The organism is Microcoleus sp. B6-A1, from assembly GCF_036705085.1.
Classification (GTDB): domain Bacteria; phylum Cyanobacteriota; class Cyanobacteriia; order Cyanobacteriales; family Microcoleaceae; genus Microcoleus.
This window is the reverse complement of sequence record NZ_JAUBTU010000009.1, coordinates 1-82,415: the sequence shown is the minus strand read 5'-3', so window position 1 is coordinate 82,415 and position 82,415 is coordinate 1. Positions and strand designations below refer to the sequence as shown.

Annotated in this window: 67 protein-coding genes and 1 pseudogene; 38 read left to right on the top strand and 30 right to left on the bottom strand. The window is 45.8% G+C overall.

The features are described 5' to 3' along the window. Nucleotides 1-240: 240 nt before the first annotated feature. Complete coding sequence (locus QUB11_RS05220) at nucleotides 241-3,192, bottom strand: AAA family ATPase (RefSeq protein WP_333201769.1); 2,952 nt, start codon at nucleotides 3,190-3,192, stop codon at nucleotides 241-243. 191 nt (nucleotides 3,193-3,383) lie between these two features. On the opposite strand from QUB11_RS05220, the gene QUB11_RS05215 reads away from it, so the two are divergent. From QUB11_RS05215 to QUB11_RS05205, 3 genes are all read left to right on the top strand, one after another. Then, nucleotides 3,384-4,883: an MBOAT family O-acyltransferase gene (locus tag QUB11_RS05215; RefSeq protein WP_333256413.1), complete on the top strand. Its 1,500-nt coding sequence runs from the start codon at nucleotides 3,384-3,386 to the stop codon at nucleotides 4,881-4,883. Nucleotides 4,884-4,888: 5 nt separating this feature from the next. Beyond that, on the top strand, nucleotides 4,889-5,878 hold the full coding sequence (locus tag QUB11_RS05210; protein WP_333201772.1) for a DUF459 domain-containing protein: 990 nt from the start codon (nucleotides 4,889-4,891) through the stop codon (nucleotides 5,876-5,878). A gap of 276 nt (nucleotides 5,879-6,154) precedes the next feature. Continuing rightward, a complete protein-coding gene (locus QUB11_RS05205; RefSeq protein ID WP_333201774.1) occupies nucleotides 6,155-7,933 on the top strand; it encodes a hypothetical protein in 1,779 nt (592 codons plus the stop codon). A gap of 79 nt (nucleotides 7,934-8,012) precedes the next feature. Here QUB11_RS05205 and gloA read toward each other — a convergent pair whose 3' ends face one another. From gloA to QUB11_RS05185, 4 genes are all read right to left on the bottom strand, one after another. After that, entirely contained in the window at nucleotides 8,013-8,441 is a 429-nt protein-coding gene (gene gloA, locus QUB11_RS05200) for a lactoylglutathione lyase (protein ID WP_333155201.1), read from the bottom strand. A 75-nt stretch (nucleotides 8,442-8,516) separates the two neighbouring features. After that, entirely contained in the window at nucleotides 8,517-8,753 is a 237-nt protein-coding gene (locus QUB11_RS05195; RefSeq protein WP_333201776.1) for a hypothetical protein, read from the bottom strand. 99 nt (nucleotides 8,754-8,852) lie between these two features. Further along, the gene (locus tag QUB11_RS05190) at nucleotides 8,853-11,108 is read right to left on the bottom strand and encodes a heavy metal translocating P-type ATPase (protein WP_333201778.1); all 2,256 of its coding nucleotides are present in this window, start codon (nucleotides 11,106-11,108) and stop codon (nucleotides 8,853-8,855) included. Nucleotides 11,109-11,144: 36 nt separating this feature from the next. After that, nucleotides 11,145-11,339, bottom strand: coding sequence for a heavy-metal-associated domain-containing protein (locus QUB11_RS05185; RefSeq protein WP_333201780.1), 195 nt, complete (start codon nucleotides 11,337-11,339; stop codon nucleotides 11,145-11,147). A 319-nt stretch (nucleotides 11,340-11,658) separates the two neighbouring features. Here QUB11_RS05185 and QUB11_RS05180 point away from each other — a divergent pair, with 319 nt between their 5' ends. The 6 genes from QUB11_RS05180 (at nucleotide 11,659) to QUB11_RS05155 (ending at nucleotide 18,796) form a co-directional block, all read left to right on the top strand. Further along, nucleotides 11,659-12,378 carry a DUF305 domain-containing protein gene (locus QUB11_RS05180; RefSeq protein WP_333201782.1) on the top strand — a complete coding sequence of 240 codons (720 nt, stop codon included), beginning with the start codon at nucleotides 11,659-11,661 and terminating at the stop codon, nucleotides 12,376-12,378. 43 nt (nucleotides 12,379-12,421) lie between these two features. Further along, nucleotides 12,422-12,559 (top strand): hypothetical protein, encoded by a 138-nt coding sequence (locus QUB11_RS05175; RefSeq protein WP_333201784.1) that lies wholly within the window; start codon nucleotides 12,422-12,424, stop codon nucleotides 12,557-12,559. A 164-nt stretch (nucleotides 12,560-12,723) separates the two neighbouring features. Next, nucleotides 12,724-12,921, top strand: coding sequence for a hypothetical protein (locus QUB11_RS05170; protein WP_333256410.1), 198 nt, complete (start codon nucleotides 12,724-12,726; stop codon nucleotides 12,919-12,921). Between the two features lie 193 nt (nucleotides 12,922-13,114). Further along, nucleotides 13,115-15,073, top strand: coding sequence for an efflux RND transporter periplasmic adaptor subunit (locus tag QUB11_RS05165; RefSeq protein WP_445300750.1), 1,959 nt, complete (start codon nucleotides 13,115-13,117; stop codon nucleotides 15,071-15,073). A 90-nt stretch (nucleotides 15,074-15,163) separates the two neighbouring features. Then, nucleotides 15,164-18,277: an efflux RND transporter permease subunit gene (locus tag QUB11_RS05160; protein WP_333201790.1), complete on the top strand. Its 3,114-nt coding sequence runs from the start codon at nucleotides 15,164-15,166 to the stop codon at nucleotides 18,275-18,277. A gap of 39 nt (nucleotides 18,278-18,316) precedes the next feature. Then, a complete protein-coding gene (locus QUB11_RS05155) occupies nucleotides 18,317-18,796 on the top strand; it encodes a hypothetical protein (protein ID WP_333201792.1) in 480 nt (159 codons plus the stop codon). Between the two features lie 117 nt (nucleotides 18,797-18,913). On the opposite strand, the gene QUB11_RS05150 is transcribed toward QUB11_RS05155, so the two are convergent. From QUB11_RS05150 to QUB11_RS05140, 3 genes are all read right to left on the bottom strand, one after another. Beyond that, on the bottom strand, nucleotides 18,914-19,858 hold the full coding sequence (locus tag QUB11_RS05150; protein WP_333201794.1) for an FTR1 family protein: 945 nt from the start codon (nucleotides 19,856-19,858) through the stop codon (nucleotides 18,914-18,916). 87 nt (nucleotides 19,859-19,945) lie between these two features. After that, nucleotides 19,946-21,166 (bottom strand): helix-hairpin-helix domain-containing protein, encoded by a 1,221-nt coding sequence (locus QUB11_RS05145; protein WP_333201796.1) that lies wholly within the window; start codon nucleotides 21,164-21,166, stop codon nucleotides 19,946-19,948. 164 nt (nucleotides 21,167-21,330) lie between these two features. After that, nucleotides 21,331-22,335 carry a multicopper oxidase domain-containing protein gene (locus tag QUB11_RS05140; protein ID WP_333389968.1) on the bottom strand — a complete coding sequence of 335 codons (1,005 nt, stop codon included), beginning with the start codon at nucleotides 22,333-22,335 and terminating at the stop codon, nucleotides 21,331-21,333. 207 nt (nucleotides 22,336-22,542) lie between these two features. Between QUB11_RS05140 and rppA the strand changes: the two genes are divergently transcribed. The 6 genes from rppA to rpmB all read left to right on the top strand — a co-directional run bounded on the left by rppA (nucleotide 22,543) and on the right by rpmB (nucleotide 28,209). Then, nucleotides 22,543-23,232 carry a two-component system response regulator RppA gene (rppA, locus tag QUB11_RS05135; protein WP_333201800.1) on the top strand — a complete coding sequence of 230 codons (690 nt, stop codon included), beginning with the start codon at nucleotides 22,543-22,545 and terminating at the stop codon, nucleotides 23,230-23,232. Nucleotides 23,233-23,318: 86 nt separating this feature from the next. Then, complete coding sequence (locus QUB11_RS05130; protein WP_223300653.1) at nucleotides 23,319-23,549, top strand: hypothetical protein; 231 nt, start codon at nucleotides 23,319-23,321, stop codon at nucleotides 23,547-23,549. Continuing rightward, nucleotides 23,546-23,893 carry a type II toxin-antitoxin system PemK/MazF family toxin gene (locus tag QUB11_RS05125; RefSeq protein ID WP_333201803.1) on the top strand — a complete coding sequence of 116 codons (348 nt, stop codon included), beginning with the start codon at nucleotides 23,546-23,548 and terminating at the stop codon, nucleotides 23,891-23,893. The genes QUB11_RS05130 and QUB11_RS05125 overlap by 4 nt, the downstream gene beginning before the upstream one ends. 20 nt (nucleotides 23,894-23,913) lie before the next feature. Continuing rightward, entirely contained in the window at nucleotides 23,914-25,245 is a 1,332-nt protein-coding gene (gene rppB / locus QUB11_RS05120) for a two-component system sensor histidine kinase RppB (protein ID WP_333389967.1), read from the top strand. A gap of 391 nt (nucleotides 25,246-25,636) precedes the next feature. Continuing rightward, on the top strand, nucleotides 25,637-27,625 hold the full coding sequence (htpG, locus tag QUB11_RS05115; protein ID WP_333389965.1) for a molecular chaperone HtpG: 1,989 nt from the start codon (nucleotides 25,637-25,639) through the stop codon (nucleotides 27,623-27,625). A gap of 347 nt (nucleotides 27,626-27,972) precedes the next feature. Continuing rightward, nucleotides 27,973-28,209: a 50S ribosomal protein L28 gene (gene rpmB, locus QUB11_RS05110; RefSeq protein ID WP_242724808.1), complete on the top strand. Its 237-nt coding sequence runs from the start codon at nucleotides 27,973-27,975 to the stop codon at nucleotides 28,207-28,209. Between the two features lie 78 nt (nucleotides 28,210-28,287). Here the strand turns inward: rpmB and QUB11_RS05105 are convergent, their stop codons facing one another. From QUB11_RS05105 to proS, 3 genes are all read right to left on the bottom strand, one after another. Next, nucleotides 28,288-30,354 (bottom strand): adenylate/guanylate cyclase domain-containing protein, encoded by a 2,067-nt coding sequence (locus QUB11_RS05105; protein ID WP_333389963.1) that lies wholly within the window; start codon nucleotides 30,352-30,354, stop codon nucleotides 28,288-28,290. Between the two features lie 113 nt (nucleotides 30,355-30,467). Continuing rightward, nucleotides 30,468-33,440, bottom strand: a complete 2,973-nt coding sequence (locus QUB11_RS05100; protein ID WP_333389962.1) for an adenylate/guanylate cyclase domain-containing protein — start codon at nucleotides 33,438-33,440, stop codon at nucleotides 30,468-30,470. A gap of 353 nt (nucleotides 33,441-33,793) precedes the next feature. Continuing rightward, nucleotides 33,794-35,704, bottom strand: a complete 1,911-nt coding sequence (gene proS, locus QUB11_RS05095; RefSeq protein WP_333389960.1) for a proline--tRNA ligase — start codon at nucleotides 35,702-35,704, stop codon at nucleotides 33,794-33,796. Nucleotides 35,705-35,789: 85 nt separating this feature from the next. Between proS and QUB11_RS05090 the strand changes: the two genes are divergently transcribed. The 4 genes and pseudogenes from QUB11_RS05090 to QUB11_RS05075 all read left to right on the top strand — a co-directional run bounded on the left by QUB11_RS05090 (nucleotide 35,790) and on the right by QUB11_RS05075 (nucleotide 41,307). Continuing rightward, nucleotides 35,790-36,095, top strand: coding sequence for a hypothetical protein (locus tag QUB11_RS05090; protein WP_333389958.1), 306 nt, complete (start codon nucleotides 35,790-35,792; stop codon nucleotides 36,093-36,095). A gap of 287 nt (nucleotides 36,096-36,382) precedes the next feature. Beyond that, on the top strand, nucleotides 36,383-37,384 hold the full coding sequence (locus QUB11_RS05085) for a hypothetical protein (RefSeq protein WP_333201816.1): 1,002 nt from the start codon (nucleotides 36,383-36,385) through the stop codon (nucleotides 37,382-37,384). Between the two features lie 69 nt (nucleotides 37,385-37,453). After that, nucleotides 37,454-37,777: pseudogene (locus QUB11_RS05080) on the top strand (hypothetical protein); the annotation flags it as partial. Nucleotides 37,778-38,145: 368 nt separating this feature from the next. Then, a complete protein-coding gene (locus tag QUB11_RS05075; protein ID WP_333201818.1) occupies nucleotides 38,146-41,307 on the top strand; it encodes an MFS transporter in 3,162 nt (1,053 codons plus the stop codon). Between the two features lie 86 nt (nucleotides 41,308-41,393). On the opposite strand, the gene QUB11_RS05070 is transcribed toward QUB11_RS05075, so the two are convergent. Further along, entirely contained in the window at nucleotides 41,394-41,981 is a 588-nt protein-coding gene (locus QUB11_RS05070; protein WP_333201819.1) for a Uma2 family endonuclease, read from the bottom strand. A gap of 288 nt (nucleotides 41,982-42,269) precedes the next feature. On the opposite strand from QUB11_RS05070, the gene QUB11_RS05065 reads away from it, so the two are divergent. Next, entirely contained in the window at nucleotides 42,270-42,746 is a 477-nt protein-coding gene (locus tag QUB11_RS05065; protein WP_333201821.1) for an orange carotenoid protein N-terminal domain-containing protein, read from the top strand. A gap of 329 nt (nucleotides 42,747-43,075) precedes the next feature. Here the strand turns inward: QUB11_RS05065 and QUB11_RS05060 are convergent, their stop codons facing one another. The 4 genes from QUB11_RS05060 to QUB11_RS05045 form a co-directional block, all read right to left on the bottom strand. Continuing rightward, nucleotides 43,076-43,750 carry an acetoacetate decarboxylase family protein gene (locus QUB11_RS05060; RefSeq protein WP_333201823.1) on the bottom strand — a complete coding sequence of 225 codons (675 nt, stop codon included), beginning with the start codon at nucleotides 43,748-43,750 and terminating at the stop codon, nucleotides 43,076-43,078. A 279-nt stretch (nucleotides 43,751-44,029) separates the two neighbouring features. Next, nucleotides 44,030-45,511, bottom strand: coding sequence for an S-layer homology domain-containing protein (locus tag QUB11_RS05055; protein WP_333201825.1), 1,482 nt, complete (start codon nucleotides 45,509-45,511; stop codon nucleotides 44,030-44,032). A gap of 162 nt (nucleotides 45,512-45,673) precedes the next feature. Beyond that, on the bottom strand, nucleotides 45,674-46,657 hold the full coding sequence (locus QUB11_RS05050; protein ID WP_333201827.1) for a DUF6263 family protein: 984 nt from the start codon (nucleotides 46,655-46,657) through the stop codon (nucleotides 45,674-45,676). 4 nt (nucleotides 46,658-46,661) lie between these two features. Further along, nucleotides 46,662-47,351: a polysaccharide deacetylase family protein gene (locus QUB11_RS05045; RefSeq protein ID WP_333201829.1), complete on the bottom strand. Its 690-nt coding sequence runs from the start codon at nucleotides 47,349-47,351 to the stop codon at nucleotides 46,662-46,664. 79 nt (nucleotides 47,352-47,430) lie between these two features. On the opposite strand from QUB11_RS05045, the gene QUB11_RS05040 reads away from it, so the two are divergent. The 8 genes from QUB11_RS05040 to QUB11_RS05005 all read left to right on the top strand — a co-directional run bounded on the left by QUB11_RS05040 (nucleotide 47,431) and on the right by QUB11_RS05005 (nucleotide 52,458). After that, on the top strand, nucleotides 47,431-47,724 hold the full coding sequence (locus tag QUB11_RS05040) for a DUF433 domain-containing protein (RefSeq protein ID WP_333133391.1): 294 nt from the start codon (nucleotides 47,431-47,433) through the stop codon (nucleotides 47,722-47,724). After that, a complete protein-coding gene (locus QUB11_RS05035; protein WP_333201831.1) occupies nucleotides 47,721-48,092 on the top strand; it encodes a DUF5615 family PIN-like protein in 372 nt (123 codons plus the stop codon). Before QUB11_RS05040 ends, QUB11_RS05035 begins: the two co-directional genes overlap by 4 nt. Nucleotides 48,093-48,095: 3 nt before the next feature. Beyond that, nucleotides 48,096-48,269 carry a hypothetical protein gene (locus tag QUB11_RS05030; protein ID WP_333201833.1) on the top strand — a complete coding sequence of 58 codons (174 nt, stop codon included), beginning with the start codon at nucleotides 48,096-48,098 and terminating at the stop codon, nucleotides 48,267-48,269. Continuing rightward, a complete protein-coding gene (locus QUB11_RS05025; RefSeq protein WP_333135748.1) occupies nucleotides 48,266-49,033 on the top strand; it encodes a ChaB family protein in 768 nt (255 codons plus the stop codon). Before QUB11_RS05030 ends, QUB11_RS05025 begins: the two co-directional genes overlap by 4 nt. 231 nt (nucleotides 49,034-49,264) lie before the next feature. Then, nucleotides 49,265-49,423 (top strand): rubredoxin, encoded by a 159-nt coding sequence (gene rd / locus QUB11_RS05020; protein WP_242724785.1) that lies wholly within the window; start codon nucleotides 49,265-49,267, stop codon nucleotides 49,421-49,423. Between the two features lie 24 nt (nucleotides 49,424-49,447). Then, on the top strand, nucleotides 49,448-50,686 hold the full coding sequence (locus tag QUB11_RS05015; protein ID WP_333201835.1) for an NAD(P)/FAD-dependent oxidoreductase: 1,239 nt from the start codon (nucleotides 49,448-49,450) through the stop codon (nucleotides 50,684-50,686). A 176-nt stretch (nucleotides 50,687-50,862) separates the two neighbouring features. Beyond that, the gene (locus tag QUB11_RS05010) at nucleotides 50,863-51,540 is read left to right on the top strand and encodes a hypothetical protein (protein WP_333389956.1); all 678 of its coding nucleotides are present in this window, start codon (nucleotides 50,863-50,865) and stop codon (nucleotides 51,538-51,540) included. Nucleotides 51,541-51,684: 144 nt separating this feature from the next. After that, nucleotides 51,685-52,458, top strand: coding sequence for a class II aldolase/adducin family protein (locus tag QUB11_RS05005; RefSeq protein ID WP_333201839.1), 774 nt, complete (start codon nucleotides 51,685-51,687; stop codon nucleotides 52,456-52,458). 110 nt (nucleotides 52,459-52,568) lie between these two features. On the opposite strand, the gene QUB11_RS05000 is transcribed toward QUB11_RS05005, so the two are convergent. From QUB11_RS05000 to QUB11_RS04990, 3 genes are all read right to left on the bottom strand, one after another. Beyond that, entirely contained in the window at nucleotides 52,569-53,492 is a 924-nt protein-coding gene (locus tag QUB11_RS05000) for an Rpn family recombination-promoting nuclease/putative transposase (protein ID WP_333389954.1), read from the bottom strand. A 41-nt stretch (nucleotides 53,493-53,533) separates the two neighbouring features. Continuing rightward, nucleotides 53,534-54,280: a HEAT repeat domain-containing protein gene (locus QUB11_RS04995; RefSeq protein ID WP_333389953.1), complete on the bottom strand. Its 747-nt coding sequence runs from the start codon at nucleotides 54,278-54,280 to the stop codon at nucleotides 53,534-53,536. Nucleotides 54,281-54,589: 309 nt separating this feature from the next. Next, entirely contained in the window at nucleotides 54,590-55,126 is a 537-nt protein-coding gene (locus QUB11_RS04990) for a GNAT family N-acetyltransferase (RefSeq protein WP_333201845.1), read from the bottom strand. A gap of 344 nt (nucleotides 55,127-55,470) precedes the next feature. Here QUB11_RS04990 and QUB11_RS04980 point away from each other — a divergent pair, with 344 nt between their 5' ends. Next, the gene (locus QUB11_RS04980) at nucleotides 55,471-56,832 is read left to right on the top strand and encodes a calcium-binding protein (RefSeq protein WP_333389952.1); all 1,362 of its coding nucleotides are present in this window, start codon (nucleotides 55,471-55,473) and stop codon (nucleotides 56,830-56,832) included. Nucleotides 56,833-57,045: 213 nt separating this feature from the next. Then, nucleotides 57,046-58,404, top strand: a complete 1,359-nt coding sequence (locus tag QUB11_RS04975) for a lipase family protein (protein WP_333389951.1) — start codon at nucleotides 57,046-57,048, stop codon at nucleotides 58,402-58,404. Between the two features lie 247 nt (nucleotides 58,405-58,651). Here the strand turns inward: QUB11_RS04975 and QUB11_RS04970 are convergent, their stop codons facing one another. Beyond that, the gene (locus tag QUB11_RS04970; RefSeq protein WP_333389949.1) at nucleotides 58,652-60,016 is read right to left on the bottom strand and encodes an MFS transporter; all 1,365 of its coding nucleotides are present in this window, start codon (nucleotides 60,014-60,016) and stop codon (nucleotides 58,652-58,654) included. Between the two features lie 316 nt (nucleotides 60,017-60,332). Continuing rightward, nucleotides 60,333-62,342 (bottom strand): Eco57I restriction-modification methylase domain-containing protein, encoded by a 2,010-nt coding sequence (locus QUB11_RS04965; protein ID WP_333389947.1) that lies wholly within the window; start codon nucleotides 62,340-62,342, stop codon nucleotides 60,333-60,335. Between the two features lie 107 nt (nucleotides 62,343-62,449). Here QUB11_RS04965 and QUB11_RS04960 point away from each other — a divergent pair, with 107 nt between their 5' ends. Then, nucleotides 62,450-62,689 carry a CopG family transcriptional regulator gene (locus QUB11_RS04960; protein ID WP_333201857.1) on the top strand — a complete coding sequence of 80 codons (240 nt, stop codon included), beginning with the start codon at nucleotides 62,450-62,452 and terminating at the stop codon, nucleotides 62,687-62,689. Nucleotides 62,690-62,885: 196 nt separating this feature from the next. Further along, a complete protein-coding gene (locus QUB11_RS04955; protein WP_333389945.1) occupies nucleotides 62,886-64,496 on the top strand; it encodes a family 10 glycosylhydrolase in 1,611 nt (536 codons plus the stop codon). A gap of 383 nt (nucleotides 64,497-64,879) precedes the next feature. Here the strand turns inward: QUB11_RS04955 and QUB11_RS04950 are convergent, their stop codons facing one another. Further along, the gene (locus QUB11_RS04950; RefSeq protein ID WP_333201861.1) at nucleotides 64,880-66,244 is read right to left on the bottom strand and encodes a calcium-binding protein; all 1,365 of its coding nucleotides are present in this window, start codon (nucleotides 66,242-66,244) and stop codon (nucleotides 64,880-64,882) included. Between the two features lie 198 nt (nucleotides 66,245-66,442). Between QUB11_RS04950 and QUB11_RS04945 the strand changes: the two genes are divergently transcribed. Then, nucleotides 66,443-67,804 carry a sensor histidine kinase gene (locus QUB11_RS04945; RefSeq protein ID WP_333201863.1) on the top strand — a complete coding sequence of 454 codons (1,362 nt, stop codon included), beginning with the start codon at nucleotides 66,443-66,445 and terminating at the stop codon, nucleotides 67,802-67,804. Nucleotides 67,805-67,873: 69 nt separating this feature from the next. Here the strand turns inward: QUB11_RS04945 and QUB11_RS04940 are convergent, their stop codons facing one another. Continuing rightward, complete coding sequence (locus QUB11_RS04940; RefSeq protein WP_333256423.1) at nucleotides 67,874-68,977, bottom strand: transposase; 1,104 nt, start codon at nucleotides 68,975-68,977, stop codon at nucleotides 67,874-67,876. Further along, entirely contained in the window at nucleotides 68,955-69,536 is a 582-nt protein-coding gene (locus QUB11_RS04935) for an IS607 family transposase (RefSeq protein WP_333201864.1), read from the bottom strand. Before QUB11_RS04935 ends, QUB11_RS04940 begins: the two co-directional genes overlap by 23 nt. A 121-nt stretch (nucleotides 69,537-69,657) precedes the next feature. Between QUB11_RS04935 and QUB11_RS04930 the strand changes: the two genes are divergently transcribed. Both QUB11_RS04930 and QUB11_RS04925 read left to right on the top strand, forming a co-directional pair. Then, entirely contained in the window at nucleotides 69,658-70,317 is a 660-nt protein-coding gene (locus QUB11_RS04930; RefSeq protein WP_333201866.1) for a response regulator transcription factor, read from the top strand. Nucleotides 70,318-70,453: 136 nt separating this feature from the next. Next, nucleotides 70,454-71,035 carry a Uma2 family endonuclease gene (locus tag QUB11_RS04925; protein ID WP_333201867.1) on the top strand — a complete coding sequence of 194 codons (582 nt, stop codon included), beginning with the start codon at nucleotides 70,454-70,456 and terminating at the stop codon, nucleotides 71,033-71,035. Nucleotides 71,036-71,423: 388 nt separating this feature from the next. On the opposite strand, the gene argF is transcribed toward QUB11_RS04925, so the two are convergent. Beyond that, nucleotides 71,424-72,344: an ornithine carbamoyltransferase gene (gene argF / locus QUB11_RS04920; protein WP_333201869.1), complete on the bottom strand. Its 921-nt coding sequence runs from the start codon at nucleotides 72,342-72,344 to the stop codon at nucleotides 71,424-71,426. A gap of 99 nt (nucleotides 72,345-72,443) precedes the next feature. After that, entirely contained in the window at nucleotides 72,444-73,454 is a 1,011-nt protein-coding gene (dusB, locus tag QUB11_RS04915; RefSeq protein WP_333201871.1) for a tRNA dihydrouridine synthase DusB, read from the bottom strand. A 354-nt stretch (nucleotides 73,455-73,808) separates the two neighbouring features. Between dusB and QUB11_RS04910 the strand changes: the two genes are divergently transcribed. Both QUB11_RS04910 and QUB11_RS04905 read left to right on the top strand, forming a co-directional pair. Next, entirely contained in the window at nucleotides 73,809-75,407 is a 1,599-nt protein-coding gene (locus QUB11_RS04910) for a glucose-6-phosphate isomerase (RefSeq protein WP_333389943.1), read from the top strand. A 518-nt stretch (nucleotides 75,408-75,925) separates the two neighbouring features. Continuing rightward, nucleotides 75,926-76,666 carry a DNA-binding response regulator gene (locus QUB11_RS04905; RefSeq protein ID WP_333389941.1) on the top strand — a complete coding sequence of 247 codons (741 nt, stop codon included), beginning with the start codon at nucleotides 75,926-75,928 and terminating at the stop codon, nucleotides 76,664-76,666. Nucleotides 76,667-76,676: 10 nt separating this feature from the next. Here the strand turns inward: QUB11_RS04905 and QUB11_RS04900 are convergent, their stop codons facing one another. The 4 genes from QUB11_RS04900 to murC all read right to left on the bottom strand — a co-directional run bounded on the left by QUB11_RS04900 (nucleotide 76,677) and on the right by murC (nucleotide 80,834). Beyond that, on the bottom strand, nucleotides 76,677-77,165 hold the full coding sequence (locus tag QUB11_RS04900) for a low molecular weight protein-tyrosine-phosphatase (protein WP_333389939.1): 489 nt from the start codon (nucleotides 77,163-77,165) through the stop codon (nucleotides 76,677-76,679). Between the two features lie 228 nt (nucleotides 77,166-77,393). Continuing rightward, on the bottom strand, nucleotides 77,394-77,744 hold the full coding sequence (locus tag QUB11_RS04895; RefSeq protein WP_333201879.1) for a YbaB/EbfC family nucleoid-associated protein: 351 nt from the start codon (nucleotides 77,742-77,744) through the stop codon (nucleotides 77,394-77,396). Between the two features lie 426 nt (nucleotides 77,745-78,170). Continuing rightward, nucleotides 78,171-79,127 carry a UDP-N-acetylmuramate dehydrogenase gene (gene murB / locus QUB11_RS04890; RefSeq protein ID WP_333102382.1) on the bottom strand — a complete coding sequence of 319 codons (957 nt, stop codon included), beginning with the start codon at nucleotides 79,125-79,127 and terminating at the stop codon, nucleotides 78,171-78,173. 150 nt (nucleotides 79,128-79,277) lie between these two features. Further along, nucleotides 79,278-80,834 carry a UDP-N-acetylmuramate--L-alanine ligase gene (gene murC / locus QUB11_RS04885; protein ID WP_333201881.1) on the bottom strand — a complete coding sequence of 519 codons (1,557 nt, stop codon included), beginning with the start codon at nucleotides 80,832-80,834 and terminating at the stop codon, nucleotides 79,278-79,280. Between the two features lie 629 nt (nucleotides 80,835-81,463). Here murC and nadD point away from each other — a divergent pair. After that, a complete protein-coding gene (nadD, locus tag QUB11_RS04880) occupies nucleotides 81,464-82,180 on the top strand; it encodes a nicotinate (nicotinamide) nucleotide adenylyltransferase (RefSeq protein WP_333389919.1) in 717 nt (238 codons plus the stop codon). The last annotated feature ends 235 nt before the right edge of the window (nucleotides 82,181-82,415 follow it).

Here is an 82,415-nt window from a genome sequence, read left to right as displayed (position 1 = left end):
ATTTTCAATAACAGGCAGGATGCCTGTTCCACAAGAGAATTGATGGTTTGTGGAACAGGCATCTTGCCTGTTCCTAATTTTCAATAACAGGCAGGATGCCTGTTCCACAAGAAAATTGATGGTTTGTGGAACAGGCATCTTGCCTGTTCCTAATTTTCAATAACAGGCAGGATGCCTGTTCCACAAGAGAATTGATGGTTTGTGGAACAGGCATCTTGCCTGTTCCTAACTATTCGGTAACTACAAACTGTTACCTGTCAGCGCTGGGCGAGAATCTTTTTTGCGAAATTGCAAAGTGTTATTTTCGCAGTCGATCGCAATTGTATCACCCTCCACAAACGCATTTTCCAGAATCTTGTTAGCCAGCGGGTTTTCCAGCTCCCGCTGGATAGCGCGTTTCAAGGGACGAGCGCCGTAAACCGGGTCGTAACCAACATCTGTGATATGGTTTTTCGCCGCATCCGACAGTTCCAAAGTAATTTTTTGCTCGGCCAACAAACGCTCGATCCGCTTCACTTGAATGCTGACAATTTGCCGCAATTCGACCTTGCTCAAAGTGTGGAACAAAATTATCTCGTCCACCCGATTGAGAAATTCGGGCCGGAAGTGCGATCGCAGCGCTGTCATCACCCGTTTTAACATCTGTTCGTACTCTTGGTCTGTCTCCCGGTCTTGAGTCAATAAATTTTCATTTTCGCTCTTGTTTTCAGTCTTGTTTTCACTCTTACTTACACTATCAACCTCAACTCGCTGGGCCGACACCTCAACAGTACCATCGGCAGCCACTTTATAATCTGTCTTTTGACTTGACAAATCTTTCGTTTCCTGCTTCCGGCTAGCAGGTTTTTTGACGGTTTTTTCCTTCTTAGTAAACACGTCTAAAATGTGGTCGCTGCCGATATTGCTAGTCATCACAATTACGGTATTTCTAAAGTCAACCACTCGACCTTGAGAATCGGTAATTCTGCCGTCATCCAACACTTGCAGCAAAATGTTAAATACGTCCGGGTGCGCTTTTTCCACTTCGTCAAACAGCACTACCGAATAAGGATGTCTCCGCACTGCTTCCGAAAGTTGTCCCCCTTCATCGTAACCGACATATCCGGGAGGAGCTCCTACCAACCGAGAAACGCTGTGCTTCTCCATGTATTCCGACATATCGATGCGGACGATCGCATCATCGCTGTCAAACAAAAACTCCGCCAACGCCCGCGCTAACTCAGTTTTTCCCACGCCTGTGGGGCCCATAAACAAGAAAGAGCCGATCGGCCTCCCCGGATCTTTCATCCCCGCCCTAGCGCGCCGAATTGCCGCCGCCACGGCTGTTACAGCTTCCTCTTGACCGATAACTTTTTGGTGCAAGTGTTTTTCCAATTGCAGCAATTTTTGGCGTTCTGATTCTAACAACCGATTAACCGGAATGCCCGTCCATTTAGCGACAATTTCCGCAATATCGCCCTCAGTAACTTTTTCCCGCAGCAGGGAAGAACCTTGAGCTTGCTGTTTCAAAAGTTCCGCTTCTTTGGCTTCGCGATCGCGCACCGCAGTTTCCAACTTGCCATACTTTAACTGTGCGGCTTTATTCAAATCGTAAGCCCTTTCTGCTTGTTCGATTTGGACTCGCAGTTGGTCTTCTTCTGCTTTCAATTTATTGATTGCATCCAACAACTGCTTTTCGCCCAACCACTGAGAGGACAATTTTTCCTGCTTAACTTTTAAAATGTCAATCTCAGAGGTGATGCGTTCGACGCGGAAGCCGAGCCCAGGGGCTAGAGCACCTTTGCCTTCGCCCTCGATCGACAATTTTTCCATTTCCAACTGCATCACCCGGCGGTCAATGCCTTCCAATTCCACAGGTTTAGAAGTAATCTCCATTTTCAAGTGGGCGGCTGCTTCATCTACAAGGTCGATCGCCTTGTCCGGCAAAAAGCGATCGGAAATATAGCGAAAAGACAGAGTTGCAGCAGCTACCAGGGCCGAATCAGTAATTTTTACCCCGTGGTGGCGTTCGTAACGGTCTTTCAATCCGCGCAAAATCGAAACAGTATCTTCAACGCTGGGTTCGCCGACAAATACTTGTTGAAAGCGGCGTTCCAGTGCAGGATCTTTTTCAATATTCTTGCGGAATTCGTCAAGAGTTGTAGCGCCGATGCAGCGCAATTCGCCTCTCGCCAACATGGGTTTTAACAAATTTCCCGCATCCATTCCCGAACCGGAACTGCCACCGCCACCGGTGCCGACAACCGTGTGCAATTCGTCAATAAATAGGACAATTTGCCCGTCGGAATCGATAACTTCCCGCAGAACAGATCGCAATCGTTCTTCAAATTCGCCCCGGAATTTTGCCCCAGCAATTAAACTGCCCATGTCGAGGCTAAATAGCTGGCGATTTTTCAAAGATTCGGGTACGTCGCCGTTGACAATTCGTTGGGCTAAACCTTCGGCGATCGCAGTTTTTCCGACTCCGGGATCGCCAATTAACACCGGATTGTTTTTTTGGCGGCGGGAAAGAACTTGTACCACGCGGCGGATTTCCTCGTCGCGGCCGATTACTGGGTCGAGTTTGCCGGCTTTGGCGGCTTCTGTCAAATCGCGGCCGTACTTGCTGAGGGCGTCGGAGTTAGCTTCGCCATCTTGATCTTGGGCTTTAGCGTTGCTGCGGCTGCCTTTTCCCGTTTCGGAATTTTTTTCTTGGGCTTTAGCAGTGGCGCGGAAAGATTTGATGGCTTCTTCGAGTTTTGGTCGATCGAGTGTACCGGCTGGGGGTTTGCGATCGTAACCGGGGCGACCCGGCGGGCCGTCGCCTTTTGTCAGCAACCTGCGGCCGACTCGTTCGTCTTCTACTAAGCCAATTAATAAATGTTCAACGGCGATAAAATTATCTTGCCAAGTCGCCCTGGTGGCCTCGGCAACATCTAACATAACTTCTAAGCCGCGACCGAGGTATAGTTGGTCAGCGTTGGCAACTCTGGGCTGTCGTTTGGCAAAAGCATCTAACTGCTGGGCCAAGCGGGGGGCATCGACTCCAGCTTTGCTGAGAATGCTGTTTGCCTGCCCTTGCTGTTCGAGAAGGGCGATGGCTAAATGTTCAACCTCTAGCTGCTGATTGGCAAAGCGGCGGGCGACATCCTGGGATTTGACAATGGCTTCCCAGGCTTGATCTGTAAATTTGCTAGGGTCTGTTGGCTGCACGTTGGTTCCTCGCAATCAAGGGGATTCCTGTTGTTATCCGTTAATACATCGTCTCACAACCATCATAATCTTTAAACAGGATTATGAATTTATGAGTGCGGTTAACTAGGGCGGAAGTTGTGGCCTAATTGACCTGTTGCAAAAGCTTACAGTTCACAATCCTCCCGAAATTTGGTGCGGTCAGACCTACTGTGGCGATTCCCTTCGGGATAGCTTCCCTCGCCCGTACTTATAAAAATATTGCCAGAAACAAGATTTTTTATCTGCTGAGACTTATGCTATTTCCCACTTACCAATTTCTAGTTTTTTTCCTAATTATTTTTAGCCTGATCGTCTCTGTGAAACCCCAAGTCGATTTGTATAAAATTGTCTTGTTAGTTTCCAGTTTATTATTTTATTCCTTTTGGAGTTTTGACTTTCTCTTGCTCCTCGTTTTCTCTACATTTTCTAATTATATCATTCTCCGGGTTCTCTGCAACAGTAAGTATAAAAAACTTGCTTTAATCTCCGGCTTAGTTTTCAACATTGGCTATCTCGGCATCTTTAAATATTGCAACTTCTTTGTAACTTCCTTATTTGAGGTACTGAACCAGCTACAAATTCCAGCCAACTTTCCAGTTTTGCAAATAATCGCCCCCGTCGGCGTGTCGTTCTACACTTTTAGAATGATTTCTCATTTAATCGACTGCTACCAGCAAAAAATCCCTTGTCCGAATTTTGTAGACTATGCCGCCTACATTACCTATTTTCCGCAAATTGCCTCCGGGCCAATCTCGCGAGCTCGCGAATTTTACTGCCAGCTAAATTCACCGAAAAAATACGACTATCAAATTGAAGAAGTTATAGTTTTGATTTTGTCGGGACTCTTCAAAAAATATACTTTAGCCAGCTTTTTGTTTAACTTCACTGACTTGCCCTTCAAAGTTCCCCAGCAGTACAGCAGCATCGATTTAATCCTCGCGGCAATTTCCTATTCCTGTTTAATTTACGTAGATTTCAGCGGCTACTCGGATTTAGCCAACGGCATCTCCTGTTTGCTCGGTTTCCAACCCATTGCCAACTTTAATATGCCATACCGATCGCTCAGCCTGCAAGAATTTTGGAAAAGGTGGCACATCAGTCTTTCCGAGTGGCTGAGGGATTACGTTTACTTTCCCTTTGGCGGCAACAAATACGGCAAGTTGAGGAAGTACGTAAATTTACTGATGACAATGGCGATCGGTGGATTGTGGCACGGCGCAGGTTTAAACTTTATTTTCTGGGGAGCAATTCACGGTTTAGGATTAATTGTCAACCATTTATGTAAAGATATCCCCCAAGCTATCCACTTTAAATTAGACTATGCCTTTCCCCGATTTTCTAAATTTTGCAGTTGGCTGTTAACATTTAGTTTTGTTACTTGTAGTTGGGTATTTTTCGGCACTCCCAACTGGGAAACTGCGGTGAGTTTTTTTGAAGGAATTGTCAATCCTGCTGTAGCCACTTTTCAATTTAACTTTTGGCAATTGTATTTAGTAATTGCAGTCATTGGCGCGATCAACTTGTGGGGCGATCGCATCTCCCAACTATTGCAAACAGTATTGTCATTAAAAAACATTTTCTTTCGGGTTGTCTTAGTTTCGCTGCTCGTCTATACTATCTTGATGTTGGGGCCTAGTACCGTTCCGCCTTTTATTTACTTTAATTTCTAATAAATATGAAAGACCGGGAAATTTTGCTGATTGTTACTTCTGTCATTCTCACGTTAATATTTTCAAACTTATCATTATTTCTAAAAAGCTTTGCTTCAACTCCTTTCGCCAGTCCAGAAATCAAAGAAGCAGCGCGCCTGATCGAAATAGATGGTTTCAGAAAATCAGAACAAGATTTTTGGAGCAAAATTAAAGATATTAACTTCGATAGCCTCCCCCAAGAACCAGAAATTCCTCCAGTCAAAACCGAAACAAAAGCGGCCGTTGAACCCCCAAAGCCTGCTAATGCTAAAAAACCCACCCCTGCTAAAAAACCAACCCCAGCTAAACCCAAACTAACCCGACCTTATCGCAGATTTTTATTTATTGGAGATTCCGTAATGTTCGACTTAGGAATTCAACTCCAGTACACTCTTAAGAAAAAATACAATATCGCCGATACGAAAATTGACTACAAGGTATCGACCGGCTTAAATCGGATAGATTATTATGACTGGTATGCCAGAACTCGCCAAATTATTAATAATTACCAGCCGGATGTAGTGATAGTTTTGTTTGGAACCAATGACCGTCAAAATATCATTGATTCTCAAGGAAAAGGCCGGGCTGTTATGACGAAAGAATGGCAAAAAGCTTATCAAGAAAGAGTTGAAAGATATGCCAAGTTACTTGATTCGTCATCCGTGAGAAAAGTGTATTGGGTCGGTCAATCGCTACCTAACAAGTCTTCGTATCTCAAAGCTTTTCCCATTATGAACGATATTTATAAAAGTGCCAGCAAATCTTCATCCAAAATCGAATTTATTTCTACTTGGGACACTTTTGCACAAGCAGGAAGATTTGTGCCAGTAGTTGCTAATAAATCGGGGAAGCGAGGCTATGTAAAAAATAATGACGGGTTGCACTTTACCTCCCACGGAGCTCTGATTATCAGCGACTTAATCGTTGACGAAATGGTCAGGGACAAAATCTTAAAACTTCCGACAAAGAAATGACTATAGTAGGTTGGGTTTTCTGACCAAACCTAAAATTGTGACTTTTGATCGATTAGTGCAAAATTATATATTGAGTTCGGGACGCAAATTAGCATTGCTCAACCCGGTTTATCAGAAAAATCTGGGCTTTATTTAGGAAAAATTTACTCGTGAAACCGGGTTTATAACTCCCTAGGCCTCCCGGACTAATATTGACAAAAAGCAGCAGTAAATGTAATGCTGAATTCAGCATCAAACAACGCCGTCCATATCTAGTAATTGTCCGGGCGACAAATTATGACGAGCAATCTGTGGAAACTCGATCGCCCTAGCATCCCTGAGTCAAAGGGGTGCAGCGGCATAGCGGTAGTCTTCACTCTCACTAAATATACTCAACCTTGGCAAAGAATAAACCTAATTGAAAAAATCCTGCAACAGTGCGGCATCGAGCCTTTTGCTGAAGTTGTGGGCGTACCGAAAAGCAGAATATTTAGAGAAAATATACCGGAATCCGTCAGAAAACCCCATCCGAATTTACTGTTTCGCGCTTTGGCAATTCAGGCATTGGGGAAGGTGCGAGAGGGGCACAGATCAAGTGAGAGAACGCCTAGCTCAAGTGATTTTAGCAAAAATCTGCTGGCGGCGCTAGAACAGGAAGCGCTAGGGGGATCGACTCCTTTAATTCGGTGGTCTGCGGCTGTTAGTATTAAGTCAATTTGGTTGGATGAAGCAGGGCAACGACAAGGCAAGGAAGGTGCTGTCAATGTCACAATCAATGCGGGGGAAATTGAGCGGCGGGTTGTAGAAGAGCAAATTAAAGTGTTAACAAGCAACAAATTTGCTTTGGAGGACAGCAGCAGAAATGACAGCCACAAGGAATATGAGAATTGTCTCGATTTTTGGGTGTACGGGCCTAGCTGGCTGCTGCCGAGTCTGTCAATGGATTGCGACGAATATCTGTTTTGGATCGATCGAGTATTTGCGGCGATCGCACTTAGGGGCCCGTACAAATTGAGTGCCGAAAACGATGCAGCGGTAACAAACTTTTTGGAAGTTGCAGAAAATAATTTTAATGACTTGGAATTCTCCAAAATACTTGCCAAAATTTTTGAGTTCCTGCACCACCCGGAAGCGAGAGTTAAAAATCTAGCTACAATTATTTTAGAACCTTACAAAGACCAGCTAGACCGAAAATCGGCGCAGATTATGACAGCGCTTGTATATAAATTTAATGTAAAATATCAGCCCTTAGAATCTCTGACTCTTCCTGAAATTGAGGAGTACAAAGCGTCACTGTATTTCGGTAAAATGGAAATTGACGACTTGTATGGTGAGGCTTTGTCGCTGTGCGGCGATCGGGATGTCGAACTCGCAAGTTTATTGTCAGCTAAACAAAGGGAATCCCAAAATACTCTAGAGGAGCATATCAACAATCTCAGCAAGTTAGTTAAGTCAATCATAAATTGCCAGAGCTTGTTAGATGCTAATAGAGAACTTTTGTATTTGACTGTAGATCGGCTGGAAAAATGGGATTACACTCTAGACAATAAACTGGCGGCGCACCGTAAAAAAATCCAAAACCTGAGCTTGGATAAAAGGACACCCGAGCAGTGCATAAACCTCGACAATGAACTCAATTATATCAGAGATGCTTTGCAGTATACTGTGTATGAAATCACCTCAAATATTAATAGCCAAATTAGAGAGTTAGAACTTTCTGCGTCCAAAAATAGCAAGACTGCAACAGATATGTTTAAGTGGACGTGGCTATTATTCAGGGTGGGGTTTTCAGTAGGGCTGTTTTTGTATTTATCGGATTTAGTGATTAATTGGATATTCGGGGTCAGCTACACAAGCGAATTTCTAGTTTATTGGACTATTTTATTTAGTGTAATAGTAGTATTTTTGTTAGTATTATCTGTATTTTTTTCGGGGATCGCTGCTTTAGACAAGCGCCGAGAATCTAAATTAATTCCTAAATTTGATAGCTTAAGCCAAATAGGCAGCAGTTTTTCTATATTGTGGCAAAAAATTTATTTGCAACAGTTTGTCCCGTCGGTGCGATCGAATCAGTAGGGTGCGTCAGAACCAGAATTTCAACTTAACTCAAAAAGTTTGTTTCTGACGCACCCTATTAGGACTAGGAGGAGGAACTCTAAGATGCGGTTGTTGCTGCTACTTTCTGGGTGTTGCTACCTTGATTTGCCAGTTGAATTAATTCAACTTTATATCCATCTGGATCTTGCACAAAAGCGATGACTGTTGAACCGTGCTTCATCGGGCCGGGTTCGCGACTAACTTTACCACCGCGAGCTTTAATTTCTTCGCAAGTACCGTAAATGTCGTCAACGCCGATCGCAATATGACCGTAAGCATCCCCCAAATTGTACTCTGTGACGCCCCAGTTGTATGTTAACTCCAAAACTGTAGTGTCTGATTCGTCGCCGTAGCCAACAAAAGCCAGAGTAAATTTACCCTCTGGATACTCTTTTTGCCGCAGTAATTTCATCCCCAGAACCTCGGTGTAAAATTTGAGGGATTCTTCCAGGTTGCCGACTCGGAGCATCGTGTGTAGTAGTTGCATTTAGCTCACTCCAAATTTCTTAAGCTTTCATCTATTTTAGCCATATCTTGCTGGAAAAAACCGCCTCGGCAAAGTTTACCTGGTTTTAGCTGGCTTTTTCCTGAACAAAAACCACCATAATTCTAAACCAATTAAGGTCAATCCGCCTGCTGTTACGCCTATTTTTAAACTTAACGGCTGTTCGATATGCCGAAATTTAGCGGTTGAATTAGCAGGAGGGATTGATATTTGATTCGCTCGAACTCCCGATGCAATTCCGAGCATAATTACTAAACTTCCGAGGCTTCCTAAGATTTGACGTTGGTTCAACATTTTTAATTAAAATTTATCCTAGTTTATGCAAGAGATTTTGGTTAATAAATCGAGGGATTGTGCGCCTTTGCTACCAGGAATTTTAGGGAAACTCCTAATTTAGCCACTAGATTTGGCGTGAAAATTCCGCAACCGCAAAGCATTAGTAAGTACAGAGACTGAACTAAAAGCCATTGCTGCACCGGCAATAATTGGATTTAGCAGCCAGCCAAAAATGGGGTACAAAATACCAGCGGCAATCGGTATGCCAGCGATGTTATAAATAAACGCAAAAAACAGATTTTCGCGAATATTTCGCATGGTGGCGCGGGAAAGTTTAATTGCTGTAACTATGCCTTGCAAATCTCCTGAAATTAAGGTAATGTCGCTGGCTGCGATCGCCACATCGGTGCCGGTGCCGATCGCAATTCCCACGTCTGAAGCTGCCAAAGCCGGTGCATCGTTAATCCCATCTCCCACCATCGCGACAATTTTTCCGCCCCGTTGCAGGGCTTGGATTTGAGCTGCTTTTTGGTGGGGTCTAACTTCGGCAAAAATGCGCGTAATGCCCACGGATTGGGCGATCGACTCCGCAGTCGCGCGGTTGTCCCCCGTCAGCATCGCCACCTCCAAACCGAGTTTTTGAAGTGCTTTCACCGCCTGCGCTGACGATGGTTTGAGGGCATCAGCAATGCCCAGAATTGCCTCTATTTTGCCTTCGGAGGCCATCCAAACAACCGTTTTGCTCGCAGCTTCCAAAGCTCTGGCGCGCAGTTCCAGATATTCAGTATCGCAGCCTAGTTCCTGCATCCACCTCAGCGTTCCCAGGGCGATCGACTTTCCGCCTACAACCCCGCGCACGCCACTCCCGGCGATCGCCTCAAAATCCTTAACATCCGTCAACTTCACCTCTTGAGATTGAGCGTATCTAACAACAGCTTCCCCCAAAGGATGCTCCGAATTTCGCTCTACAGACGCCGCCAATTGCAGCAACTTTAACTCATTGCTATTCTCCGTTCCTTTAATTGTCACAAAATCAGTTACAGTCGGCTTACCTTCGGTGAGAGTTCCAGTTTTATCTAATACGATAATTTGGATTTTATGAGCCAATTCTAAACTCTCGGCTCCTTTAATTAAAATCCCATTTTCTGCACCTTTCCCAGTTCCCACCATCACAGCAGTCGGAGTAGCTAAACCCAAAGCGCAGGGACAGGCAATAATCAGGACTTCCACCATTGTCACTGTGGCTAGAGTGAAGTTTCCCGTTGCGTTAAACCAGATAAGAAAAGTAGCTAAAGCGACGGCAATTACTACAGGAACAAACCAACCAGTCACTTGGTCGGCTAACTTTTGAATCGGTGCTTTTGAACCCTGTGCGTCCTGCACCATCTTGACAATTTGAGCTAAAAATGTATCTTTGCCAACTCTGGTCGCCCGAAACTTGAAACTGCCAGTTTTGTTAATTGTGGCTCCGATAACTTCGTCGCCAAGCTGCTTTTTGACGGGCAAACTTTCTCCCGTAACCATTGCTTCGTCTACCGTCGAAGCACCCTCAATAACATCTCCGTCTACAGGGATTTGCTCTCCCGGCCGCACCTGCACGACATCGCCAATTTCCACTTGGGCGATCGGCACTTCCAACTCTTCCCCGTTGCGAATTATCCGAGCAGTTTTTGCTTGCAAACCCATGAGTTTGCGAATTGCCTCCGAAGTCTCTCCCTTGGCCCGATTTTCTAGGGTTTTCCCCAACAAAATTAAGGCGACAACGCTGGCAGAAACTTCGTAGTAAACGCCATGATTTAAACCTTTGGCTGTGAACAAACCTGGGAAAAATGTCACAAATACAGAATAAAAGTAAGCAGCACTTGTACCCAAAGCAATCAGGGTATCCATTGTCGCCACCCGCCGTTTTAGGGATTTCCAAGCTCCCACATAAAACGATTTGCCGCACCAAAATTGTACGGGTGATGTCAGGATTAATTGCAGCCAATAATTGTGCAGCCACGCGGGAATAAATGGCAGGTGCAAGCCGGTCATCGTCGGAATAGCGCCCACAACCAGCAGGATGCTGATGATACCTGCTGTCCAGAGTTTCCGCTGCAAGTTTTGAGATTCCGATTTGCGATCGGCTTGTTCGGAATCATCCTCTGGCGTCGCCATTTCTTGAAGCGGCAAAGCTTGGTATCCCGCATCATCAACCGCCGATTGAATTGTTTCTAAGTTTGTTTGCTGGGAGTCGTATTGGATGGTTGCTTGTTCCATCCCAAAATTGACATGACACTCAATTACGCCGGGAACAGATTGAATTGCTTGTTCGATAGATGAAGCACAAGAAGCACAACTCATGCCCCGCAATTTAAGTGTGAGATTGTCCATAGATGCCATCCTCAATGAGACATTTACCCTTTGTCTTTAAATAGTTGGATAGCCCGCCGATGCGATCGCTTCCCTAACTTCACTTTCCGACTTAGCGGTTTGAATCGTGACCAATTTTGTCTTGAGATCGGCCTCAACCTTTGAGGCTGAGTCAATGGCTTGGACTGCTTTTGTGATTGTAGTCGCACAAGCAGAACAAGCCATTTTAGGAACTTTTAGCTGTAAAGTCATAATTTGAACCTCAGCAGAAACTACTCTGCTCAATCAATGAATTAACTCTATTATAAAGTCTCCAGTCCACAGGAGAGTCAAGGGGAATTGCAAAATAAATCAGGAATTATGAAAAAAGTGGTTTGACACGCTACCCATAGGGGTAAGGCGCGCACTGTGCACCCTACATAATTAGGTTGTGAGTTCTGTAAATCTTAACTTTGAGTGCGATCGACGGCACAGAAATAATTCTTTACAAGTTTGCCACAAAAATTTCATCCTAATTTCATTTATATATGAAAAACTGAAAATAAATGGCAGTTTTAAGGATATAAGCTCTATGAAACCAATTTCGTTGAAAACAGGCTTTGCAGCGCTGATGTTGACCGCCACAGCCGCTTTTACCAGTGGAGTGCTTGCAGCTTGTTCAAAAGCCCCTTCCAGTGAAACTCCCGCCCCAAATGTTACGGCTGCAACCGAAGCAAACAACAAGCAAGACGTGGCACAAGGCGGTGGCATGGGTGGCATGAATCATGGCATGAATCACGATATGTCAATGGATTTAGGCCCTGCTGATGCCGATTACGATTTGCGGTTTATTGATGGCATGACAGTACACCATCAAGGTGCTGTAAAAATGGCTCAAGATGTGCTTAAACAATCCAAACGCCCGGAAATGAAAAAACTTGCCACTGATATAATTGCTGCTCAAAACCGCGAAATCAATCAAATGAAAGAGTGGCGAAAAACTTGGTATCCCAAAGCCAGCAGTACCCCGATGGCTTATCACGCCCCAATGGGTCACATGATGGCCATGACTCCCGAACAAATGCAAAGCATGATGATGAGCATGGATTTAGGGGCCGCTGACGACCAATTTGACTTGCGATTTATCAATGCGATGATTCCTCACCACGAAGGAGCTTTAGTGATGGCCCAAGATGCTTTGAAGAAGTCAAAACGCCCGGAAATGAAGAAATTGTCTCAAGAAATTCTGACTTCGCAAAAGCAAGAAATTGAGCAAATGAAACAGTGGCGGCAAGCTTGGTACAAAAAGTAATTTAGCTCACCTCAACAAAACGTGACCCTAATCCCAAAAATGAGTGACATTAATCACACTCGCTCAAGAGTTCCGAAAATACTTGCTTCACAAAAGCAAGAAATTGAGCAAAGGAAAAAGTGGCGACAGCCTTGGTAGACAAAGTAATGTAGCTCGACTGTGGCTGTCAGCATTTGTCTGACTCCACCTCAGTTCCCTGAGAGTGCCTACACATACTATAGATAACTGAGCCGCCCTACCTCTAAAGTAGTAGAAAGTTACGTAAAAATACTGAAGACAATTGCTTGGCCCTACGTCTAAAGTAGTAGGTAGCTCAGCAAAAAGCTATATAGAGGGGGTAGGGTCATGATCTTGAACAGCTTGGAATTAACCACAACTGATAAATCAAATGCAGCCGTAGATGAGGTAGTGAGCGCATTGACAAACGAAATTGCAGCGCGAGCAGAGATAAAAAAACCGGAAAAAAATCTACAGCAAAATCGCTTGTCATTAGGCGAAACTTATCTTCGTATTTTAGAAGCTGGTGGGCATCTGGGCTGCTGACGCGAAATTTCATCCTAATTTCATTTGCTCGTGAAATACTAGGTTTAGTAGAGCATTTCTAGCTCTCGGTCATTGCTTAGCGGTCGCTTCTTGGAAAATGCTAATAAGTAACTTTACTTAATGGGTATCACTTACTTACCTTGGCAAAATACCAACTGCTAAACCTGTGGCACTAAACCTGATTTCAAGGACAATGCCAACGATGATATTCCACAAATATGCTCAATATCGGGCAATTATTAGCAGATTTTCTGGAACGTTGTTCAGCCTAATTTTGCTAAGTTCTCCGGCCGCTGTTTTTGCCCACGCTGGCCACGGAAATGAATTTCACCAAAGCAGCGAAACACCTCAAACTCCTGCTGCTATTTCTGTGGATGCCGAAACAGCAAAACGGTTAGGAATTAAAATCTCCCCTGCCGCCCGCCAGAGACTAGATATCGGCATCAAAACCACAGGACAAATTGAAACTTTGCCCAACCAAAAAGTAGAAGTAACGGCTCCTGTTGCTGGCAAAGTAGTAGAGTTACTGGTTAAGCCTGGGGACAAAGTATCAAAAGGTCAACCCGTTGCGGTTTTATCGAGTTCAGAATTAGGACAGTTGCGGGTTGAATCTCTCTCGAAACGTGCCGAAGCTGAGGCAGATTTGCAGCAAGCGGAAGGCGATCTCAAATTAGCACGAGAAAATTACGATCGCCAAAGTCAAATATCCGCAGCAGAAATCGCCCAAGCCCAAACCCAGTTGACAGCGGTAACTAAGCAGTACCAGCAAGAACAAGAATTAGTAAATAATCGTTCCGTGGTGCAAGCAGCTCAAGAAAACTATCAACGTCAAGTTGAAATAGCGCAAGCCGAAATAGCGCGGGCAGAAACAGAATTAACTATTGCTAAAGAACAGTTCGATCGCGACAAAGAATTAGCGGCATCTGGGGCGATCGCGCGGCGCACAATGCTGGAATCGCAAGCCCACTTTGCCGAAGCAAAAGCCGCTGTTGCTAAGGCAAAAAGCCGTCCTGAAGTTATCAAAGCCGAAACCGAAATTAAACAAGCCGAAGTAGACCTCCCAATGCGGGAATTGCGGGAATCTCAAGGCAGAGTCGCAGAAGCAAAAGCTCAACTTACCAGAGCTCAGAGCCGCCGGGAAGTCCTAGAAGCCGAGAACCAAGTCAAACGCGGCAAAACTGCCGTCGAAGTTGCTCAATCGCGCATTCGCTTGGCTGACGCAGCCTATCAAGCGCGACTGCAACAATTAGGAACTGTTGCCAACGATCGAGGACTCGTTACCGTAGTTGCTCCGATTTCGGGCACGGTAGCCGATCGCTTCATCACCCCAGGAGAGTCAGTAAACGCTGAAAAACCGTTGATGAGTCTCTTAAATGACAGCCGCGTTTTTGCCACAGCCAATATTTACGAAAAAGACCTGAATCAAGTAAAAAAGGGTCAGGAAGTCAGGGTAAAAGTCGCTAATTTACCCGATCGCACTTTCAAGGGAAAAATCGCCTTAATTGGGTCATCCGTGGAAGGAGAAACGCGGGTGGTGCCGGTGAAAGCAGAACTAGATAATATTAACGGCGAATTAAAGCCCGGACTATTTGCGGAGTTGGAGATTTTAACCGACAAAACTGCAACAAATATTTTAGCAATTCCGAGTGCGGCGGTAGTGGATGTTAGCGGTAAAAAAACCGTTTACGTCCAAAATGGCGATGCTTATCAAGCTGTTGAAATTGAACTCGGTCAAACCGCCGGAGATTTAGTTGAAGTTAAGAGGGGTTTATTCGAGGGAGATTTGATAGTAACGCAGCGAGCACCTCAACTTTACGCTCAATCTTTGCGGGGCGGCGGCAATAAACACTCAGAATACGAGGAAAAGAAAGAGACATCTCCAAAGGTACCAGAGGTTAATTTTAATAATTTACCCGTGTCTTTATGGTGGGCGGGAATAGGGGGAGGAGTTGCGATCGCATCTCTGACTTTCACAGCCGGCGTGTTGTGGGGAAATCGGCGCAAATTGCCAGCAATAGCAGCGGATTCTGGAAACAATGCCGGAAACAATAGTTTTTCCGCCTCTGCATCGGCGTTGGACAATGAATTGCTGTTACACAATAACAACCATCACGTTAAAACTCAAGAGGCAGAAGTCAAGAGTTTGAAGTAACAGCACGACACGGAAGTCACGGATATACGGATAGTTGTTTTTATCAATGCCCAATTCCCAATTCCCAATTCCCAATTCCCAAATTATTAAATGTTCAGCACAATTCTTAGATGGGTAATTAACCGCCGCTGGCTAGTCGTTATCGCCACCATTATTGTTAGTTTTTGGACATTATATATCATCCCCCAAATGTCCCTTGATGTCTTCCCTTCTTTTGCACCCCCGCAAGTCGAAATTCAGACGGAAGCACCGGGGCTCGCGCCGGAAGAAATCGAGTCTTTAGTAACACTACCGATCGAAAGTGCAATTAATGGAACTCCTGGGGTGACAGCAGTGCGATCGTCTTCGGCTGTGGGCCTTTCTGCGGTTAAGGTAATCTTTGATTGGGGCACTGAAATTTATCAAGCGCGCCAGTTGATAACAGAACGGTTACAGCAAGCGCAAAGCAAACTGCCCGCCGGAGTAGAAACACCGCAAATTTCTCCTACAACTTCTCCTGTCGGCCTTGTTATTACCTATGCTTTTACCTCAGAAACTACTCCTTTGATGGAAGTGCGCCGTCTGGTTGATTGGCAAGTCACAAATCGGCTTTTAGCAGTGACTGGGGTTGCTCAAGTGGTGGCTTACGGAGGCGAAGAAAGGCAGTATCAAGTATTAGTAGAACCTGCAAAATTGAAAGCTTTTAATGTGTCGTTGCAGCAAGTGGCAGAAGCGGCGGCGGCTGCGAATGTTAACGCGCCGGGGGGGTATTTAATTACACCGGATAAAGAAACTTTAATCCGGGGGGTGGGGCGGATTGAGTCTGTGGAAGATTTGAAGCAATCTGCGATCGCCTCTCGTCAGGGAACAGCCGTCAGAATTGCTGATGTAGCTGATGTCAAGATTGGTGCTGCAATCAAGCGGGGCGATGGCAGTTTTAACGGCAAAAAAGCTGTGATTGTGATGGTAAACAGACAGCCAGTTGCTGATACTCCGACGGTAACGAAAGCGGTTGAGGCAGCAATGGCTGAGGTGCAGCAAGCTCTGCCCAAAGATATCAAAGTTACTGTGACTTTTCGACAGGAAGAATATATTAATTCCTCGGTGGAGAATGTGCGATCGGCTTTAGTTGAAGGCAGTATTATCGTCACCCTTATTCTCATCCCGTTTTTGATGAATTGGCGCACTCTGGCGGTTGTTTTGCTAGATTTCTTTCTGACTTGGCTGTTGGCGCTGCTGGCGATGTATTGGCTGGGGCTGGGGCTGAATACGATGACTTTGGGGGGTTTGTCGGTGGCGATCGGCACTGCGATCGACGATGCGATCGTCTATGCCGAAAATACCTACCGCAATTTGAGAGAAAATGCGTCTTCTCTTCATCCTCGCCCGGTGATGGATGTGATTTTTGATGGCAGTCAAGAGGTGCGCGATTCGTTAATTGGAGCGACAGTAATTGGGATTGTGGTGTTTTCTCCAATTTTTACTTTGCCCGGTGTAGAAGGTCGGATTTTTACGCCGATGGGGATTACTTATCTGGTAGTTGTTGTGATTTCTAGTCTGGAGTCGCTGTTAATATCTCCGGCCCTTTGTGCTATATTGTTGCCTACCAAACGCATGAGTTCCGAGGAACCTTGGCTGCCGAGGTTTTGCAAGCGCGTCTATCATTTTTTTATACAATTGTCAATGCGATTTTCGGGGATTATTTTAGTTTTAGCTGCTGCTAGCATGGTGGCTGCATTAATTATTTTGCCTTCCTTTGGACGGGTGTTTTTGCCGGAGTTTCAGGAGCAAACTTTGGTGAATACTATTATGCTTTATCCGGGGGTGTCTTTGGAGACAACAGATAGCGCGGCTTTTGCTATTGAAGATGCTCTTAAGGATGATAGCAGGTTTCAATATGTGCAAGTGCGATCGGGCAGAGCTCCGGGTGATGCTGATGCTGCGGGTGTCAATTTAGCTCACATTGATATCGGTTTGAGCGAGGAGGGCATGAAAAACAGGCCGAAAACTTTGGAAGCACTGCGGCAGGAGTTTGGTAAATTGCCGGGAGTTGCACCCAATATCGGCGGTTTTATTTCTCACCGGATGGACGAGGTTTTATCTGGTGTCAGAAGTCAGATTGCTGTCAAAATCTTTGGCCCGGATTTGGATCAACTTCGCAGCATCGGTGCCCAAGTTGAAGAGCAAATGAAAACCGTGGAAGGCATTGTGGATTTGCAACTCGAACCCCAGGTGCCAGTGCAACAAATTCAAATTAAGTTTAACCGTCAAGCTGCGGGTAGATACGGTTTGAAAATCGGAGAGCTTTCTGAAATAATTGAAACAGCTTTGAATGGCAAGGTTGTTTCTCAAGTTTTGGAGGTGCAGCAAACTTTTGATTTAGTTGTTTGGTTGCAGCCGGAAGCCCGAAATAACTTAGAAAATATTCAGAATTTGTTGGTTGATACTCCAAGCGGTAACAAGATTCCCCTCGCCCAAGTTGCGACTGTTAAATACGGTACGGGCCCCAATACGATTAACCGCGAGAATGTTTCCCGCTTGATTGTGGCGGCGGCTAATGCTAAAGGTCGAGATTTGCGATCGGTTGTGAATGAAATTCAAGCTAAAGTTAAACGAGAGGTGCAGTTGCCTTTTGGCTATTTTATCCAGTACGGCGGTCAATTTGAAGCCGAACAAAGAGCTTCGCAAAATATTATGGTATTTAGTGCGATCGCCTTTTTGGTAATTACAGTATTGATGTACTTGTCCGTCAAGTCGATCGCTTCAACTGCTATGATTATGATTAATTTGCCGATCGGATTAGTAGGAGGAGTAATTGCGGTAGCTTTTACTGGCGGCATCATCTCTGTAGCTTCCCTGGTTGGCTTTGTCACATTATTCGGCGTTGCTACCCGTAACGGCTTGCTTTTAGTAGACAACTACAACACTAAATTTGCTGAAGGACTGCCTTTTAAGGAAGCAATTATTAAAGGTTCGATGGAACGGCTCAACGCCATCTTAATGACCGCTTTAACTTCAGCTTTGGGTTTAGCACCTTTAGTATTTGAAGGCGGGGCTGGCAAGGAAATTTTGCAACCGCTGTCAGTCGTAGTTTTAGGAGGGTTATTTACTTCTACAGCCTTGACTCTGTTAGTTTTACCAGCTTTGTATGCTCAATTTGGGCATTTTTTACGACCTCAACAACCTCAGCCAGTTATTGAAGACGGCAAGGTAGTTAATGTGTGATATTTTCTAATTATTGTCAGTCAGCAAGGAGTTAAACCAATGAAATCGCTCAAGTCAAATTTAATTGTTCTAGGTAGTGTCGGATTGATGTTTTTGGGAGCTTGTAGTCAAGGCGACCAAGCAAGCGATGCAAATACCACTCCCGCATCTCCTCCTGTCGCCTCTCAACCTGCGTCTTCGCCTCCCGCCACTGCTCCTGCAACAGCAACTCAAGGGGGGCAAGTTGTAAAGTCGGGAGCTTACTATTTAGAGTTTGTACCGGAAAAAGAAGCTACCGGAACTCATTTAGATTTATTTTTGCAAAAAGGGGAGAAAAAGGAACCAGTTCCTAACGCCAAAGTGACGGCTCAAGTGCAGTTGCCGAATGGAAAGCAGCAAACCCTAGCTCTCAAGTATGATGCTGAGGGCAAACATTACGCTGTGTTGTTTCCCGGCAATGAACCCGGTCAGTATCCAGTGAAAGTGACTGCGGATATTAACGGCGAAAAAGTTGACGGTCGTTTTACCTTCAGTCAATAGATAGCTGATTTCCTAATGCGCTCTAAGAAGTTAGGGGCGCATTAGTTATTAGCAAGAAACAACTGCCTCTTGCATTTCGACTACAAAGCCGATCGCTTTTCGATCGCACTTTATTTACTATTTCGTTACCTGTGTTTTTTTGAATGGGAAAAACACTCGACCAGCTAAACTTTGAAAGTAGAGGCCACCGATGGTAATTAAAAAGCCGAAATAAGCCATGCCCTGCACTAAATAAAGCTTATCCGTGTAGCCAAACAGCGCACTCAACAACAAACCGGGAAACTTTTCTTCGGGAAGCAGTTTCGAGGTATTCCAGACCATTGGCCCGAGAATGCAAGAGTGGATTTTAGTAAATCTTTCGTAATAGAAACACAGTGCTGCTGATTCGCGATTTGCTTGCGATAAAATATTCACCGCACTGTCAAATAATCCCAAAGTAGATACCACTAAACCCGCTACAATGAAGAGCAATAAAATGCCCATATATTTAAAAAACAGGCGGATATTAATTTTGACTCCCCATTTAAACAGCAGCACACCAAGTGCGGTGGCTGAGAGAATGCCCGCCAAAGCGCCGAGGGCTGGAATAATCCCTTGTTGAAACTTCGCGACGACAAACAAAACAGTTTCAAACCCTTCGCGCAAAACGGCAATAAAAACTAAACTAAATACGCCCCAACCGGCATGAGAGTTTTGCGTTAAGGCGGCACTCACAGCGCCTTCGACTTCGGCTTTCATAAATCGCGCTTGCTTGGTCATCCAAATCAGCATCCAACTCAGCATTGCTATTGCTATAACCCCAAAGGTTGCTTCTAGCAGCGACTCCATAATCGGTGCAAAAGGCTGATTGGATGCGGACAAAATTTGCATAGTCCAGCCGAAAAGTACACCTATCAAAGCGCTGGCAATAAGTCCAACCCCAACACCGCCGAAAACCCAAGGACTTAAATAACTTTGTCCTGATTTTTTGAGGCAAGCGAGAACGATGCCGACAACTAAGGCGGCTTCGACTCCTTCGCGGAGGGTAATTACAAATGTGGGCAATGCTTCGCCAAAATTCATTTTTTTATGGTGGGAATGGGACTGGTTAAGGAGCGAGGTAATTGGCAGATTATTTACCAATTACCGCTCTTGATGAGAGTGATATTTTTAAGATGCGGGTTTGAGAACTTTTTGGCTGTCGCTTTCGATCGCTTTAACTAGCTGGTTGACTTGTTCGGTCGTTTTTACGGGGGCGGAGGGCGCGATCGCAGTTGGCCAATTTGCCTTAAGTTCAGTCATGTTGGCAACAATTGCTTTGTCAATTTCCGGGCTAGTTTTAGCCACTTGCTCGGCAATATCTTTGTACAGGCTTTCCGCGTACATGACAAAACCCCGCGAATCTTGATATTCAATAATTGCGGAAATTTTGCCGTTAGCAACTGCGGCTCCGTATTCGGAATTAGCTGTATCTAGCAAGCCGTTAATCACTTGCAGCACGAATTTCGGATCTTTGCGCTGCGCTTCGGGAAGGGCGGCAATTGCTCCGTCAACTGCTTGCATTGATGTGTCAAATTCTGCTTTCACTTGAGCCGGATCTTTTGCACCCGCTTTAACTAAATCCTGCAATTTAATTAAAGTAGTTTTAAATTCGGGAATTTTACGCTCGTTTAGCTGATCTTCCACATCGGCATAAATTTCTTCGACTGGATGGCCGATGTGAGGTTCGGCCTGGTCGGGTTTGCCTTGATCCAATAGTTCTTGGGCTACGAAAAGATGCCCTTTCATCAAGCCAAGTTTAGTCATGTAGTCTACATCTTTGGGCTCGCCTGTCAGCACCACATTTTCAATAGTTACCAAGTCTTTGATTTGGTCGAATTGGGCTTGAGTAATGACATTTTTAGAGACCAATTCTTCGACTTTCCCGTAAGGGCGGCTGGCTTGAATTTTGTTAGAAAGTGCCGGTACTCCTAACTTGGCTTCGAGTTTATCTAACTCTGAAAGAATGGCAGTATTGATGTTGATGCCGCCTTTGCCGCTGTGAGTCCCGCTGTGACCGCTTGTGGATGCGGGACTGGCTGTAGCAGCAGGTGAGGGTGTGCTGTCGGTGTTGCTGGCTGTGGGCGTGGAAACGCAACCGGTCAGAGCAACGAGGATGGCTGTAGCGGTTGCTGTAGGTAATAAACGATATCTTGCAACATTTGCAGCAACCCTGCTACGGGCGGGCGAGACGCCCACCCCACAAGAAAAGTCATTGTTTGTGGAACAGGCATCTTGCCTGTTCTTGGGGATGCCCACCCCACAAGAAAAGTCATTGTTTGTGGAACAGGCACCTTGCCTGTTCTTAAGAATGGTGCAAGATGTGAGTAATAAACGAAAAGTTGATAACATGGCAGTTGCTAATTTTTACGTTATGTGCATTTGGACTCACAGGTTATTAAGAAATATTCTCAATTATTTGCGAGCTATTCATTCTACCTATTTGCGATCGAGCTTGTCAAATAATTTCATACTTTCTTTATTTGAATCGGCGCAGCGTGGTAGCAGGATGTGGGTTAAGCGATGACTTCAAATACCCCCATGCAGCCTGCTTCGGCGATCGCATCTTGATGGGGATGAAACATAAATTTTCCAGCGTAGCCGTAGGTAAATTCTAAAATATGCCGTTCAGCTACTCCCATTGTGATTACATCAGTTCTTTCACTGGGAGTCAAAGTCATTCCTGTGCGATATACGTCAAAAAAGTTGGCGTGCAGGTGAAAAGTCACTGCCGCTTCATACTCAATCATGTTGAGAACGTACAGCCGGATTAGCTGATTTCGGTAAATAGGGAGCGGGTTGTTCATGTAATAATTGGGCAACCCGTTAAAAGCGTAAAGTTCGTTTTTTTCGTCGTCGTTTACGTCGTATCCTCCCATGATTAACAAGATTTCATCGGCGGGAGGGCGGGGTTTTGGCGGATCGATGATGAACATTCCATAGAGTCCTTTACCTATATGGCGAGTTACGGGCTCAATATGGCAGTGATATAGATGCACTCCGTAGGGATTGGCATCGAATTCATAAATAAATACCGAACCGTGTTTAACTGGTTTAACGCCATCCATTTCGCTGGTATGAACGCCGTGAAAGTGCAGCGAATGAGAATCTCCGGCTTTGTTATAAAAAATGACGCGGATTCGATCGCCCTCTGTTGCCCTTAATGTCGGCCCCGGCACGCGATTGTTGACGTTCCAGGTGTTGAAAGCGACGGCGCTGTTAAGTTGGACGATCGAAGTATTAGCTTCTAGGCGAAATTCCCGAACCGTGCGCCCGTTTTCGCGCGTCACCGTGCCGTAATCAAAATCCCGCGCAATTTGCATCGGGTTGATATTGCTGATGGTGAGTGCATCTGCGGGCATGGGCGGTATTCTCGCGACTGATGTCGGTTTGCGAGTCAAGTTTTGAAGTGCGATCGCGCCGCCCGCTACCCCAGCCCCAGCTATTCCTAGCTGTAGCAGTTGGCGGCGGCTCCAGCGTCCCGGCTTTTTCATGGCAGGACGATCGGATAAATCTGTCATAACTTATTGAAAAACTTTCTCAAAAATTTACTCGTCGTTGATTATAAGACATTACCAGCTTGTTGTCAATTATTCTCAACTGTTCTCTTTTTCTGCGAAGTCAGAAAATTTCATGCTGATTTCATCTCAGTATGTGAGCTTAAAGATTGGGGTAGATGCTGCCGATCGCTAACAATGTATAAGGATTTACCGCTATAAATTAGAGTTATGAGAGTTTTGCTAGTTGAAGACGAGCCAGATTTAGGGAAAGCGATCGAGCGAACCTTAAAGCAGGAAAAATATATAGTTGATTGGGCCCTAGATGGCAGTGAAGCTTGGGAATATTTAGAAAGCCAGTGGATGCAATATAACCTGGCGATTTTTGACTGGTTGCTACCAGGATTGTCGGGATTGGAACTGCTGCGGAGATTGCGTGCTAAACATAGCGCACTGCCCGTATTGATGCTGACAGCAAAAGACCGAATGGAAGATAAAGTTGCGGGACTAGATGCCGGAGCTGACGATTATTTAGTCAAGCCGTTCGGGATGGCGGAACTGTTAGCAAGATTGCGGGCTTTGCAAAGGCGATCGCCCCAAATTCAACCGCAACAGCTACAGGTAGGAAATCTGGTTTTGGACTGCGGAAATCGAACTGTGTGCCATCTCGATCGAAGTGGTAACAGCCAGATAATTTCTCTAACAAACAAAGAGTTTCAACTGCTAGAATACTTTATGAAACATCCCAACCAAATTATCACCACTGACCAAATTCGGAATCAGCTATGGGAGGCGAGTGCAGATAGCTTTAGCAATGTGGTAGCAGCTCAAGTGCGCTTGCTGCGGCGCAAACTTGAGTCTGTTGGCGGCGCTAATTTAATAGAAACAGTTCACGGCGTCGGATACCGCATGAGAAATTAAAGCTGTAGGGGCAACAGCGGGCGGATTATATCTCGTTTCCAGTATCTGGCTATAATATAGAAAACTCGATCGGAAAAATGACTGCCATGAAAGATTTAATCCAACAAGAGTTAGAAAAGCTCGATATAGAACAACTCAAACAAGTATTTGAATTTATTGCTTTCCTGAAATTTCGTGCCAAATTAGTTACTATTCCAGCAATCGATGAAACTAACTTAGCTGCACTCTACAGCGAATTTGCCGAAGAAGACCGACAACTTGCGGAACTCGGAATGAGCGAATATGCAGAACTCCTAAAACATGAGGATTTGCAATGACAGTCAGACGGGGTGAAATCTGGATTGCAGCCCTCGATCCTACGCAAGGTTCCGAACAGGCAGGTGTACGTCCCATAATTATTTTCCAGAACGATACTATTGCGAGATACACGACTACTGTTATCAGTATTCCTCTAACAACTAATCTGCGCCGTGCCTCTCTCCCTTCATCTGTTTTCATTCCCAGCGGTGAGGGAGGATTGACTCAAGATTCCGTTGCATTGTGCCATCAAATGCGAGTTTTGGATAAAACACGCTTGCGAAATAAAATTGGTGAAGTTAATTCAGAGATATTGGTAAAATTAGAAAATAATGTATTATTTACCTTGGGATATTTACCTTAAAAAAGAGCGCTCGACTCAATGTGAATCAAAATAAACTATTTAACCAAACTCGCTGGCAATTAGCCATTTCCTATGCAGCAGTAATGGGTTTGATTTTAAGCTTGTTGGGATTTGGCGTATATAAGGCGATCGCCCACGCTCACTGGGTAGCTATAGACCGGGAATTAGAATCGGTAGCGGGGACGCTACACGACAGCCTAGAACTCAAATTGCAGCAGCCCGGACGCTTGGAGCCTATAGTCAACGAACTTTTGCCCAACCTCCGCCTAATGGGAGTTAAAGGCATTACAGAACAGTTGCCAAGCCGCCATATTTTAAGCGCTATCAACCAAGGCTATTACTATATTCGTTTATTTGATTATTCCGGTAAATTAATTGCTACGGCTGGCGATTATCCAGAAGAATTACCAGCCGGATTTAACTCCCAATACTGGCAAACAATAACTGATACCAAAGGCAATGTTTATCACCAAATTTCTGTAGCGCTACATACCCAAACACAGCAAGATTGGGGATATTTTCAAGTTGGGCGGAGCCTGCAAGACTTTAATGATTATCTCAGTACAGTGAAATGGGTTTTGAAATTAGGATTGCCTACAGCATTGATTTTGATAGGCTTTGCTAGTTGGTTATTGGCAGGATTAGCCATGAAACCGATTTATTCTTCCTACCGACAAATCCAACAGTTTACAGCGGATGCTGCTCACGAATTGCGGACGCCTTTAGCGGCTTCGCAGGCGACTGTAGAATCGGCGCTGTTGACGCCTCAATTAGATGAAAAAGAAGCGCGGGAAATTTTGCGGACGATCGATCGCCAAAACCGACGGTTAACTCAGTTAGTGGCTGATTTGCTGCTACTGGCTCGCATGGATAATCAAGCGATACGCGATCGCCCTCAATTGTGTTGTTTGAATGACCTTGTTAGCGATTTAGTAGAGGAATTGGCAGCTTTGGCGATCGCTTCTAAGGTAGCGTTAACATCCGAAGTGCGAGTGCAGCAGCAATTAAATGTTGTCGGCAATTCCGACCAACTTTATCGCCTAGTGGCTAATTTAATTGTTAATGCCATTCAATACACTCCCGCGGGCGGGAAAGTAACAGTTATTTTAGATTGCAGCCACATTGAGGCGATCGTTCAGGTTCAAGATACCGGTATGGGGATCGCGGCGGCAGATTTAGAGCGAATATTCGATCGATTCTACCGAGTCAACAGCGATCGATCGCGCCATACCGGCGGTTCGGGACTGGGATTGGCGATCGCCCAAACCATAGCCCGCGCGCACCGCGGCACCCTCAGCGCCCGCAGCGAATTGGGCTGTGGCAGCACCTTTTTCCTGCGATTGCCTTTGTGAGTTACCATGTGAGGGCAACTGACATCTTGCACCATGTTCAAGAACAGGCAAGATGCCTGTTCCACAAAGAGTGATTCTTATTGTGGGGTGGGCATCCTGCCCGCCCGTGAAAGGCTGATTGAGAATTGTGCAAGATGTGGGGAAAACCGAATCATCTTTTTGTGGTAATCCCTTTTGCAGAAGAGAGCACGATCGCCGAAAATCATTAAATAGTCATTAGTCCTCAGTCAGTAGTCAGTAGTCAGTAGTCAGTAGTTAGTAGTTAGTAGTTAGCAGCTAACAACGTATAACAGGAAAATTCAGCTCGACTAACAATTAATAACTAATGACCAATGACCAATGACCAATGACTAATCACGGTTCATTACCGACAAATACCTAGCGAAAAATTATGACAGTTTTAGAACAGGGAACAATCTCAATCCATACCGAAAATATTTTCCCGATTATCAAGAAGTCGCTATACACTGACCACGAAGTCTTCTTGCGGGAACTAATTTCTAACGCCGTCGATGCCATTGCCAAACTCAAAATGGTTTCTCGTTCCGGCGAATACAGCGGCGAGGTGGGCGAACCGCAAATCAACATAGCGATCGACAAAGAAAACAAAACCCTCTCAATTTCCGATAACGGCATCGGCATGACCGCCGATGAGGTAAAAAAATACATCAACCAAGTCGCTTTCTCCAGCGCCGAAGAATTTATTGAAAAATACCAAGGCAGCGGCGAGGACGCAATTATCGGTCACTTCGGCCTAGGTTTCTACTCTTCTTTCATGGTGGCGAAGAAAGTAGACATTGATACTCTTTCTTACCAAGAAGGCGCGCAAGCCGTACACTGGTCTTGCGACGGTTCTCCCGCTTTTGAACTATCAGAATCTTCCCGCACGGAACGCGGCACTACTATTACTCTTACCCTCCAAGATGAAGAACAAGAATATGTAGAACCCAGTCGCATTAAGCAGTTAATCAAAACTTACTGCGATTTCATGCCCGTTCCCATCAAATTTGAGGGAGAGGAACTCAACAAGCACAAAGCAATTTGGCGGGAATCAGCCAGCAATTTGCAAAAAGAAGATTACTTAGAACTGTACCGCTACCTTTACCCGTTCCAAGACGAGCCGCTGCTGTGGGTACACCTGAATACAGATTATCCTTTTATTGTCAACGGGATTCTTTATTTTCCAAAACTGCGGCCGGATGTCGATGTTACCCAAGGCAATATTAAGCTATTCTGCAACCAGGTTTTTGTCAGCGACCACTGCGAAGAAATTATCCCGAAATTCTTGATGCCGCTGCGGGGCGTTATTGACAGTACGGACATTCCCCTGAACGTTTCTCGCAGTTCTTTGCAAAGCAATCGCACAGTCAGGAGAATCGCTGATTATATTGCGAAAAAAGTGGGCGATCGCCTGAAAGAACTTTACCGCGACGACCGTGACGAATACATCCGCTGCTGGCAAGATATCGGCACTTTTGTCAAGTTCGGAACTCTCAACGATGACAAGTTTAAAAAGCAAGTCGAAGATATCTTAATCTACCGCAGCACCTACGAACCAACAGCCGAGAAGCCAGAAACTGTAACGCCCGAAGTTCAGGTGCAAACTGAGGAAGGAGATTTGTGGCAAGATGTAACTCCGAAGTCGGAAACTTCTACTTCGACGCAGCCTTACACGACTCTGAAAGAGTATTTGGAACGCAATCAAAAACGCCACGAAAATCGGGTGTTTTATTGTACAGATCCGGCGTCTCAAGCAACTTATGTGGCAATGCACAAAAGCCAAGGTTTAGAAGTGCTGTTTATGGATTCTTTCATCGACACGCACTTCATTAGTTTCTTGGAACGAGAACACTTAGATGTCAAATTCTCGCGGGTTGATTCCGACATCGACGAAACGCTAATTGACAAAGAGAAAGAAGCGGAAATTGTCGATCCGGCGACGAATAAAACTCGCAGCGAACAAGTTCAAGAAATGTTCCAAAAAGCTCTCAACAAGCCGAAAGTGAACATTCGCACAGAAGCTTTGAAGTCTGACTCTGCGGAGGCGACGCCACCTGCGATCGTACTTTTGCCGGAAGCTTTGCGCCGGATGCGGGATATGACGGCGCTTTTGCAGCAGCAAGCGGCCGAATTCCCCGAAGAACACGTTTTGCTGGTGAATACGTCTCACCCGCTGATTCAAAATCTGGCGAGTTTGAGTCAGGGTGCGATTATTCAAGGCGGCGGGGAGTCTCCGTCGGCCCAGTTGGCGAGTATGATTTGTCACCACGTTTACGACTTGGCTTTGATGGCCCAGAAGGGTTTCGATGCTGAAGGGATGAAGGATTTTGTCGAGCGATCGAATCAAGTCTTGACAAAATTGACTGAACGTGCAATGTAATTAACCCCCCCCCAACCCCCCCTTGCTAAGGGGGGGAGTAAGAGTTTATTTCCCTTGCTGAGCCGGCGATCGGGTGTTTTTTGTCCCCCCCTTAACAAGGGGGGCTAGGGGGGTTCTGCGCTGTTGCTATATAATGAAGCGATCGAATCAAGTCTTGACAAAATTGACTGAACGTGCCATGTAATTAACCCCCCCCAACCCCCCCTTGCTAAGGGGGGGAGTAAGAGTTTATTTCTATTGGTAAAGGGATAAGTCAAGCCTTCTTGCTTCTTGCTTCTTCCTTCTTCCTTCTTCCTTCGGGTATAATGAAATGCTGCACGCAAAAAAACGGTAATCTGGAGCGCAATATGTCACGGAAATGTCAGCTAACGGGGAAGAAGGCGAATAACGGTTTTGCGGTTTCTCACTCGCACCACCGCACTCACAAGTTGCAAGAGGCAAATTTGCAGTGGAAGCGGGTTTGGTGGCCCCAGGAGAAGCGCTGGGTAAAATTGCACCTTTCTACCAAGGCAATTAAAACCTTGGAACACAAGGGTTTGGAAATCATGGCGAAGGAAGCTGGAATTAACCTGTACAAGCTTTAAAAAACTTGGCTAAATTAAAATGAGGGCGATCGCACGCTTGAGAGTGCGATCGCCCTTACTTTTAGAGAAAAACCTTTACTAGAGCAATTTTCTGCCTTGCAGTAAATAAGTAGTCATCTCGCCTTTGCCTTTAACTTCGATCGCACCGCGGTTTTCAAAGAAATACTTTTCTCGCAATTGCTGATAAGTTGTTTCTGTTACCTGAATACTCCCTGGCTTGCCGTGAGATTCCATGCGGGAAGCAGTGTTAACGGTGTCTCCCCACAAATCGTAAATAAATTTTTTAATTCCAATAACTCCGGCAACAACCGGGCCAGTGTTGATGCCGATTCTGATGCTGAAATCTTGATTGTGGATATTGCTGAAGTCAGTAATTGCCTGCAGCATATCGACCGCCATTTCTGCGATCGCTTCTGCATGATCCGGGCGAGGAATTGGCAGCCCTCCTACTACCATGTAAGCGTCGCCAATGGTCTTAATTTTTTCCAAACCGTGCCTTTCTGCTAGGTTGTCGAAGGTCGAAAAGATGTCATTCAGCAAGGCTACTAATTGCGTTGGAGAAACTCGCGAGCTCAATTGAGTAAAGCCTACTATGTCCGCAAATAAGACAGTAACGTCCGCAAAGGTGTCTGCGATCGTACTGTCTCCTCGCTTCAACCGATTGGCTATTTCTTCAGGCAAAATATTCAACAACAAGCGTTCTGATTGTTCCTGTTGAACTTGCAGTGCACTTAAAGTATCATTCAGAGCATTGGTTCGTTCTTTCACTCTAAATTCTAACTCTTCATTAAGCTTGTAAAGAGCCATTTCAGCCCGCCTGCGGTCTGTGATATCCGTACCTATTGCCAGCATTCCCACGAAGTTTCCTGCTGCGTCAAACAGCGGTTTATTTGCCCAGGATACCCAAACGCGATCGCCGCTGCGCCGGATGCTTTCATTTTCATTTCGCGTGTATTGTTCTGGGTTTTGCAAAATATCTCTCACCTTTGCGGCCAAGTCATTTCCTGTTGTATCTGTCTGGGGAATAATTGTTCCCACGGCGTTTTTGCCAATTATTTCTTTTTCATCGTAACCAAAAAAGTTTTGTGCAAATTCGTTAAAAAAAGTAATATTTCCTTCCGTATCTACTTTTAAAATAATGCTGTTAGCATTTTCAACTAATTCCCGATACTTAGTTTCGCTTTGGCGCAGCGAATCCTCTGCTGATGCGCGTTCGGCTACAGTGGCGGCCAACAGCAGCGATGTAACTACAATTACGCTCATAAAAGCCTGCAAAAATAAGATTGCCTGATTTATATTTTCCGCTTTGGCAAGAAAAGGGCCGCCTCCCTGAGAACCGCCCCAAATGGCGATACTGGATACAATGAAAGATGCTAAAATACCCCCGCCCTGACCGAATTGAATGGTTGCCCAAATTACTAAGGGAAATGGCAAGTATTCGAGGGGATAACCGGAGAGATTACTTTCACTTTTTGAGTTGTAGACTAGCCAACTGACTGTTACTAATAACAGCAGGCATATTCCGGCACAGATGCGATTTACAATTGTTTTATAACCTGTATTTTGTGAAGGGCTGGGCGCTTGTTTGTGGTTGTATATAATCAACAGCAGGGGAGTAAAAATTAAAACTCCTAATGTATCTCCGAGATACCAATTCCATCTAACGTTCCAATATTCGCTCCAGTCAACTAAACCAGTTACACAGAAGCGTAGCGTGCCGAGAGTGCAGTTGATTTGAGTGGCAACTACAGCACCGCTGAAAACTAAATTGACTACATCTATCAGCCGATTTAGTGACGGGCGAAACTTGAGTTTATGCAACAAAGTAAATGCAGACAAAGCTTGTAAACAAGCACAAAAAGCACTAATTATTGCACTTATTATGGAGATATTTAGATTAATAGTCTCGTAAAAAAATACGCCTAAAGCTATTCCCGGCCACACCTGCCGCCCGAACAATAAAAGTGCAGCTTGTGCAATTCCTGCGGGTGGCCAGACGCACGTACCTAATTTATTTACGCCGGGGATTGAAACTGCTATTTTTGCTCCCAAAGCGTAAGCAAAAGCAATGGCAGCTATTTTTGCTAAGTATTGCCAAGTTCTAGATTGAGGAAATCGCAGAAAGTGAGTTTTTTTGGAAATCATACACAGTGTTATATTTTTAACTAACTATAGCAACCGCGCCCGAAGATTAGGAGATGCTTAATTCTGAAACATGACTTCTTATATTACTTCTTCCTTCTTCATTCTTCCTGATGCTATAACTTGATGCCGGTAAGAAAATAAGTGTTCATCTCGCCTTTGCCTTTAACTTCGATCGCGCCGCGACTTTCAAATACATACTTGTCCTGCAATATATCATAAATTGCAGACGTGACTTGAATACACCCAGGCTTGCCGTGGGATTCCATGCGGGAAGCGGTGTTAACGGTGTCTCCCCATAAATCGTAAATAAATTTTTTAATACCGATTACTCCGGCGACGACAGGGCCGGTGTTGATGCCGATTCTGATGCTAAAATCTTGATTGTGGAGATTGCTGAAGTCAGTAATTGCCTGCTGCATATCGAGGGCCATTTGGGCGATCGCCTCTGCATGATCGCTGCGGGGCATGGGCAGCCCTCCTACTACCATGTAAGCGTCGCCAATGGTCTTAATTTTTTCCAATCCGTGCTTTTCTGCTAGGCGATCGAATGTCGAAAAAATGTCGTTAAGCAAGGAAACTAATTCGGGGGGAGAAATTTGGGAACTAATTTGGGTAAAACCGACTATATCTGCAAATAATACTGTTACTTCGGAAAATGTATCGGCGATGATGCTTTGGTCTTGTTTTAATCTATCGGCGATTGGTTGCGGTAAAATGTTGAGTAGGAGACGGTCAGATTTTTCTTGTTCTAAGCGCAAAGCTGCTTCAGCTTGTTTGCGAGTTGTGATATCTTGAACAGTACCTTCGTAATAAAGCAAATTTCCGTAGGAATCGCGCACGGTATAAGTATTTTCCGAAATCCAAATTATACTGCCATCTCGGCGGTAAATTTGAGATTCAAAATCCGATACTTTGCCTTGTTCTTCTATTAAGCGGACAATTTCTGCCCGGCGTTCGGGGTCAACATAAAGTTGTTGGCTAATATCAGTTAGTGTACCCACCAATTCCTCGCGTGAACTGTAACCGTAAATGCGAAGCAAAGCAGGATTGGCGCTGAGATATTGCCCATCTGGGGTAGTTTGAAAAATGCCGACGATCGCATTTTCAAAAATGCTGCGGTATTTTTCTTCAGCTTGCCGCAGCGCTTCTTCAGCCCGCTGGCGTTCTCGCGCTTCCATTGCGAAAGTTACAGAGTCTGCTAGAGAAACAGCGAAACTTTGTTCTTCAATCGTCCAAAAGCGGGGCATTCCTACGTGTTCTAAACAGAGAACTCCTGCTGTTTCTCCGCCTATTTGAATCGGCGTATCTAGCATGGAAGTGATGCCGAACGGAATTAGGTAAGATTCCGCAAATTCTCTAGTTCTAAAATCTTTTTGTGCGTCAAAGGCAGCAATTGCGCGTTCTTCTCGCAGTGTTTGAAAATAGAGAGGATAGTCTGCTGCTGCTAATTCCAAGCCTTGTGAGTGCTGGTTGAGAGTGCGATCGAACAAATCTAGGCACTCGATCTTGGATTTAGTGCGATCGTACAGCCAGACGCTCGATCGGGCAACTTCCAGAGTACGGCTAGCAGTTTCAGTTATTTCTTGAAGCGCTTTTGTTAAGTCGCCTTGATTCAGCGCTTTATTTTTGGCTAAATCAATTAATGCCGATTTCTGTTTTTGTAGCTGAAGTTCGCTTTGTTTCAGGGCATTTGTCCGTTCTTCAACTCGGATTTCCAGCTTTTCATTAAGCTTTTGCAACGCTATTTCAGCTTTTCGGCGATCGGTGATATCTGTCCCGATGCAGAGGATGCCCAAAAGTTTGCCCGCTGCATCAACCAGCGGTTTATTTGCCCAAGATACCCAAACCCGATCGCCACTGCGCCGGATATTTTCATTTTCATAGCTGGTAAAGCGATCGGGATTTTGTAAAATTTGACTATAAACCAACTCTAAGTTATTCCCTTCCATGTCCGTCTGTGGAATAATGGTTCCCAAGGCATTTTTCCCCAGAATTTCTTCCTCCTTGTAACCAAAGAATTTTTCGGCAAATTCGTTAAAAAAAGTAATATTGCCATCAGCATCCATTTTCAAAATAATACTGTTAGCATTTTCTACCAATTCTCGATACTTAATTTCGCTCTCCCGCAGAGAATACTCTGCTGATGTGCGTTCAGCTACTGTCGCTGCCAATAACAGCGAGGTAATCGTAATTACACCCATAAAAGCTTGCAAAAATAAGATAGCCTGATTAATATTGTCAGCTTTAGCTGTGAAGGGCCCCCCTCCATGAGAACTGCCCAAAATTGCGATAATTGAGACAATAAACGATGCTAGGACAGCGGCTCGCTGACCGAATTGAAGCGCCGCCCACATTATCAAAGGAAACGGCAAATATTCCAGGGGATAACGAGAAATAGAAGCTTCTTGTTTCGACTCAAAGACCAGCCAGCTCACCAAAATTAATAATATTAACCATACTCCTCGCTCAATTAAATAATTTTTCTTTGTTTCTGTTTGTATTTTTAAACGATCGGCGGTTACTTGAGGACGAGTTAATATTAAAATTAAGGGAGTTATAATTAAAACTCCCATTGTGTCTCCCAACCACCAATTCCATCGAGTAGACCAATATTCGCTCCACTCTATTTTGCCAGCTAAATATAGAGAAAATGCGCCAATAGTGCAACTGATTTGAGTAGCAATTAGACCGCCAAACAAAATTAAATTAATTACATCTTTCAATCGCTCGATAGAGGGACGAAACCGGAACCAGCTCAGGGCGGTTACTGCAAAAACAGCTTGCAGAATCGCCCCGGCGTTTCCTCCCAGCCAAACCACGAATATTTGTTCATTTGGGTTAACCAAATTGAGCAAAAATGTACCCAAAACTATGGCAGGCCAGACTTTACTCCCAAACAATAAAAGTCCAGCTTGTGCAATTCCTGCGGGTGGCCACACCGAGGCGGCAAAGGGACTAACACCTTGAATTGAAATTGCTAGCCTCGCTCCCACGGCGTAAGCGACAGCAACGACAGTTACTTGGGCTAAGTACCGCCCAATTCGGGACTGAGGGAATCGCAGAAACTGATTTAGGTTCAGATTCATACCGAGTTTTAAGTTTTAGGGAATTTCACATCTCAAGGAAGTTCGGCAACGGATTCGCTCGACGGATGTAACGGATGTAATGGATGTAATGGATGTCAGGAAGAGGGGAGAGGGAAGAAGGAAGAGGGAAGAGCATCTCATATTTGTAAAAACACTTCTTGTGGCTCCTTCTTTTTTCCTCTTTTCTCTTGCATTTTGCCTCCTGCTCTTGTCTCCTGCCTCCCAACTCCAATTTCTAGCTGGGCTGAAAAAGTGAGATGCTCCCAAGAGGCTCGCAATGTAGGGTTTACACCGGGCACATTGCGAGCCTAAATGTAGGTGCGCGGTGCGCGCACCTTACCAATTATAAAGGCTTAGTTGATGGCGGCTTCAATCCACTGTTTTAAAGTAGAATTAACTTCATCAATGAGAATTTCATGTGATTGGTGAGTTGCTCTTTCTACAACTTCAACTTTTCCTGCTTTCAGCGAACGACCCGGAACAATGCGATAGGGAATGCCGATTAAATCAGCATCTTTGAATTTAACTCCGGCTCGTTCGTCGCGGTCATCTAGTAGGGTTTCAATGCCAGATTGGTTGAGTTCTGCGTAGAGTTTTTCGGCGACTTCTACTTGTTGGGCGTCGGAAATATTGGGGATGCTAATTATGGCGTGATACGGGGCGATCGCCACTGGCCAAATTATCCCGTCTTTGTCGTAGGATTGTTCTACGGCCGATTGAGCTAGCCGCGACACGCCGACGCCGTAGCAGCCCATCATAAAGGGCATTTCTTCGCCTTGTTCGCTGGTGTAGGTAGCGCCCATTGCTTGGGAGTATTTGGTTCCTAATTGGAAGATGTGGCCGACTTCGATGCCTCTGGCGCTTTGCAAGGTTTGTTCGGGATTGTGCACTGCCCGATCGCCCTTTTTGGCTGTTCTGACACCCACAACCGTTGCTGGTAGCGGAAATTCTTTATCCCAATTAGCCCCGACCACGTGGTATCCTGATTCGTTTGAACCAGTGACAAAGTTGGTCAGGTCAACTGCAGTGCGATCGACCAAACGCAAAAACTTGGGAGAAACCCCCCCTTGCCCCCCCTTGGTAAGGGGGGGATTTGAGTCTTCTTGCCCCCCCTTGGTAAGGGGGGGATTTGAGTCTTCTTGCCCCCCCTTGGTAAGGGGGGGTTGGGGGGGGTTGGAGGCGATATAATCATCAGCAAGATCCGGAGCCATATAACCGAGAGGTAAAGATTTAGCCGCCCATTTCCGCTGAGCTTCCGCATCGGGAACAGTCAGAAATAAAACAGTTTTAGCTTGATAATTTCCCGCTAACTTCGTCAATTCATTCAGCAACTTTACCTGATTAACATCTTGGTCGCCACGAATGCTTACCAATACCAAGACTGTGATGCCATTGTCGTAAACAGCTTGGTAAAGCACATTTTTGACAACTTGCGTCGGAGAACATTTCAAAAATTTGCAAAGTTTATCAATTGTTTCAGTTCCCGGCGTTTCCCGCTTTTCAAACGTTGCAAAGGGCGACGGTTCCACATCAGCAGGCATCGATACAGCCTTTTCCACATTAGCTGCATACTGACCATCTTCAGTATAAAGAACTTCATCTTCTCCCGCTTCAGCCAACACCATAAACTCTTGAGAACCAGAGCCGCCAATTGCTCCAGAATCAGCATCTACTGCTCGGAATTGCAAGCCCGATCGTCGCAGCATATTGCTGTAAGCTTGAGCCATATCCTGATAAGTTTTTTTCAGGCTTTCTTCGTTAGTGTGGAAAGAATAGCCATCTTTCATAATGAATTCGCGACCGCGCATCAACCCAAAACGCGGGCGAATTTCATCGCGAAACTTAGTTTGGATTTGATATAGATGTACAGGCAATTGCCGATAGGAACGAATCATATCTTTAGCAATTGTAGTAATTACTTCTTCGTGAGTTGGGCCCAGTCCCAATTCTCGCTGCTGCCTGTCTGTCATCGCAAACATAATACCTTCAGCTTGAGTGTAGGTGTCCCAGCGGCCGGATTCCCGCCACAAATCGGCCGGTTGCAATTGCGGGAGGAGACATTCTTGAGCGCCGGTAGCGTCCATTTCTTCGCGCACAATTTGAGATACTTTTTTGAGAACTCGCCACATTAAAGGTAGATAAGCGTAAATTCCGCTACCGATGCGCCGGATGTATCCGGCACGGAGTAATAGTTTGTGGCTAGGAATTTCTGCTTCTGCCGGGTCTTCGCGCAGGGTAACAAAAAGCATTTGAGATAGTCGCATGGCTGATTTCCTTAAAATACCGGATGAGTGTAATTTTAGATCAACTTCTGATATTATCAGAACTAAGCCCGATTTGATTAAATATATGAATAAAATTTGGCAAAACTATGAAAAAGGTATGGCAGTCTTTGATAAGTGTCACTCTCCTACTGTGCAATCTCAGTGGCTTGCCTTAAAAGATGAAATAGGAGAATTTGTTCGAGAACCTAATTTAAGCGAAATTTGGGATATTGTTCATGCTGCTGGTCGATTGCTTTACAAACTAATCGGAATTCCCTTATATTTACTGGCCTATCCTACTGTTCGCAAACACAGTCAACGTTTCGAGGAGTACGGCTGTATTCGCAGCATTCGCAACTGTGAGGGTAAATGCTGCGGCAAAAATTCGTAGGGTACGCTGCGGCGCACCTGATATCATGTTTGTTGAATGACGCGCAATTACATTCTAATGACCGACAGCATCCAGGATACCCGCCACGTGATTCATCCGTCCAGAAATAAAAAACCTGTATCCGATGAAACTTGCCGAACGTATTTATCCGTGGGATCAATGCTTCAATCTAAAATCTAAAATCTAAAATCTAAAATGGATTGACCGGATTCAAAAAACAATGCAACTTGAGGCAAGCGCCAAACCCATATCCAGTAACTAATTCCCACTCTAAAATCTAAAATCGCATGACCAGATTTATTCATGATCAATTTGCCAAACAGTATCTGAAAGAACTATTAACCCCTCTCGGTAATGTAGAAACCAGCCGGGATGTTGCTGGAGAAGTAAGGCAGGTTGACGTTTTATTTGCCCCGAAAGCAGAACCGGAAGTCGAAGCAACCGCCCTCGGCATTTTGGGTCAAATTGCAGTAAAACCCGCTGTATTTGAACCCTTCCGCAGCCCCGTCCAAATCGGAGAAATTCGCAGTTGTCTGGGCAAACTCTTCGATATCCACGGCGAATTTGAACGCGCCGCAGCTAGAGAAAATACCCGGATTGCAGAGGCAGACTTGCCCCAACTTTGGATACTGTCGCCGACTGTTTCCGACACGATATTAGCTGGATTTCGAGCGATTCCCGAACCGGAAAATTGGGTAAGTGGAGTTTATTTTATGGGTCCATCTCTGAAAGCAGCGATTATTGCCATTCACCAACTCCCCCGGACTCCAGAAACCCTGTGGCTGAGAGTTTTAGGGAAGGGAAACGTGCAGAAGCAAGCTATTGCCGAATTGAGAGAGTTACCCTCAGATAATGTCTTTCGGTTGAATGCGTTAGAATTGTTGTACAACTTGCGAACGATATTAGAAGTACGTCAAGACATAGATCGAGAAGATCGGGAGTTAATTATGGAACTGTCACCCCTCTACTTGCAACGGTTGGAAGATGCAACTCAGCGCGGTATCCAGCAAGGTATCCAGCAAGGTATCCAGCAAGGTATTCAGCAAGGTATCCAGCAAGGTATGCAGCAAGGTATTCAGCAAGGTATGCAGCAAGCTATGCAGCGCGCTCAACGCCTTATGGTTGAGAGTCTCCTACAACTAAAATTTGGCGAGATTGATGAAGAATTAGCCCAAATAATCGAGCCTTTGATTCAGCTAGAACCCCTCGATCGCACGCGACTAATTAGGCAGCTCGATCGCTCTCAATTACTAGCTCATTTTGAAGATACAAACCAACCGGAATCCTAACTCAGCAGCGCGCTCTACGATAGGTAGGGGGCGCTAAATATCACTTTACTATTTATTATTATATATCTAGAAAATCGGGAGTTAATGATGGAACTGTCACCACTCTATTTACAACGACTTGAAGAAGCAACTCAACGAGGTATCGAGCAAGGTATTCAGCAAGGTATTCAGCAAGGTATTCAGCAAGGTATTCAGCAAGGTATTCAGCAAAGTAAACGCCCGATAGTTGAGAGTATGTTAGAAGTGTATTTTGGCGAGATTGATGAAGAATTATCCCAACTAATCGACCCTTTGATTCAACTAGAACCCATCGAGATCGCGCGACTGATTATGCAGCTCGATCGCCGGGAATTACTCGCTCGTTTTGAGCCTGAAAATCCAACGGAATCCTAAATCGGTAGCGCACTCTACGATATGTAGAGTGCATCACATCGCACTTTACTACTATTGATAATTGGTGGGGATTGCTCCCGCCTCAAACTTGCCAGTTTTATGCGAACTCTGCTGCTACCAATCCCTTAAAAAGTAATTTCTGACTTTAGACGGATTTATTTTTTAGCTTCCAGAGCCATAATAAGCAGTAAGGATGAGATCACTATAGAACTGATTTACCACTCATCCCAATGTCACTAATAAGGCCTTCCGTAAGATAAAGCCGAACCCAAACAAAACCTCATCTAAAGATTACAAACACCCCTAGAAAAAAGTTGGGGGCAATTTTCGCTATGCCGAGTTAGGCATAAAAATTAAGGAGGTAAATTATGTTTCAAAGCGAGTTATTAATGTCGCTGTACACTCCAAAACTCGATAGGGGCCAAATGCCAGTAGAAATGCCAGTACAAATGCCAGTAGAAATAGATGTGCCATTTGACCACCCCGATATCGGAGGGCTGATGTTTTTAAGCCCTCAGTTTTTCGTGGCCTTAATCGCCGGAGTCATTATGGCTTTCGGCTTCCAATTCCTGTTAACAAATTTCTCGATCGCCGCCAAGATATCAAATTGGGACGAGGCTTTACCCGACGATGACGATGATGATGATGAGTCCGAAAGTATAGGCAAGAAAGTTCGGAAAATCGAAGGTTTAGTCGGGGGTTGGATTTTAGTCACCGTTAACCTGGCTTTATTTTTGGCTTGTTTTTTGGCAGTCAAACTAACTTCAATTGCCAGCGTAGACGGAGCGGCAATTATTGGTGTGGTCATCTGGGCTGCGTACTTTTTAACCCTGGTGTGGCTCGGTTCTAGCGCCGTCGGTTCCATGATCGGTTCCTTGATAAAAACTGCTTTTTCAGGCGTTCAAGGGCTCATGGGTACTGCTGGTGCTGCGATCGGCGGCAAGATGGCCAGCGACCAAATGGTCAATACTGTAGAGGCATCTGTGGCTGCTGTCCGCCGCGAATTGAGTTCGGCGGTAGACCCGGATAGCATTCGCGAAACACTGCAAGACTATGTGGGTTCTTTGCAGTTACCGAAACTAGATGTTAAGGAAATTCGCGGTCAATTTGAAAAGTTGCTGGGCGATGCAGATATCAAATCTCTTGCGGGAAGCGACGTTCTGAAGAATGTTAACCGCCAGACTTTTGTGGATTTAGTTAAGAGTCGCACAGACTTTTCTCAAGAGGAAATAACTCAAGTTGCTGACCAACTCGAAGGCGTTTGGAAGCAAACTTTCGGCAAGCAGCAAGAGCAGAAAGACCCGAATTTAGAGTTGGTTGATTTTCTCAAGTTTGCGGCTCCCGATTTGCTGAAGTCTGACGAACTCAACGCCAAGCTGTCTCAAATTCTGGAAAGTAGGGAAAACAAATCGGGCTCGGGCTCAGGCGGAATGAAGCGAGCGATGCAGTTGGGTGTCGAAGCTCTTGTCGGCACTGTTTTGTCGCGGACGGATTTGTCTGATTTGGATGTTGAAAAAATCTCTGGTCAGTTGCAACAACTGACAGCACAAGGGACTCAAAAAGCTAAATCTTTTGCTTCTCAGGTGGGCGATAAAGTGCCTGCGCTGCCTTTCAATACAGCTAAGGCTGATGTGGAAAACTACTTGATGAATGCCCAACCTTGGCATCTCAACCGGGAGACAATCAAGCAGGAATTTAGGGATGTGATTTACGACCCGGAAGCTTCTCCGGGGGCTGTCTTGCGTCAGTTAGAAATGTTTAATCCCGATTATTTTGTAGGGATTCTGGGCCGCCGTGAGGGGTTTGCTCCTGAACAGGTGACGGAAATTGCCGAACAGCTTGAAGGTGTCCGACAAGAAGTGTTGGAAATTGTGCAAGCTGCTGCTGGTGAAGAACAGTCTCAAGATTTGCGGAGTCGGATTGAGAATTATTTGCGATCGACCGGCAAGGAGGAATTGAATCCTGAAGGTATCGAGCGGGATTTCCAAGCGCTTTTGGAAGATCGGGATGCTGGTTTTGAGGCTTTGCGCGATCGCCTGTCGCAGTTTAACCGCGATACTTTGGTGCAGTTGCTGGGTCAGCGGGAAGATTTCAGTCCAGAGGAAGCCGATCAGTTAATCGGGCGGCTCGAAGGTTCGCGCGATCGCGTGATTTCTAAAGCTCAAGAATTGCAAGAGCAAGCGCAATCGAAAGCGCAAGAATTGCGACAAAAGGTAGAAGACTATCTCCGCAATACTAATAAGGAAGAACTCAATCCCGAAGCGATCGAGCGCGAGTTTCAAACGCTGTTAAACGACCCGGAAGCCGGATTCAAAGCGCTGAGAGAACGCTTATCTCAATTCGACCGCGATACGCTGGTGCAGTTGCTGTCACAGCGCCAAGACCTCAGCGAAGAACAGATCAATCAGACGATCGACCGAATCGAATCTGTGCGCGACAACATTATCCACGCGCCGCAAATAGTTGCAGATAGAGCTAAGCAGCAGTACGAGGAAGTTACTGCAAAAATTGGCGATTACCTGCGGAATACAAACCTGGAAGAACTCGATCCAGAAGCCATCAATCGGGATTTGACTAAATTGTTTGAAAATCCGAAAGAGGGTGCTTTGGCACTTCGGGACAGACTTTCTCAGGTCGATCGCGAAACTTTAGTCAAGTTGCTGTCGCAGCGGGAAGATTTGAGCGAAGAACAGATCAATCGGACGATCGATCGCGTGCAAGATTCGATTCGCAGCATCGTGAAATCGCCCCGCCGCTTGGCCTCTCGCGCTCAAAAAACAGTCCGCGATTTCCAAGGAAGTTTGGAAAATTACTTGCGGAATACGGACAAGGAAGAACTCAATCCTGAAAGCATCAAACGCGATTTGCAGTTGCTGTTTAGTGAGCCGGGAATGGGGATGCAAAGTTTGGGCGATCGCCTGAAGCACTTCGATCGATCGACTCTGGTAGCATTGCTGTCGCAGCGGGAAGATATCTCGTTCGATGAAGCAAACAAAATTGCCGACCAAATTGAATCTGTCCGCAACCAAATTGTCGAACAAGTTCAAATGGTTCAGGACAAGTTTCAGTCAGCAATGGATGGTATTTTCGGCAAAATCCGGGATTACCTCAATTCCCTCGATCGACCAGAGCTCAACTACGAAGGCATCAAGCGGGACTTACGCAAAGTGTTTGACGACCCGCAGGCCGGATTTGATGCGATTAAAGAGCGTTTAGGTGAGTTCGATCGCGGTACTTTAGTTGCCCTGCTGAGTTCTCGTTCCGATATTTCCGAGACTGACGCTCACCGAATTGTTGACCAAATGGAAGGAGCCAGGGACAGCGTTTTATTGCGATCGGAACGCCTGCAACATGAAGCCAAAAAACGCATCAAACAGCTCAAGAAAAAGACCAAGCAGCAAGCAGAAGATGCGCGCGAAGCGGCAGCAGCAGCAGCTTGGTGGCTGTTCGGTACGGCTCTGACTTCTGTGGTTGTTTCGGCTTTGGCTGGAGCAATAGCAGTTAACGGGATTTCGGGTTTGTTTAGCTAGATTTTCAACGAGTTTGAAATAAAGTTCTCCTGATTCTAGGCTGGCGTTTTGCCAGCCTATTTTCTTTGGAATAATATCAGAGTCCTTCAGGATTCTATAGTTGGCGGAAATACTCTCGATAAATCGAGCGCCAAGTCGTGAAAATAAGGCAGATTAACAGACTCGTTGGGCAGAAAAATCAGCGTCCTGCGATAACCAAATTGGCCAGGGGCATTCTGATACGGATCGCTGTAACATTCCAAGCAAGTTTGTAATAAATTAAATATCCAATAGTTCGAGATTCCGGCTTCAGCATAAAGGGGGAGCTTAACCTGTTTGTCGTAACTCAAAGAAGAATCTGCAATCTCAATCAGCAACAGTATATCCCCTGGACAGGGGTGAGAGGATAGATAGTCGTCAGGGCGATTTTGGACGATCGCACGATCGGGTTCTGGTTCGCTGTCATCAGGCAGAATAATAGGTTGTTGTCCCCGCAGTGTCGCCCTTTCTCCCAGCAGCTTAAATAACTCGCGTTCCAAGCGTGTCTCGCAAACCGAGTGAGCGGTACCTTTAGCTGCCATTTTCACAAGTTCTCCCTTGATTAACTCAACTCGATCGTCCTCACCAAAGAACCCCAGTTCTGTGAGGCGATGATATTCCGCTATGGTGAAGCGTTTTGCAGTTGCGATCGACATAACAGCCACCTCAATACAGGTATGTTGCGATTATAGGCGATCGGCGATCGGCTAAACAATGCTAATCATGAGAGCCGCTAACAACAATCTTGTCAAATTTTCCTCATCCTTTGGTTGCACTTTTTCCCAACTTTGGTGAATTTACTCCCCGAACTTATGTCCGGGATCATCTCTGTCTTAAGCAAGATTCTAGCATCACTATTTATTAGGTACTTTAACTTAAGTAGCAAACAAAAGTTTTCTCAAAAATAAGAAAACTGAGCAATACATATTATTTTGGAGGCTTGAATGACCTTTACTACCAGTGCTTACGACCAAGGAAAAGCAGATATTAAGCAGTTGAGTGTAGACGACCAATTAGGTTTGCTGTGGTTTGTTTACACCGAAATGGGCAAGTCAATAACGCCAGCGGCTCCCGGTGCTTCCGGTTCCGAAATCGCTCAGGGTTTGTTCGAGCAAGTCAAGCCGCTGCCCCACGAAGAACAACTACAAGTAATGCGCGACATTGCCTCAAAAGCCAATACCGAAATCAGCCGGATGTACGGCTCGATGAGCCCTGAAACGAAACTGGCTTTTTGGTATTTTCTAGCAGTAGGAATGGACGAAGGAACTATTATTCCTGTCCCTCCAGACTATCAACTTCCCGACGCAGGAAAATCTTTATTAGGAAAGATTGAGGGCATGGACTTCCAGCAGCAAATTGATTTCCTTCGCGGTACAATTTTAGAAATGGGTGCTGAAGCCGCTCCGGGGGCTGGCATTTAAAAATAGGACTTACGAAAAACAACCCGGTTTCTCGGAGAATATTGGGTGTGGTAACGACGCATCTAGGAAGAAACCGGGTTTTTTGCGCCGTTTGATGCGTAAGCTGGTGTGCATTTATATTGTATGTTGAGGGCGGGCTTTCCGGCCCACCCCACAAGAGTGAAAATTTATTTTACCATGCAATTTAAATGCGGATTAGCTTAAGTTCTCAAAAAGATTAGTAAGTAGCTCAAACTAATACGCCGCGCCAGAAACCAGGCTTCTTCAAGAAACCGGGTTTCTGGCTGTTGTGTTTTTTTAGGTTTACGGCGAAGATCCGCACTTTACAGCTAATAACTGAATTCAACGGCTCTGTTTCCCACAACTTCCGGCGCAGCGACTGTTAAACGCATATCTTCGCAGGCAAATGTTAGCAAGGGCTGACCTAAGTTTAAACTGGCAAAAGGACTTTCTTCTGCCACTTCTAATTCGCCTTTAATCAAACCGATGCGAGACTCTAATCCTCCTTTAAACAACAGCAAATTGCTGCTGTCAGCGCTGAAAACATTTCCGCTAAAAGGCAGCGGTAAGGCTAAGCTTTGCTGGCTGTAATTGAGGCTGCACAGTTGACGGTTTCCTTGGCTAACTGTGACGCGGTAGCCTAGCGGTGCTGCCTTTACCGAATCGCTACCTTCCCAACTAAATTGAGCTAATTCTTTAGGAAGTCCCCAAATTTCGCGCCCGCCGGCTACCGAGTTAGGATTGTCTACGTAAATATGGGAAATCCAAGCGCCCCATTTTCCTGCATAATTGGCGATCGCGCTCACTACAATTAACTCATTGTACTCCATCACCGAACCCAACCCGTAGGACGATATATAAATGCCACCTAGGGTTTTTCCTGGCAATAAAGAGACAATTTCTAACTCAGAGGGAACCAAGGGGCGCACTCGTGCCACATCTACCAATTGTAAAGTCTCAACAGCATAACCTTGCAGATTCCAAGGTGCAGATGGATATACCATTTTCAGTGATTAAATTTATGAGCTTTTATATTTATTTTAGCTTGGCGCTTCAAAAAGCAACTATTTTTGGTATTTCTTCACAAGTTGTTAGTAATTTACTTTATTTAAACAAATTAATATGTGACGATTAATTTGATGAATAGTTGACGTGGGTTATCTGTTGTATGGGGGCGGGTTTAGTAATATTGTTAGTAGGAATTAGATATTATTCGTAAAACCCGCCCCTACAGATATTATCAGCGTTAATCCGCTTTAATCTGCGGTTAAAAACCTGCCAATCTACTTACTAGCATAACCCGTACTTACCAAAAACTCCCGCAACTTCCCGAAGAATTGAGAGCGATCGCGTCCTTGATAAACCCTCTCCAACAACTGCCAACCTTCCGCCTCCTGGCCCATGACATACTTGTTCGCCATGAAGGCAGCCAAAACCCCTTTCACCTCCCCATTTTCACTCAAACGCTTGTTAGATTCCAGCCAAAGCTCAGCAGAATTCGTGTATACTTCCACCGGATACTCTTTGCTAACATTTTGCATTTTACCTTGGCGGTACTGCCAAATTTGCAACGGAAAGCGAGAATCAGCGTAATTTGTAAATGCCTCGGAAAATCTGCCGTCCTGACTCTTAAACTCTGGGATATCATTTTTGCCAAAATCGACTATTTCGTAACTCACATTGCCCCAGAAATGCTTGATATGAGTGTATTTGTTAGTTGCCGAGTCGTAGCGGTAAATAAACGAATAATTGCAGCAGCGGACGCCGCTTTTGGTTGACACTAAATCTGCCAGCACTTCCGGTTCCTTGTCGCCGTCTAAATCACGGATTCGTAGCGATAAAAAACGTCCTTCTGATATTCCTTCGCTGGCTCTTTGGTCGGGGTTATCTACTAGAGAACGAGTCGGAATCAGCACTGGTTCTTCTAATAAACTTTTACCGTCGCGGATAATTCTGATGCGGAGATTTTTAGCATTTTCTGCTTCTTTTACGAAAGAAACTTCCGCCCGAACTTTCCCCGCTTCTGAGATTTCTGTTGTTCTCGGCGGGCCGATATTCGCCGGAATTTGGGCGATATATTCGGCAGGAACTAAGGCAGTTCGGCCGGGTTTGGCGATCGCCTGACAGAAAAAAGTTGCGACTTCGGCGCGAGTAACATTCCGAGTAGGTTCTAGCTGTTTAACAGCAGGATAATTGACCACAAGTTGTTTTTCTGTGGCGGCGGCGATCGCACTTCTGGCCAGTTCGGGAATATCCCGCGCATCCTCAAAAGTCGCATCCAAAATCTCAGCCGCAGGCCCCGTAGGTGTATATTTCAAGCCGCTGCTTAAAGCTACCAAAGCCTGCCAGCGGGTAATATTCAAAGTGGGGTTAAAGATACTGCCACTGTATCCAGACATAAAACCCGTCTGATAAGCTTCTCGAATTGCTTTAAAACCCCAGTAATTTGTAGGAATATCTGCAAAGTCGATCGGAGCGCGGACGGTTTTGGCATCGGGAAAAGCCATGCGAACCATCGCCGCAAACTCAGCGCGGCTGACGGGGCGATTCGGGCGAAAAGTGCCGTCTTCGTAGTAGCCACTAATAATTTTTTTCTGTGCTAACTCCTCTATGCAAGCTTGCGCCCAATGGTCGTTAACATCCTTAAATTTGGGTTGAGCAAATGCCGGCGCTACATTCAGACCCGGAAACATTAAATTCCCGATGATTATCCCCAGGGCTACCAGTAAACCGATGATAGCTTGCCATCTGTGCGATCGAATCATAGAACAGACTCCTCTACTTACAAATTGGCGATCGAAACTTTCGGAAAATTTATATAATATCAGGTATATTAACCGGATTTAATACCATTTATTAAAATTTTACCGGCGACTAAGGACACGGCAGTGCCGTGTCCCTAATTTTTCGAGTTCCTATAATAAAGCTTACTTCGACTCTAAAGTCATCTCCATCGCCATTTTTGTTGTGATTGTTAATTCTTGAGAACTGCCAGCATTTTTAGCACTCATTTCGCTATTTGAACTAACAGACTCAGTAGACCGAAAAGGCATTAATCTATCCAAGCGCCTTGTGGCTGCTCCCCGACCCTGAGAAGCAAAATATTTTAGGGTTAAGGTAGTTCCCGGAGGCAGTTGGGGAGAGGTAATATTTTGAGGGTTTGCTTGCTGCTCTATACTTACATTCAGAGAGGCAACTCCATCTTGCCAACTAGCCAATTCATAGGTAGCAATGTTATTCACATTCATGCCGAAATCAGAGGAAGAATAAACGCGCCATTTGGCTCCTTTTCCTACTGCTTCGGCAGGCAGCGGCGAGGCAAGTTGCTCTAGAGACTTAGACATTTGTCCAACCATTTGTTTGAGGTTGTTGTCCGCTTTTTCGGGCAAAATAATGTCACCTCCTTTATTAAAACCGCGATTGTCCATGATGAAAGAGCCTTTCATTCCGACCATGCTTTTGAGTGCGGAACGCATGGCATCTCTGGCGGCTGGCGGGGTATTTCCAGTATCGCCTGTGATATCTGCGTTAGTATAAGCAAACTCGTAGTGAATATCGCCGTTGGGCTCAATTTTAGTGACTTTTGTCTCGAAAGTCATCACCGATACTGGACTTTTAGCCACAGGCGAAGACCGACCCAATGCGGATATTTCCATATCCATTTTTACGGTCATAACAGTTGTTTCTTTGACATCGATAGCTGGTTTTAAACGCAGTTGCTGTCGGGGTTCTACTCCCGGATTTAGCAGTACCACTTGCGGGGTTTTCGGGTTGGGGGCAGGCGCGGATACACCCCTGGATGGCTGCTGCACTAGAAGTGGAGTTTCAGCACTTAGGGAAGCAGGAGAAAGCTCGATCGCCCATCCGGCACTTACCAAACAAAGAGATGCAATAAACTGTATTTTTTTCATGGATTTAATTTCCTGTTATTTGAATGTTAGCCTGTTCCCACAGTCGATCGACTGTCACGAATTTGTAACCTTTATACAAAAGCAATGGAATTATTTTATCCGCCGAATCTGCAACATCTTCGCCGCCGCAATAGCCGTCGTGCAGTACAATAATAGATCCGTTTTCAGTTTGCTGCACGATGCGACTAATAACTTTCTTAACCCCCGGTCGCACCCAATCTTCCGGGACGACACTCCACATTACAGGGCGATATTCCCACTGTTGCAATAACTCTAATGTTCGCGGCGTAAAAATGCCGTTGGGTGGCCGCACGTCCAGGATTAATTTTGGGTCTAAATCGCAAGCTTTGGCAATTGCTTTCTGCGTGTCTTCTAAACTTTGTTTTAGTTCGTGGGTTTTGAGTTTGGGAAACGATATATGCTGATAGCCGTGGAGGCCGATCCAGTGTCCGCGATCGTACACTTCTTTAGCCGTTTCGGGATGCCTGTCCACGCAAAAGCCTAGCCAGAAAAAACTAGCTTTTATGTCGTATTTGTCTAAAACTTTTAACAGTTGAGGTGTGTGCTGACGGTGCGGCCCGTCGTCAAATGTGAGAGCAATTTCTCGGCTGTTGATATCTCCCGTCCACAGACATCTGGGAAAAGCAGATTTGAGGATGGGATGAACGACAGGAAACAGGGGTGCTAGTGGCATTGATTAACCTTGATAAATGCGATCGGGTAGAAATGAAGCTGCGTTACAATAGAATAAAGTTAACTCAATCGAGGTAAATATGACAACTGCCGTTGATATTGGAACGCTAATTGTCCGCACGCCGGGAACTTGCGGCGGCCTCCCCCGCATCGCAGGTACAAGAATGTCCGTTCGGAGCATAGCAATTGACTACAAAGCAGGAATGACTCCTGAAAAAATTGCTGAAGAATTTCCGCATTTGACCTTAGCACAAATTTATGCAGGCTTGGCTTATTATCACGCTAATAAAGATGAAGTTGAGGCGGAGATAGCAGCGTACTACGAAGAGTGCAAGTATTGGGAAGCTGAATACATGGCAGGTAAGTTATCGTGAGTCAAATTCGTCTCTATATTGATGAAGATTCTGGCAACCTTTCGTTGGTAGAATCTTTGCGTAATTCTGCTGTAGAGGTGATGACTACCTCAGACGCGAATAAACTTAGCTCTTCAGATGAGGAGCAGCTAATCTGGGCAACTGAGCAAGGGCGCGTCATTTACAGTTCTAACATGGGAGATTTCTGCCGTTTGCACAGAACTTTTGCTGAACAAAAAAGAACTCATTCAGGAATTATTGTTGTACCTAGACAAAATTACTCAGTAGGCGCTCAGTGGCGGGGAATATTGAATCTAATGGCGGCTAAGTCAGCCGAGGAAATGATAAATCAACTGGAATATTTGGGGAATTATATTAGAGATGAATAACTATTGGTAATAGATGAGCGATCGCCCTTAAAAACTTGCTTAACTCTTTTGATAGAGCCTCAAACTATGTCCGATCGCATCGACCTCTATCTCGCGGTTGATGCGATCGCCCTGCGGTGTCCTCCTATACTGAAAACCAGCATAACTAATCGAAAAACCATCAAGGAGGAACAATGACAGAGGAATATTTAGCCGAACGCACAGTTTCAGCCGTATTTAAGGAAGAAGAACAATTAGACGGCGTAATTCGGCGCTTGCTCGATCGCGGAGTTTCCCGCGACCACATCTCAGTAATGGGAAAAAACTTTCAGTCTAAAACTAAAATTGCCGGCTTTATTACTAAAAAAGATGTAATTTTAGGCGGTCTGCGAAGCGGGGCGATTTTTGGTTCCTTATTCGGTTCTTTTTTGGGTTTGCTAACAGGCGTCGGCGTGCTGTTTATTCCCTTTGTCGGTGCAGTAGTCTCGGCGGGCCCGCTGGGTGCGGTACTGTTGGGTGCTGCTAGCGGCGCGATCGCAGGTTCGGCCGGTGCGGGTCTAGTTTCCGCTTTAGTCGCTTTGGGAATGCCCGAAGACAAAGCAACTATCTATCAAACCCGCGTTGAAGCAGGCGAATTTCTCGTGATGGCAGAAGTTCCCGCAGATAAATCGGGCGAATTTCAACTCTTGCTAGAAAGTGCAGGTGGCGAAGAAGTTTCAGTTAGCGAGATGACGCTGCCGCGCGCCGTCAAAGGTCGCTGCAATAGTCCGGCAGATTTGTCTCCAGAAGTGCGATCGCACCTGTCGGAAGCAGCTCAAAAAACCTTTATGGAATCCTACAACGCCGCATTTGATGAAAGCAACGACTCGATACAAGCCGAACACACCGCTTGGAACGCCATTCACCAGCAGTACGAAGAAGATGAAAACGGCGTTTGGACGAAGCCTTTAGCCAAAGTCTAGTCTTGCAATCGCAGCAAACTAATAAAAAATACAATCAAGCCTCTAGAACTGCGGTTCTGGAGGCTTTTACGATTTGAGATTTGAGATTTGAGATTTTATAATTGTGAAAAACTTAATTTTTAATCATTGGGGAATGGCTGAAAGTCTCATGAGTTTTTGAAAGTGGTATTGCACTAGGTTGCGTTGTCAAGTACAATCTATAGGCTTACGATATAAAATTGAGTTAAGCAAATGCAAAAATACGTTTGTACAGTTTGCAATTACGTCTACGATCCAGCAGAAGGCGACCCCGACGGAGGCATAGATCCCGGTACTGCCTTTGAAGATATCCCCGACGATTGGGTTTGTCCCACTTGCGGGGCGGCAAAATCCGATTTTGAACCAGAATAAGCGAGAAAAAATTTGTCCGATCGAATGCTCAAAATTACAGTCATTGGCGGTGGTGCTGCAGGTTTTTTTAGTGCAATTACCTGTGCCAAAACCTACCCACAGGCCCGCGTCACTTTACTAGAAGCTGGCCGGCAACTCCTGGCCAAAGTTCGCATCTCTGGCGGCGGGCGCTGCAACGTTACTCACGCTTGTTTTGATCCGGGCGTTTTAGTGCAGAATTACCCCAGAGGTGGAAAAGCTCTGCGCGGTGCTTTTACTCGATTTCAACCGCGCGATACTGTTGAATGGTTTGCCAGTCACGGTGTGAAGTTGAAAACCGAAGAAGACGGGCGAATGTTTCCGACCACAGACGATTCGGGGACAATTGTTAACTGTTTGATCCGCGCTGCTGAGGATGCAGGCGTGAAAATTCGCACCGGTGATGCAGTAGTTTCTGTAAAGAAATTAACATTGGAGGGCGGGCACGGGGGCACCGCCCCTACATTTGAAATTGAGTTGAAATCTGGGGAGAGTTTTAAGTGCGATCGCATTCTTCTCGCTACAGGCAGCAATCCTTCGGGTTATAAGTGGGCAAAAGAGTTAGGTAATACTGTAGAACTGCCTGTTCCTTCTCTATTTACTTTTAATATTTCCGACAGCAGAATCAAAGATTTAGCCGGAATTTCTGTTCCTAATGCTAAGGTGAAATTGCCGGGGGCTAAATTAGAACAAAGCGGGCCTTTGCTAATTACTCACTGGGGTTTAAGTGGGCCTGCTGTACTCAAACTTTCGGCTTGGGGTGCGAGATTTTTGCACGATCGCCATTATAAAACATCTGTGCTGATTAATTGGCTTCCCCAGTACAATGCGGAAGTTTTGCGGCAGCAACTGCTAGCGGTGAAGTCGCAGTTGTCGCACCGATTGATTGTCTCTAGCTGTCCGTTTCCGGTGCCGCGCCGCCTCTGGGAACGTTTGACCAGTTCGATCGGCATTGACGAGCAAAAACGCTGGGCCGACTTATCTAACAAAATCCTCGATCGCCTCCTGCTAGAACTCGTTCAAGGCGAATATCAGATTGCCGGAAAAGGCGCATTTAAGGAAGAGTTCGTCACCTGCGGCGGTGTCAACCTCAAAGAAGTCGATTTCAAGACAATGGAAAGCCGCCGCTGTCCCGGACTTTTCTTTGCTGGCGAAATCTTGGATATCGACGGCGTGACGGGCGGTTTTAATTTCCAAAGTGCCTGGACTACGGCGTGGTTGGCGGGGAACGCGATCGGCAAATGATACGATTTTAGATTGGGGAATACTTGCTCTATAAAGGTTTGGGAGTTGCGAGCGCGCGATCGGCTTGCCTGTATTAAATTTTGTGTTATTTTTGAATGAAGGCGCACCAAATGTGTGTCAACTTCAGCTTGTAGACAAAATTCGCAGTTTTGCGAAGTTAACATCGGGTGAGATACATGAAAAACTTGAATCTACAAACCCTAAAGTTCGATCGCAACCTTGAGGGCCATCTTGACTCACCTTTCATCGAAAAAAATGGCTTGCTGGAATTCAACCCCAAATTTATCACTCCCGAATTTTTAACAACCTGGACGTTTGAAACACACCTGTACGACGAACAAGTTGCGATCGACCACTTTGTCATCACATTTCCCAGCCGAACCGAACTCGAAAACTACGCCGCATCTTTCCGCCCCTTCGACGCCAAAACAGTTGAAGGCCCAGACTTGTTCCCAATTAACTTTTGTTCGGGAAACATTAACGTTCCCTCCGATTTGTGGCTGCATTTAATGACCTTATTAATGCCAGCGGGCGGCTTAGTAGTATTAGATGCGCCCCACGCAGCGGGCGACCAAAAAAACCGCTTCCAGCAAGAAAGAGGATTAACAGCAGTCCACCACGTCGCGCTTCGAGTCGAAAACGTGCAGAATTCTGCTAAAATATGGCAAAATAAAAACTTTAAACCCCTGTCCGATCGAGCTTTAGATTACGGCTCATTAACTCAGTGGTTTCTGCAAAACCCCGCCGGACAAATCATCGAATTAATCGAGCGCCACCCCGGCAACAACGCCACCTTTGACTGCAAAAACATCGCAGGTTTGCGTCTCAGCGAAGATAAAGTCAGTAGTCAGTAGTCAGTAGTCAGTTGGCAGTAGTCAGTTGGCAGTAGTCAGTTGGCAGTAGTCAGTAGTCATTAGTTAACGGTTAACAGTTAACAGTCAACAGTCAACAGTCAACAATGCCCAATTCCCAATTCCCAATTCCCAATTCCCAAATCTATGGTTGCAATAAAAATCCCCAAAGTCACCATTCAACCCCCAACATTCAACTCAGTTGAAGAAGAACGCCGCCACCGCAAACAGCGTTTAGCCGCCGCATTCCGATTATTTGCCCGCTTCGGATTCAGCGAAGGAATTGCCGGACACATCACCGTCCGCGACCCCGAACACCTAGACCATTTCTGGGTTAATTCTTTTGGAATGCACTTTAGTTTAATTCGAGTCAGCGACCTAATTTTAGTCAACCACAAAGGCGAAGTAGTTGAAGGAAATAAACCCGTAAACGAAGCAGCATTTGCCATTCATTCCCAAGTGCACAGCGCCCGCCCCGACGTAATTGCAGCAGCCCACGCTCATTCTCCCTACGGCAAAAGTTGGTCGAGTTTGGGCCGCCTGCTTGACCCGCTGACGCAAGATGCTTGTTCTTTTTATGAAGACCAAAGTTTATTTGACGATTACACCGGAGTTGTTTTGGAAATCGAAGAAGCTAAACGCATCGCCAAAACTTTAGGTGAGAAAAAAGCGATTATTTTACAAAATCACGGACTGTTAACAGTAGGTCAAACAGTAGATGAAGCGGCTTGGTGGTTTATTGCAATGGAACGTTCTTGTCAAGCGCAGTTAATGGCCGAAGCAGCAGGAAAACCCATTCTCATCAAGCCGGAATGTGCGCGTTTGACACAGCAGCAAGTAGGGTCTCACCGCATGGGATGGTTTAGCTTTCAACCGCTTTATGACATGATAGTGCGTCGGGAACCTGACTTATTAGATTAGAAACTCGGCGGTTGAAACCGCTAGTACACAAACACCGTCCGCCTGCGGCGAATAAAGAATGAAGGGGTATTAAAGCCGGATTTAGTATCAGAAGTGAAAAATTTATAAATTTATGCTGACACGGATTCCAGCCAAGCTATCAAATCCTCTTGACTGGTAAAATCTAACAAGATTTCTCCTAAATCATCTAATTGTTCGAGAGATAACTGCTGGATGCGAGTTTGAACTTCTGGTGGGATTTCGCCAGTGCGCCGCGCGATTTGACGCAGAATTAATGCTGTTTGCCCCTCAATTAGACCTTCTTGGCGACCTTCTTGGCGACCTTCTTGCATCCCCTTAATAACAGCACCGCGTTGGTCTTCAAAGAACATTTCCCGCTTTTCTAATGATGCTAACTCGTCAAGGTTTAAGGTAGACCTGTTAGCAATGTTAAAAGCTGTTTGAATTTCGGGTACTGACGCCAATTTATCCGGTATTTCCTCCAGTTCAGGAGCATTTTTTATAAAATAAATCCAGCTTTGAATCAGATTTTCAACTTGTTCTAATTTTTTGTTAAACTTTGGTAGTTCAACAAAAACTAACTCTATTTCTCTATAATACTCGAAGTTTTCTTCGACTTCTTTAAATACAAAATGTGAGAGAAACTTTTCGGTATTTTCAAACAGGATAAAATCCGTAATTGTGAGAGCAATGAGAGGATTTAATTTTGAGTAGCCTTCTCTGCGTTTGAGTTGAGTGGCGTAGGTTTTGGCTGCATTATATATGACGCGCTTAGTAAAAGCTTCTACATTGATGACCTGCATTTCGATAATTACAGTTTTGTTGCCCGTAATTTTTGCTTTGACATCCAGGTAAGTGTCTTTTAATCCAGTAACGCTAGGCGCGGCGTAGGGATCTATGATTTCTAAGTCTTTAATTGTCGGCTCTCCGTTGTAGAGCATAGCATTGAGGAAGCTAATCAAAACTTCTTTGCTCTGGGGCGAAGCAAAGATTTTTTTGAAACCAAAATCTGTCTTAGGGTTGATGAAATTCATAATTGATAATTAGTAAATGGTGTTTCAATGTGATAATTATATCACAAAATTCCTTCCATTTCTAAATCTTCAATTATCTGCAATCCGCGCGGGTCGCCAACTCGCAAAAGTGAAGATTTAGCATCTTCCCGCACGCCCATGTCTTCATCTTCTTCTAAAGCTTCAATTAGACCATCGATCGCCCCAGCGTACACTATATTATTCGGCAATTCTCGCGCCAGTTGCCCGATCGCCCAAGCGGAATTACTTCGCACAGCAGACACAGCATCTCCCCGCAGCGCTTCAATCAACGGCGGAATCGCCGCAATCACCACATAGTAACCAACTTTTGCCATTTGACCCAGAGAACTCGCCGCCCACAAACGCACCGCCGAAATATCAGTTTTCAGAGAATCAATTAAAGATGGCAAAGCGCGGTGGTCCCTGCAATTTCCCAAGGCCCAAACTACCCCTTTGCGAACGTAACCGTTCCAGTCGCGGTTAAGCTGAAGAATCAGCGGTTCCACAGCATCGGGACTCGGATTTCGCCCCAAAGCATAAGCCGCGCTGACTCGCACCAAGGGGCAACCGTCTCTCAATAAATTAATTAAATGCGAAATTGCTCGATCGTCCTGCAGTTCGCAAAAAGCCCGCGCCGCAATCATCCGGTGCTGAGGTTCCGGGGATGCAAGCATTGGCAGCATTTCATCGGGATCTGGCAGCGGGGGTTCGGATTCGTCAAAATGATCCAAAGGGCTTTCCAGTTCCGTGTCAGTATCAAGGGCGTTGGAGTAGTCGTTATTGTTCATAAAAAAACTTTACCGCACAGAGGATGCTCCTAAGCAACTCAGTCAGCAGTCAATAATTGTAGGGTGCGCGCGATATTGCACCATTGTCAGCAACAGGCTTTCCGGCCTGTTCCACAAGAAGAAAATTTATCTTTTGTGGAACAGCCCGAAAAGCCTGTTCATAAAAGGCTAATTGAGAATGGTGCAACATATGAGTTACTACAAACGAATATCTCTGCTTTTACTTAAGTTGGTAGTGAGGAATTCAGTCCTCATAATTTGGATGAATCAGGACTTTAGCCCTGATTCCAAACCAGTAGAATTTATTTTTCAAAGAGACTTGAGCATCGAGACGGAATGACTTTGATAGCCTAATTTTTGATAGAGATTCACCGCCGGCTGATTGCTCAGAAATACTTGCAAACCAATTTGCAGATCGCCCCTTTCCCGCGCCCAATTTTCAGCATGAATAACTAAAGCTGCACCGACTCCTAGACGGCGATGTTCCGGTGCTACGTACAGCAAAAAAATGTGAGCGTAGCGTTCTCCGGTGGTTTGGTCGATCGCATTTCCCAACCACAAACATCCGACAACCGATGTCAGATTTTGGGCTTGAGATTGGGGATTGAGATACTGCGAGGGAAGCGCCGGCAAAATTTCTGCCTCTTCCTGGGTGTTTTTCTGGCACTCTACCCACCAAACCGGCGTCTGGTTAGAAAAATACTGCTCGACAGTTTGAGCCAAATGTCCCAATTCCCGCTCCGGGTAAAGCTCTTGGTATGTCCGGTGCATAAACTTTACCAGTTTTGCTCGATCGAGTCCCGATCCCGATCGCAGCCAGTAGCCCGGTATTAGTTGAGCAGACATCAACTCAGCGGACACGGAAAGCGGAATAATTTAGCCCCAAGAAAATTGGGTTCACTACTGCCGCTTGCTTTTGGGGGATCGCTTCCTCAATCGGTGCCGGGGCAGCCATGTCACCAGGCAAAAAGATGCGAGCACTGACTGCTACCAGAGCCGCGAAAAATACTAATACCGCTATAAATGGAGCAATGTATTGACGAATGATTGCCATAACTGCAAAAACTTGATTATTGAGTTGATATTATCAAGTGTACCATACAAATCTTGTCAGCTATAATGGTTAATTGGACACTTAGCTCAAGCCGGAGCGATCGCCGCCAATACCAACAAACAGAAAATATAATATTATGAGTGCCTCGCCTGCTGTTTATGAAGCTCTAGCTAAATCAATTGTTTTTTTGAATCAAAAGCCGAGCGCGCAAAATGAAGTTTCGACTTTCCTAGATACTAATGGCTACTATATCGATCGCATATTCGACGACCCCGAAACCAACTTTTATGCGATCGGGTTCGGTTCATCCAATCCCGAAAACCCGCCCGCCCTCGTATTTAAAGGTACAGACTTCATCGACGGCGACGCTATCTTTTCCGACTCGCGGGACATTGGTGTACCTGAATTTGAAAAGAACAAAGATAATATCCAAAATTGGCTCACAGAAATCGGTCAAAATACTGGTAAAAACCCCAGCAAATTATTGCCCGATGTCATCGGGCACAGTTGGGGCGGAGCCGTCGCTCAAATTGTAGCAACCGAATACACATCTCTGATCGGCGATATCTTTACTTTCAACTCTCCGGGAGTATCAGCGAGTACATTCAACACTTTTCGGAGAAATCTCGGCAGAGTCGGCAACAAAAATGTCACTCACTACATTGTCAGCGGAGATGTAGTCAGCTTGTTTGGCGAAGCATTTATTCCGGGTAAAGTATTTATCCAAAGCTTTACAGATCCGAGTATTAATCCCTTAACTGTTTTGGCAAAACATCGAACTGAAAATTTGTTAACTACTCCGCCCGTGGGTTTTTTGCAGAGGCAAATTTCCGTAGAACAATTAAACAGCCCTGAATTTACTTATAACAACGATTCAGATTTTAACGAGTTTATCGCTGCCATGAATTTGGCCCTGCCCAATGTGTCAGTAGCGATCAGAAGCAGAGGCGGTGCAGAGAGTGTGAGAACAGCACCAGAATTTTCTTTTGTGCAGTTAATCAGACAAATGCAATACGGTTTAGCTCCCTTACAACCGAATTATTTATCAGGGGACGCTCGCAACAATACTGCTACGGGGGGCCCTGGAGAGGATACAGTTATCGGCAACGGCGGTAACGATACTCTCAGAGGCAATCGAGGTAATGACAGCATCACCGGTGGTGATGGCGACGATTTCTTGTACGGCGGCAGAGATAACGATTATTTGGACGGTGGCGACGGAAACGATTTGGTTTCCGGCGAGTTTGGCAACGATTTTTTAATTGGTGGCGCCGGGCGCGATCGCTTTGTATTGGAATCCGGCGGCGGAGCCGATGTGATTGTAGATTTTCAAGATAGTCAAGATTTAATTACACTGTCGCGGGGTCTAACTTTTCCTCAAATTAGAGTAACCCAAGCGGGTGACGGAGCTTTAATTACTATCCCCGTTACTGGGGAAATTCTTGCTACTCTCAGAGGCGTAGTTGCCAGCGATCTTACGCGGGTAGATTTTGTATAGCTTTAGGGCTAGAAAAATTTGTAGTTTTGGTGGTGCGAAACCGGGGAGGGTTTTGTAAAAAATTTTTTGTATACAACAAAAAACCTGCTAAATCTGCCCCTAAAAAGCAACGAAATATGACCCATTAATATGGTTAATAACCGGAGTTTACAGTAAACTTAATTAAGTAGCTTAAACACTAATTCCCAATCTAACGACAGGAAATAAAAAAATATGTCCTCTTCTCCCGCCGCTTACGAAACTATAGCCAAGCAACTTGCTTACATAGATAACAACCCCCAGTCTCAAACTTTAGTTCAAACAGGTTTGAGCGCTGCTGGCTACCAAATCGATCGCACCTTTGACGATCCCGGAACTGGATTTCACGCGATCGGCTTAATTTCCACCACCCCAGACAAACCGCCAGTTTTGGTATTTCGCGGCACCGACTCCCCCACAGACGATCTTGCCAACGCAGACAAGCGCGGCGTCGGTTTCAACCAATTTGAAGCCAACAAACAAGCATTAGGAAATTGGCTGACACAAATCAGTCAAGATACAGCCAAAAACCCCAGCCGCTTGCCACCAGACCTTCTCGGACACAGCTTGGGCGGCGCCATAACGCAACTAGCAGCCACCGAATTTACCTCTACTATCGGAGATGTTGTCACCTTCAATTCTCCCGGAGTTAGTCAGAGCACAGTCAATACATTTAAGCAGAAAGCCGGCGCCGGGAAAAATGTAACTCACTACATAGTTAGCGGGGATTTTGTTAGTTTGGGAGGAGAAGCTTTCCTACCCGGAAAAGTAGTTCTTCAAACATTTACTAACCCGATTATCAACCCACTACTTGTCTTGGACAAGCACGGCCAAAGCGGTTTGTTAACTTCTCCACCTCCAGGCTTGACTCAGACCGAAATCTCTGTAGACCAGTTGAACCGCCCTGATTTCACTTTTACAGATTCAGATTATTTAGAACTGTTAGCTGGCTTAGACTTTGCATTACCAGAATTTGGAGATGCGCTGCAATCGCGCAGCACAGTAGAGCAATTGAGAACCACTCCCGGAAAAGGCTTTTTTGGAAGTTTTAGGGCAATGCAAACTGCTCTCGATCCATCCCAAATTAATAATTTAGTCGGCGACGATGCCAACAATACAGCATCAGGTTTGGCAGGGGACGATATTATCACTGGCAATGGGGGAAACGACACTCTCATCGGCAATGGAGGTAACGATATTATCAGCGGTGGCATGGGTAACGACCAGTTATTCGGCGGCAAACGAGATGACAATTTGAACGGGGGAGAAGGAGACGATACGCTCGTTGGCGGAGTAGGTGCTGACCTCTTGATTGCCGGCGCTGGACGCGACGTGTTTGTGCTGGGAATTGGGGCTGGTACAGACACACTTATTGACTTTAAACAGGGTGAAGATTTAATCGGTTTGACCAAAGGTTTGAGCTTTAACCAACTGAGAATTACTGAAACGGAGATTTCAACGGGGATCGAGGTTGTCAGCACAGGTGAAGTTCTTGCCAGTTTCTTCGGCACACTAAATACTCCGCTTACAGCTAGCGATTTTAGGTCGATTTAGTTAGCAATACCGATATGGGGTAGGGACACAACATTGTTGTGTCCTCTATTTTGTGCCGCCACGTAGGAACGTCAACAGATACAATTTAATTCAATACGGTTCAGTTAAGCTCGATCCCCCCTAACCCCCCTTAAAAAGGGGAGTAGGGGGTGGGACAAGAACTTACTCTTGCGTCCCCCTTCTTAAGGGGGATTTAGGGGGATCTCCGAGGAATAAATAGTTTTAACTGAACCGTATTGCAATTTAATTAATCAAAATCGTCGAGTCCTGGTCTGGGCATAGATGCTAATTTTTTCTCATCGTCTAGGGGCAGAAAGAAAATCGTCAGCATACCGGGAATCACAGCCAGCGCGCTCATCAAAAAATAATTTTGATAGCCGAGACTCGCCTGCAAGTAGCCGCTGAAAACGCCCGGAATCAGCACTCCTGCGGCCATAAAAGCCGTTGTAATTGCATAGTGAGATGCTTCGTATTCAGGGCGGACAGTCCGCATCAAGAACACTGTATAGGCAGCTACGCCAAGTCCGTAAGTAAATTGCTCGATCGAATTTACAGCATAAGCCCATTCAATCCCCGGTTGATTGATGGCCAACAGCCAATACAGCACGTTAGTCGAATTTTGCAGAATTGCCGTCGGCCACATCCATTTTTTCAATCCTTGTTTGGCAATCAAATAGCCGCCCAGCAACCCTCCAATTAACAGAAACATTACCCCTAAAGTACCGGATAATAAGCCCATATCCGACGTAGAAACTGCTAATCCTCCTTTCTCAACTTTATCCATTAAAAAGGGAGGAGCCATTTTAAACGTCAAGGCATCGCCTAACCTAAAAATTAAGACGTAAGCCACAATCCAACCTATTTTATCTTGCTGAAAATAGGTTTTGAATGCTTCGATAAAGCTGGTTGTTCGTTGGGGGGTGTCGGATTCCAGATCGTAATTGCGAGGATAGGGAAGATACCACCGCTGAAAAAGATATATCAGCACAAATATAATCGCACAAATGCCAAAGGCTGTCGCCCATCCGTAGTTAAGCGCCGACACGCTAAAATCCGAACCGAAAAGTGACAGCGGAATGTTTTGATATATTTTGGTGTCACCTGTATTTCCGCTGACTAAATGCTGTTCTGCCAGTTTCCCCGCTAAGAACACCAATAAACCGCTACCGGCAATGACAGCACCTCTATAAGCCGTGTTGCGAACCCCGACAAATAGTGCTTGTTGGTCTTTATTTAGAGTGTTTAAATAAAATCCGTCAATGGCGATGTCGTGAGTAGCTGACACAAAGGCGATCGCCGTAAAGATCACAAGTGATATAATAATCGGTGCGGGCGTTAATACACCAAAAGCCAGGAAAGCAAACAGGAAAGCACAAATGATTTCGGTTGTTAAAATCCATTTGCGTTTGGTGGAATACAAATCAACAACTGGGCCCCACAAACCTTTTAATACCCAGGGAAAAGACAACAGACTTGTCAATCCGATCAATTCGTTGCTGGTTCCCATACCTTTCAAAAAAATCACCGACATTAAATTAACGACGGTGTAAGGGAGACCTTGAGCGAAGTATAATACTGATACCCACAATCCAGCGTTATGCTTTTTTTCCATTGGAGATATATTTTACCTAGTTACTTATTTGATTTACTGAGTGCGATCGACAATTCCGGTCAATTCAACCCCTGGCATCACAGTATATGCCATTCCGATGCCAGCGGCAGCCATATAAATAGTGCATTTTAGCATCATTCTGACTCACAAATGTTTTCATTTTTGGAATAAGCCTGCAAAAGATGTTCTCCGTTAAAACTTAAATCTTGCACCATTGTCAAGAACAGGCAAGATGCCTGTTCCACAAAGAGTGTATTTCTTGTGGAACAGGCATCTTGCCTGTTCCTAAACAAGTAATTGACAATGGTGCAATATCTCAGTTAAAATGAACGAGGTAAGCGCGAACATTCTTGTCCCAGTCAGAAGTGTCATAAGTTCGCAGCAGTTCCAAAGCACTTTCTTCTATCTGATATGCAGTTTTTGGACTATTCACCGGACGTTCGGGACTGTCAGGATTAACAACAATTAAACCTGCATCTAGAAACTGATGCACCGTTTGGCAGCGCACAGTTTCCCGCGTGTTTGGTGTATATTTTTTACTGTACTCCTCCTCCATAAATTCCATAATTGGTGTGATTCCCCGAAGTGGAGATTTCGCCAATTCCCAAGCATCCTTTGGCTTGAGGTCAAGCAAAGCCAGAAGGGTTAAGGCGGAACGTTCGTTAAGCTGACCTTTTGGAAAACCCAGCGCTGCAAGTATTTCTAGAGATTCATCAATACGGTTCTTGATTGTGATTGGGCTATTTTCTAACGGATTTGTCGCCTTCAGCAGTTGTCTCTCGACAAGTTGATCAATCTCCCGCTGTGTAGGAAATATTTCTCCTATTTGAGCGCCAAGTAACAGTAATTGCTCTACATTAGGATACTTCAAATTGCGTAAATCCGTAGCATTAACTTGAGTGTGTCCGTTGAACAGTCGAAAAAACGCATCTACCAAACTCGAATTTAGATAAACGGCCAATCCCCGCGCTAGGGTGAGGTCTAATCCGCGTCCCTGTTGGTGAAAGTAATTCAAATGGTTCTCAAAACCAACGCGAGAACTATTAATTTTATGGGCATCCCAGACAACTGCAACAATTCGCTTTTTCTCTTCCTTTGAGGAGAAGCGCTTGCTCAAAACATAATGTTCGTTAGGTACGAGGAGTGTAGCAGTTTTTTCCGTGACAGCTAAAGCTTGATGCTTTCTCGTGGCTGTGGGATATTCAACACCGCCCGTGGAGAAGTGGGCGGGATAAATCAGCGGAACTGTACCGTTCTCAGGTTTTAGCCGCAAGTCAGAGCGAACACGAAAATCTACAACTTTTCCGGTGGAAACTGTTAAGCCTAATTCCTCTAGGGTGCAAGTAAATTGAGCCATTTGCTCGACTACTTTCTGGCTGACAGAATCCGGTAAAATCCGAATAAATTGCTCGGAATCATTGGGATTAATTAGGGCGGTATAGGGCAGTTGGTGAGATAAAATCAGGTCATCGCCCGCGCTGCTGCTTGAGGTAATTAGTACAGTATTTGGCTGTTCTATTTGTTTGGTGGCGCGCACAATAATAGTTTCTTGCAGCACTGCATCATCGCGAAATGGCAACTGTCGGGATTCAAAGATGTGTAGTTGGCGTAAAGCCATCATTTGAAGGAATACTTTGCGGAAATCTCGAAAGTATAAACCGTTGCAAAAGCTGCGGGGAGTAATCGACACTAATTCACCGTTTGGTTTGAGCAGGTGAGCGGCCGCAACTGTGAAGCCAGCGTAGAGATTGCTGGTTTCTAGTCCTATAGAACGCAGCAAGGTTCGGGCTTGGGATTTAGCGTCTATCTTGGCGTATGGAGGATTGATAATTGCATGGGTAAATTCCCGTTTTACTGGTTGTTTAAAGAGATTGGGCTGCAACATATCGGCGCTGTCTTGAATAAAATCAATTTCGCGAACCTCACAGGTAAAAGTTATCCCAAAACGCTGACATTCAATACTGCATAATTCTAAAGTTTGCTTGAGGTATTCAATCAAAATAAGGTCAATTTCATAAGCTGTAACGTGAAGGCTGTGCGGTTTGTTTGGGCGCTGGCAAAGTTCGCAAACAACGGCTGCTAACAGCGAACCAATTCCTGCACCGGCATCTAAAAGCGATATATCGGGACAGTTAAATTCAAACATTCCCGCCATCAAACTTGCGACTGAGGAAGGTGTTAAAAATTGTCCCTTTTCTCCTCTCTGGCTTTGCTGTAACTTTCGGGTTGCTTCTTGACGCCAGCCATCTACTCGATCGAGTAAATTGCTTGCAGTTGAGTAGCTGTTACCCGGAAGGGCTAGGGTTTGAAAGTGCGGTACTATCATTTGTTCAAAAAGTGCGATTTCGAGTTCAGTTTATTTTCGCCCAAATAGGAATCTATACGCTATCATATTACCAGTTTACTCTCTTCCCATAACAGCAAAGGGCAGCCATGAGTCAAGAAAATTTTACATTTCTCCTTGATAGCGAAAAAAAAGATGCGCTGAAGGCGATCGCTACTGTCACAGATCGCGATTTAACTTATGTTTTGAACGAAGCGATCGCTTCTTACCTGGAAATCTATCAATGGCTGCTTGATGAAATTAACAAAGGCGTTGCGGAGGCGGAAGCTGGAGACTTTGCCAGCGATGATGAAGTCCAAGCAGTTCTTGTGAAATTAACAAGCGGTTAGTTGCTTGTTTTTGAGGCGGTTTACTCATAATCAATCTGTTTATTTATTACTGACATTAGATTAAAAAATTGCCGTTGACAACACAAAACTGTACCCTTGTGCGAAAATGTCAAGCGGACGCTCAAACCAAAAGTCCGTAAAGGACTGTTAAACGCTCTCTCACACATTTCTGATGCGAAATACCAAAACATTCTTTTTGTCAAGCTTGTTCCTGATTGGCTTAACAATTAGTTTTCTGCTGACTCCTGGTTGGTTCTCCAACTTCCCATCCCGCGCGATCCTCTTCGAGGGCTTCGCTAACGCAACTATGCCCCCGCAAACTCAAGCCGCCGAATTTCGCGCATTCTGGGTGGACGCCTTCAACCCTGGCTTCAAAACGCCTCAAGAAGTCACAAAATTGATCGCAGACGCGCAGCGGGCAAATGCCAACGCGATCGTTGCCCAAGTCCGCCGCCGTGGCGATGCCTTTTACACGAGTGCGATCGAACCCCGCACCCTCGATCCCAACGTTCCCCCCGGTTTCGATCCCCTGCAAGATTTGATTGACAAAGCCCACGCCGCAGGCATTGAAATACACGCTTGGATGGTGACGCTGCCGGTGGTTTCGGGCACCAAACTTCCCGCCGGTCACGTTTGGCAACAACACGGGCCTTCGGCCCCAGGAAACGACAATTGGGCAATGCTGACTTACGGTGGAGAAGCCCAAGGCTATCTCGATCCCGGCCATCCAGACGCCGTAGATTATACTGTTTCCGTGTATTTGGACTTGCTGAAGCGCTACGATGTGGACGGTGTACAGTTGGATTATGTGCGCTACGGCGGGCCGACTTGGGGCTACAATCCGACTGCGATCGCCCGTTTCAATCAGCAAACAGGTCGATCGGGCAAACCCGCACCCACAGATCCCGCGTGGATGCAGTGGCGGCGCGACCAGGTGACAAATTTAGTGCGGAAGCTTTATGTAGAAAGCCTTGCAATTAAACCGCGTGTTAAAATTACCGCCGCCACGATCGCCTGGGGAGACGGCCCCACAAACGATGCAGGGTGGTATCAAACGCAGCCTTACAAAGAAGTATTGCAAGATTGGCGCGCTTGGCTGGAAGAAGGGATCGTAGACATGGCGATGCCGATGACTTACCAGCGCGAGTACAAACGATCGCAAAAACTCGCTTATGACCGCTGGATCGAGTACGCTAAAGACCACCAGTATAACCGCCAAATTGCGATCGGCCCCGGCAATTACCTCAACTACATCGAAGACACCCTAGCACAGGTTCGTCGCGCCGAACAGCCGTCTGCGAAAGGAAATCACGTCGCAGGTACGGTGCTCTATTCCTACGCTAGCAGCAACGTGTACACGAATGTGGAACTGCGATCGGGCGGCAGCGGAGATTTGCCCCGCCAGCCTTGGAAATACGTTCCCCAAAGCAACGATTTGTTCTACACCGCGCTTTCTGTGACGAGTCAATACGTTGATGCTGCGACGGGCAAAACCTATGAAACACAGCCTGTCTGGGCGACAGCAGCAGCCGTTCCCGATATGCCTTGGAAGTCGCGGCCGACTACAGGTGCGATCGCCGGAAATTTGCAGCAGTGCGCTCAAACTTGCGATGGTGCCAGCTTGACATTGCAGTCGATCGATGCTGCGGGCAAAGTGCGCCAACTGCGCGCGGATGGTAAAGGATGGTTTGGGGCGATCGAGCTTTCACCCGGTTCTTATCAGTTGAAAGTTGACGGAAGTCAAATTCAACAAACAGTTAATGTTGTCGCCGGTGAAGTAACAAAAGTAAATTTCGCTAGTTTGTAGCGTGTCAGCTTAGTCGGAAATACCCCAGGGTTAGTAAGGTGCTTATGGCGTACCTTACTAATTCATGAATAACCTATTTATAACATTCATTTAAATAAAAATTCTAATAATTGCAGTCGGTTTTAACCGACTTAGGAATGAGAATTATACCAATTTCATAAAGTAGCGCTAGATATTACCCCCCCAACCCCCCCTTATTAAGGGGGGGCTAAGACTTCATCCATAGCACATCTTTAGAAAAATGGTATTAAATCTCAAGCCACAACGGCTGGCGTTTCTGGTATTCCCCCAATATTAAACTGCGGGCAATGTTTGGGTCGATCGCCAAACGGTGTTGTGTGTTTTTTGTGCCACACAACACCGTATTTTATTCACAATTAAAGCTAACTGAAGGTAAATTGCGTTGTGCTGCTCAGGTTTAGGGTACTGGGTGCATCCTGAACGATCGCAATTAACTCAAGGGGCTGTGCAAATCCATTGTTCTTGAAAATTCCCATATCTGCATTGACAGCCCCTCCTTGCAGGGAATTGGGGACGGATCTGAGCACGTAGCTACTGCTCGACCCACCCAGTTGAATGACATCCTCACCGATTCTGAAGTCTAAGATGCGGGCAAAATCGCTCAGACCATCAATGCCAATGTTACCATTGAAAAAGTCCGCAGCATTGTCTAACAAGCCGTTGCCATCATCATAACGGGTTTGCCCGAGCTCTCCGAGCACAAAAGTATCTGCTCCTGCACCGCCAATTAGCACATCAATTTCACCCTTGCCTCCTCCTCTTTCGGCACCTGTAATTCGATCGCTCCCGTTACCCCCGGAAAGAACGTCACTTCCTCCATTACCAAATAGCTCGTCGTTCCCGTTACTGCTTACGAGAATATCATTTCCGTTACCACCACTAGCATTGATGTTTGCTGATACATTAGTTGTATTCAGGCGATCGTTGCCTTCTCCCCCCGTGAATTGGATAAATTCGACACCGCTTGTCGCGCCTAGATTGCGGACACTTAACACATCATCGCCACCGCCACCGTTAATTGCATTGAAACTCTCTATGCCTGTGGTTGTTAAGGTTACGGGGACGAGATTGGTGCGCTGCAATACAATGTTCAAGCCCGATTGGGTGAGATCAATATTATCCCCTTGCGCGATCGAACCGTTGAATAATAAGTTATCGCGACCGCTGTCGCCTTGAATCAAATCGCTGCCGTCGCCATCCACCCATTCAAATGCGTCATCGCCGCTGCCACCGATCATCGTATCGTTGCCCTTGTCGCCAGCTAGGAAATCAAACCCATCGCCACCTTCTAGCAAATCCGTATCGTTACCACCTCGCAGGTTATCGTTTCCTAGTTCTCCCTTTAAAGTATCGAATCCGGCTCCACCAATTAGGCGATCGTTCCCTGCCCGACCGGAGATGTCGTCATTGCTAAAACTACCATCGATCAGATTGCCAAAACCGTTGCCAGTTAAGACATCTTGATTGTTACCGCCAATTAAGTTTTCAATACTGATGAAAGTCCCGCTACCTCCAAAAAAAGTTGCTTTGTTCGTCTCTAAGGAAGCATTTATATTATTGCCAAATCCCAGATAGGTCGCTGTATCGTTTCCGTTTCCACCATCCAGAAGATCGTCCCCAAAAAAACCGCCAAACAGATTATCATTTCCGTCTAATCCCCGCAGGGTATCGCTCGCAGCAGTACCGTTCAGATTGTCGTTGCCGTTGGTTCCATTAATTAAAGCCATGTTCGTTGCTCCTAGATATTAAGTGAATTATTGAGGCAAATCAAAAGTGTTTGCTTTGGTTTGCTATGTCACAATCTTAGGAAATCAACTCGGTTCAACACATCTGAAAAACGTCTCGATCTGACATCAACGAAATGGATATTCTCGATCGCCCCCTCATCTGCCAAAAGTTGCGATCGCCCATCACTGCCTAGTCCGATGTTCGCGCGGCCTATCCCGATCGGCTATAACTTTAGTCATAGTTCCGAGGGGTGGCATCAGCGAAAGTTAGAAAATTGCCGAGTTTTATCGACATTCACTCTGACTTGCAGTATTTTTGGGGAATATTTGAGAGCCAGAACTACTGGAGGCCATGTCATGACGGCGATCGCATCCCTACTAAAAACCCAACCTCAACCATTTCGCTTTCTGCTGTACACCGAGTGGATCATGTTAGGCAGTTGTGGAGTGATGGCCGCCATCGAAGCGTGGCAGCGTCAAAGTCTTCCCGTACAGCACATTCTGATCCTGATCTCCCTGGGCTTGATGGGATGGATCTTACCTGCGGGCAAAACTTCGTTTCGCTATCTCTATACGGCGATCGAAATGAGTCTGATCTTCTACGGAACTACCTTGGGATATCTGCATATCCTACCGACGCTGTATTTGATTGTCTTAATTCGCAGTTGTTTTTTATTTGCATCCCCCGGTCGATGGATTGTGGCAGGTCTGTCGCTGGTAATGTATATGTTTCATCAAGTTCAGTATCTTCAAAGAGTGATACCCCTAATGTTGCCTAATGTCGAGCAACAGCAAATTTGGATGCACCAGACGGCAGAATTGTTGATGTTTGGATTGGGACTATTTTTCGTGTCGCAGTTGGTCAGTACCTTACTAGCAGAACGCAGAACCCAGGAACAACTATCGCAAGCCCACGCACAGCTACGGGAATATGCCCTGCAAATAGAAGATTTAGCAGCGGTTCAGGAACGCAATCGCATTGCCAGAGAGATTCACGATTCCCTGGGTCACGCCTTGACTTCGCTCAACATTCAACTGCAAACCGCCATGAAACTCTGGCAGCATGACCCAATAGAGGCACAACCGTTTTTGGAACAAGCCCAGCGACTCGGTAAGGTGGCGATGAAAGAAGTTCGACAATCGGTAAATGCGCTAAGGGCAGACGCAGAGGCAGAAGAACCCTTGGAACAGGGGATTGCCTCGCTGATGGAAGACTTTCGCCAGAGTACGGGTGTCACTGTTACCAGCAGCATTTGCGTGGAAGTTGTGTTACCACCTCAAGTTGTCAAAACGCTGTATCGCATCGTGCAAGAAGCGTTGACCAACATTTGCAAATACGCCCAAGCTACCGAGGTTCGCCTGCAATTGCAAACAACGTGCGATCGAGTGCTTTTGAGTCTTGAAGATAACGGGCGGGGGTTCCAATTAGAAAGTGGTACTGGCGGGTTTGGATTGCGAGGGATGCAAGAGCGAATTGCTTCTCTCAACGGAGAGTTTCACCTGGAAACATCACCCGGAACGGGGTGTAGAATCGATGTTAGCCTGCCGTTAAGTAGGTAGGCGAAAATAAATTACTTGATGTAACAAAGTGTAAAATTAACGTAACCGATACTTTTTTGCTAACAAATGCTAACAAACACATAAGTTAAGAGAGTTTCTTAACAAAGGAGCATCAACCAATGCCCGAAGGAAAACCCCGCGAGCACCATTTAGATCCCTATCCATCCTCAACCCAGTAGCTTGAGACTTTATAGTCCGAGCGCCGCCAAGGTTAGGAACAATTTCGCCCGTCCACGACACCGTTTTTGAGGTGTAAGCTTCGCTGCAATCAATCACGAGTTTCGACTGTTCCCAAGCTTTCCACTTCAGAAAAGTTTTAAACTCGTAATGGCTCAAGGTCAACATTTGTCTCACCGTTTTGTTTCTTAACTTGCGGCGGGATTTGGAAACCATCCCAGAAGTCTCGAATGTTGGCAGTAAAATCACATCAAAATTATCGACTAAAAACTTAGCCGTTTTGCGATGCAGTTCTGCCACCAAATTCTTGATCTTGCAGCGAAGCCTACCAGTGGCTTTCTTGAATCTTCTTTTCTGGCGACTGGGAGCATGAGAAATCTTTGACACTAATTTATCCAACCGAAAACACAATTTCTGGATGTGTAAATTAGAACCTTGCCCCAACCAACCATAAGAATCTTCCGAAAAAAAAGTCATGAACGTGCGAACACCCGGATCTAAGGCAACAAGCCGACCTTGGTTTTCGGTCTTAACTTGCTGCACTTCTTCTGAAACTACGAGGTAATATTCGCCGTAGGAAAGAGTCAGCCTACCATCGCTCAACAGGTCGGGTAGCGATTCCTTGAGTCGGCATTTACCAAGTATTGAGTGATAAACACCGCAGTCTTTGATTGCCGACTTCGGCACATAGATAGACTGCTTGGTGTCTTTCCTACTGCGAAACTTACACTTGCGGACTTGACCGTCTTTACTAAATCCCTGTTTAGCAGCCTTAACAGCCGAGCAAGCATCTTTGATGGCAATCGATTTAATCTGAAAAGGTACAGGTTTTGCCCAATCAGGCAAGCTGTTGAGTATTCCAGTTTTAATCGTCATCCAGCTAGCTTTAGTACCCGGCTCTTGAAGGTATTTTATAGTCGTGTTGTAGACAAAACGACTTACACCAAACCACTGCTTAACTAGAGCTTTTTGCTCAGGGTTTAGGAATAGCCGGATCTTCCTTGATCTTCTGGCGGTAACTTCTGAGTCCGTGCATTCTGCAACGGTCGCCGTGAAGGATGGAGAGAAGATCCGTTGTGAGTTCGGTTTCCGGGCAGCAAACAGTTCCGCCTTGAACCACGATTTGTCCATTGTTTTGCTCTGCCATGAACTCGAACAGTTCAAATCCGAATCTGCACAATCTGTCGCGACAGGCAACAACAACCGTGAGCTGTTCGCCGCGCATAAATCTGACCAGTAGGGCTTGCAGTCCTTTCCTTTTGAAGTTGATTCCTGAACCGATATCTTGGATGATTTCGGCGTCTGGATACTGCTGCGGCATGAATTCAATTTGGCGGGCGAGGTCGTCTCGCTGCTTGGGGGAACTAACTCGACAGTAGCAAACAAGGGTAGTTCTAGCTGCACCGCGCTGGTAGGACTCGACATCGTAGAGTCTTTGCCCTGCTTCGTTTTTGATGCTTTTGATCTTCCCTTCGTCTGCATATTTCCTCAAGGTATGGGGATGCAAGCCTAGAAATTTGACTGCTTTTCTGAGTGGTACGTATGCCCTGAGCAAATGGTAGCATACATAATTAAATATGAGCAAATGAATTACTGTGCGTCAACCTCTTTTGGCGTTTTTTCTTGGTCTGTGTAATTAAGAACTATCATGGGATAATACATTTTAGGAATATCCCATGATTCGTCTGTTGTTAGTTGACGATCAGCAGCTTATCTGCCAAGGGCTCAAGGCTATGTTAAGCCTAGAATCAGATTTAGAAGTGATTGGAATTGCCCACAACGGTAAAGCTGCTCTAGAGCAAGTCGAAGCTCTCCAACCCGATGTTGTATTAATGGATTTAAAAATGCCCGTGATGGATGGTAGAGAAGCAACTCGCCTGATCTGTCAGTCATTTCCCAACACGAGTGTCTTGGTTTTAACTACTTTTGATGACGATGGATACATTGTTGATGCGATGCGAGCCGGAGCCAAGGGCTATTTGTTGAAAGATATGCCATCGGAAGAGTTAGCACAAGCAATTCGTTTGGTGCAATCGGGTTATACTCAACTGGCTCCTGGTTTAATGGATAAGCTAATAACAGGATTTTGTGCAGCACCTACGACTCCAACACCTACTACTCAACTCTCGAAACTCCCTGCACTGGCACAATTAACCCCGCGCGAACAAGAGGTATTGCGGTTGATTGGTAAAGGTTTAGGCAACCGAGATATTGCCCAGCAGTTGTTTATTTCTGAGGGAACAGTGAAGACTCATGTCACTCATTTACTGAATCGGTTAAACTTGCGAAATCGATCGCAGTTGGCAATTTATGCCCATTCTGCGATCGAAACCTGAATCACTTTATTGTTTTTTATTAACCGCAGAGATCGCAGAGAGATGCTGCACAATCCTGCTCTGATTACCGCTGCATACTTTACCTAAGCTACAATTAAATTATCTGAGATGGAATTGCGATATTTTTGGTGAAACTATGCTAATAACAGAAGCCCCTTTCACGCTCCGTAAATGGACAGTTAAAGAGTATCATAAACTGGGAGAGATGGGAGTTTTTCACCCAGAGGAACGCATTGAATTAATTGAAGGAAATATCATCAAAATGAGTGCAAAAGGAACTGCTCACACCTCCGCTTTAGGGCGTACAGATAGATTGCTGCAAAGCCTTTTTGCAAATCTGGCGTGGGTACGAATGCAAGATCCGATCGCCCTTGATGACAATTCCGAACCCGAACCGGATATCGCCGTAGTCAGAATCGATGCCTTTGACTATGCGACTCACCATCCGACTCCATCAGAAGTATATTTAATTATTGAAGTAGCAGACAGCAGCTTAGCTTACGATCGCGAAATTAAAGCCAAAGCTTACGCGCGATCGGGAATTGCCGATTATTGGGTATTAAATGTGGGCGAAAGACAACTGCACGTTTTTCGAGAACCTGCGGAAGATGGGTATCAAAGCGAGGTTATTCTGGGAGAAAGCGCGATCGTTTCACCGCTGGAATTTCCTGCTTTCAATATCGCAATTCTGGCAATGTTGCCACCAATTATGCCATAGGTGCGCGCTGCGAACTTAATAATTTTTATTAACCGCAGAGGGCGCAGAGGGCGCAGAGAGAGAAGAGAGAGAGGCAAGTATTTAATCTGTTTGTAAAAACTGCCAACTATTTTGAATTCATCGGCAATTTTATTCGCCTAAAAAATCGATACCATAAATCTAATACCATTTTTCTAAAGATGTGCTATGGATGAAGTCTTAGCCCCCCCTTAATAAGGGGGGGTTGGGGGGGTAATATCTAGCGCTACTTTATGAAATTGGTATAATAATCGCAGTCGGTTTTAACCGACTTAAGCTTTGAGCCAGGGGTTTAAACCCCTGGCGGACTGGCGAACGGGCGACATATTTACTGACAACATTTTTAAGGCATGAAGTCGTTACTACAAACCTAATCGCTTTCTAGAATACTAGCCAGCAAAGCTTGCTGAGCGTGCATCCGATTTTCTGCCTGATCCCAAACGCGCGATTGACTGCCTTCAATCACTGCATCGGTAATCTCTTCATCCCGGTGTGCGGGCAAACAGTGCAATACAATTGCATTCTTATCTGCTAACTTCAGCAATTGTTCATTTACCTGATATGGCTCAAACAAAGGAATCCTGATTTTTGCTTCCTCTTCCTGTCCCATACTCGCCCAAACATCAGTATAAATCACTTGAGCATTCTTCACAGCAGCTTCTGCGTCCGCCGTCACAGTAACTTCTGTTTTTCCATTAGCAATATTCTTAGCTTTTTCCACTATCTCGGCATTAGGCTGGAAATCTTGAGGGCAAGCAATTCTTACATTCATTCCCGTCATGGCACAGCCCAACATCAGCGAATTTGCCATATTATTGCCATCGCCCAAATAAGTCAAAGTCACCCCTTCCAACTTACCAAAACACTCTTTTACTGTCATTAAATCCGCCAGCACTTGGCATGGGTGTTCGTCATCGGTCAGTGCATTAATCACAGGAATTTTGGCATAGTTAGCAAAAGTTGCTAAATCTTTTTGCTCGAAAGTCCGAATCGCTAAAATGTCTAAATATCTGTCTAAAACCCTGGCCGTATCTACCAAAGGTTCACCGCGGCTGACTTGTGTAACGTTGGGATTGAGGTCAATCACTTGCCCTCCCAATTTATACATTGCTACCGTAAAACTTACCCGCGTTCGCGTTGAAGCTTTGGAAAATAACAAGCCGAGAACTTTATTGCGTTTCAGCTTGACCATTCCCGATTTTAAACTGGCTGCTAGATCCAGCACATAATTTAATTCATCAATGCTTAAATCTGCCAGACTTAATAAATCTCGCCCTTTTAAGGAATCCATGCTTTCCCCCACCCACAAATTTTTAACTTTGTCTTAAATCTTAGCCCGCAGAGGTGAATTTTGTTTCTGTAATCCCTAGTTGACATCTGCGGGTAAGGTTTATGCGGGTAATTGCTCGATCGCGCGATCGATCGAATCGCAACCTTGTTCCACCGTTTCTACCACAGCCAACACGCCCCGCAATTCCCCAGCGCCGGGGAAACCCTTAGCATACCAGGTTAAGTGCTTGCGCGCTTGGCAGACACCGCTTTCACCTTTATATTCCCACAAAGCCCGCAAATGTTCCTTAGCACATTCGAGGCGTTCAATTGGTGTCGGAGCTATCTTTTCCACACCAGTTTTTAAGAAATAATCAACTTCTCCCACCAAAAAAGGATAGCCCAAAGTTCCCCGCGAACACATCACTCCATCGGCGCCGGTTTCTTCCAGACATCGCATCGCTGCTTCCACAGAAAAAATATCCCCGTTAGCAATAACAGGAATCGATAAAACTTCTTTCACTCGGCGAATCCACTCCCATTTTGCCGGGCCGGTGTAACCTTGCGATCGAGTGCGGCCGTGCACGGTAATCATTTTTGCTCCCGCATCTTCCATCCGCTTGGCAAATTCCAAAATATTAATTTCTTTGTCAGTCCAACCAATCCGAGTTTTAACCGTGACAGGAACATCTACCGCTTCCACAACAGCCCGCACAATTGCCTCGGCCGTTTCCGGGTCTCGCAGCAGGGAAGAACCGCCGCCGTTTTTAGTAATTTTGTTAACCGGACACCCCATATTAATATCAACAGTATCCGCTCCTTCTACCACTGCTTTCTGGGCCGCTTCTGCCAAGAAATCCGGCCGGCAGTCAAACAATTGAATGCTAATCGGACGCTCGTTCGGGTCAACTTCCATAATTCTCGGCAGTTGCTTCACGTAGTGCAAACCCGTAGCGTTCACCATTTCCGTGTACATCATCGAATCCGGCGCGTAGCGGCGCACCAGGCGACGAAATACCAAATCGGTAACGCCGGATAAGGGTGATTGCAGGACGCGGCTTTTAACTTCAAAATCGCCGATTTTGAGCGGAGTTGATAATTTTTCTTTTAATTCGGGAGAGAGAGTAAGCATAGTCGATCGCACTTTAATTCTAATATCTGTATATTATACAACCTTAAGTATTTATACTTTAACAAATAAAAACTGAAGAGAAGCTCCACAAGAAATTAACTCTGGTTGTGGAACAGGCAAGATGCCTGTTAAGCGAGAATGCAGCTCTTCGCTGAGTTTTAACTCAGATATTGTATCCTTTTCAATCAGGATTTCGAGGGCGGGATCTGGGGCTACCCCACAAGAAAACTCACTCTTTGTGGAACAGGCATCTTGCCTGTTCTTAGGAAAGGTGCTCTTCGGTGAGTTTTGAACTACAATTGGTTGATTCCTGACGACGCCGATCGAACATTAAAAAAATTGTAGAGAATTCCTATGGACGCCGCAGCACTCTGGCAACGCTATCAAGACTGGCTTTACTATCACTCTGGATTGGGACTTTACCTCGATATCAGCCGCATGGGATTCGACGACGCTTTCGCAGCAGCACTGAAGCCCAAATTTGACAAAGCTTTCAAAGATATGGCAGCTTTAGAAGCAGGTGCGATCGCCAATCCCGACGAAAACCGCATGGTGGGCCACTACTGGCTGCGAAACCCCGATTTAGCTCCCACTCCAGAATTAAAACAAGAAATAGTCGAAGGGATAGCACAAGTCGAAGCATTTGTCAAGAAAATTCAAAACCGCGATATTAAACCGCCCTTTGCTCCGCAATTTACCGACATAATTTCGATCGGCATTGGTGGTTCGGCCCTGGGCCCCCAATTTGTCGCCGAAGCTTTATCCCCAGACATTCCGCCCCTAGCAATACATTTTATCGACAACACAGATCCGGCTGGGATCGATCGCATCCTTAACAAAATCAAAGACCAACTCGCCAGCACCCTAGTAATTACTATCTCCAAATCCGGCGGCACCCCCGAACCCCGCAACGGGATGATCGAAGTTCAAAAAGCCTTCGCCGCCCAAAAACTCGACTTCGCGAAACAGGCAGTTGCCATCACTGGAACAGACAGCAAACTAGACAAATTAGCCAAATCCGAAGGCTGGATTGCCAGCTTCCCGATGGCCGACTGGGTGGGAGGGCGCACTTCGGAACTGTCAGCAGTAGGACTTTTGCCCGCAGCTTTGCAAGGCATCGACATTCAGGCGATGCTCGACGGCGCTAAAGTGATGGACGAAGCTACCAGAATTCCCGACATTAAAAATAATCCCGCCGCCTTGTTAGCAATGTCCTGGTATTTTGCTTGCAACGGACGTGGCGAGAAAGATATGGTAGTTTTGCCGTATAAAGATTCACTGCTATTGTTCAGCCGCTACTTGCAGCAATTAGTCATGGAATCGATCGGCAAACAGGAAGATTTAGACGGCAACACAGTTCATCAAGGAATCGCAGTTTACGGCAACAAAGGCAGCACCGACCAACACGCCTACGTCCAGCAACTGCGAGACGGCGTGCCGAATTTCTTCCTAACATTTATCGAAGTTTTGCAAGACAGGCAAGGCATTTCCCCAGAAGTAGAAACCGGCGTCACTTCGGGAGATTATTTGTCTGGTTTGTTGCAGGGAACTCGACAAGCCTTGTACGAAAATCACCGAGATTCCATTACTGTCACCATTCCCCAAGTCAACCCTAGGACAGTAGGAGCATTAATCGCCCTCTACGAAAGAGCCGTAGGTTTTTACGGTTCCTTGGTGAATGTCAATGCCTATCACCAACCGGGCGTCGAAGCCGGCAAAAAAGCGGCCGCTGCTGTATTGGACTTGCAGCAACGGGTACTGCAAGTGCTCAAAGACGCCCAAAAACCTCTGTCTGTCTCAGAAATAGCCAAAAAAGCAGGAAAGCCAGAGCAAATCGAGACAATTTACAAAACTCTGCGGCATTTGGCAGCAAACGGGCGCGGCGTAGCTTTGGAGGGAACATTAGGGCAGCCTGCTACTTTAATAGCAAGTTATCAACGAAATGGGGTCTAAAACCCTGTCCTTCTAGGACGGTTTTAATTTCTTAAATCCCTTCCTAAAAGTGAGGCAATTTCTAGTATACTAGAGTAGTCAAGGTTAAACTCCTTTGCCATCGTGTATAAAAACAGTTAATGACACACTTTTAGGCGTAAACCGGGGGACAAAGAGCGGCGAAAACTCTATAAACAGCTAGGGGCTTAACACAGTTCCTTTAACCAGAGAAACAAACTATTTAGTCTTGTTAAGTAGGGTAGGGCATACCCGAACTCTAGGTGAATATCCTAGTACGCTTTTGGAGATAGACCCTAGGCGGGTGACTGCGAATCGGGCTCGTTAATTGGTAGGCTTTCTACGGTTAAAAAGTTTGAGTATTGCCGAAAGGACGCAACATTTTAAGGTCAGTCGCTGAATTAAGAATCCCTGTCCTTTAGGTCAGGGAGTGTCAAAAACAGAATTAAACAGTAGAATTAAAAATTAAAAGTGACTAATTTCACTTTTAATTTTTAATGTTTAATTTTTAAATTCCCCTCATGCCCTTAACGATTCTGGTTGCTGACGACGATTTCGCGACTCGCTTGTCGATTACCGATTATCTGGAAATTACCGGATACTCTGTAATCGCTGCTGAGAACGGCAAAGAAGCTTTAGGTTTGGTAGATGAATTTCAGCCTCACTTGATTGTTACCGACATTACAATGCCCCAGATGGATGGCTACGAATTCGTCCGGCGAGTTCGGACTCGTCCCGCTTTCCGCTTGCTGCCGGTGATTTTTTTGACGGAACGCACGAGCACGGAGGAACGGATTCGCGGCTATCAGATGGGGTGCGACAATTATCTGGCTAAACCTTTTGAACTCCCAGAGTTAGGGGCGGTTATTCGCTCTTTGCTCGATCGCTACGCTCTAATCGCTCAAGCCCCCTCTCGTTCCCCCGAACCCGAACCAATGCCAACAGAGGCACGCAGCAGAGCCAATGACAAGCCAGAAGCAGATTTTTTAACTCAAAAGTCAAACACAGGCGATTCCCTACGGGATAACTCCGCTTCACGGGCATCTCCCAGCCAAAATGCTCCGACTTTGACTCAGCGAGAGCGACAAGTGCTAGATTTACTGACAGAAGGTCTTTCTAATATTCAAATAGGCTCCACACTCCACCTCAGCCCTCGAACGATCGAAAAGCACGTCAGCAGCTTGTTCAGAAAAACTGACAGCAACAACCGAGCAGAACTCGTTCGCTTTGCGATGGAACACCATTTAGTCGGTAATGGGTAATTGGTAATTCTTAATTGGTAATTCTTAATTTTTCCTGATTTATAACATACTCCAACAAACCCGCTTGAGCGTCCAGCAGCAAATCAATTACTCGATCGAATCCCTCCGGGCCACCGTAGTAAGGATCTGGCACTTCTTTAAGGTCGTATTTCTGGCAAAAATCGCACATCAGCCGCACTTTATCTTTATACTTTCCAGCCGAGTCCAGGGCAAGAATATTGCGATAATTGTCTCGATCCATAGCCAGAATCAAATCAAATTTTTCAAAATCTTTCTTGGTAAATTGGCGGGCTTCGCCTAACAATTCAATGTCTCGCTTCCTCGCCGCCAATGCCATCCGCCTGTCAGGGGGGCTGCCAATGTGATAGCTAGCAGTTCCAGCAGAATCGCAGGTGATGCGATCGCTCAAACCAGCTTGTTCAATTAAGTGATTCATAATATTTTCTGCTGAGGGCGATCGGCAGATATTTCCGAGGCAGACAAATAATAATTTAGTCATTAGTTATTAGTTATTAGTTATTAGTTATTAGTTATTAGTCAGTCAACACTGCTAATTTGTAGGGTGCGTCGCTTTCAGAGTCAATCTGCAAGTTCTATCGAACATGGAGCAGCGACGCACCTTAGTATAGGGGTTTTCCAGAAAGTTTAATCAGTCAACAGTCAACAGTCAACAGTCAACAGTTAACAGTCAACAGTCAACAGTCAACAATTGACTGATAACTAATGACTAACCGAAACCGGGGAGATTTAGTCCACCGGTGAGTTCTTCCATTTTCTCCCGCATCGTCATCGTAGACTTAGCGTAAGCATCCTGCATCGCCACCGTGACGAGTTCAGAAACCACATCAGCACCTTCACCGAGGGCATCCGGTGAGATTTCCACGCGGCGGGGTTCTTGGTTGCCGCTGAGAAAAACCTTGACCAAGCCGCCGCCTGCAGTTCCCTCAATTTCCATTAAATCCAACTCTTCTTGGAGCTTTTTAGCTCCTTCTTGAACCTGCTGAGCTTTTTTGAAAGCTTCAGTCAGTTCTTTCATTTTGCCCAGGCCGAAGCCAAATCCTTGTCCTGATTTTGTCATAAAAAATACTCGGTAAGTGGGAAACTCAGTGGCTTCAGCCCTGAGAGGAAAACGACACGGCGATTTCAATCGCCTTGAATCCCCTTGCGGGGTTAGAGGGGTATGGTTGCCCCTCTATGGAGATATGGTTGTCTCCGAGTCCCTTTCGGGTAATGTTAGCTTCGCCAAGGTTATAAGAGCTTTTTAGACCTGCAACACTGTCTCAGTGACTTTAAGACTGTTTAATTGCAGATGACAGAGCGGAAAACTAGCTTCGCATTCGCCGGTGTCGTGACTCAAATAACGTAGTCAGTTAAGACTTAGGCTGGTCAGAATAGCTTGTAATTTCTTACAAGCTCAGTGGCTTTAGCCCTGAGTTCCTGACAACTACTTTGTGATGGTGTGTGGGCTGGCAGTCTGCCGTTTCCGTATTACTTCAATGATGCCTTAGAAGGGAAACTCTCCCAGTATTCTAACTTCTGGCTCCAACAACAGCGACCACCGCTGCTCGACTTGCTGTTGAACGTGGCGGATCACTTGAAAAATATCATTGGCCGTTGCCGACCCGCAGTTAAGAATAAAATTAGCATGACGCTGAGCCACTTGTGCACCGCCGATCTGATATCCCTTCAGTCCCGCTTGTTCGATGAACCAACCTGCCGTCTTGGGGCCGGGGTTGCGGAAGACTGAGCCACAGCTCGGTAAGTGGTAAGGTTGAGTTGTCCGCCGCTGGCTGAAATGGTCATTAGTTTCTGCCATTACTTGCGATCGATCGAATCCCGGCTGTAACTGAAAAGTCGCTTCTGTTACTAGCCGATCGCCCCCTTGCAGCACCGAAGTCCGGTAGCGGTACTCCAACTCTTGGGGAGTCAGAATTTCCACCTTGCCACCAGGGGATAGCACGCGAGCGTTGACCAGAATATCAGCAGTACAGCCTCTGTGAGCGCCTGCATTCATCACCACAGCCCCTCCCACGGTACCAGGTATGCCGACGGCCCATTCTAGGCCTTTCCAGCCCCGCTTAGCCGCCAACCAAGCCAGGCGCGGAATTGACTCCCCCGCCCCCGCTGTAACTTGACCTGTTTCTGGGTTAAAATTCACCTGTTTGAGGTAGCGAGTGCCGACGACCAAACCGGATAAACCCCGATCGCTCACCAACAAATTAGAACCCGCACCCAGCAGAGTCACAGGCACCCCTTCAGAATCAGCCCAAGCAAAACTCGCTTGCAAAGCCTCCATACTGCGGGGAGCAACGTACCACTCGGCCGGGCCACCGACTCGGAAGGAAGTCAGGCCCGCCAGCGAAACTTGGGAGTTAATCTTGCAATCAGTTCCCCGCAAAGAAATAGGAGAATACACTCGCCGATTGTCCTTAACAGAGGAGTCATTCGAGATAGTCACCATCTTGAAAATCCTTAAAAATACCTTCGCTCGAAGACGTGGTTGAAAATTCGTTTAGCTAACTTATGTGGCCGCTTTGAGCGAGCCGTCCGACAGAAGTTTCGGCACAACGTGCCACGCCATAATGTCGATCAACTCTACTCAGTTCGCGAGCTAATCGGGGCGATCGGCTTGTTGATAAAAAGCCATAACCTCTGGAATAATCTGATTCAGATTACCAGCGCCCAAAAACAGAGCCAAATCCCCCGGTTGCAGATTTTTGGTTAAAAACTTAGTGACTGACTCCAGGGAAGGCGCAAACTCAACCTCTCGGCCTTCTTTAGCAATCAAATCAGCAACTTGCTGCCCGCTAATTTCTCCTAAATTTGGTTCCCCAGCACTATAAATATCGCAAGCCACAACCAAATCAGCATCCCCAAAAGATTGAGCAAATTCTGGCAAAAATGTCAGAGTCCGGCTGTAACGGTGGGGTTGAAAAATTGCAACCACTCTTCGGGATTTGGGATTTTTTTCGCTACCTTCGATCCGCAAGCGAGCCGCCGCCAAGGTGACACGAATTTCGCTAGGATGGTGGGCGTAGTCGTCCACAAACAGGATGTCATTGTGAAAGCCCCGCACCTCAAAACGGCGGCGAGCTCCTTCAAAGCCAGCAATCGCTTTGGCAATCGCCGAAAACTCTAACCCCAACAATCGGCCTACTGCTACCGCAGCTAGTGCATTGCTGAGATTGTGTGTGCCGAGCAACTTCAACTCCATTTCCCCCAGGAAAACTCCTCGCTCCCAAATCCGAGCCTTGGTGCTTTCTGCCCCGTACTCCACGCCCGAAGCCGTGTAGTCAGCACCGCTGTCCGGCTGCAAGCTATAACTGACATGAGGGTGAAGGCAGTCTTTGACGATTTGGTCGTCAATGCAGCCCACCAAGGTTTGACAGTTTTGGGCAAACACCTTAAATGTGTCTATTACCTGGTCAAGGGTATCGTAATGGTCTGGATGATCCAGTTCCACATTCGTCACTATGCCAATTTTGGCTACCAGCTTAACGAGAGAACCGTCGGATTCATCAGCCTCGGCCACTAAGTAGGGCCCTTCCCCCAAACGGGCATTGCCTTCCCAAGCATTTACCTCGCCTCCTACTACGATGGTCGGGTCTAGACCCGCAGCCATCAGCATGAAGCCGATTAAGCTGCTAGTAGTAGTTTTGCCATGAGTCCCGGCTACCGCTATGCTTTGATAATCTTGAATTAACGCTGCCAACACATCCGATCGATGAAAAATCGGACAGCCCAAATCTAAAGCAGCTCGATATTCGGCATTGGCTGGGTGAATAGCCGTCGAACATACTACTTGAGGCAATCCCGCAATTGCTTGGGCGCTTGAACCGTTGCCGTTCAATTGGACAGCTTTGGCTGTCGCGACAGAAGTCCCTACCGTACCCGCGACTATCGAGGATACTGCCCTTTCCTGTTGCCCGCAGTCGGGACTGCTACCGTTGAGGGCCGTTTGAAATAGTTCCAAATTGCTGGCGTCTTGACTCCAAAAAATATGAGCTCCCATTCCTTGCAAGCGCTCGGTTATGTGACTCGATTTAATGTCGGAGCCGTACACAGGCAACTTGCGTTTAGCTAGAATGTAGGCAAGGGCTGACATCCCAATCCCACCAATGCCGATGAAATGAAATGGTCTACCGCTAAAATCAACAGAACTCGGCATCTTTGCTCCTCACACACCACACCACGCCAATAACACGCGATATCATATCAAGAATTGTTTTTTCAGGATACAGTTCGCTAGAGATTTTGTACAAAATTCTCTGCGCGTCCCTAGATTTGAGGGACTTGTAGAGATGTTTGTCTTGTATCCTATATGACTTAGTACCGAGTAGTTTTCCGGAACAGTCACAGCTCGAAAATTGCAGGTAAGAGAAAACGGGGTCTGGGGCCTGTGCCAATAGACTAATTTTGGGTGGTTGCATACTCCTGCATTCTTTCTATTTCTATCCGCCTGCTGTGCTGGGATACGGCAGCAAAAGCCCCACAACCTTTCTACCAAGATTGAGGGTAAAACCCATAAGGATTTACAAACACTACCACGAACCACAAAATTTCGCTCATTTTGTAGTCATTTATCTACTCCTACGGTTATTTTTTCTTGAAAGTCAGAGATTGACACGATCGCAACTCAATTACAGCAACTATAGATAGTATGTATTCTCACTTAATTGTATATATACCAAGTTATGCAGTTAGTCGAATAAGTGGAAAAGTGATAGAGCTTACGGTTAAAAGTGTATAAACATAAAAGTGGCGCGATGTCTGTATTAATCCTGATTTTGGGGAAATATGGGGAAAATAGCGATTTTGGGGGGGACTTTTGACCCGGTTCACTGGGGTCATGTGTTGGTAGCCGAGACGGCTGCAAGTCAATTTGCTCTCGATCGAGTCATTTGGGTACCGGATCGCTCTCCTCCTCACAAAGAGCGCCCGGATTTGGCAAGTTTTGAGCAGCGGCGGGAAATGCTTGCTCTGGCGATCGGCGATCGCCCAGACTTCGTAATTTCGCCGCGGTCGGCAAATCCTTCGGGCAGTTGTTTTGCGATCGACACCCTGCTGTTTTTGCAAAAATTGTATCCCGGCGATCATCGCTGGTACTGGATTATTGGTAGTGACGCACTCCTTACTCTCCCCAAATGGCACCGGTGCGGCGAAATTGCCGGGTTGTGCGACTGGTTGGTGGCCCCACGTCCGAGTCAGGAAGATCGAGAGATAGCAGAAAGCGGGGAGATTGGGGGACTGTCCGAGTGGGGAGATTGTCCCGGTGGAAAACCCCTCGATTCCGGGGGGGACAGGATGCAGGTTCAGGCAAATGCTGTGGGCCGACGAGTTGCCGAACAAATGGCTCTTTTGGACGTGGAAATACGCTGGGAGGTGCTATCCATGCCTGCGATCGAGATTTCGTCCAGCCACATCCGCCGCTGCTGCGCCGAAAGGCTCGACCTCCGCTACTTAGTCCCGGAAGTTGTCGGGACTTATATTGCAGCCCATCAGCTTTACCAGTAACCAGCGGCAGAAAGCCCAATGCCCTCTGCCTTGCAATTTCAGCCTTCTAAAAAAGTTCAGGTTTTTTTGATCGACACAAAAAGTTATAAAGGATCGAGCTTTGCGATATGATCTGGTGTCATCAGAAAGGTGGGCGGAAACCCCGTCGTTTTAAGACCGCTTTATATTAAACTATAGTTTGGTCAATGACCCACCCGCGACGATGGATTCAGACAGCCTAACGAGCGAAGTCCAG

Excerpts from the sequence above, each read along its gene's own strand:
- QUB11_RS05210 (WP_333201772.1), top strand. The coding sequence starts at position 4,889 with ATGAAAGACCGGGAAATTTTGCTGATTGTTACTTCTGTCATTCTCACG.
- QUB11_RS05205 (WP_333201774.1), top strand. The coding sequence starts at position 6,155 with ATGACGAGCAATCTGTGGAAACTCGATCGCCCTAGCATCCCTGAGTCA.
- gloA (WP_333155201.1), bottom strand. The coding sequence starts at position 8,441 with ATGCAACTACTACACACGATGCTCCGAGTCGGCAACCTGGAAGAATCC.
- QUB11_RS05195 (WP_333201776.1), bottom strand. The coding sequence starts at position 8,753 with ATGTTGAACCAACGTCAAATCTTAGGAAGCCTCGGAAGTTTAGTAATT.
- QUB11_RS05190 (WP_333201778.1), bottom strand. The coding sequence starts at position 11,108 with ATGGACAATCTCACACTTAAATTGCGGGGCATGAGTTGTGCTTCTTGT.
- QUB11_RS05185 (WP_333201780.1), bottom strand. The coding sequence starts at position 11,339 with ATGACTTTACAGCTAAAAGTTCCTAAAATGGCTTGTTCTGCTTGTGCG.
- QUB11_RS05180 (WP_333201782.1), top strand. The coding sequence starts at position 11,659 with ATGAAACCAATTTCGTTGAAAACAGGCTTTGCAGCGCTGATGTTGACC.
- QUB11_RS05170 (WP_333256410.1), top strand. The coding sequence starts at position 12,724 with ATGATCTTGAACAGCTTGGAATTAACCACAACTGATAAATCAAATGCA.
- QUB11_RS05165 (WP_445300750.1), top strand. The coding sequence starts at position 13,115 with ATGCCAACGATGATATTCCACAAATATGCTCAATATCGGGCAATTATT.
- QUB11_RS05160 (WP_333201790.1), top strand. The coding sequence starts at position 15,164 with ATGTTCAGCACAATTCTTAGATGGGTAATTAACCGCCGCTGGCTAGTC.
- QUB11_RS05155 (WP_333201792.1), top strand. The coding sequence starts at position 18,317 with ATGAAATCGCTCAAGTCAAATTTAATTGTTCTAGGTAGTGTCGGATTG.
- QUB11_RS05150 (WP_333201794.1), bottom strand. The coding sequence starts at position 19,858 with ATGAATTTTGGCGAAGCATTGCCCACATTTGTAATTACCCTCCGCGAA.
- QUB11_RS05145 (WP_333201796.1), bottom strand. The coding sequence starts at position 21,166 with ATGTTATCAACTTTTCGTTTATTACTCACATCTTGCACCATTCTTAAG.
- QUB11_RS05140 (WP_333389968.1), bottom strand. The coding sequence starts at position 22,335 with ATGACAGATTTATCCGATCGTCCTGCCATGAAAAAGCCGGGACGCTGG.
- rppA (WP_333201800.1), top strand. The coding sequence starts at position 22,543 with ATGAGAGTTTTGCTAGTTGAAGACGAGCCAGATTTAGGGAAAGCGATC.
- QUB11_RS05130 (WP_223300653.1), top strand. The coding sequence starts at position 23,319 with ATGAAAGATTTAATCCAACAAGAGTTAGAAAAGCTCGATATAGAACAA.
- QUB11_RS05125 (WP_333201803.1), top strand. The coding sequence starts at position 23,546 with ATGACAGTCAGACGGGGTGAAATCTGGATTGCAGCCCTCGATCCTACG.
- htpG (WP_333389965.1), top strand. The coding sequence starts at position 25,637 with ATGACAGTTTTAGAACAGGGAACAATCTCAATCCATACCGAAAATATT.
- rpmB (WP_242724808.1), top strand. The coding sequence starts at position 27,973 with ATGTCACGGAAATGTCAGCTAACGGGGAAGAAGGCGAATAACGGTTTT.
- QUB11_RS05105 (WP_333389963.1), bottom strand. The coding sequence starts at position 30,354 with ATGATTTCCAAAAAAACTCACTTTCTGCGATTTCCTCAATCTAGAACT.
- QUB11_RS05100 (WP_333389962.1), bottom strand. The coding sequence starts at position 33,440 with ATGAATCTGAACCTAAATCAGTTTCTGCGATTCCCTCAGTCCCGAATT.
- proS (WP_333389960.1), bottom strand. The coding sequence starts at position 35,704 with ATGCGACTATCTCAAATGCTTTTTGTTACCCTGCGCGAAGACCCGGCA.
- QUB11_RS05090 (WP_333389958.1), top strand. The coding sequence starts at position 35,790 with ATGAATAAAATTTGGCAAAACTATGAAAAAGGTATGGCAGTCTTTGAT.
- QUB11_RS05085 (WP_333201816.1), top strand. The coding sequence starts at position 36,383 with ATGACCAGATTTATTCATGATCAATTTGCCAAACAGTATCTGAAAGAA.
- QUB11_RS05075 (WP_333201818.1), top strand. The coding sequence starts at position 38,146 with ATGTTTCAAAGCGAGTTATTAATGTCGCTGTACACTCCAAAACTCGAT.
- QUB11_RS05070 (WP_333201819.1), bottom strand. The coding sequence starts at position 41,981 with ATGTCGATCGCAACTGCAAAACGCTTCACCATAGCGGAATATCATCGC.
- QUB11_RS05065 (WP_333201821.1), top strand. The coding sequence starts at position 42,270 with ATGACCTTTACTACCAGTGCTTACGACCAAGGAAAAGCAGATATTAAG.
- QUB11_RS05060 (WP_333201823.1), bottom strand. The coding sequence starts at position 43,750 with ATGGTATATCCATCTGCACCTTGGAATCTGCAAGGTTATGCTGTTGAG.
- QUB11_RS05055 (WP_333201825.1), bottom strand. The coding sequence starts at position 45,511 with ATGATTCGATCGCACAGATGGCAAGCTATCATCGGTTTACTGGTAGCC.
- QUB11_RS05050 (WP_333201827.1), bottom strand. The coding sequence starts at position 46,657 with ATGAAAAAAATACAGTTTATTGCATCTCTTTGTTTGGTAAGTGCCGGA.
- QUB11_RS05045 (WP_333201829.1), bottom strand. The coding sequence starts at position 47,351 with ATGCCACTAGCACCCCTGTTTCCTGTCGTTCATCCCATCCTCAAATCT.
- QUB11_RS05040 (WP_333133391.1), top strand. The coding sequence starts at position 47,431 with ATGACAACTGCCGTTGATATTGGAACGCTAATTGTCCGCACGCCGGGA.
- QUB11_RS05025 (WP_333135748.1), top strand. The coding sequence starts at position 48,266 with ATGACAGAGGAATATTTAGCCGAACGCACAGTTTCAGCCGTATTTAAG.
- rd (WP_242724785.1), top strand. The coding sequence starts at position 49,265 with ATGCAAAAATACGTTTGTACAGTTTGCAATTACGTCTACGATCCAGCA.
- QUB11_RS05015 (WP_333201835.1), top strand. The coding sequence starts at position 49,448 with ATGCTCAAAATTACAGTCATTGGCGGTGGTGCTGCAGGTTTTTTTAGT.
- QUB11_RS05010 (WP_333389956.1), top strand. The coding sequence starts at position 50,863 with ATGAAAAACTTGAATCTACAAACCCTAAAGTTCGATCGCAACCTTGAG.
- QUB11_RS05005 (WP_333201839.1), top strand. The coding sequence starts at position 51,685 with ATGGTTGCAATAAAAATCCCCAAAGTCACCATTCAACCCCCAACATTC.
- QUB11_RS05000 (WP_333389954.1), bottom strand. The coding sequence starts at position 53,492 with ATGAATTTCATCAACCCTAAGACAGATTTTGGTTTCAAAAAAATCTTT.
- QUB11_RS04995 (WP_333389953.1), bottom strand. The coding sequence starts at position 54,280 with ATGAACAATAACGACTACTCCAACGCCCTTGATACTGACACGGAACTG.
- QUB11_RS04990 (WP_333201845.1), bottom strand. The coding sequence starts at position 55,126 with ATGTCTGCTCAACTAATACCGGGCTACTGGCTGCGATCGGGATCGGGA.
- QUB11_RS04980 (WP_333389952.1), top strand. The coding sequence starts at position 55,471 with ATGAGTGCCTCGCCTGCTGTTTATGAAGCTCTAGCTAAATCAATTGTT.
- QUB11_RS04975 (WP_333389951.1), top strand. The coding sequence starts at position 57,046 with ATGTCCTCTTCTCCCGCCGCTTACGAAACTATAGCCAAGCAACTTGCT.
- QUB11_RS04970 (WP_333389949.1), bottom strand. The coding sequence starts at position 60,016 with ATGGAAAAAAAGCATAACGCTGGATTGTGGGTATCAGTATTATACTTC.
- QUB11_RS04965 (WP_333389947.1), bottom strand. The coding sequence starts at position 62,342 with ATGATAGTACCGCACTTTCAAACCCTAGCCCTTCCGGGTAACAGCTAC.
- QUB11_RS04960 (WP_333201857.1), top strand. The coding sequence starts at position 62,450 with ATGAGTCAAGAAAATTTTACATTTCTCCTTGATAGCGAAAAAAAAGAT.
- QUB11_RS04950 (WP_333201861.1), bottom strand. The coding sequence starts at position 66,244 with ATGGCTTTAATTAATGGAACCAACGGCAACGACAATCTGAACGGTACT.
- QUB11_RS04945 (WP_333201863.1), top strand. The coding sequence starts at position 66,443 with ATGTTCGCGCGGCCTATCCCGATCGGCTATAACTTTAGTCATAGTTCC.
- QUB11_RS04930 (WP_333201866.1), top strand. The coding sequence starts at position 69,658 with ATGATTCGTCTGTTGTTAGTTGACGATCAGCAGCTTATCTGCCAAGGG.
- QUB11_RS04925 (WP_333201867.1), top strand. The coding sequence starts at position 70,454 with ATGCTAATAACAGAAGCCCCTTTCACGCTCCGTAAATGGACAGTTAAA.
- argF (WP_333201869.1), bottom strand. The coding sequence starts at position 72,344 with ATGGATTCCTTAAAAGGGCGAGATTTATTAAGTCTGGCAGATTTAAGC.
- dusB (WP_333201871.1), bottom strand. The coding sequence starts at position 73,454 with ATGCTTACTCTCTCTCCCGAATTAAAAGAAAAATTATCAACTCCGCTC.
- QUB11_RS04910 (WP_333389943.1), top strand. The coding sequence starts at position 73,809 with ATGGACGCCGCAGCACTCTGGCAACGCTATCAAGACTGGCTTTACTAT.
- QUB11_RS04905 (WP_333389941.1), top strand. The coding sequence starts at position 75,926 with ATGCCCTTAACGATTCTGGTTGCTGACGACGATTTCGCGACTCGCTTG.
- QUB11_RS04900 (WP_333389939.1), bottom strand. The coding sequence starts at position 77,165 with ATGACTAAATTATTATTTGTCTGCCTCGGAAATATCTGCCGATCGCCC.
- QUB11_RS04895 (WP_333201879.1), bottom strand. The coding sequence starts at position 77,744 with ATGACAAAATCAGGACAAGGATTTGGCTTCGGCCTGGGCAAAATGAAA.
- murB (WP_333102382.1), bottom strand. The coding sequence starts at position 79,127 with ATGGTGACTATCTCGAATGACTCCTCTGTTAAGGACAATCGGCGAGTG.
- murC (WP_333201881.1), bottom strand. The coding sequence starts at position 80,834 with ATGCCGAGTTCTGTTGATTTTAGCGGTAGACCATTTCATTTCATCGGC.
- nadD (WP_333389919.1), top strand. The coding sequence starts at position 81,464 with ATGGGGAAAATAGCGATTTTGGGGGGGACTTTTGACCCGGTTCACTGG.